Annotated in this window: 98 protein-coding genes (1 of these 98 running past the window's edge); 32 read left to right on the top strand and 66 right to left on the bottom strand. The window is 59.8% G+C overall.

Features of this window, described 5'->3' with window-relative positions:
* From CIW50_RS22555 to CIW50_RS22525, 7 genes are all read left to right on the top strand, one after another.
* Positions 1–110: the 3' end of an FAD-binding and (Fe-S)-binding domain-containing protein gene (locus CIW50_RS22555; RefSeq protein ID WP_149533414.1), read on the top strand. The gene continues 2,860 nt to the left of window position 1, outside the view; the window shows 110 of its 2,970 coding nt (coding positions 2,861–2,970); its start codon lies beyond the left edge, outside the window; the stop codon is at positions 108–110.
* 11 nt (positions 111–121) lie between these two features.
* Entirely contained in the window at positions 122–553 is a 432-nt protein-coding gene (locus tag CIW50_RS22550; RefSeq protein ID WP_149533413.1) for a GlcG/HbpS family heme-binding protein, read from the top strand.
* Between the two features lie 7 nt (positions 554–560).
* Positions 561–1,526, top strand: coding sequence for a metallophosphoesterase (locus CIW50_RS22545; RefSeq protein WP_349636755.1), 966 nt, complete (start codon positions 561–563; stop codon positions 1,524–1,526).
* Positions 1,527–1,636: 110 nt separating this feature from the next.
* Positions 1,637–2,650: a UDP-glucose 4-epimerase GalE gene (gene galE, locus CIW50_RS22540; RefSeq protein ID WP_149533412.1), complete on the top strand. Its 1,014-nt coding sequence runs from the start codon at positions 1,637–1,639 to the stop codon at positions 2,648–2,650.
* On the top strand, positions 2,647–4,215 hold the full coding sequence (locus CIW50_RS22535; protein ID WP_246664416.1) for a hypothetical protein: 1,569 nt from the start codon (positions 2,647–2,649) through the stop codon (positions 4,213–4,215). The genes galE and CIW50_RS22535 overlap by 4 nt, the downstream gene beginning before the upstream one ends.
* Before the next feature lie 154 nt (positions 4,216–4,369).
* Positions 4,370–5,362 carry a glycosyltransferase family 2 protein gene (locus CIW50_RS22530; protein WP_149533411.1) on the top strand — a complete coding sequence of 331 codons (993 nt, stop codon included), beginning with the start codon at positions 4,370–4,372 and terminating at the stop codon, positions 5,360–5,362.
* 14 nt (positions 5,363–5,376) lie between these two features.
* The gene (locus CIW50_RS22525) at positions 5,377–6,060 is read left to right on the top strand and encodes a class I SAM-dependent methyltransferase (protein ID WP_172980430.1); all 684 of its coding nucleotides are present in this window, start codon (positions 5,377–5,379) and stop codon (positions 6,058–6,060) included.
* Position 6,061: 1 nt separating this feature from the next.
* On the opposite strand, the gene CIW50_RS22520 is transcribed toward CIW50_RS22525, so the two are convergent.
* From CIW50_RS22520 to CIW50_RS22505, 4 genes are all read right to left on the bottom strand, one after another.
* Positions 6,062–7,453: a hypothetical protein gene (locus CIW50_RS22520; RefSeq protein ID WP_246664415.1), complete on the bottom strand. Its 1,392-nt coding sequence runs from the start codon at positions 7,451–7,453 to the stop codon at positions 6,062–6,064.
* Positions 7,454–7,608: 155 nt separating this feature from the next.
* The gene (locus CIW50_RS22515) at positions 7,609–8,388 is read right to left on the bottom strand and encodes an enoyl-CoA hydratase/isomerase family protein (protein WP_149533409.1); all 780 of its coding nucleotides are present in this window, start codon (positions 8,386–8,388) and stop codon (positions 7,609–7,611) included.
* 42 nt (positions 8,389–8,430) lie between these two features.
* Complete coding sequence (locus CIW50_RS22510) at positions 8,431–9,081, bottom strand: glutathione S-transferase family protein (protein ID WP_149533408.1); 651 nt, start codon at positions 9,079–9,081, stop codon at positions 8,431–8,433.
* Between the two features lie 223 nt (positions 9,082–9,304).
* Positions 9,305–10,594: an acyltransferase family protein gene (locus tag CIW50_RS22505; RefSeq protein WP_149533407.1), complete on the bottom strand. Its 1,290-nt coding sequence runs from the start codon at positions 10,592–10,594 to the stop codon at positions 9,305–9,307.
* A 270-nt stretch (positions 10,595–10,864) separates the two neighbouring features.
* Here CIW50_RS22505 and CIW50_RS22500 point away from each other — a divergent pair, with 270 nt between their 5' ends.
* Positions 10,865–11,050, top strand: a complete 186-nt coding sequence (locus tag CIW50_RS22500; protein WP_149533406.1) for a hypothetical protein — start codon at positions 10,865–10,867, stop codon at positions 11,048–11,050.
* A 641-nt stretch (positions 11,051–11,691) separates the two neighbouring features.
* On the opposite strand, the gene CIW50_RS29180 is transcribed toward CIW50_RS22500, so the two are convergent.
* Both CIW50_RS29180 and CIW50_RS29175 read right to left on the bottom strand, forming a co-directional pair.
* Entirely contained in the window at positions 11,692–11,847 is a 156-nt protein-coding gene (locus tag CIW50_RS29180; protein ID WP_172980429.1) for a hypothetical protein, read from the bottom strand.
* Positions 11,848–11,883: 36 nt separating this feature from the next.
* Positions 11,884–12,048, bottom strand: coding sequence for a hypothetical protein (locus CIW50_RS29175; protein ID WP_172980428.1), 165 nt, complete (start codon positions 12,046–12,048; stop codon positions 11,884–11,886).
* A gap of 1,089 nt (positions 12,049–13,137) precedes the next feature.
* Here CIW50_RS29175 and CIW50_RS22495 point away from each other — a divergent pair.
* Entirely contained in the window at positions 13,138–14,256 is a 1,119-nt protein-coding gene (locus CIW50_RS22495) for a helix-turn-helix transcriptional regulator (protein WP_149533405.1), read from the top strand.
* 65 nt (positions 14,257–14,321) lie between these two features.
* Here CIW50_RS22495 and CIW50_RS22490 read toward each other — a convergent pair whose 3' ends face one another.
* The 4 genes from CIW50_RS22490 to CIW50_RS22475 all read right to left on the bottom strand — a co-directional run bounded on the left by CIW50_RS22490 (position 14,322) and on the right by CIW50_RS22475 (position 16,931).
* Positions 14,322–14,942 (bottom strand): hypothetical protein, encoded by a 621-nt coding sequence (locus tag CIW50_RS22490; protein ID WP_149533404.1) that lies wholly within the window; start codon positions 14,940–14,942, stop codon positions 14,322–14,324.
* 109 nt (positions 14,943–15,051) lie between these two features.
* Positions 15,052–15,621 (bottom strand): acyltransferase, encoded by a 570-nt coding sequence (locus CIW50_RS22485; RefSeq protein ID WP_149533522.1) that lies wholly within the window; start codon positions 15,619–15,621, stop codon positions 15,052–15,054.
* A 187-nt stretch (positions 15,622–15,808) separates the two neighbouring features.
* Positions 15,809–16,342: a hypothetical protein gene (locus tag CIW50_RS22480; protein ID WP_246664414.1), complete on the bottom strand. Its 534-nt coding sequence runs from the start codon at positions 16,340–16,342 to the stop codon at positions 15,809–15,811.
* 340 nt (positions 16,343–16,682) lie between these two features.
* Positions 16,683–16,931 (bottom strand): hypothetical protein, encoded by a 249-nt coding sequence (locus tag CIW50_RS22475; RefSeq protein ID WP_149533403.1) that lies wholly within the window; start codon positions 16,929–16,931, stop codon positions 16,683–16,685.
* 31 nt (positions 16,932–16,962) lie between these two features.
* Here CIW50_RS22475 and CIW50_RS22470 point away from each other — a divergent pair, with 31 nt between their 5' ends.
* Positions 16,963–22,323: a DUF4082 domain-containing protein gene (locus tag CIW50_RS22470; RefSeq protein ID WP_246664413.1), complete on the top strand. Its 5,361-nt coding sequence runs from the start codon at positions 16,963–16,965 to the stop codon at positions 22,321–22,323.
* Between the two features lie 70 nt (positions 22,324–22,393).
* Here CIW50_RS22470 and CIW50_RS22465 read toward each other — a convergent pair whose 3' ends face one another.
* Positions 22,394–22,933 carry a hypothetical protein gene (locus CIW50_RS22465; RefSeq protein ID WP_149533402.1) on the bottom strand — a complete coding sequence of 180 codons (540 nt, stop codon included), beginning with the start codon at positions 22,931–22,933 and terminating at the stop codon, positions 22,394–22,396.
* Positions 22,934–23,151: 218 nt separating this feature from the next.
* Here CIW50_RS22465 and CIW50_RS22460 point away from each other — a divergent pair, with 218 nt between their 5' ends.
* Positions 23,152–24,057: a metallophosphoesterase family protein gene (locus CIW50_RS22460; RefSeq protein WP_246664412.1), complete on the top strand. Its 906-nt coding sequence runs from the start codon at positions 23,152–23,154 to the stop codon at positions 24,055–24,057.
* Between the two features lie 38 nt (positions 24,058–24,095).
* Here the strand turns inward: CIW50_RS22460 and CIW50_RS22455 are convergent, their stop codons facing one another.
* The 4 genes from CIW50_RS22455 to CIW50_RS22440 all read right to left on the bottom strand — a co-directional run bounded on the left by CIW50_RS22455 (position 24,096) and on the right by CIW50_RS22440 (position 32,372).
* Positions 24,096–25,409 carry an HlyD family type I secretion periplasmic adaptor subunit gene (locus tag CIW50_RS22455; protein ID WP_149533400.1) on the bottom strand — a complete coding sequence of 438 codons (1,314 nt, stop codon included), beginning with the start codon at positions 25,407–25,409 and terminating at the stop codon, positions 24,096–24,098.
* Complete coding sequence (locus tag CIW50_RS22450) at positions 25,406–27,151, bottom strand: type I secretion system permease/ATPase (protein ID WP_283808862.1); 1,746 nt, start codon at positions 27,149–27,151, stop codon at positions 25,406–25,408. The genes CIW50_RS22455 and CIW50_RS22450 overlap by 4 nt, the downstream gene beginning before the upstream one ends.
* Positions 27,152–27,480: 329 nt before the next feature.
* Positions 27,481–30,504 (bottom strand): Ig-like domain-containing protein, encoded by a 3,024-nt coding sequence (locus CIW50_RS22445; RefSeq protein ID WP_149533398.1) that lies wholly within the window; start codon positions 30,502–30,504, stop codon positions 27,481–27,483.
* An 803-nt stretch (positions 30,505–31,307) separates the two neighbouring features.
* A complete protein-coding gene (locus tag CIW50_RS22440) occupies positions 31,308–32,372 on the bottom strand; it encodes a glycosyltransferase family 2 protein (protein WP_149533397.1) in 1,065 nt (354 codons plus the stop codon).
* Positions 32,373–32,728: 356 nt separating this feature from the next.
* Between CIW50_RS22440 and CIW50_RS22435 the strand changes: the two genes are divergently transcribed.
* On the top strand, positions 32,729–33,553 hold the full coding sequence (locus CIW50_RS22435; RefSeq protein ID WP_149533396.1) for a hypothetical protein: 825 nt from the start codon (positions 32,729–32,731) through the stop codon (positions 33,551–33,553).
* Positions 33,554–33,591: 38 nt separating this feature from the next.
* Here the strand turns inward: CIW50_RS22435 and CIW50_RS22430 are convergent, their stop codons facing one another.
* The 5 genes from CIW50_RS22430 to CIW50_RS22410 are packed head-to-tail and all read right to left on the bottom strand — an operon-like array spanning position 33,592 to position 39,170.
* Positions 33,592–34,317 (bottom strand): polysaccharide deacetylase family protein, encoded by a 726-nt coding sequence (locus CIW50_RS22430; protein WP_149533395.1) that lies wholly within the window; start codon positions 34,315–34,317, stop codon positions 33,592–33,594.
* A complete protein-coding gene (locus CIW50_RS22425) occupies positions 34,314–35,516 on the bottom strand; it encodes a glycosyltransferase family 4 protein (RefSeq protein WP_246664410.1) in 1,203 nt (400 codons plus the stop codon). The genes CIW50_RS22430 and CIW50_RS22425 overlap by 4 nt, the downstream gene beginning before the upstream one ends.
* A 42-nt stretch (positions 35,517–35,558) precedes the next feature.
* Positions 35,559–36,620: a glycosyltransferase family 2 protein gene (locus CIW50_RS22420; protein ID WP_149533394.1), complete on the bottom strand. Its 1,062-nt coding sequence runs from the start codon at positions 36,618–36,620 to the stop codon at positions 35,559–35,561.
* Positions 36,617–38,224 carry an O-antigen ligase family protein gene (locus CIW50_RS22415; RefSeq protein ID WP_149533393.1) on the bottom strand — a complete coding sequence of 536 codons (1,608 nt, stop codon included), beginning with the start codon at positions 38,222–38,224 and terminating at the stop codon, positions 36,617–36,619. Before CIW50_RS22415 ends, CIW50_RS22420 begins: the two co-directional genes overlap by 4 nt.
* Positions 38,163–39,170: a glycosyltransferase family 2 protein gene (locus CIW50_RS22410; RefSeq protein WP_172980427.1), complete on the bottom strand. Its 1,008-nt coding sequence runs from the start codon at positions 39,168–39,170 to the stop codon at positions 38,163–38,165. Before CIW50_RS22410 ends, CIW50_RS22415 begins: the two co-directional genes overlap by 62 nt.
* Positions 39,171–39,795: 625 nt before the next feature.
* Here CIW50_RS22410 and CIW50_RS22405 point away from each other — a divergent pair.
* A complete protein-coding gene (locus CIW50_RS22405; protein WP_149533391.1) occupies positions 39,796–40,668 on the top strand; it encodes a glycosyltransferase family 8 protein in 873 nt (290 codons plus the stop codon).
* Between the two features lie 78 nt (positions 40,669–40,746).
* Here CIW50_RS22405 and CIW50_RS22400 read toward each other — a convergent pair whose 3' ends face one another.
* The 18 genes from CIW50_RS22400 to rfbB form a co-directional block, all read right to left on the bottom strand.
* On the bottom strand, positions 40,747–41,700 hold the full coding sequence (locus CIW50_RS22400) for a glycosyltransferase (protein ID WP_149533390.1): 954 nt from the start codon (positions 41,698–41,700) through the stop codon (positions 40,747–40,749).
* Between the two features lie 74 nt (positions 41,701–41,774).
* The gene (locus CIW50_RS22395; RefSeq protein ID WP_149533518.1) at positions 41,775–42,914 is read right to left on the bottom strand and encodes a DegT/DnrJ/EryC1/StrS family aminotransferase; all 1,140 of its coding nucleotides are present in this window, start codon (positions 42,912–42,914) and stop codon (positions 41,775–41,777) included.
* A 182-nt stretch (positions 42,915–43,096) separates the two neighbouring features.
* Positions 43,097–43,588, bottom strand: coding sequence for a glycosyltransferase (locus CIW50_RS22390; RefSeq protein WP_246664409.1), 492 nt, complete (start codon positions 43,586–43,588; stop codon positions 43,097–43,099).
* Positions 43,589–43,626: 38 nt separating this feature from the next.
* Positions 43,627–44,124: a UDP-N-acetylglucosamine--LPS N-acetylglucosamine transferase gene (locus tag CIW50_RS22385; protein WP_246664408.1), complete on the bottom strand. Its 498-nt coding sequence runs from the start codon at positions 44,122–44,124 to the stop codon at positions 43,627–43,629.
* 314 nt (positions 44,125–44,438) lie between these two features.
* The gene (locus tag CIW50_RS22380) at positions 44,439–45,299 is read right to left on the bottom strand and encodes a glycosyltransferase family 2 protein (RefSeq protein ID WP_149533388.1); all 861 of its coding nucleotides are present in this window, start codon (positions 45,297–45,299) and stop codon (positions 44,439–44,441) included.
* Between the two features lie 107 nt (positions 45,300–45,406).
* A complete protein-coding gene (locus CIW50_RS22375; protein ID WP_197738393.1) occupies positions 45,407–46,402 on the bottom strand; it encodes an NAD-dependent epimerase/dehydratase family protein in 996 nt (331 codons plus the stop codon).
* A gap of 76 nt (positions 46,403–46,478) precedes the next feature.
* Complete coding sequence (locus CIW50_RS22370; RefSeq protein ID WP_149533516.1) at positions 46,479–47,588, bottom strand: DegT/DnrJ/EryC1/StrS family aminotransferase; 1,110 nt, start codon at positions 47,586–47,588, stop codon at positions 46,479–46,481.
* A 145-nt stretch (positions 47,589–47,733) separates the two neighbouring features.
* Positions 47,734–48,240, bottom strand: coding sequence for an acyltransferase (locus CIW50_RS22365; RefSeq protein WP_149533386.1), 507 nt, complete (start codon positions 48,238–48,240; stop codon positions 47,734–47,736).
* 37 nt (positions 48,241–48,277) lie between these two features.
* Positions 48,278–49,750, bottom strand: coding sequence for an oligosaccharide flippase family protein (locus CIW50_RS22360; protein WP_149533385.1), 1,473 nt, complete (start codon positions 49,748–49,750; stop codon positions 48,278–48,280).
* Between the two features lie 26 nt (positions 49,751–49,776).
* Positions 49,777–50,865, bottom strand: a complete 1,089-nt coding sequence (locus CIW50_RS22355) for a Gfo/Idh/MocA family protein (protein ID WP_149533384.1) — start codon at positions 50,863–50,865, stop codon at positions 49,777–49,779.
* 239 nt (positions 50,866–51,104) lie between these two features.
* The gene (locus CIW50_RS22350; protein WP_246664407.1) at positions 51,105–52,283 is read right to left on the bottom strand and encodes a hypothetical protein; all 1,179 of its coding nucleotides are present in this window, start codon (positions 52,281–52,283) and stop codon (positions 51,105–51,107) included.
* 12 nt (positions 52,284–52,295) lie between these two features.
* Positions 52,296–53,723 carry an HlyD family type I secretion periplasmic adaptor subunit gene (locus CIW50_RS22345; protein WP_246664406.1) on the bottom strand — a complete coding sequence of 476 codons (1,428 nt, stop codon included), beginning with the start codon at positions 53,721–53,723 and terminating at the stop codon, positions 52,296–52,298.
* A gap of 2 nt (positions 53,724–53,725) precedes the next feature.
* Entirely contained in the window at positions 53,726–55,945 is a 2,220-nt protein-coding gene (locus CIW50_RS22340) for a peptidase domain-containing ABC transporter (RefSeq protein ID WP_149533383.1), read from the bottom strand.
* Positions 55,923–56,261: a hypothetical protein gene (locus CIW50_RS22335; protein ID WP_149533382.1), complete on the bottom strand. Its 339-nt coding sequence runs from the start codon at positions 56,259–56,261 to the stop codon at positions 55,923–55,925. The genes CIW50_RS22340 and CIW50_RS22335 overlap by 23 nt, the downstream gene beginning before the upstream one ends.
* A gap of 11 nt (positions 56,262–56,272) precedes the next feature.
* Positions 56,273–58,732: a DUF4082 domain-containing protein gene (locus CIW50_RS22330; RefSeq protein WP_172980425.1), complete on the bottom strand. Its 2,460-nt coding sequence runs from the start codon at positions 58,730–58,732 to the stop codon at positions 56,273–56,275.
* Between the two features lie 364 nt (positions 58,733–59,096).
* On the bottom strand, positions 59,097–60,407 hold the full coding sequence (locus CIW50_RS22325) for a UDP-glucose dehydrogenase family protein (RefSeq protein WP_149533380.1): 1,311 nt from the start codon (positions 60,405–60,407) through the stop codon (positions 59,097–59,099).
* 175 nt (positions 60,408–60,582) lie between these two features.
* Complete coding sequence (gene rfbA, locus CIW50_RS22320; RefSeq protein ID WP_149533379.1) at positions 60,583–61,464, bottom strand: glucose-1-phosphate thymidylyltransferase RfbA; 882 nt, start codon at positions 61,462–61,464, stop codon at positions 60,583–60,585.
* Between the two features lie 91 nt (positions 61,465–61,555).
* Positions 61,556–62,608 (bottom strand): dTDP-glucose 4,6-dehydratase, encoded by a 1,053-nt coding sequence (gene rfbB / locus CIW50_RS22315; RefSeq protein ID WP_149533378.1) that lies wholly within the window; start codon positions 62,606–62,608, stop codon positions 61,556–61,558.
* Positions 62,609–62,942: 334 nt separating this feature from the next.
* On the opposite strand from rfbB, the gene CIW50_RS22310 reads away from it, so the two are divergent.
* The 4 genes from CIW50_RS22310 (at position 62,943) to CIW50_RS22290 (ending at position 71,060) form a co-directional block, all read left to right on the top strand.
* On the top strand, positions 62,943–65,231 hold the full coding sequence (locus tag CIW50_RS22310) for a polysaccharide biosynthesis tyrosine autokinase (RefSeq protein ID WP_246664405.1): 2,289 nt from the start codon (positions 62,943–62,945) through the stop codon (positions 65,229–65,231).
* A gap of 248 nt (positions 65,232–65,479) precedes the next feature.
* On the top strand, positions 65,480–66,616 hold the full coding sequence (locus CIW50_RS22305; protein WP_149533376.1) for a polysaccharide biosynthesis/export family protein: 1,137 nt from the start codon (positions 65,480–65,482) through the stop codon (positions 66,614–66,616).
* A gap of 1,090 nt (positions 66,617–67,706) precedes the next feature.
* Positions 67,707–69,470: a hypothetical protein gene (locus tag CIW50_RS22295; protein ID WP_246664404.1), complete on the top strand. Its 1,764-nt coding sequence runs from the start codon at positions 67,707–67,709 to the stop codon at positions 69,468–69,470.
* Between the two features lie 132 nt (positions 69,471–69,602).
* Positions 69,603–71,060, top strand: a complete 1,458-nt coding sequence (locus CIW50_RS22290) for an undecaprenyl-phosphate glucose phosphotransferase (RefSeq protein WP_149533374.1) — start codon at positions 69,603–69,605, stop codon at positions 71,058–71,060.
* Positions 71,061–71,395: 335 nt separating this feature from the next.
* Here CIW50_RS22290 and CIW50_RS22285 read toward each other — a convergent pair whose 3' ends face one another.
* Complete coding sequence (locus CIW50_RS22285) at positions 71,396–71,773, bottom strand: H-NS histone family protein (protein WP_149533373.1); 378 nt, start codon at positions 71,771–71,773, stop codon at positions 71,396–71,398.
* A gap of 501 nt (positions 71,774–72,274) precedes the next feature.
* On the opposite strand from CIW50_RS22285, the gene CIW50_RS22280 reads away from it, so the two are divergent.
* The 6 genes from CIW50_RS22280 (at position 72,275) to rfbD (ending at position 78,335) form a co-directional block, all read left to right on the top strand.
* Positions 72,275–72,673 carry an H-NS histone family protein gene (locus CIW50_RS22280; RefSeq protein WP_149533372.1) on the top strand — a complete coding sequence of 133 codons (399 nt, stop codon included), beginning with the start codon at positions 72,275–72,277 and terminating at the stop codon, positions 72,671–72,673.
* Between the two features lie 151 nt (positions 72,674–72,824).
* On the top strand, positions 72,825–73,205 hold the full coding sequence (locus CIW50_RS22275) for a hypothetical protein (protein WP_149533371.1): 381 nt from the start codon (positions 72,825–72,827) through the stop codon (positions 73,203–73,205).
* 846 nt (positions 73,206–74,051) lie between these two features.
* Entirely contained in the window at positions 74,052–75,188 is a 1,137-nt protein-coding gene (locus tag CIW50_RS22265; protein ID WP_149533369.1) for a PqqD family peptide modification chaperone, read from the top strand.
* On the top strand, positions 75,175–76,245 hold the full coding sequence (locus CIW50_RS22260; RefSeq protein WP_149533368.1) for a nucleotidyltransferase family protein: 1,071 nt from the start codon (positions 75,175–75,177) through the stop codon (positions 76,243–76,245). The genes CIW50_RS22265 and CIW50_RS22260 overlap by 14 nt, the downstream gene beginning before the upstream one ends.
* 625 nt (positions 76,246–76,870) lie before the next feature.
* Positions 76,871–77,428: a dTDP-4-dehydrorhamnose 3,5-epimerase gene (gene rfbC, locus CIW50_RS22255; protein ID WP_149533367.1), complete on the top strand. Its 558-nt coding sequence runs from the start codon at positions 76,871–76,873 to the stop codon at positions 77,426–77,428.
* A gap of 1 nt (position 77,429) precedes the next feature.
* Positions 77,430–78,335, top strand: coding sequence for a dTDP-4-dehydrorhamnose reductase (gene rfbD / locus CIW50_RS22250; protein ID WP_149533366.1), 906 nt, complete (start codon positions 77,430–77,432; stop codon positions 78,333–78,335).
* Between the two features lie 76 nt (positions 78,336–78,411).
* Here the strand turns inward: rfbD and CIW50_RS22245 are convergent, their stop codons facing one another.
* A complete protein-coding gene (locus tag CIW50_RS22245; RefSeq protein ID WP_149533365.1) occupies positions 78,412–78,648 on the bottom strand; it encodes a hypothetical protein in 237 nt (78 codons plus the stop codon).
* A 594-nt stretch (positions 78,649–79,242) separates the two neighbouring features.
* Between CIW50_RS22245 and CIW50_RS22240 the strand changes: the two genes are divergently transcribed.
* Positions 79,243–79,734: a hypothetical protein gene (locus tag CIW50_RS22240; protein ID WP_149533364.1), complete on the top strand. Its 492-nt coding sequence runs from the start codon at positions 79,243–79,245 to the stop codon at positions 79,732–79,734.
* 2,124 nt (positions 79,735–81,858) lie between these two features.
* Here the strand turns inward: CIW50_RS22240 and CIW50_RS22230 are convergent.
* Positions 81,859–82,713, bottom strand: coding sequence for a phytanoyl-CoA dioxygenase family protein (locus CIW50_RS22230; RefSeq protein ID WP_149533363.1), 855 nt, complete (start codon positions 82,711–82,713; stop codon positions 81,859–81,861).
* A gap of 26 nt (positions 82,714–82,739) precedes the next feature.
* Between CIW50_RS22230 and CIW50_RS22225 the strand changes: the two genes are divergently transcribed.
* Positions 82,740–82,973, top strand: coding sequence for a hypothetical protein (locus tag CIW50_RS22225; protein ID WP_149533362.1), 234 nt, complete (start codon positions 82,740–82,742; stop codon positions 82,971–82,973).
* Between the two features lie 539 nt (positions 82,974–83,512).
* Complete coding sequence (locus tag CIW50_RS22220; protein ID WP_246664403.1) at positions 83,513–83,947, top strand: hypothetical protein; 435 nt, start codon at positions 83,513–83,515, stop codon at positions 83,945–83,947.
* Between the two features lie 125 nt (positions 83,948–84,072).
* Here CIW50_RS22220 and CIW50_RS22215 read toward each other — a convergent pair whose 3' ends face one another.
* The 7 genes from CIW50_RS22215 to CIW50_RS22185 all read right to left on the bottom strand — a co-directional run bounded on the left by CIW50_RS22215 (position 84,073) and on the right by CIW50_RS22185 (position 91,761).
* Complete coding sequence (locus CIW50_RS22215; protein ID WP_149533361.1) at positions 84,073–84,369, bottom strand: HU family DNA-binding protein; 297 nt, start codon at positions 84,367–84,369, stop codon at positions 84,073–84,075.
* Between the two features lie 141 nt (positions 84,370–84,510).
* Complete coding sequence (locus tag CIW50_RS22210) at positions 84,511–85,755, bottom strand: TetR/AcrR family transcriptional regulator (RefSeq protein ID WP_149533360.1); 1,245 nt, start codon at positions 85,753–85,755, stop codon at positions 84,511–84,513.
* 48 nt (positions 85,756–85,803) lie between these two features.
* Positions 85,804–86,901, bottom strand: coding sequence for an ABC transporter ATP-binding protein (locus CIW50_RS22205; protein ID WP_149533359.1), 1,098 nt, complete (start codon positions 86,899–86,901; stop codon positions 85,804–85,806).
* Positions 86,885–87,892 carry an ABC transporter ATP-binding protein gene (locus CIW50_RS22200; RefSeq protein WP_502707530.1) on the bottom strand — a complete coding sequence of 336 codons (1,008 nt, stop codon included), beginning with the start codon at positions 87,890–87,892 and terminating at the stop codon, positions 86,885–86,887. Before CIW50_RS22200 ends, CIW50_RS22205 begins: the two co-directional genes overlap by 17 nt.
* A 175-nt stretch (positions 87,893–88,067) precedes the next feature.
* Positions 88,068–89,786 (bottom strand): ABC transporter substrate-binding protein, encoded by a 1,719-nt coding sequence (locus CIW50_RS22195; RefSeq protein ID WP_197738390.1) that lies wholly within the window; start codon positions 89,784–89,786, stop codon positions 88,068–88,070.
* A 68-nt stretch (positions 89,787–89,854) separates the two neighbouring features.
* A complete protein-coding gene (locus CIW50_RS22190; RefSeq protein ID WP_149533356.1) occupies positions 89,855–90,751 on the bottom strand; it encodes an ABC transporter permease in 897 nt (298 codons plus the stop codon).
* A complete protein-coding gene (locus CIW50_RS22185) occupies positions 90,751–91,761 on the bottom strand; it encodes an ABC transporter permease (protein ID WP_246664402.1) in 1,011 nt (336 codons plus the stop codon). The genes CIW50_RS22190 and CIW50_RS22185 overlap by 1 nt, the downstream gene beginning before the upstream one ends.
* Before the next feature lie 450 nt (positions 91,762–92,211).
* Here CIW50_RS22185 and CIW50_RS22180 point away from each other — a divergent pair, with 450 nt between their 5' ends.
* The gene (locus CIW50_RS22180) at positions 92,212–93,483 is read left to right on the top strand and encodes an acyl-CoA dehydrogenase family protein (RefSeq protein ID WP_149533355.1); all 1,272 of its coding nucleotides are present in this window, start codon (positions 92,212–92,214) and stop codon (positions 93,481–93,483) included.
* A 462-nt stretch (positions 93,484–93,945) separates the two neighbouring features.
* Here CIW50_RS22180 and CIW50_RS22175 read toward each other — a convergent pair whose 3' ends face one another.
* The 10 genes from CIW50_RS22175 to CIW50_RS22130 form a co-directional block, all read right to left on the bottom strand.
* Positions 93,946–94,233, bottom strand: a complete 288-nt coding sequence (locus CIW50_RS22175; protein ID WP_149533354.1) for a YciI family protein — start codon at positions 94,231–94,233, stop codon at positions 93,946–93,948.
* A gap of 65 nt (positions 94,234–94,298) precedes the next feature.
* Positions 94,299–95,270, bottom strand: coding sequence for a sugar ABC transporter substrate-binding protein (locus tag CIW50_RS22170; protein ID WP_149533353.1), 972 nt, complete (start codon positions 95,268–95,270; stop codon positions 94,299–94,301).
* 36 nt (positions 95,271–95,306) lie between these two features.
* Positions 95,307–96,281, bottom strand: a complete 975-nt coding sequence (locus CIW50_RS22165; RefSeq protein ID WP_149533352.1) for an ABC transporter permease — start codon at positions 96,279–96,281, stop codon at positions 95,307–95,309.
* Positions 96,278–97,228 (bottom strand): ABC transporter permease, encoded by a 951-nt coding sequence (locus CIW50_RS22160; RefSeq protein ID WP_149533351.1) that lies wholly within the window; start codon positions 97,226–97,228, stop codon positions 96,278–96,280. Before CIW50_RS22160 ends, CIW50_RS22165 begins: the two co-directional genes overlap by 4 nt.
* Positions 97,221–98,759 (bottom strand): sugar ABC transporter ATP-binding protein, encoded by a 1,539-nt coding sequence (locus CIW50_RS22155; protein ID WP_149533350.1) that lies wholly within the window; start codon positions 98,757–98,759, stop codon positions 97,221–97,223. The genes CIW50_RS22160 and CIW50_RS22155 overlap by 8 nt, the downstream gene beginning before the upstream one ends.
* The gene (locus tag CIW50_RS22150; RefSeq protein ID WP_149533349.1) at positions 98,756–100,156 is read right to left on the bottom strand and encodes an FAD-linked oxidase C-terminal domain-containing protein; all 1,401 of its coding nucleotides are present in this window, start codon (positions 100,154–100,156) and stop codon (positions 98,756–98,758) included. The genes CIW50_RS22155 and CIW50_RS22150 overlap by 4 nt, the downstream gene beginning before the upstream one ends.
* A gap of 59 nt (positions 100,157–100,215) precedes the next feature.
* Positions 100,216–101,100 carry an intradiol ring-cleavage dioxygenase gene (locus tag CIW50_RS22145; RefSeq protein WP_149533348.1) on the bottom strand — a complete coding sequence of 295 codons (885 nt, stop codon included), beginning with the start codon at positions 101,098–101,100 and terminating at the stop codon, positions 100,216–100,218.
* A 9-nt stretch (positions 101,101–101,109) separates the two neighbouring features.
* A complete protein-coding gene (locus tag CIW50_RS22140; protein ID WP_149533347.1) occupies positions 101,110–102,027 on the bottom strand; it encodes an NAD(P)-dependent oxidoreductase in 918 nt (305 codons plus the stop codon).
* The gene (locus CIW50_RS22135; RefSeq protein WP_149533346.1) at positions 102,024–103,391 is read right to left on the bottom strand and encodes an amidohydrolase family protein; all 1,368 of its coding nucleotides are present in this window, start codon (positions 103,389–103,391) and stop codon (positions 102,024–102,026) included. The genes CIW50_RS22140 and CIW50_RS22135 overlap by 4 nt, the downstream gene beginning before the upstream one ends.
* Complete coding sequence (locus CIW50_RS22130; RefSeq protein WP_149533511.1) at positions 103,388–104,467, bottom strand: maleylacetate reductase; 1,080 nt, start codon at positions 104,465–104,467, stop codon at positions 103,388–103,390. The genes CIW50_RS22135 and CIW50_RS22130 overlap by 4 nt, the downstream gene beginning before the upstream one ends.
* A 191-nt stretch (positions 104,468–104,658) precedes the next feature.
* Between CIW50_RS22130 and CIW50_RS22125 the strand changes: the two genes are divergently transcribed.
* Together CIW50_RS22125 and CIW50_RS22120 are read left to right on the top strand one after the other, a co-directional pair.
* The gene (locus CIW50_RS22125; protein WP_149533345.1) at positions 104,659–105,840 is read left to right on the top strand and encodes a LacI family DNA-binding transcriptional regulator; all 1,182 of its coding nucleotides are present in this window, start codon (positions 104,659–104,661) and stop codon (positions 105,838–105,840) included.
* Positions 105,841–106,156: 316 nt separating this feature from the next.
* Positions 106,157–106,342 carry a hypothetical protein gene (locus CIW50_RS22120; protein ID WP_149533344.1) on the top strand — a complete coding sequence of 62 codons (186 nt, stop codon included), beginning with the start codon at positions 106,157–106,159 and terminating at the stop codon, positions 106,340–106,342.
* Positions 106,343–106,644: 302 nt separating this feature from the next.
* Here CIW50_RS22120 and CIW50_RS22115 read toward each other — a convergent pair whose 3' ends face one another.
* Genes CIW50_RS22115 through CIW50_RS22090 form a run of 6 tightly spaced genes read right to left on the bottom strand, consistent with a single transcriptional unit; the run spans position 106,645 to position 111,621 of the window.
* Positions 106,645–107,049 carry a carboxymuconolactone decarboxylase family protein gene (locus CIW50_RS22115; protein WP_172980423.1) on the bottom strand — a complete coding sequence of 135 codons (405 nt, stop codon included), beginning with the start codon at positions 107,047–107,049 and terminating at the stop codon, positions 106,645–106,647.
* A 58-nt stretch (positions 107,050–107,107) separates the two neighbouring features.
* Entirely contained in the window at positions 107,108–107,830 is a 723-nt protein-coding gene (locus CIW50_RS22110; RefSeq protein ID WP_149533343.1) for an ABC transporter ATP-binding protein, read from the bottom strand.
* Positions 107,827–108,552, bottom strand: coding sequence for an ABC transporter ATP-binding protein (locus CIW50_RS22105; RefSeq protein WP_149533342.1), 726 nt, complete (start codon positions 108,550–108,552; stop codon positions 107,827–107,829). Before CIW50_RS22105 ends, CIW50_RS22110 begins: the two co-directional genes overlap by 4 nt.
* The gene (locus CIW50_RS22100; protein WP_068729684.1) at positions 108,549–109,520 is read right to left on the bottom strand and encodes a branched-chain amino acid ABC transporter permease; all 972 of its coding nucleotides are present in this window, start codon (positions 109,518–109,520) and stop codon (positions 108,549–108,551) included. Before CIW50_RS22100 ends, CIW50_RS22105 begins: the two co-directional genes overlap by 4 nt.
* A complete protein-coding gene (locus CIW50_RS22095; RefSeq protein ID WP_089263519.1) occupies positions 109,517–110,377 on the bottom strand; it encodes a branched-chain amino acid ABC transporter permease in 861 nt (286 codons plus the stop codon). Before CIW50_RS22095 ends, CIW50_RS22100 begins: the two co-directional genes overlap by 4 nt.
* A gap of 20 nt (positions 110,378–110,397) precedes the next feature.
* Positions 110,398–111,621, bottom strand: a complete 1,224-nt coding sequence (locus tag CIW50_RS22090; RefSeq protein ID WP_149533341.1) for an ABC transporter substrate-binding protein — start codon at positions 111,619–111,621, stop codon at positions 110,398–110,400.
* A 114-nt stretch (positions 111,622–111,735) separates the two neighbouring features.
* On the opposite strand from CIW50_RS22090, the gene CIW50_RS22085 reads away from it, so the two are divergent.
* From CIW50_RS22085 to CIW50_RS22075, 3 genes are all read left to right on the top strand, one after another.
* The gene (locus CIW50_RS22085; protein WP_149533340.1) at positions 111,736–112,419 is read left to right on the top strand and encodes a GntR family transcriptional regulator; all 684 of its coding nucleotides are present in this window, start codon (positions 111,736–111,738) and stop codon (positions 112,417–112,419) included.
* Between the two features lie 61 nt (positions 112,420–112,480).
* Positions 112,481–113,371 (top strand): NAD(P)-dependent oxidoreductase, encoded by an 891-nt coding sequence (locus CIW50_RS22080; protein ID WP_149533339.1) that lies wholly within the window; start codon positions 112,481–112,483, stop codon positions 113,369–113,371.
* The gene (locus tag CIW50_RS22075; protein WP_149533338.1) at positions 113,372–114,610 is read left to right on the top strand and encodes an alpha/beta fold hydrolase; all 1,239 of its coding nucleotides are present in this window, start codon (positions 113,372–113,374) and stop codon (positions 114,608–114,610) included.
* Positions 114,611–114,682: 72 nt separating this feature from the next.
* On the opposite strand, the gene CIW50_RS29890 is transcribed toward CIW50_RS22075, so the two are convergent.
* The gene (locus CIW50_RS29890; RefSeq protein WP_149533337.1) at positions 114,683–114,946 is read right to left on the bottom strand and encodes a hypothetical protein; all 264 of its coding nucleotides are present in this window, start codon (positions 114,944–114,946) and stop codon (positions 114,683–114,685) included.
* An 18-nt stretch (positions 114,947–114,964) separates the two neighbouring features.
* The coding region (locus tag CIW50_RS29380; protein ID WP_207105017.1) for a hypothetical protein at positions 114,965–115,343 on the bottom strand (379 nt) is incomplete at its 5' end.

The following is a 115,343-nucleotide window of genomic DNA, read 5'->3' as shown; positions in this document are numbered from 1 at the left end:
GCCACCAGATCGCCGACGGTGCCGCGCGCCATGCGCTGCACGTCGCACGCGTGCTCGCCATGAGCCTCGACGGGCCTGCAACAACCGTCCATTCTTCCACACTCAACTAGGAACAACCGACATGGCCGACATCACCCTCGACACAGCCCGCAAGATCCTCGATGGCGCCCTCGCCAAGGTGGTCGAGATGAAGCTCAAACCTATGGTCATCACCGTGCTCGATGCCCGCGGCTGCGTGAAGGCCACCATCGCGCAGGACGGCACCAGCCTGATGCGCGGTGAAGTCGCCCACGGCAAGGCCTATGGCGCGCTTGCGATGGGGCTCGGTTCGCGCGCGCTGTTCAAGCGGGCCGAAGAGCAGCCCTTCTTCATCGATGCCGTGAATACCATGGCGCGCGGTGCGCTGATCCCGGTGCCGGGCGGCGTCCTCATCCATGATGCATCGGGCAGCCTGCTCGGCGCGATCGGCATTTCCGGCGATACGTCGGACAATGACGAGATCGCAGCTGTCGCCGGCATCGAGGCGGCCGGGCTCAAGGCCAGCACCGGCTAGAACCACATTGACCCGACCACCGCATCTCCCGATCGACGACAGCGCGCTACGCCCGCTGATCGACCGGATCGGGGCTGCGCATGTGAAGGCGCGGCTGGAGATCGAAACCCATCACGATCACCAGCTGTTCGGCCAAGGGCGGCTATTCTTCAATCTGGAGAACTGGCTCACCGCGCCGCCGATCGTCCGCACCGTGCTCAAGCTCACCGGGCTCTATGGCTGCGCCCGGCGCGAGGCCGACCGCGTGTTGGTCCGCGAGAACATCGTCGCCTCACCGCGCCTGCCCGCGGCATTCGACGGCTTTACGGTGCTGCATATCAGCGATCTCCATGTCGATATCAGCGAAAACGCACTGCGTCATTTAATCTCCTTCGTCGGCGATCTCCACTACGACATCTGCGTCCTGACCGGCGATTATCGCGGCAAGACTTATGGACCATATCAGCGCGCCACCGAGGGGGTCGGCGAGCTGCGCGCGAAGCTCCGCGCCCCCGTCTATGGCGTGTTCGGCAATCACGACAGCATCCGTATGACGCCGGCGCTGGAAGCAATGGGCATCCGCATGATGTTCAACGAATGCGAGACGATTAGCCGCGACGACGCGCACATTTATCTCGCCGGTGTCGACGATCCGCATTTCTACCTTGCCGACGACATCCCCAAAGTCGCGTCGCAAATTCCGAAAGACGCCTTCTCGATCCTGTTGTCGCACACGCCCGAGACTTATGCCGAGGCGGCCGCGCATGATTTCGATCTAATGCTGAGCGGCCATACCCATGGCGGCCAGCTCTGCCTGCCCGGCGGCTACGCCATCAAGCTGGAAGCCGTGCTGCCGCGTCATATGGGCAACGGCACGTGGCGCCATGAAGGCATGGCCGGCTACACCTCCGTCGGCGTCGGCACCAGCCTGCTCCCGGTACGACTGAACTGCCCACCCGAAGTGACGCTGCACCGGCTGAAACGCATCGGCTAGTTTCCGGATAAGACTTACCAACCAAGGCGGCTATTGCCACGAACTGCCGTTTTATTAAGCTGACAGAGCTAGTCTCAGCGCTCACCCGACCGCTTCCAGGCAGGACAAATATGACGGTGATGATTACAGGCGGCGCCGGCTTCATAGGTTCGCATATCTGCGTGGAGCTGATCCACGCCGGTCGCAAGGTCGTGGTCTATGACAATTTCTGTAACAGCCATCCCGAGGTCATTAATCGGATCCGGCGGATCACCGGCACGGCGCCGGATGTCGTCAAAGGCGATGTGCGCGATCTCAATACGTTGATATCGACCCTGTCAGCGCATGGCTGCAGCGCCGTCATTCACCTTGCCGGACTGAAGTCGGTCGCGGATTCCGTCAGCAAGTCGGCTGAGTATTACGATTGCAACGTAGTGGGAACTCTGAGGCTGGCGCAGGCCATGCAGCAGACCGGCGTGCGCGATATCGTGTTCTCATCGTCGGCGACCGTCTACGGCGAGCCGGACTTGCTGCCCTTGCGGGAGGACCACAAACTCGCGCCGTTCAGCCCCTATGGCCGCACTAAAATGCAAGCCGAGGAATTACTGGGCGACATTGCGCATTCCCTGAATCCATTGAATGTCGCGGTTCTGCGCTATTTCAATCCGGTCGGCAGCCACGAAAGCGGGCTGATCGGAGAAGACCCGAATGGCGTTCCTAGTAATTTGATGCCCTATATCTCGGGCGTCGCTGTTGGACGACTGCGCGAGCTCAATGTCTACGGCAACGATTACCCGACATCGGACGGCACCGGCATACGTGACTATGTCCATGTGGTCGATCTCGCCGCCGGCCATATCGCCGCCCTTGACTGTGTCGACAAGCAGAGGGTCCTTAAGGTCAATCTGGGAACCGGAGAAGGCACCAGCGTGCTGGAGTTGGTTGATGCCTATGCGCGTGAGAGCGGAAAGATGATTCCTGTCATTTTTGCGCCGCGACGCCCCGGCGATATCGCCAGCTACTACGCAAGCGTAGAGCTTGCAGCAGATATTCTCGGATGGCACGCAAAGCGCGGCATTGCGGAGATGTGTCGCGACGCCTGGAACTGGCAGCGGAAAAATCCCAATGGCTATCTCGACCAGTGAGCACCATCACGCAGAAATCGAAGGCCATCTCTACCTGGACGCAAGCGGATCCATATCGGACTGCAGCGATCGTCGTTTTTGCATTGCTGGCAACAGCCTCGCTTCTTCCCACAGTACTGACGCCGATTCCGGCGATGGTCGATTATCCCAATCACCTCGCCCGCATGTATCTTCTGGCTGAGAACGGGAAGCCCGGCGCTAACCCCTATTACGCAGTGCATTGGGCGCTCTATCCCAATCTCGGGATGGATTTGCTCATCCCACAGGTGGCACGGTGGGTAGGTGTCGAGAAGGCGACCCGTCTGTTTCTGCTCTGCAGCCAATTGTTGATTATCTGCGGCGCGCTGGCGCTTGAGCGAGTTGTGAAGGGTCGCACCCAGATGGGCGGCTTCGCCGCGCTTCTGTTCCTCTATTGCCTGCCCTTCAGCTGGGGTTTCCTGAATTTTGAATTCGGTCTCGGCGTCTCGCTCTGGGGCATCGCGGCCTATCTGATGGTTATCGAGCGTTCGTTGCTAACGCGCTTCGTCGTCAACGCCATCTTCGTCTCCGCGCTGTTTGCGGTGCATTTCTTTTCGCTGGGCATCTACGGCGCAGCGATCGGAATCTATGAGTTGTGGCGCGCTCACCAGCGGAAAGCGCCGTATCACGTCACCGCACGGCGCCTGATGCTTCTTGCAGCGCCGGTCGCTCTTCTGCTGGTGGTGATGCGCGCCACCGCCGGCTCTGTTGGCAGTGAGGGCACGGAGTGGCTGTTTCAGTACAAGCCTATCTGGCTGTTTCGGATTATGAACGGCTATAATCTGACGGTGTCCGCCGCATGCGTTCTTGTCCTGCTGGTGTCGTTGTATCTGGCGTTCAAGCGCGACGTCCTGACGATCGAACCGGTCGGCATCTGGCTCGCCGCCGGTTTCGCGCTGCTCTATTTGGTCATTCCGTCGAAGCTCCTCGGGACGTCATTTGCCGACCTCCGCATTATCCCCGGCGCGGCAGTGATCGTTGCGGCGTTCTGCTCGCTGTCACTGCCAAGCCGACGATGGGCGATTGCAGCGCTACTGGTGGTCAGCGGCATCATCCTCCCCAATCTTGCGACCGTGTTTACAGTCTGGCTTTCTTACCGTGCGGACTATGCAGCTCTGATTGCGTCGTTTGATCGGATTGACCGCGGATCGCGGGTGCTCACAGGAACGAGCGGCGATGGCGAAGACCCACCGTTCAACGACCTCACCCAATATCCGATGGCCTATGCTTCGACCCTGGCCGTGCATTACGCGAATGCTTTCGTCCCCAATCTGTTCACCGAGATCGGCAAACAGCCAATTCGACCCCGTGCCGACATACAGCGTCTTGCCATTCCGTATGGCGGCCCCGTGCCGATGCGTTTGCTCAGCGCAATCGCGGGCGGTAACAGCACAGCGGCCATTCCTCCGTTCATTCAGACCTGGCACCACGATTTCGACTATCTCTACGTGCTCGGCCCCGCTTCGGCGAACCCTCTGCCCGACAGACTGCAAGAGGTGCACAGGTCAGCACGATTTGTCCTGTACAAGATTGACAGGCAGCCATAGCCGAGGGACCGCCACGCGGCATGGTTCGCGCCCGGACGCGCCCCGGGGGACCGCGCAAAGGCGGGTCAAGACGCCTGAATCCAAGGCTCCTTGCAAGGCCGCCTTAACCATCAGCGCTTAGTATCCCGCCATTCAGCAGGGCGGAACCTCCAAAATGGCAATTGATGGCGGGCGGATCACCTACAGCATCGTCGTGCCGGTCTATAATGAGGAGGCCGTGCTGCCCGTGCTGATCCGTCGGCTCGGACTGCTGCTTGACCGCCTCGGCGGCCCCGCAGAGGCCATTTTCGTGGACGACGGCAGCAGCGACTCCAGCCCCGTCGTACTGCAGGCGTTGGCCAAGGACGAGCCGCGGTTCCGTTATATCGGCCTGTCGCGCAATTTCGGCCATCAGGTGGCCATCACAGCCGGCATGGATGCCGCGCAGGGCGACGCCATCGTCGTTATGGACGCGGATCTGCAGGACCCGCCCGAAATCGTCGAACAACTGATCGCCAAGTGGCGTGAAGGCAATGACGTGGTCTATGCGCGCCGCCTGTCGCGCGCCGGCGAAAGCGTATTCAAGCGCGCCACCGCACATCTTTTCTATCGGGTGCTCGGCCGCCTCACCTCGGTGCGCATTCCGGCAGATGTCGGCGACTTCCGCCTGATCGATCGCAAGGTGCTCGACGCCCTCCGCCAGATGCCCGAGCGTGATCGCTTCGTGCGCGGCATGATCGCATGGCTCGGTTTCCGCCAGGCGGAAGTGAGCTTCCATCGCCTCGAACGCGCCGCCGGCGAAACCAAGTATCCGCTTTTCAAAATGGCCCGACTCGCTATGTCGGCCGCGCTCGGCTTTTCCGATGCGCCGCTGCGGCTGGCGATCTGGTGCGGTCTCACAGTGTCGGGCATGGCCCTGCTGTACGGCGCCTGGGTGCTGCTGCTGTGGGTGACCAACGACCCGCATCTGGTCGCCGGCTGGTCGTCGATCATCGTCATTGTATCGCTGCTCTGCGGGTTGAACATGCTGATGACCGGTATTGTCGGTCTCTATGTCGGACGCATCCATGCGGAATCGAAGAATCGTCCGCTTTACGTGGTGCAGAACCGGGTCGGTTTCGAGCGCGATCAGAACGAAGCATCTTACCGCACTTCACGCAGTGCCTGACTGGGCGGATCGTCATGAGCCAGCTTTTTGACAGCTACCGCAGCAATTATCGCGACGTCGTTCAATCCTCGATCGACTTCTCCGGCCTGCCGCACAGCTTCTTCATGCGCGCCAAGGCTGACCTGCTGCGCGACCTGATCGCAGCGCGGTTGAAGTCGGGGATGCCCGACATGCTCGACGCCGGCTGCGGCGTCGGCAGCTTCCACCCGCTGCTATGCGGCATGGTCAGCCAGCTCAGCGGCATCGACGTGTCCTCCGCCAGCATCGCGCAGGCGCAGGCCGACAACCCCGGCGTCGATTACCGGGTTTTCGACGGCATCCATTTTCCGTTCGCCGATGCCAGCTTCGATCTGGTCACCACGATCTGCGTGATGCATCACGTCCCGCCCGCCGAATGGGCGGGTTTCATGGGCGAGATGCGCCGCGTGGTGCGACCGGGCGGCGTGGTTTGCGTCATCGAGCACAACCCGTTCAATCCGCTGACCCGTATTGCCGTTGCACGCTGCGAGTTCGATCGCGACGCGGTATTGCTTGGCGCGGGCAAGACGCAAAAGATCATGGCAGGCGCCGGCCTCCGCGACATCGCTTCGCGTCATTTTCTGCTGTTGCCCTGGGAAGCCAGATCTGCGCGGCGCGTCGAAAGCGCCTTGAGCGGCCTGCCGCTCGGCGCGCAATACGCCGCGTTCGGTACTGCCTGAGCTACTTGACTGCCGTATTCTGACGCTTGTGCACCACAGCGACATCGTCGCTATAGACGCGCTTCCAGTCCGGTAGCCGATCGAGCAGTGCCACTGCCGGGGTTTCCGGCTCGAGCAGCGTGGCGTCGATTTTATAGTCGTCGAGCAGCTTCAGAAAATCATTCAGATCCGCGAGCGAAAGGCCGCTATTGTAGCGATGAAGAAATCTGCCGCCATAGAGTTCGCCGCGACCATCGATGAAAGTGGGAATTCCCGCGAAGATCAGATAGCCGCCGAACGAATAATCGTTGAGCACGCGGTTGGCCGCAGTCAGACCGGCGCCGGCCACCGCTGCCTGCGGCGTATTTCGCGCGGCGGGACTGACATCGCGCACTGACGCGATTGCGGTCAGAAGAATCATGACGCCGACGACCGCGATATACAGGCTCCGAACTGAGCCGGTCTCACCCTGCTCGGCCCGTGCTCGGAACTGCCGCCCGATCGGCGCGGCCAGATAGAGCGGCGCCAGCATGGCCAGCAAGTCGACATTGCGCACCTGCGCCAGGGCAAAATGCAGCAGGCCGATTACGACCAGAGCCCGCACCACGGGAAGCGTCACGCCGCGCGACAGCGCAAAGATTCCCGCCAGAAGGAGGATCTCAAAGATCCCGATGCGGCTGAAATCCTGTGGCCGCCATTCGCCGATCCAGTTGAGCGCATCGCCAAGACCCAGAGTCGTCAGCGGCATCAACATCGTGCCGGGCCCGTAAGGCGTCAGGCAGGATGCGACAACAGCGAGGACCGCGAAGACCAGCCAGTGGAGCAGCTCGCGAGGCTGCTCGCGAAGCTTGTTTCGTATGAGGACTTCAAGGATTGCAGGTCCGATCAACCCCAATGCCAGGATCACGCTGCCGTGGAGATTGGCCCAAAGAACCAGCAGCGGCAGCGCCCAGTAAGGCGGTCCCGTGCGCGTATCCATCGCGCGGACGAGCGCGGTCGCCCACATCATCATAACCGGCAGTGCCAGGACATGCGGCCGCGCCAGGAGATGGGGAGCCAGCAGCGCGACCACGGCCGCGACGGTGATCAAGACCGGCTTCGGCGCGAGTTCGCGCAGCAGGAACCGGGTCAAAATGCCGACGGAAAGCGCGATGGCAGCGGCAGCGAGCGCGACCACACCTTGCCAGCCGGCCATCTCATAGACCGCCCCGTAAATGACCTCGGAGAGCCATTCGAACGCAAGCCAGTGACCGCCATGCATGGAAAAGGAGAACGCGTCAGTCGACGGAATGACGCCGTTCGCCAGAATCCAGCGACCGATTGCGATATGAGAATAGCTGTCCGGATCGTTCAGCAGCCGCGGACCGAGTGCCAACAACAGGCCATAGACGCATGCGCTCACCAGCAAGGGCATCGTTGCCCGCACCGGGAACCGTTTGGCTGGGCTGCTGATGACCTGGTCGCTCACGGGCTACGAGGGTACGGCGACACTGTTAATTCCACTTTAAGGCTGCCGATGCGCCCGCGCGCCGGCTCGATAGTCCGGCGTGGCGCGCCACCGAGAGCGGTCTATTTGCCTGGCCATACCGGCTTGCGCTTCTCGCCGAATGCCTTGAGGCCTTCTTTCGCATCCTCAGTCATCGACAGGATCGCGATCTGGCTTTCGGTGTAAGCGATGCTCTCGTCGAACGACATCGCGGCGATGGCGCGCATGGCGTATTTGCCGCGGCGGATCGCGGTCGGCGACTTATCGGTAATGCGCGAGATCAACCAGTCGATCTTGCCGTCGAGCTCGGCCGACGGCACAACGTGATTGAGCAGGCCCGCACCAAGCGCGGCCTGCGCGTCGAACGGCTCGCCCGTGATGCACCATTCGTTGACCAGCCGCCGCGGCGCGATTGATTGCAGCAGCGCCAGCACCTGCATCGGAAACACGCCGACCTTCACCTCGGGCAGGCCGAAGATCACATTGTCGGCAGCCACCGCCATGTCGGTCATGCACAGCAGGCCCATACCGCCAGCCATGCAAACGCCATTGACGCGCGCGATCGCGGGCTTGGTGGCGTTTTGGGACAGCCGCATGAGGTCGGCGAGATCACCATTGGGCTTGGAGAAATCCATCGAGAAAGCCGCACCCGCATTCGCCAGATCAGCGCCGGCGCAGAACGCCTTCTCGCCCGCGCCGGTCAGCACGATGACACGGACCTCCGCGTCCGCATGAGCCTTGTGATAGCCGTTGGCGATGCCGGCGATGACATCGGCATTCATGGCATTGCGCTTCTCCGGCCGGTTGATGGTGATCCAGAGCGCGGCGCCCTTCTTGTCCAGAATTACGCTGTCATTGGCCATCGGTCTGCTCACTCTGTTGATCGGATGCTGCGGTATAGCGGCTCATGCACGGCGCGCCGAACCCTGCTCGTCTCCAGCGCGGTTTTCGGAATCCACCGCGCGCTTGTATCCATCGCGCTGCTGCAATCGAGCCCAATAGGCTGTCACCGCCGGGCCGAATTGCGATGCTAGCCCGAGGCGTTCTGCGAGCAGAAGCGCATAGCCAACCGAAATGTCGGCGGCCGTAAAGCGGCCGGCGCAGATGTGTTCAGTGGCGGCTGTGATGGTCTCGATGATGCGCAGCCGGCCGAGAAACCACTTCGAATAATCCGCCACCACCTGTGGATTGCGGCGCTCCTCCGGCTCCAGCTCCGAATAGCGCAGCACCAGCGTCTGCGGAAAGGTCAAGGTTGCCTCGCCGAAATGCAGCCAGTTCAGGAACGCACCGAAAGCCGGCTCGTCGACGCCGACGGCCAGCGGCGTCGGGCCATACTTAGTGACGAGATATTGTGCGATCGCCGCTGATTCCGTCATCCGCGTCTCGCCATCGAGCATCAGCGGAATGGTGCCGAGCGGATTGATGCCAAGATACTCCTTCGCAAAGACGCGCGGCGGAAAGGGCAGCATCTTCAGCTCATAGGGTAGTCCAAGCTCCTCGAGCGCCCACAGCGGGCGGAACGAACGCGCGCGGGCGCAATGGTAGAGCGTGATCATCGGGCGAGACCTCCAGGCAGGCACGGACTATCGCCGTGCCGTCGGCCAATGAGACGCAGCTATGAGGCTTCGTCAAGTCTTGCCCGTCGCTATAAGGCCTCGGCAACCTGTTTCGTTTTTCCCGATCGACGACACCCATCATCACGCGCACGTCACTGAGGCTGATCACGACGGCTTCGCCCTCGATCGCAATTGAGGCGCCCGGTGTTCGCCGCAGTCGACATTATTTCGCCTGACTGCGACGAACGCCTGGCCAGATCGCCGTCTGCTGCGGGAGCTCGTCGAGCGGTTTGGCGCGATCCTCTCGAAGAAGAAGCGCCCCGCGCGCAAACCCGGAGAGCGGGCCGTCCTGGGTGACGCTTGCTCGCTTTGTGCTGGCCGGCTCCGCCGGCTTGGGTCCGCTGAAATTCTGCTTCAGCTTCGCCATCGGGCTCTCGAGCAGATAGTAGGACAGGATCGACAGACCAAGCGTAATGCCGAAAGCGAGCGCGACCTGGAGGATCGGGACCTTGGCGCCATGGGTCGCAGCATCGTTGAGGCCGAGATAGAACAACACCGGCAGATGGAACACATACATCGCGTAAGAGAGATCGCCGAGCCCACGGAACAGGGGCAGCGACAGGATCGCCGTCATCACACGCTTGATAATGCCGCGATCGAACACCAGCGTCGCGACGCAGGAGACGCTCACCATCGAATAGGCGATCAGCGCAAGGGTCCAGTAGATTGGTTGCGAGGTAATGATGCCGAGGTCGCGGCCCTTGCGATCAATCACAAGGATCACCACCGCTGCGAGCACGAGCGCTGCACAGCGCCAGCCGCGCAGCGGTCGGTTCTCGACTTCGCGCACTGCCAGCCAGCCGCCGAGCGACAGCGACAGCATGCGGGTAAACAGCGACATATAGACGAGGTCGCCTGCCTCTCGCGGATCGTGATTGATGAACAGCAGCGCCATCAACAAACCGCTCGCCACCGCCAGCAGCGGGATCACCCGCCCGGTCACGACGTTGAGCCGGCCCGGCGACGCGATGAGGATCAGCATCGGCCAGAAGAAATAGAACTGCTCCTCCACCGACAGTGACCAGGTGTGTTCCAGCGGGTTCGGCACCGCATGCAGCGGGTGATAGAAATTGAACGTGTAGGTCAGAAGGCTCAACGTTTCCGCGGGACCTAGTTTGAAGATGAAGTAGCAAGCGAAGACCGTGAGATAATAGACCGGGAAGATGCGCAGCGCCCGGCGCATATAGAAGTTCTTGAAGGAAATGCGACCGGTCTTGGCTCGCTCGCGCAACAGCAAACGTGTAATGAAGAAGCCTGAGATCACGAAGAAGATGTCGAGCGCGATATAACCCACGCGTGACAGCTGGTTGACATACCAGATCGTGTTGTAGACGCTGCTGTCCAGCACCTGCGGGCAATGGGTGAACACCACGACTACCACGCCGATTCCCCGAAAGCCGTCGAACGCCGGAAATTTCTCCAGCGGTTGGGCGATTCCTGCATTCTCCGACATTGCGATCTCCCCGTTTGAACCGGGGATAGCATCGGCGCGAATAACGAGGGTGAAGGCGATTTACATGCCTACCACCTCAGGCGAAATGTTCGGACTTAACCTGAATGCCCGTTGGCGCGGAAGCGTTAGGGTTGATGCCGCCGCATGTTCCTTAACCCAGGACATCTTCACTGTGACTCCAGCGCCGCTTACGATCCGTTAAGCATCTGGGAAGAGGCTGGGAACGATCAAAATTGACTCAACTTGTATCGGCAAGTGTGAGGGCAGCAGTTGACCAAGGTTCAGTATCTCAGGGAACAAGCGATCCGGGCCGAACGGTTGGCAAAGACTATTCTGGATGCCGTCACCGTCACGCGACTTGTCGAAGCATCGCACGCATACCGCCAGGAAGCCGATCGCCTTGAGCAATACGAGGCAGACGATCAGGCGACAACGAATGGATGCCTCACCAGTTGAACCAGCGCACGAGGCATCAGATTCGTTTGCTCGACAAGAAAGGACGATTGAAAGCCGCTAAGTCCGTCGGCCCTGCGGGTCAGAGCCTAGCGAGTGGACAGCGCCACTCGCCGGAAAAATACTACGTTCACGTCGCAGGAACATGGCCGGGTGCCAGGCCGATGGTGCGCGCCGGTTAGGTTGATCCGGCTCTGCTCAGACCAGAGTGCCTCGAAGGCCCCCCGGATTTCTCTGCCGGATTGCCAGAAGCGTCTCACTATTCTGCGCTGTCAGCTCGCATGAGAAGCCGGCTGTCGATCTCGCCTGTATTGCAGTGTGCCTTGAGGGCGCGCCCGGTGGCTGATCGGAGCGGCGCAGCGTGTGGAACGCTCAACACGACGGCAAAAAGCCTCGCTCAGCAACTCCGCCACGGCGCTGTCGCTGTGCCGTTCTCTAAGACGTTGTCGGGAGACAGCAAATTCGGACCGGTTGCGCAATCAAGTCGCCCGGATGCTGATGTCGGCGGCAAAACGCCTGCTGCTGTCGAACACGCAGGCGTGATGTCCTTCGACCGCATTCATTGCGCTAACGCCGAATCAATGAGCGAGCGACATCTGCAAAGCGGTCGCCGGTTGCACAGCGCGAAAGGGAACTTCAGTCCGTCACGCGGACCGCTGCAGCACCTTGCTGACGTCATAGCCGACTACACCTTGAAGATGCAGGGCCAGTTTCTGCCTGCCGTTCAGCAAAACCAACGAAGCCTCCCGATCGCCAAGTTGCATGTAGGCGTCGACGATAAGTTCGATGGCCGACGCCATGATCCTCTCCTCGCACCAAAAATATACTGGCAGCGGTCAGCCTACGCGCAGGTTCTCTGCCGACATCTTCCCGCTGTTTTCCCGCTCTTCGTAGCTGACCTGTGCGATCGTCCAGTAGACCGGTTGCAAGCTGATGATGCCGAGATCGCGCCCCTTGCGTTCGATCACCAAAAGCAGGAGCGCCGCGACCACCAGGGCCACGCACGGCTTCAGGGGGTATTCATCTGCTCAGCCGTGGACGGGATCGGACGCGAGCCGATCGCCGCCGCTCGGAACCCAGACAAGCAAAATGAACGCCGCGCCTCAGTAGTAACAGTTGTTGCATCTGAAGCGCGAAGCAACGCTTGGTCTCTAATATTAAGGTCAGACGCTCTTTTAATATTATTATTCTATGTTCATTAGTGATCGACGCCCTGGAACGCACCACACACCCCACAAATGAAAATCTCAGTTCCGAGAAAAAATATAGTTATAATCACATTATTCTTATTGATGAGGGCATAATTTACAAAGTGCAATCCCCCGTTTGGCCTAACCCAAATGGGGGATGGGGATTGAAACTCTAATAGCTAATAGCACGTATGTCATATAGGCCGCACGGTCTGACAGTGCGCGATTGTGCACCTGCTGATCGACGCCTTGCGTTCAAAGCCGATGGAACACCTCTCGCGTTGCTCGTTGCGTCGCAATGATCGCCGCTCTCGCAGAACTATCGATCAATAATCGGCTTAGTAATCCTGAAAATAAGGTGAAGGCGAGTTGCCTTTGACGGTTCAACAAATCCGTGTTCGGTACTTATTCATGCGGTTGATTTCCAGTCTTCCAATAATCTCACGAGTTCAAGAGTGCCACCGGCAACTGAGGATCTTGACCGAGCGTAGAGCGTCAATCGCTTATGGGCTTTTGCAGCTCAGGGAAATACAGGACGCTGTGGCCCAAGCGGAGGCACGATCACTATTACGACAACAGCATCGTTCTCCGCGCTCGTCGCGGCGAACGCGGGTTAGATAACCCGTCGACATCTTCAAACTACGTAATCCGGGTGCAGAGCCGTAATTCGCCCGAGTTCTGGATATGCTTCGCCGAAAACCTCACGAACCGATCAGAGACGGGCCATCTTTAAAGGATATCACCTGCGGAACCACGCATGACAGCATCTATTGATTTCAAACCCTGGTCACTACCGTTAGTTGAACAATGCTTGACCCGTCTGGGTTACGTATGCTGCGATCAGGTCGAGTGCGTGAATATTGTGAACTTCCTTTAATATTTGAATTTCGCGTTGCCAGAATGCGCACTTGGAATCTTGCTAAGATCGAACAGGCTTTTGCGGAGGCGGCCGTCGATCCGGCACGATGGGTTGATGCGCTCGAAATAGCAGCAACCGAAACCGACAGTTTCGGCGCCCTTATCCTCCCTGTCTCCGGGGGAGGACCTGTTCCCGGATTGCCCTATACCGGTTCGATGTCTCGGGTTGCGGAAGTGTATTTTCGCGACAAGTGGTCCGCACGGGACACGCGATATCTTGGTGCAGGCCATATGCAATACAACGGGGTGGTTGACGATCTCGACATCATGGACGTCGACGCGATGCGCCGACACCCGTATTATCAGGACTTCCTAGCTCCGTTCGGCCTGCAATGGTTCGCAGGAATCGGCATGATGGCCGGGAATGACATTTGGTGCCTCTCCCTTCAGCGCACGACAGCAAGCGGACCTTTCTCGGCCGAACAGAAACGTGATCTTGCCGGCCTTTCTGCACGCCTATCGTCCAGCGTCGCATTGGCACGTGCACTCGGCCACGGCAGAGCCGCCGGCGCCTTGGCTGCATTCGAATTGTGCGGAACCGCTGTGGTTCTTCTCAACTCCTACGGAGAAGTCTTTCGCGCTAACCAGTGCGCCGAACGATTGTTTGGCGACGAGATCAAAATCGTGCAAAAGCGTCTCGTCTCCAGGAGTACGGCAGCAACTGCCGCACTCGATAGAGCTCTCCGCGATCTAGTGTGGAGGCACGATTCGTCAGGCCTGGCAGCGCCCGTCCTCCTTCCACGCGGTCAGTACCGACCGGTGCTTGCCTGCCCGGTCAGACTTTCCAGTTTCGCATCGAATATACTTTCCGATTGCGATTTTGCATTGGTGCTGATCGACTCTGAAAAACGCTCTCGCCCTGTCGAAGCGCAGCTGCAGGCTTTGTTTGGGTTGACAAGCGCCGAGGCCAAGCTGGCCGCGCGGATCGCAGACGGCTCCGCGCTCGCGGACGCTGCGTCCGAACTTGGGATAGCCAAGGAAACCAGCCGAAGTCAGTTGAAGAGCGTATTTCGTAAGACAGGCACACACCGACAGGCGGAGTTGGTGGCGCTCCTGATGCCGATCATCGGACAATTGAATTCGGAATTACCGATAGTATAGCTATCCACGGTCCGGATCGCCGGGACGTCGATGACGGCCTCGAACGACACTAAAACCCTTTGCAGTCAGGAAGATCGGCTCTTGATCGCGAGGCTCAGCGATTTGAGCTCTGCCGACCACGCGCCACTCGCCATTACGAAGTCGCGCGCGTCCTCATCAGCGAGGGGCGGTCCTCCCTGTCTGAATCCGCATACGCCGACCGTGACATCGACTGCAGCACGCGGAGAACCCAGCCACAACGGCTTGAATGTCGATTGGAAGATTTCATAAGAAAGCTGGATCGAAACGTTGACAAACGGCGAAGCGCTGCCGGATGCGTCATCACAATGAAACTCTACCGCCGCGCGGGTCGTGTCGGCAGATACAACGTATAGAAATGCTTTTTCGGCTCGCCCCAGAAACTGTTCGCCTTGAAAGCCGTATACATGCCGACTTCCGAACGACATCTCTCCCGAAATCTCAAACCTTGTAGCCGAGCTCTCCGTCAGACTCACCGGCCTCAAAGTCGGCATCTCAATATAATTGGCATGGCGGACATATAGTTCCGGGCTGATCCTCTCGCCACCGGCCAGCCAAGTATTGTCGAACTCCGTGATCGTACGTAACATAAGATCTTTGCTTGTACCGCGCAGATACTGAATAGTGCCGTCAAGCTCCACGTTTCCCCAATGCTCGTGATCGCTCATGAGCAGCAGTCTGCTTCCATCGAGGCGACTGCGCGAAACTCCCTCGAACATCTGAGATTACCTTAATTCATCACACGCACAGAAAACACGAAATGACCGATTGCAGACGTCAAGTCAAAACGCCCCCCTGGATGCGGGCCGGCGTGCCGAACGCCTTCTGTCCCTCGCCAATGTCACGGTTCACAAATGAATTCGCGCCGACGACTACCCGATTGCCGATCGTGACCCCCATCTGGATCACGACATTCGGCCCGAGATAGACTCCGTCCCCGATCGTTGTCGACGCATAAGCGATCGACTCAGCGCCCATCGACAGCGACCGATTCACGGTGTGATGCGTATAGATTTGCACGCCTGCCGATATGGAGCAGTGGTCGCCGATGCGAAGGCGACCGCCCGAGCCGTCGAGAATGCATCCCGGCCCGATCCACGTATGGCGGCCGACCTCCACCTGACCGAGAACGAGGACGTTGTCGTACATCGTCGTCCCCTCGCCGAAGCCATAGGCCGCAGCGTTTTCCGCGCGTTCGCTGAGCAGGTCGCCGATGGACACCCGGCGATTGAACTGCTGCTTCTTGCGAAGCGACAGCACGCGCAGATAACGTCGCACGCGCATCAGCCACTCATCCGCTTCTTTCTCGTCGGCCAGTTCGCGACCATTCGTAAAGGGCGCATTCATTAGACACTTCCTCCGCACGTGCCACGCAAACCGCCGCCCGGCATCATCAATTCGGCGCATCGCAGAAGCGGGGCTCTTCGACTCTCCGGCCGACCTGCATCACCTTCCGGACAGCGTCGGCGAACCCGCCGGCGCGTGCATGGCCGTCCTCGTTTTTCCTGTCTTCTCGCAAACAGTGCGCTGCCGTTCAATGCGATGACGCGGCGGAACTTCCCAGCGCAACTGCAATATGGGCCAAGGCGTCCTGATCCTCCAACGGCTGGCTTGCTGCAGATTGCCCTACGGATGCATCGGATCGTTCGGTCGACGTCATCGTACCGCGCTCCAATGCGCGGTCCGCGCGTCTGATGGCTTCGATCATCTGAGGCTTCGAATGCGTCAGAGCCACGATCAAGCCCTTGAAGTAGATCAGACGTAGGTCGGACTGCCTGGCACCCCGCAGCATCTCCGCCCGCAGGATTGCATCCCGCGCGGCCGGATAGAAATCGACGATATCGCGGGTCAGCGAGCGCAGCGGCCCGCGCGGCAATGTCCCATGATGCAGTATCCACATCACAGCGATTTCGGTGATGCTGAGGTCGAGTTGGTCATTGAGCCCGCCACGCCAAGGCGACGGCACTTGGCGGGAATTGGGCCGACGCCCCCCCTCGCGCGGCAAGGCGACCATGCCTTCGACATGATCGGGTCTCGGCGCCCTGCGTGGCTGGTCGTCTGGTCGCATCTCAATGGGTTCTCAAAAAAAATCGCCTCGGCAGACAGGCAGCCGATCGCGTCTCATCCATGTCATTTCCGGCAACGCTCTGCTCCAGGGTCGGTAGCGACGCCGTGCCCAACGGCAGGACATGTTCGCAAACGGCCGGGGCCGGATCTTCATCGCATGAAGCCATTTAATTTTAAATATGTCAATAAATGGATCCGTTCGAACATTCTCGCCGCTTCGCTTCCACGGATTGCGTGGAAGCATAGGAAAAACCTGCAACGTGACGGTTTCAGCCGTGCACAACGAATTTGCGCGGGGCACAATGAAAGAGCAGGTTAATTTAATTTACCGCGTGACATATTTAATTTTTCAAATAATAGTTAAATTTATCTACATTAAATAAGCCCGTCGGCACGAGGAGATCAAAGATGGCGGTTCCCGTTAGCGCAAGCTCCGCGAACGCAAGCATCGATGCGTGGTCTACGCAGTGGCAGCAAGCGGCGCTATCCACTCCATGCGGGTCGTGCACCGGGCGGGCCTGCACCGTTTGTTCGATCCGGGTCGGCGGCTCCAGCAAAACGGACGGATCGCCATCGGGATATGCACCCAAGGTCCTCGAATATTACAACACGGCGAGCAGCATGCCCGCCGATATCGCGCCCCTCGCGCTCGACCTGACGGCGATGGCCGTGCAGAGCCGCACCGTCGATGCCTCCACCCAAGTCGGGACGACAGCCGCGCCGGGAACGTCCGCAGCAGCCGGCGCACCGGCCGCTTTGCAGGCTATACTTAATCCCATCGTCCTCGAGAACATGAAGGCCGGCACGCCGGAAAGCGTCTGGCTGTTCGACCAGGCCGACGAGAGCATCGAGGGGTTTGCGGCGCAGTTTACGATCGACCACGGCCAGCGCGTCGATTTCAAGATCAACACTGACGCCGCCAACTACCGGGTCGATATCTATCGGCTCGGCTACTATGGCGGCGACGGCGCACGCCTTGTGAACAGCTTCACAAAGAACCTGTCGACGGCGCAGAACCAGCCCACGCCGCTGTTCGACCCGACCACGAACCTGGTCGATGCCGGCAACTGGTCCGTCTCGGCCTCCTGGGACATTCCGGCCGACGCCGTCTCCGGCGTCTACATTGCCGAGCTCACCCGGCTCGACACCGGTGGCCAGAATATGATTCCTTTCATCGTCCGCGACGACGAAGCGCCCAGTGACGTCACCTTCCAGACCTCAGACACAACTTGGCAAGCCTATAACTGGTGGGGCGGTTACAATCTCTATGGCGGCATCGACGCCGCCGGCCATGCCGGCCGTGCCAGCGCAGTCAGCTACAACCGCCCGATCATCACGCGCGACGGCGGCTATTCAGCGGGTCCGCAGGATTTCATCTTCGGCGCCGAATATCCTGCCATCCGCTGGCTCGAGGAGAACGGTTACGACATCAACTACATTTCAGGCATCGATACCGCACGCGATGGCGCCCAGCTCCTCAACAGCAAGGTGTTCCTGTCGGTCGGACACGACGAATACTGGTCGGCCGGTCAACGCTCGAATGTCGAAGCGGCGCGCGATGCCGGCGTCAATCTCGCTTTCCTCAGCGGAAACGAAGTCTATTGGGAATTTCGCTGGGAAAATAGCATCGACGGATCCGGTACGCCCTACAAGACGCTTGTCTCCTACAAGGAGACGTGGTCGAACGACGACACCGATCCGGGCAATACCACGGGCACGTGGCGCGATCCTCAATATGGCGCAGGTCAACCCGAGAATGCCCTGACCGGAACGATCTTTACGGTCGACGGCTATCGCCTTGACACTATCCAGATCCCCTACGATCTGTCGCAGTTTCGTTTCTGGAACAACACCGCGGTCGGAGATATCCAGCCCGGGCAGACCTATTCGCTGACACCGAACCTGCTCGGCTACGAATGGGACTCGGATCTCGACAACGGCTTCCGCCCGGCGGGTCTGACCGCGCTTTCGTCAACCACGGTCGACGTCAACTCGCTGCTGCTCGACAACGGCAACACAACCGGAGCCGGAACGGCCAGCCACAGTCTCACCCTCTATCGCGATCCCACCAGCGGCGCGCTTGTCTTCGGCGCCGGCACCGTCTACTGGAGCTGGGGTCTGGATTCGCATCACGACAACGAGGCGACCGCGACCGATCCGAACGTCCAGCAGGCCATGGTCAATCTGTTTGCCGATATGGGCATCCAGCCGCAGACCCTGATGCAGAGCCTTGCCATCGCCTCGCAGTCGACGGACCACGCCGCGCCGACATCGACCATTACCTCGCCCACGACGAGCGGCTCCTACGCCGCCGCACAGCCGATCACGATCACCGGCACCGCGGTCGACAGCGGCGGAGGCACGGTCGCGGTCGTCGAGGTGTCAACGGATGGCGGCGTGTCGTGGCACCGCGCCACCGGCTTCGAAAACTGGACCTACAGTTGGACGCCGCTCGCCGGCGGCACCTACAACATCCTGTCGCGCGCCGTCGATGATAGCATCAACATGGAAGCTGCCAACACCGGCAGGATGATCACAGTCGCCGCGGCTCCTACCACCACGCTGTTCTCCTCCTCCGACGTGCCGGCAATCCTGGCCGATAGCGATGTCGGCTTCGTCAATCTCGGCGTTCGCTTCACCGCATCGCAGGCGGGTACTATCGTCGGCATCAAATATTACAAGAGCGTGGGCGATGGCGGCACTCATACCGGCTCGCTGTGGAGCAGCACCGGCCAATTGCTTGCCACCGCCACCTTCACCCAGGAAAGCGCGAGCGGCTGGCAGACGGTGACCTTCGCCAATCCGATCTCGATCGCGGCCGGCGTGACTTATACCGCGAGCTACCACAGCAATGGCCAATATGCCGGCACGCTCGACTATTTTACAGCGGCGCATTCGAACGGCCCGCTGACGGCTGCTGCGAACAACGGCTATTACACCTATAGCCAAGACACGCTCTACCCGACCCAGGCATCCGGCGGCGCCAACTACTGGGTGGACGTCATCTTCAGTCCCATCAACACCATCAATCAGGCGCCAGTCGGCACCAATGACAACGGCTTCACCGTCACGCGCAATATGGCGACGACGTTCACTGCGGCGCAGTTGCTCACGAACGACACGGATCCGAACGGCGATATCCTGACCGTCACCGGCGTGGGCTCCGCATCAGGCGGCACGGTCAGCTTCAACAGCCAGACCAACATCATCACGTTCACGCCGAACGCAGGCTATACCGGCGCCGCCATGTTCGGCTATGCCATTTCAGACGGCCGCGGCGGGATCGGTTCGGCGATAGTCAACATGACCGTCGTTCCGCCGTCGAACAACGTCACGTTGTTCAGCGCGAGCGACGCGCCGGCGACGCTCAGCGATAACGACGCTTTCCAAGTCAATCTCGGCGTCCGGTTCACCTCGACGGCCTCGGGCTTCATTACCGGGATCAAGTATTACAAAGGCGTCAACGACACCGGCACCCACACGGGATCGCTTTGGAGCATCAACGGCACGCTGCTCGCCACCGCGACATACACCAATGAAACCGCGAGCGGCTGGCAGACGGTGACATTCTCCGATCCCGTCGCGATCACTGCGCAGACAACCTACGTCGCCAGCTTCCACAGCAACGGCCACTATACAGCTACCGGCAATTACTTCACGTCCGACCATGTAAGCGGCGTTCTAACGGCGGCAGGCGGCTCGAACGGTGTCTATGCCTATGGCAACGACAACCTGTTCCCCACCAGCACCTTCGGCGCGACGAATTATTGGGTCGACGTGATCTTGAATTCGGGCTCGACCACGCCGACAAATACTGCGCCCGTGGCGACGGCCGACAGCGGCTTCACAACGCCGCAGGGCACGCAACTCACCATCGCAGCCGCAACCCTGGTCGCCAATGACACCGACGCTGACGGCGACACATTGACGATCACCGGCGCGGGCGTCGGCGTCAACGGCACGGCGGCCTGGATCTCCAACACGAATTCGGTGACCTTCGCGCCGACCCCAGGCTATACCGGCCCGGCGTCCTTCACTTACGCCATTTCCGACGGTCATGGCGGCACGGCGAACGGTACCGTGAATCTCACTGTCACCGCATCGTCCAACAACCCGCCGGTCGTCACGAGCGATACCGGCTTCAGCACCGCGCAGAACACGGTCCTGAACATCGCCGCTGCCGCATTGCTCGCAAACGACACTGACCTCGACGGCGATACGTTGACCGTCACCGCTGCCAATGGCGGCGTGCATGGCACGGCGAGCTTCAGTGCGCAGACCAACACCGTAACCTTCACGCCCACGGCGGGGTATACGGGTCCTGCATCGTTCGTCTACTCCATCTCAGACAGCAAAGGCGGCGTCGCCAGCGGCACGGTCAGCCTCAATGTCACGGCGCCGCCTAACAACGCCCCGGTAGCAAATGGCGACAGCGGCTTCACTACCGTGCAGGGTAATGGCTTGACCCTCCAGGCAGCGAGCCTCCTGGCCAATGACACCGACCCGGACGGCGACCCCCTCACGATCACCGGTATCGTGGCCGGCAGCGCGACGAACGGCACGGCGACCTACAACGCCCAGACGAATTCGATCTCGTTCGCCCCGACCACCGGCTATGTCGGCGCCGCGGGCTTCAGCTACAGCGTGTCCGATGGCCGCGGCGGCACGGCAACCGCGAATGTGAGTCTGAACGTCATCCCGACCGCATCGGGCGTCAGCCTGTTCTCGAGCTCTGATACGCCTGCCACCCTGTCGGATACCGACCCGGCACAGGTCAATCTCGGCATGCAGTTCGTGACGTCGCAGTCCGGCACGATCACCGGCCTCCGCTACTACAAGGGCGCCAACGATATCGGCACACACACGGGCTCGCTATGGACCAGCTCAGGCACGTTGCTGACGACTGCGACCTTCACCAACGAGACGTCGAGCGGCTGGCAGACCGTGACGTTCAGCAGTCCGGTGACGGTGACAGCCGGCGCGACTTATGTGGCAAGCTATCACAGTAACGGCCACTACGCAGCAACCGGCGGCTACTTCAGCACGGCCCAAACCAACGGACCGCTCACTGCGCCTGCCTCAGGCAACGGCGTCTATGCTTATGGGACTGGCAACCTCTTCCCGACGGCGACCTACGGCGCGACCAATTACTGGGTCGATGTGGTGTTCAACGCTGCGAGTGGCGGTGCGAACCAGTCGCCAGTCGCGACCAACGACAGCGGCTTCACCACCGTGAGGAATACGACGCTCGCGATCAACGCCTCGACGTTGCTGGCAAATGACAGCGATCCGAACAATGACACCCTCACCATCACGGGCGTCAGTAATGCGGTGAACGGGTCCGCGACATTCGATGCCCAGGCCAATACGATCACCTTCATTCCAACGACAGGCTATACCGGATCGGCCGCCTTCAACTATGCGATCTCCGACGGCCATGGCGGGGTGGCCAGCGCCGGCGTGACCCTCAATGTAACCGATCCGACCGCCGTCGTGCGCTTGTTCAGCGCCAGTTCGACGCCCAGCATGGTCACCGTCAGCGATCCGCAAGCGGTCGAGCTCGGCCTTAAATTCCAAGCATCGACCAACGGCGACATCACCGGCATCAGCTTCTACAAGGGTGCGTCCAATACCGGTACCCACACGGCGGATCTCTGGAGTTCCACCGGCACGTTGCTCGCGAGTGCGGCCTTCACCAACGAGACGGCCAGTGGCTGGCAGCAGGTGCAGTTCGCAACGCCGGTGTCCATCACCGCCGGAGCGACCTACATTGCCTCCTACCATACGAACGGCAACTACTCTGCCGATCCGAACCTATTCGCCAATTCGGTATCGAACGGGCCGCTCACCGCGCCTGCTTCGTCGCTGATCGGCGGCAATGGCGTCTATGCCTACGGGAGCGATTCTCTCTTCCCGTCCAACTCCTACAACTCCACGAGTTACGGCGTGGACGTGTTGTTCAGGCCGCAACTGGCGGCCTGAGAACGCGAAGGCACAAGGCATCGACCACAGATCCATGGTCGGCGGTCGTTTTCCGCTGTTTGTCGGCGAGCTACCGTTCGAGCGCTTGGGCGATACTGCCAAGTACGTCCTCATCGGCGACATCCTTGCCTCCTGCAGGTTGCGACGACGGCAAGGCGGGATCCGGCGGCATCAATGCGCGCGCATCCAACTCGATGGAAGTCCTCAAATTCGCCTGCCGATCGACGCCGGCGCATTGCGAGGCCAGCTGCACCACATGGCGATGCAGATTGCCGAGCACGGATGCGAGTTCGTCGATCCGCGGCATCGCGTCGGTGGCTGCATAATCGACCGGAACCAGGGCGGCTCCTTGCAACATGGACCCCGCGATGGACGGCCGCATAAGATGGCTCGCGCACGAAGGATTGGGTGCTTCGAGCTCGGCGATACGCGAAGCCAGTTCGTGGGACAATCGCTCGAGCCGGCCGAGCATGGCGAGCATGGTGAGCGTATCGGACTGCTGCACGCGCCTCGCATAATTAGCGAGGAATGCGCGGCCCCGCGTCGTTTCCTTCACGGCAGCCTCGATGGCACCGAAATCCTGATGCTGTGCGTCAGATGCTGTCGGCATTATCACACCAGTGTCCAGCGGTCGTTGTGACACGGCGACTATGGCAATCAATCCTTAACCGACATCTAAACGAACCATCGGCGTCGGAAATGACGCAGCCGGATATAATTAAATTACTTGAGATCGCCCCATATTAATATAACAATTAAATAACGCGCATTAATTATGATCGATCGCCTATCATGAGACGGACGCCCCCGTACCGACAGGATCCGACCGTGTGGAAACCTTCGCATGACGCGAAATCACTGAGCAAAGCCAGCCTCCCGGATGGTATTCGCATCTATGCGATCGGCGACATCCACGGGCGCACCGATCTTCTCAGGCTGCTGCTCGCTCAGATCGAATCGGACGAGGCGCAGTATCCCAGCACACGGTCGATCATCGTCTTCCTCGGCGACTATATCGACCGCGGACCCGACTCCCGAGGGACGATCGACCTGCTGTTGGCCTGCGCGCGAGTGCGAGAGGTCATCATCCTGAAGGGGAATCATGAGACCTTCATTCGGCGCTTCCTCGATGCGCCTGAAACTCTGAACGATTGGCGATCTCTCGGTGGTCTCGAAACGCTGGTTTCATATGGGCTGAGGCCGTCTCTCAGTCGCAGCCATTGCGACCAAGAGCGATTGTCACAGGAGTTGCTCGCCGCATTGCCGCCGGAGCATCTCGCATTTTTCGAAGCGCTGCCGTCGTCCTTTACCTGCGGCGATTTCGTCTTCGTCCATGCGGGAATTCGGCCGGGAATTGAGCTGCGCAAGCAGAAGGAAGACGATCTGCTCTGGATTCGCGAGGACTTCCTGCATCACAGCTTGCCGTTCGAGAAATTCGTTGTCCATGGACATACGCCGGTCAACGTACCCGACGTCCGGTCCAATAGGGTGAATATCGATACCGGAGCTTTCGCCACGGGGCGCTTGAGTTGCGTTATGATCGAGGGGCGCGAAATCACGCCACTTGTCGATATCCGCGACTGGACCGCAGGTAACAGCACCCGAGTTCAAGATGCGCGGGCTAAGCACGACGACGGCATCGAAGCGATACATTGGAGTGACCGCCGCCGGCGGAACCCGCAAGGAGCCATAAATCCAGGATTCATACATTCAGGAGCCACGCGCCCGCTTTAGTTAACGGCGGTGGCTAGAGTTATGAGGCCGACTTGATGTCACCGCTCCTTAAGCGCGCGCTCCGCCTGCTCCTTCAGCGGCTTGATCAGATATGCAAGGGCAGTCCGACCGGGCGTCTGGATAAATACATCCACAGGCATGCCGGGGACCAACTTGGACTCTCCAAGTCGCGCGACCTGATCTGACTTCAGCGACACACGCGCGTTGTAATAGCTGGTGCCGGTGCGCTGATCCTGGGTCAGATCCGCTGACACGAGGACGACGTCGCCTTCGATCTCAGGTGTCGTCCTCTGATTGAGCGCGGCAAATCGCAGAAATGCCGATTGCCCGATATAGAGCTGATCAATATCGCGCGGCGTTATCTTGACTTCAACTGAGAGCGTGTCGTTGTCCGGTACGATGAGCATGATCTGCTCGCCTGGCGATATAACGCCGCCTACCGTATGCACCGCCAACTGATGAACTCGCCCGTTCTGCGGTGCGCGAATGTCGATACGGTTAAGCTGGTCAACCGCAGCCGTCCTTCGTTCGGAAAGTTCTGAAATTTTTGAACGAGTCTCGATCAGGTCCTTGCCAACTTCGGTTCTCAGATCCTGGTCAATCTGGATCGTCTGGAGTTCGATTTCCGAAATCTTGCCTTTCGCCTGCGCGACCATTCCGGACAGCTGGCTTCGCTCACCTTCGAGCCGCGCCGTATCGCGTTCCAGGGCCGTCAAACGCGTGATCGGCACAAGGTTCTTCTGCCAGAGAGTCCGGACGCCTTCAAGCTCCTGATAAATGAAGTTGACCTCTTTCTGCTTTGCTTCGAGTTGGCCGGTATATCCCTTTATCTCGTCCTGAAGCTGGGAGCTGCGTTCTCTGAGCTGGGACTTCTGTCCGGTGCGCGACAGTCGTCGGAGATCGAACAGGCTTCGCTCGGCGGTAATCGCGCGGGCAGCTTCGAATTTGGCATCCTTCGCGCGCTCAAGCAGAACGCCTGGAAATACGATCTGGTCTGCGCCGTCACGCTCTGTCTCCAGACGTGCCTGCCGCGCCTGCAATTCGTCGAAACTCTTTGTAATGATCGTTGCGTTTGCGAGCGTCAGGGTTTCGTCGAGGCGCACCACAATATCGCCAGCCTTGACGCGATCGCCTTCCTTCACGCGGAGTTCGCTGACGACACCGCCCGTCGGATGCTGCACCTTCTTTACGCTCGAATCGACGACGATGACGCCCTGTGCAACTACCGCTCCCGACAGTTCGGTGGTGGAGGCCCACCCGCCGATGCCGAAAGTAACCAGGACGACCAGGATTCCGCCGGTGATGATATAACGCTGGATCGAATGGAGCGCCGAGTTACTTGCATTGGTCATCCGCGATCTCCCACCACCTTCAACGGGGTCGCAGTCCGCAACACCTTCGTCAGCACGTCTTCCTTCCTGCCGAAGGACTGCACTTTGCCCTCTGCTATCACCAGAACATGATCGACCCCATCCAGCGCCTTCGGCCGATGCGCGATCACCACGACGATGCCGTTGCGGCGACGCACAGTGAGAATGGCTTCGGTCAATGCCGCTTCGCCGTCGGCGTCGAGATTGGACGTCGGCTCATCGAGGACGACGAGGAAAGGATCGCCGTAGAATGCACGCGCGAGCCCGATGCGCTGCCGCTGACCGGCCGAGAGCGCCATGCCGCCCTCGCCTATCTTGGTGCCGTAGCCGTCGGGGAATGACAGGATCAAGTCATGCGCGCCCGCCGCGCGCGCCGCCGCCAGGACCGCCTTCGGATTCGCATTGGGGTCGAAACGGGCGATGTTGACGGCGATGCTGCCGTCAAATAGCTCCACGTCCTGTGGCAGATAGCCGATATGCTTGCCGAGTGCTTCCGAGGACCATTGCCCCAGCGCGGCGTTGTCGAGAGTGATCCTACCGCGCATCTGCGGCCACACGCCGACGAGCGCGCGCACCAGCGACGACTTTCCGGACCCGCTCGGGCCGATGATTCCGAGGCCCTCGCCCTTCCTCAGATTGAACGAGACGTCGTGCAGAACGACCCGGTCAGATGCCGGCGCGTTGACATAGACATTTTCCATGGCAATCGCCTCGACCGGGCTCGGCAGCGCCAACGGCTCCTCCTCTTTCGGGAGCAACGTCAGGAGTTGTTCGAGCCGCTGTCTTGACTGCCGCGCGCTCACGAAGCCTTTCCAATTGGCGATCGCAAGCTCAACGGGCGCCAGCGCGCGGGACGTTAGGATCGAGCCGGCGATGATGATGCCTGCCGTCGATTCCTGATTGATGACAAGGTATGCGCCGACCGCAAGAACGCCCGACTGTAGGATCGCCCTGAAGGCTTTGGATGCGCCACCCAGACCGCTGGCGACGTCGCTCGCAGCTTCATTCGCCGCAAGATACTTCCGATTGGCTTCATGCCAGCGCGCAGCCGCCAGCCGCCGCATGCCCATTGCATGAAGCGCCTCGGCATTGCGTCGTCCCTCTGTCGCTACCGAATTGCGCACAACGGCGAACTGCGCAGAGGCCTTGGCGGGCCCTTGCGAGCGAATTTCGGTCAGCATCGTGATGGCGACCAGAACGAGCGCGCCGACCAATGCTGTCACGCCGATCCAGAAATGGAAAAGAAAGCAGATGCCGAGATAGACCGGCATCCATGGGATGTCGAACAGTGCAGATGGGCCGCCGCTCGCCAGAAAACTCCGCACCTGATCGAGATCGCGGACGGGTTGCAGGCCATCGCCGTCCCCGCGTGTCTTCAGCGGCAGGCGAATGACGGCATCGAACACGCGGCCGCCGAGCGTCTCGTCGAGATGGCGCCCCATGCGCGCGCTGATGCGGGTGCGGATGAGATCGAGGCCGCTCTGGAACAGATAAAGCAAGATCGCGAGCGCCAGCAGCGCAATCAGCGTCGGCACGCTCCGGCTCGGCAAGACACGATCATAGACCTGCAGCATGAAAAATGAGCCGGTCAGCATCAGGATATTGCTGACGCCGCTGAAGATCGCCATCGCCCAGAAAATCTGGCGGCAAGAACTGAGAAATCCTGCAAACTCCGACCGCGGTACAGCGTAATCGTCGCTTGACCTAGTTTTGCCCGAGAACATGGTCAGCCGGGCCGTCTCCACGAAATTAGAGAGCGTTTTTGGCGTCGAAGACGACTTGGCATTCAAGGACGGCTTAGGAATCGCTCCATTCGACGGCATCGGCTTCTTCGAATCGGTTGCCCGCTTCGCGTCCGCTTTATTACCTATGCCGAAAAAGCGCGACAATCCCGCAAAGCTCGGAGCCTTGTTCAATCGTGCCCGCTCCGGCGGGGGTGTTTCCCCCCGCCTTCCAAAGTTAATCATTGTAGTCCCCCTCGGGACGCATCGATCCAGATCCCATTGGATCGATGCGTCAACTGGTCCATCGCGCACGGAGTGCGCCTAGGTCGTCAAGCGAAGTGGAAGTCCGATTTGTCCAGCGCGCCGATCTTCGTGTTCTTTAACGTGAGCGAATCGTGGCCCGACGCGATCACGACATCCTGGCCACTTTGCGTGGCGTGAGACAGGACATCCGCGAAGTTGTCGAACATGCTCTTGCTGAATTGCACAGTGTCGTGCGACCAACCGCTGGCTCGAAAATCCTTGATCGTATCGTTTCCGAAATTCGGAGCGAATACGAACGTATCCGGGTGTCCGTTGCCGATAAAAATGTCATCGCCCGACGTCCCCTTGAGCGTATTCCCACCGGAAGTGCCAACAATTGCGCTTCCCGAACTTGACACGACCTGACCGGATTTATCGAGCTCCTTCGCAGAGAAGGAGTGTACCGAGCTCTGTGAAACCGACCCGGTGCCGTAACTCCAATCGCCATCCGCCTTCGCCTTGACCGAACCGATCTCCTTCGTTCCGTCGAAGATCTTGATCTGGCTATAGGCGTCGGCCGTTCCCTTGATGACCACCGAGCCGTCAGAGCCCTGATACACCTTGGTGAGGTCGATCCCTGCTGACGAAGCCGGAGAGTCGTTCACGGAGATTGCCTTGGCCACGGATGAGACGCCGGTGTTGCCGGCGGCATCCGAGGCGATCGCCGCGAACTTGTGATCGCCATTCGACAGGTGCCCGGGGTCGAAGCTCCAGGTGCCGTCGGCCTTGGCAGTCGCCTCACCGATCAGCTTTCCGGCATCGAAAAGCTTGACCAGACTGTTCGCCTCGGCCGTGCCCTTCAGCGTGACATCGGCGACCGTGGTCGGGCCGTTCAGGGCCTTGCCGTCCGCCGTGAAGACTCCCAGCGACGGCGCATCCGGTGCATGCGTATCGACGGTGACCTTGGTCACCGCGGACGCCGCGCCGGTCTGGCCCTTGCTATCGGTCACTTTGGCGGTCAGGCTGTGCGAGCCGTCGTTCAGCGCTGCGGTCGTGAAGCTCCATGCGCCGCTGCTGTCCGACTTGACCGTACCGAGCTTCTGCGCCCCGTCATAAAGAGTGACACTACTGTTCACAGCTGCGCTGCCGTCCAGCTTCAGCGTGTTGTCGCTGGTGATACCGTCGCCCACCTTGCCGGTGTCGTTAGAGAAGGACGCGATCTTGGGTGCCGATGGAGGGACCGGGGTCGTGGTGGATGTAACGTTGACGGTCAACGCGGCGGATGTCGTGCCGATGTTGCCGGCCGCGTCGGTCGCCTTGGCTGTCAGCGTGTGGTTGCCGGCCGCGAGGCTGCTCGTGGAGAAGGTCCACGCACCGTCAGTGCCGGCTGTGACGGTCCCGATCTTGGTGTTGCCGTCATAAACGGAAACCGTGCTCTTGGCTTCCGCTACGCCCTTCAGGTTCAACGCCGAGCCGCTGGCAACGGATGTGGGCAGGCTCGCAGCCGCGCTCGCCCGCTCGCTCGCCGAGAAACCGGCGCCGATGGTCGGCGCGACTGGTGCTGTGGTATCGACCGTGATCGCCACCGCCGACGAAGCGGAGCTGGTCTGCCCCGAGCTGTTGGTCGCGGTTGCGGTCAGCGTGTGCTTTGCATCGCTGAGGGCCGACGTGGTGAAGCTCCACGACCCATTGGCCGCGGCCTTCAACGTGCCAATCTGTGTCGCCCCGTCATAGACCTTGATCGTGCTGTTGGCGGCAGCGGTGCCGGTCAGCGTGATCGTGTTGTCGTTGGTGATGCCGTCGCCCTTCGTGCCGGTGTCTTCAGAGAAGGAGGAAATGACTGGCGCACCTGGCTTTGTTGACGTCGGCGGAGGCGTCGTCGTGTTCGAGATCGTGACCGGCACGGCAGATGACGCATTGCCCGTATTGCCGGCCGCATCCGTCGCCTTGGCGGTGAAGCTGTGGTTGCCGGTGGCGAGATTGGCCGTGGTGAACGTCCAGGCCCCGTTGCTGCCGGCGGTCGCGGTACCGATCTGCGTAGTGCCGTCATAGACCTTGACGGCGCTGTTGGCTTCCGCAGTGCCGGTAAGCACGGCCACATGAGAGGCAGCCAGTGCCGCCGCCGAGGTGGACACGGCCACCGTGGGCGCGTTCGGCGCCGCAGTGTCGACCACGACCGAGCGCACGGCCGAGGCCGGGCTCGTCCCAGTCGAATTTGTGGCAGTCGCCGTGAACTTGTGGGTGCCGTCGGCGAGCGCGCCGCTGGTGAAGCTCCAGTTGCCGCTGCCGTCGGCGGTCGCTGTGCCAACCAACTTGGTGCCGTCGAGAACCTTGATGGTGCTGCCGGCGGTCGCGATGCCCTTCAGCGTAATCTTGTCGGCATTGGTTGTGCCATCGCCGATCTTGCCGCTATCGGGCGACCAGGAGGTGATATCGGCGATCAGATCTTGCACCGGTGGCGGCGTCGTGGCGCCGCCTTCCACGGGGAACGGCGAAGCGATGAGCGCGCCCGGAACGAGCTGGCCATTCACGATGGTCGCGTAGCGCACGTTCTCCCACTGGGTAATGTGGATGTTGGCAGCGATCTCCTGAATAAGCAGAGGATCGTATTGGAACGGGCCGACGAAATAGACGTCCTTGAGGGACACAGTGATGTCCTGATTGTCCGCGGCAATGCGCAGTCCGATCGGACCTCCCTCGAACACCACATTATTCAGCGTGACCGTGCCACCGTAATTGTCGGCGATGAAGAGACCGGCCGTTGCGTTCTGATTGTGGGATACGATCGTCGAATTAGTGATGGTCACATTGCCCGAGCTGCCCGGGCTATAGGCTTGAATACCATCGGCGTGGTCACCCGCCAACCCTGTGGTCTCGAGATATGAGTTATTGATCGTGATGTCGCCGCCGCCCCCGATGCGAACAGCTTCTCTTGAGCTGACGCGGACCGTGTCCAGCGTGAATGAGCCGCCACCGACGATCGACGTCGCGTCGCTTGTATCGGTGATGCTTCTGTTCGAGAGCGTCCCGCCGTCCTTAACTACAACTGGGCCCGAAGTGGTAACGCCACTAAAAATCGGGTCATTCCAGCTCAAAGGAATTCCTGCCATTCCAAATCTCCAAGTAGTCTCTGATTGTCCCCGAGCTCGCGACTAAGAGTCCCGAGGGACGATGCTCCACATGCACCCCAATGGCGCATCGTCAGGAATCGTCTTTGGTGGCTGGCAGAGGCTTTTTTGGGACAACATCACGGCCCACCCAAGGTGATTTTCGCGACCCCATTTAAACCCTCACAAAGCCTGTAAAATGGCGAAGTAATAAAATAGATCGCTATTCGCAGCACCGACGACGCCTAGAATAAACCTCCCCGATTTCTACGCAGTTAATTGGATCGCGAAAAAACGCCCCTTTCAGCCAGTTTTTCCGCAGAGTGAATACGGATTGAAGAGCACCATCTAAATATCAAGTGTCTTGCAGGTCTTACTTGCATCGCAAGAACTCTCGACCCGGTGACACGTGGTTTCACGCCTGAATAACAACGATATGAGTCGGCTAGCAGCCCGAGAACCAACTTGACGAAAAGCACCAGCTTGCAGATAGAACTTTGATAGCGAGTTGATGGCGCCGATCAATCGTCGGTAAATACCTTTTCTTAGGCATCGATTGAGCCGGAGGCAATATCTTCTTCATAATTCCACCCATCAACCCGGCGTACTTCGGCGCGTTATTTATTTCTTTTAATTAAAGCCGAGCCGGCCGATTTATCTATTTAATTGATGGGGCGATCTCGCGCCTGAGATCGTGAAAAATGACGGTCGTCATCGCGTCGAGGCAGGACTATCTCACCGCTCGGCGAGCGCAAATATGGCAAAAGAGATCAAATAGCGGCCACCGGGCGAGGGAGACCACGCCGTTAGCTCGCTCCGGGTACGACGTCAGGCCGTCCGGTCTTGCCCCTCGCACCGTCCAGCAAACCAGCCAGCGCCACCTTCCCAGCGGTGGCTGATCCCTTGATCAGATAGCGCGCTGCATAGAGCAGACCAACTCCGAAATGGCAGACCCAACGCCAGCCCGCGAAACGCCGAGCATAGAGCACGCTGTTACGGGCAGACAGATAAATAGAGAGATAGGAGCGTTTCTCGACGGCCACGGCGGAGCCGATCGTCGTCCCGCCAATATGGCGGACAAGTGCCCTGTTCGCGATGCCGATGCGGTGGCTGCCCCGACGAAGCCCCCAATCCAGATCTTCCATGTAGAGGAAATAGTCTTCAGCCATGAGGCCGACATCGCGCAAGCATGTGCGCGTCAGCAAAACGCAGGCACCGCTGATTGCATCGAGCCTTGCAAGGTCTTCGGCCGACGGCGGGCTGCCGACCGGCGCATCACGCCCTACTGCAATGACGCGCCCCGTCATGCGCGACCAATGAAGGCCGTAGCTGATGATTCTGTCGGGGCTCGTATCGAACACCAGGCTTGCGCCGACCATGCCGAAACCCTCGTCGGATTTGGCCATCATTTCCGACAGCGCGGACGCATCGACCTCGGTATCGGGATTGAGGACGAGCACAGCATCCCAGCCGGGCGTGTCGAGGAGAGGCTCCAGCCAGGCGTTGACGCCGCCGCCGTAGCCCAGATTGTCGGTAGCGAGCCCAATCCGGACGGCATTCGCACGACCCTGGAATTTACAGCTTGCCACAAACGCCAGCCGCCTCTGAGGAAGGTCGAGCATGCCCGCGGCCTCCGGCGACCGTTTCAGGATTCGATCTGCCCCGACCACACGCGACAGCAAATCCGTATAGGCCGCTTCCCCACCATTCTCACAGATGAAAACCTCGAACTGACAGAGGTCAGACTGCTCGAGTGACTTCAGGCAGCGATCAATGTCGTCGGCATTACGGTACGCAACGATGATAACGGCAAGTTTGACGCTCTTGCGCGACGTGCCCTCGGAACGTTCCAGCCTGTCCTCGATGGTCATGCTTCAGTTTGAAACTGCAGACCGCAACACGACATCTGACGAATTCTCCCCGTAAGGCGCTCGACATGGTACCGCGAGTGATAATCCCTTGGTTTCGGGTCATAATCAAGCGTAGCCTCGTCGTGCGGATGTCAGGCCAACATGAATATACAGGAATCAAAGACACCGGGCTCTTGGGCGTCACGCGGCGCGCAAGGGCGCCTCGGACCCAGAGAACTTTGTATCGTATCGGCGCAGCCGACGCATTCGAACTGCCGCAAGGTAAGTGCGAGAGTCTCCCCCCTCTCGCATGTCGTCACGTCAAGGCAGGTTCAATGTATTCGTATGCGGCGAAGCGACCGAGACGGACGAGATCAATGAAATCCAGCGACAGACCCCTTCCAAAAGCATCGGTGGGATTGCTCCTGATGCTGAGTTTGGTGCCGGCGGCAACAGCTGCAGCGCGACCGGGAGACGCGTCGCCGCCGCTCCGCCCCGGCTACGTTCTTGCCGCGTCTGACCGCGGCGACGACAATGCAGCCCCGACACCCGGCGAGACGCCCGATCAGTCGCAGCTTACGATCGATGCCCCATTGAGCTTCGACGATCCGATTTTCGTCAAAGCGAAGGCCGGCACGAGCACGATCAAGTTGCCGCCTGGATCGTCCGTCACGGACCTGTCGATCGTCGAGAATTCCGGCGAATCGACGATCACCTGCGGTTCCTCCTGCAGCCTCACGCGCGTACGGATCCAGTCACGCGAGGGAATTCGCTGCATCAGCGGAAACATCAATCTGACATGGGTCTATATCGCAGCCACCGGCTTGGGCAACGATCACGCGGATGGGCTGCAGTGCTATTCCCCCGGCTCGACAGGGATCATTACCGTCAAGAACTCGACGTTCAAGATGGCGGGGGCAACGACCGCCGGTTATTGGTCCGCAGACGATTGGCGGGGCGCGCACGTACTGGAGAACGTTTTGTTCGAGGGTGGGGCTTATGGGCTGCGGATCCCGGCAGACGGGGGATCTTCGGTCAGCCTCAAGAACGTCTATTTCGTGCGCGGCTCATTTCGCTACGGCGCCTTCTCCTTCGATGTGGTCAAAGGCCGGCGCATTAATATCGTCCAATGGGAAAATGTGCGCTGGGTTACTCGGCAAGGCGATCGCCTCATCGTCGGAAATCAGATCCCGCGGCCATAGCCGTATTGAGCACCGAACTGATCGACCAATGCGGATCGCTATCGGTATCGCCAAAGCATCAGGTGCCGATAGATGCCCAACTTCGAACTGATCTGCCAGGCCATCCCGCGCATCGCATCGGGATCGGCCAGATGCACGCGCATCTGCTCGACAGCGAAATCGCTCGTCATGCAAAGGCGGGAATAGAGGAATGGTTCAAAGCCGCCATGATGTCCGAGCTGGATCGTATAGAGCTGGGTGTAGCCGGCCCTCAAGGCGGCCTCCCAGACACGCCGCGAGAAACGCCCGTATGGGAACGCGAATAAGCCGACCTGCTGTCCCAACCGCTCTTCCAGCATCGATTTGGACACGGTCAATTCGCGCTCAAGCTCCGCATCCGAAGCCTTGGTGAGATCGATGTGAGCGAGGCCGTGGGAGCCAATTGTGATGCCGGCCCTGCTCAGCTCTTCGATCATCCTCCAGCTCATACGGCCGGGTTGCCCGACAAAATCGAGCGGGATGAAGGACATGAAGCCCGGAATGCAGCCGGTAGCGACGTATTGCTCGTAAGCCAGCGTGTAGTCCGACAGGAAGCCGTCGTCGAAGGTGATCAGCACGTCATCGCTGCGGCCGCCTGCCGGAGTATCACAGTGCGCCAAGAACTTCCCGGGCGAGATGATCCGGTCGCCGCAGAGCGCGAGATGTATATCGAACGCCTCGCGCGCCAGGCACCATTTGTTCGACGGTGGCTGCTCGGATAACTCGTGATAATTGAGAATGATCATAAGCTTTGTATCAGCTCCGACACCCGCTTGCTCCAGATCCCCCAGTTCAGCCGTTCCTCATAGGCATTGCGGCTCGCCTGCTTCAGGCGCGACAGCCGATCCGGGTCGGCGAATATCTCGGCGATCGCCGTCGCATAGTCAGTGCTGCTGGCCGTCGGCGGCAACAGCAGGCCCGTCTCGCCGGCACTCACGGCACCAGACACGCCGCCAGTCCTGGGTGCAATGCTCGGCACTCCGTATGCAGCTGCTTCGCAGAAGACGATCCCATAACAGTCAGCCTGCGTCGGCAGCAGAAATATGTCCGCGTCATGGTAGAGCTGGTCGATGCGATTGAGCTGCTCGGGATCGTTCTTGTCGAGATACGGAATGATCTGCAAGCCCTTCCGCGCAATGGGCGTCGGGGGCGTGCAGCCGCAGATCACGAGTTCTGCATCAACGCCCCTGTTTGCGAGCTCGGCCAGCGTAGCCACGGCCATATCCGCTCCCTTCTCCCGCCAATCGGCGCCGATGAAGAGCAGCCGGCACGGACCATCCTTGCGCGGGCCCAGCGCCGAGGCGCGGGGCGGAGGATTTGCGAGATTTGCCCCCCACGAGATGACATGCACCCGCGCGGGATCCGCGCCATATTCGCGGATTGCAGACTCGGCGGCCCACTCGGACGGATAGAGCAATAGATTTGCGCGTGCGATCGTCCTGCGCTCCAGCTGCTCGGCAGTCGCGCGCGCGGCAGGCGACATAGTCCGGTAATTGGGATGATAATTCTCGACGAGCCGAAACGTGGCGTCCGATGCATAAACCAGCGGCGTGCCTACGGGTATGGCCGAGGCAAACAAGGATCCGGCGGGCGCGAACACAATATCCGGCGAAAGCGCGGCAACGCTTTTCACCGCATCGGCAGCGAACTGCGCAACCACCGGGCCCGCATGAAACGGCGAAACCCTCTGTCCACGAAATACCCGCCGCACCCGCGAATACGCTTTGTAGAAAGGCAGGATCGGCGCATTCAGCGGTCCGACATGGACCACGTCGTGGCCCTCTGCCGCCAGCGACTTTGCCATATGGAACGGCGTGCCGGACCAGAACCCGACCTTGCGCGAGTCGCCGATCGTCACGAATGCGATCCGCCGCAATGCTTGCTTCGCCGCCGCGTGACTATGAATCATATCGCTTCCTTGCACATGACCGACGGTCAACCGCACAGACCATTCTCGCATGAATTCAGACCACCGGCGACGATCGCTTCAGCCTTGCAGACGGCCGCCTGATAGAAACATCGACTTCAACCCGGACACCAGTTGCAACGGCATAAGAGCCACTCCCGCCCGCACGATCAGGGGGACCTGACCGGTTTCGAAAAAGCCTCGCAGATAAGTCTTGATCGATTTCAATCGACGGTCGGTGTGAAGATAAATCCAGCCGAGGTCCTTGCTGTGATGATAGATCGCGCGATTGACGACCTGAAGGGCTTCGCCATCTTGTACCAACCCCTTTTTCTCGCTGACCGCGAGCCGTAGCAGGGAGGTCTTGTCCTGCTCTTGATACTTCGCAAGGGTCGAGTCCGCCAGAACCCTCATCACTGCGAGCTTGCGGTTGACGTAGCCGAAGCCATATCGCTTTGCGATCCTGAGATAGAGCTCCCAATCCTCCCCCGACCGCCATGCTTCATCATACCCGCCGATTTCGTCCAGCACCCTGCGACGCACCAGCAATGCCGTTGGCTTGATCGGCACTTCCTCCAGTAGGCATAGATACATTTCCCTGCTGCTGAACAGAAACACATCCGAACCGTCACCCCGCGATGCAAGGAGCTTCGGAAATGCCCGCATGCTGCCGACGATCGACGATATCTGCGTTCCGCGATGAACTTCGACGTCGCTGAATGCAGCAGCCACTTCGTCATACTGCTGGAGAACGGCAACGAGCCTGGCGAGCAGATCCGGCGACCACATGTCGTCCGAATCCAGATGCGCGATAAACTCACCCTGCGCGGCTTTGATACCAGTATTGCCGGCAGCGCTCACGCCGAGATTTCCGTCGTGCCGGATATATCGGATCTTCTCACTCCTAAATCGCTCCACGACATCCGCGGTATCGTCGGACGAGCCATCGTCAACCACGATGATCTCGAAATCATCGAGAGTCTGGCGCAAGGCACTCTGTATGGCCTCGCCAATAATATATCCGCGATTGTAGGTTCGAATAATGATGGAAACTTTCATCGGCCGGTCCCGTGCGCCTATTTGAATGCCGCTCGCGTCGTCGCAGTGCCTCATATGACTTTCAAAGCCCCGTCTGGCGTTCATCGTGCCGTCGGAGCGCGCATGCCACGCGCGCCGGTCCAGCCCCGGCCGCTCTTAAGCAATCCCACCGCCGCTGCTTCGCGCTGAGCATTCGATACCCGCGCGGCCCTTCCGCGAACGACCGCAGCTTCTGCGAGGTGCGCCCGTACTCCCGCAAGGGCAGCAATGAGGATCCAGCAGATGCCCCAGAAGTGAACGATGAACCCCAGTACGACGGTCATTGCAACGACGATCCCGAGGGCCGTCGACAATCTCCCCTCCTCACGCGTCAGGTAAGGCGACCTGTCCACCGAACCCAGCATGCATGCGCCCACAATCGTCGCAAGTACTAGAAGGCTTCCGGGAATGCCGTAGGACATGGCGAAAGCGAGCCAGAATGCATCGACGCTCCCGCTCACCAGCGCACCATGAGATTGCCAATCCCAATCGCCATTGATGCCGATGCCGAAAAGCGGCGAGCCAAGCACCACAGTCGTTCCCACATCCCAGATCGCCTGGCGATACCAGGCGGATTCCGGACTGACGCCGACGAGACGCACGAGCGTTGCGATCGGGCTACCCGAGAAAGTAAACACAGTCGCGAGCAACGCGGTTGCGGACAGGCCTGCCAGTTTCCATCGTGACGTAAAGCGCGGCGTGATACTGTAGTAGCCGGCCAGCAACGCACCGATTCCAAAGGCAAGCAGCGGGCTCTTTGCCTGCGAAAACAAGATTGCGACGAGCGCAATGATCGCCATGGCCCATCCGAAAAATTTGTTCCTGAAGGTGACTAGGGCCGCAATTCCAAACCAAGCACAGACAGCGCCGAAGAGAATCGAGTGCTCCAGTGGCCCCATGGCCCGAATGGAGCCATCCCTGAACAATGTCTCCGCCTGCAGCACCAGCGCGCTTTCATAGGCGGGCTTCGAATAGCCCGTAATTCCCTTGATGAAATCATAGGTGGCCAGCCGCCCGGTCAACGGATCGAGCATCGCAACCGCGATGACGACGAGGACGACCTTGCATGCGAAATACATGAGCCGAACGGAACTGTTCACCGGTCCGAGCGTGTATCGGAATACGAGATAGGTACCGCTGAATGTGATGGCGTCCATGCCGGCGCCCTTCAGTCCCGTGAAACCGTCAGTGAAGGTCGCTGCGATCATCATCCAGGCGCCGGTGATCAGGGCCAGGGAATCTGACGGCACGTTGACCGAGCTTCGCCCGTTCCCGCGCTGCGACAGCGCCATAATCGCGAAGACGAAGATCAACACCCGGGCAACAGACAGCCGGAAATCGCCGATGAAGAATGACAGTCCTTCCGGCAGGAAAATGGCACAGATCAATAGTTTCAGCTGAGGCTCGTTGTCCTGCTTCGCACCCGCTGCCGGAAAACCCACGCCACGACCGCGCGCTTGCCTGGCCACAGACGACGCGTCGATTCGAGTTCGCAAGATCCGGCCGCTCAATGTCAGCCCCCTCGACGATCGGAGCTTTGCACATACGGGCGAGCGCGGGCCCGGCCGGCGCCCGGCTCCCCGCGCACGTCTTTGCGCACGACCCGCTTCATTTGGCCGCCTCCAATGAACCGGAAGGGAAGTCACGGCGTAGGTGACTGGTGACGCCATGCGGGATCAAGGCATATGCAAGCGCCTTGTAATAATGGGGATCCGTCGGATGCAGACATGCGCATCGCCAGCCGACCTTCAGCGCAGACCAGCGACGGTTTGACCGTCGGAGATCCAACACGCTCTTCATGAAATGGGCGGCGATATTGTTATCCAGCATACAGTTACGCGATTTCCGATCGCTCGTCTTACCCAGCGGTTCGTCATGCAGACCGCGGCGCTCGCACGCCCGACGGAACGCGTCGATTTCCAGCTGCTTGCGCCAGAGCGGCGCACGGCGCGTCAGCGAATTCGGGAGAATGCGGTAGCTGTAGAGGCATTCACCCAGCACTATCATCGGGAACCGCTCGCCGATTCTCAGGATATAATCGTATGTCTCGGCAACCGGCAAAGACGTGTCGAAGCGCATGTCGCCCACCAGCGAGACCCGAAACATTCCCGTGGGGTCATGCGCAGGCATTCGAAACGCATTAATATAGGCGCGGCAATCTTCCTCGGTTTTTGGAGAAAATAGCGGGGCTATCGATTTGCCGTTGATGATGAGCTCGTTACCGCAAAACGCAGCAGCCAGATGCGGCTTGCTCAGCAGCGCAAGGACCTGTCGCTCGATCCGCTTCGGATGACTGATGTCGTCCGCATCCTGGATCGCGTAAAATTCCCCCCGTATCGTTTCGAGCGCTCGATTGACGGCCACGGGCTTCGTCGCATTTGCCTGGTGCGTGACGCGAATACGCTCGTCGTGCAACAGGTCTTGAACCGTTTCGAAGCAGCCATCCGTGCTGCCGTCATCAATAATGACGATGTCGAGATTTCGATATGTCTGATTGATGATGCTGAGCAACGACGGGCGCAGATATTCGCCCGCGTTGTAAACCGACATCACGATGGAGACGAGAGGACCTCCACCTGCCTGAACGCTTCCGAGCGGATGCACATTCGCCGTCATCACAGATTCCCGCAGAAAGACGGATCGAAGCCGATCGGCCATGCCTGGTGCCGAGCAGCCCCCTGCCCGCTGCGAAGGATTCCCCGCGAGCGCATGCAGGCCATGCCGCCCGCGCGCCGAATTGCGTCTTGCTTCATCTCAGTTGAGTACCGCATCTGTCCGTCTCGCACGCGATCCGCTTTCTCACCAGGCCCGGCCTTCGCGAAGCTTCCTGCACGGGCAGGCTCGCTCAACGCTCATCGGGCGTCGTTCATGCATCACCCGCACGCGCCTGAGCCTCGATCTGCGGTCCGGTCGCCCGACGAGCGGCACGATGAAATGCCGGCGCCTTAATATAATTCGAATTTATATTGGTGGACGCATTATATTAAATCAAGACTTTAATTCGACCCGACTCAATACAACAGACAGCTGCAAACGGCCAATCCCCTGAATTGATTGGACGATTGCCGCAACAAAGGGCTCGACATTTAATTAAACTCCATTTAAGTTTTATTGTCCCTAGCGTCAATTTATATGCACGAAATAATAATATGAACAAAGCGTCGTACCTGTTCGATCCGCGCAGCGCATTTTAAGCGGGAGTGCGCTCAGTGCGGGACTCGTCCTGATAGGAACAAGACCAATGCGATGCCCCATCGTTCTTGCTTGCGACGGCCGATATGCCATGCCACTGGCGACAACGCTCCGGTCCGCCGTGGAGGCGGGCGACGGCGTCACCCCATTCGAGTTCCATATCCTCGTGGACGGGGTATCTCAGGAACTCCGGCAAAGGGTTACCGATTCCCTTCCGAAAGACTCCGCATCAATCCAGTGGATCGAGGTGAACCTGGACAAGTTCCGGGATTTTTCAACCCTCGGCTATATTTCCAAACTCACCTATGCGCGGTTCCTGATCCCGCAGATCTTTCCGACTACCGTCTCGCGGGTACTATATTTGGATTGCGACATACTCGTGCTCGATGACCTCGAGAAGTTGTGCGCGACCGACCTCGACGGACATGCCCTAGGCGCGGTCCATGACGGACTGGATGATCAAATCAAGCGGAACGCGGTCCAACTGAACGTCCCGCATGTGCGGGACTACTTCAATGCCGGCGTATTGCTTATCGACCTCGACCAATGGCGAAAGAAGCAAATCGTCGAGGCGGCTCTGGATTATTTGAAGCGCGCTCCAAACACTCATTTCGCCGACCAGGACGCATTGAATTATGCGTGCGACGGCCTGTGGAAGCAGGTCGATGCGAGATGGAACTATCAGGCCCATAGTGCGACGCTGAGTATCTCGGAGCTGCCGGCCGACCGCCGGCCCCGGATCATCCATTTCACTACCTGGAGGAAACCGTGGCTATATTCGGCGCCGAATGCGAATGCGGCGCTGTTCGATTCATTCCGCAGCCGCACGCGTTTCGCGCGCACCGGCATGAAGAGAATGGAAGACACCTTGCGCGCCAGTTGGTCTCGCGTAAGGATCTATCAGGAAGCGATCCGCCGATAGCCATCGGTGCGGCACTTCATCGTCGCGAAGCAGCCGACGATGAGGGCTACGGCGCGAGCCCACGAGCCTCATCGGCTTCTACCGGATGATCGACAACGCCCACTGGCGCCCGTCTTTTCCCGGCGGTTTCAGCAGACGCCAAAGCGGCGGCAGATAGCGCAGCCGTCGATCCATTGCCATGGCCTCGCGGATAAGGGAGATGCCGGTCCGAAGCCGGCCCCGTCGCAACAGTCTGATGCCGCGATCAAACACCCGGTCGGCCAGAGCAGAACGCGCAACGCATCTAAGGTCGCCCGAGGTACCGAGGCGGTGTTCGTGCTCATCGAAGAAGGTCGTAAACGCGAGCTGGCACTGCCGGTAGTCGGAAATCATTTCGGCCAGATAGGTATTTGACATCGCGGTCGGGTGCTTTCGATAGATCGCTTGAACGGCGTCGATATAGGCCACGGAGCCGCGCGCGGCGAAACGCAGCCACATCTCCATATCTCCGGCGTGCGGCAGCGACAGGCGATATCCGCCCACCTCCTTTTGAACGCTCGTGCGTGAAATCGCAGTCGGCGTCGAAACGAAATTGACCGACGTCGAGCACATTTCCTTCAGGAGGTCCTGGCGGTTCCAGCTGCAATCTTGCGCCTCCTCGACCTGCGGGATCGGGAGGTGGTCGTGCCAGCTCAGGGATCGTCCATGGGTCAGCACAACGTCTGGATTCTCCTCCATGATCGTGACGGCGCGCGCGAGCGCACCGGTGACCAGAAGGTCATCTGCGGACAGTAGGAGGAAATATTCGGAGGATGCCCAATCGATCCCCTCGTTATATGTTCTGATATGTCCCTTGTTGGTCGGATGCGCGATCACAGTCACGCGGCTATCCGCCGCCAGTTCCCTCGCGACCGAGAGCGAATCATCGGACGACGTGTCATCGATGATCAACACGCGGACCTCGACACCCGACTGATCGAGAACGCTGTTTACGCACGCTTTGAGGAAGCGGCCGTAATTGTAGCATGGGATAACGACATCAACTGTGGTCATCGGTCGGGTTCCGTGAAATTGCCTCAAACTCTCCGGCACCGTCCAACTCGAGAGGTGGCGGCGACGATATTTTCCTAGACGCGCAGCTGTCGCCGCAGCACATCCGCCACGCGCAACTGATCATCCTCTGTCAACTGCACATAGATCGGAAGCAGGATCGCGTGATCCTGCGCGAGTTCGGACCGGCGCAGGCTGTGCCGGCGCTCTCCGCTGGCATAGGGCGCCTCGCGGTGCGAGCACATGATGCCGCGGCGGGTCGCTATACCCTCGTCGAGCATGCCCTGCATCACCGCCTTCTGGTTCACCCGCTCGGGCAGGCGAACGCAATAGCTCTGCCAGTTAGAACGCGCCCATTCCGGCTCGAATGGCAGGACCAGCTCCTCGATATCGCCCAGCAGCTGCCCGTAGCGGTCTGCAACAGCACGTCGCCGAGCGACGATCTCGGGCAGGCGGAGCAGCTGCTTGCGGCCGATGGCGGCCTGGATATCGGTCATCCGGTAATTGAAGCCGACGCAATCATAGCTCTCGAAGATCACCTGCGCCGAACTGTGCCTGACAGTATCCGGCACGTTCATGCCGTGCTGGCGCCACAGGCGCAGCTTGCGATCAATCTCGGGGTCCGACGTGGTGAGCATTCCGCCTTCGCCGGTGGTGACCACCTTGCGCGGATGGAAGGAGAAGCAGGCGACCGCGCCGCGCGGCTTGCCCACATGTTCCCAGACGCCGGCCATATTGATCTGGCTGCCGATCGCGCAGGCTGCGTCCTCGATGACCGGAATTCCATGCTTCATTGCGACCGCGAGCAGCCCCGTTAGATCGCAGGGCATGCCCATCTGGTGCACTGTCAGAATCGCCCGCGTGCGATTCGTGATCGCTTCGGCAACGCAATTCGGATCGAGATTGTAAGTTGCTTGTTCAATGTCGACAAAGATCGGCGTCGCCCCGCAATAGCGGATGCTGTTGGCGGTGGCGATGAAAGAGTGGCTCGAGGTGATGACCTCGTCGCCCGGTCCGACGCCTACGGCGAGCAGCGCCAGGTGCAGCGCGGTGGTACAGTTGGAAACGGCGCAAGCATACCCTGCCCCCGTCATCGCCGCGAACTCGCGTTCGAAAGCGCCGACCTGCGCGCCTTGTGATAACCAACCGGACAACACGGCTTCGCGTGCCGCGTCGGCCTCTACCGCATCTAGGAACGGCTTCGCGATCGGGATCATTGACGGAGCAACAAGAGGCGTGACACGACGCCGACCCATGGTCCTGTCATCGGCATCCGAGAACGGCATCGCATCACTCATGGTCGGCTCTTTCGCTGGGTATATCCGCGCCCCGCGTGCTGACACGCAGCGCGATTGACGTTCACAAATTAAATGATCAGATATTTAATCCGACGTCTACGCTATTCGGCATTGCCATTTTCAGCAGAATTATAGCTGATCCTGTCAGCAACGGCTCGCCCGCTGCCGATGAAGCCGCGGATGGTGGAGATAAGGTGCGGCGATGCCGGCGATGTGAGCCGCTCGGTCTCGTTCAGCGCCTGCAGCCGGTCCAGCCTCTCAATCAGATCCTCCTCGGTGTAAGCAACCGTGATGGAGCCTTGGTCCGCGAAGCGCTTCGCCGTCGCCAGCTGGTGGTCGTTGCGATGCTCGCCAAGGCTGGCACGGCGCGGCATCACGATGATCCGCTTACCGAGCTCGAGCGCGGTGATGATGGAGCCCATGCCGGCATGGGAGATCACGAGGCTCGCCGCCTCGACGCGCTCGCGGAATTCGGTAGCGTCGATGAACCGCTCTGTGCGGATATACTCGGAGCGATAATCCGATGGACCCGTCTGCGCGAAGACGTCAGTCCTGCCATTGGCGCCCGCCCACCCGTCGATCGTGCGGATCAAGCGGTCAAAATGTCCTTGTGTTCCAACCGTTGCAAAAATCATAGTACGGCTCCCGTGTAATGCGGTCCATTGGGGCGCGCCAAGTGGGGCCACTGGGTCAACCAGAGATCGGCGCTGCGACCGATGCGGTCGCCTGACATTGAAAGCTTTTCGGCATTGGCGATGCTGTCGAGCCAGATGGTACGTGCGCCCAGCAGTCGGCCGAACCGTAACGCGAGATATCCGGGCGCCGCCCCCGTCGAGATGACGACATCGGGCCTGACCGTCCAGACTATCCAGGCCAGTCGGCGCGCAGCCCTGAGCAGATCGAGCTTGGTTCGAATATTCGCATCGTTCACCAGATAGAATTGATTGTCGGGCACCTGCGCCCGATACGATTCATGCACCGTGACGAATGTCACGTCGCAGTCGTCGAATGCGTGCTTGATGCGCATCATCTGGACCCAGTGGCCGCCGCCCGACGAGACGGCGAGCACCTTCGGACGAACGCCACGCAACGGCACGCTGATCTCCGGCACCGAATTTCCGTCAGACATCGGGTCTCGAAGCATCGATCGGCCTCCTCAACGGCTGCACGCTGTGCAATCCCCGCCTGCGGGTTGGACCGGGCATAAAAACGCCCGCCGCAGCCGATTTAATTTAATGAAATAAACATTAAATACCTTACATTTAAAATCAAGATCTTTTTTTATTTAATGCAACATTCAAATCGTAGAATTTTCATCGCAACCGAGGTCCGGCGACCTTCCGCGCGTTGATGCGCAATGCGTAGGCGCCGTAATGGAGATGCGAAGCGTCAGTTGGCGCGAACGCCGACGGATCGCGCGATGCGAGCAGCGCACCCACCGATTTATTTGCAGGAGTCGGCCGATAGCGCGACGCGAGAGGACTCATCGCGTTGCCACAGATGCGCGCCGCTTTGCACGTGCCTGATCGCCCTGCGCCGTGCGAACAGGTTGACGCAGCAATAGATCATCAGCCCCGGCCACAGGAGCGGCTCCCTGAACAGCGCAAGGAGCACACGGCCATTCGACTCGCCGCTATTTGTCAGCAGTTCCGGAAACAGCCGGGCGAGTTCGAGTGTCCCCCGATGAACACGCGTTCTGACTGCAATCAACTGCGGCAAGCCGCGCGGCGGAAAGATCGTGGACCGCGCGTCCGGTAGCGTAACCCGCTCCCCGGGCGTGAATTGAAGACGCACATAAGTGTCGTCCGCCGTGACGGCTGGAAATTCGCCGAAGCGACTGCGCCCCTGCTCCGACACCGCGTAGACGCCTGAGCCGCCGACTCCCTCGCGCGCTGACGGCAGCCGGGAGCGAATTTCATAATATCTACGAACAAGCCAGGAACAACCGGAGAGATCGATATCTGCCGTCGGCGCCGCCGCCAACACGTCACCTCGATCAAGGCGCCCGGCCAGGGTCCGCATTGTGTCGATGCTCATCACAACATCGGCGTCGACATAGATCCGCGGAAAGCCGCGGGCCGCCCGGTCGCCCAGATTGAGCGCGTCGGTCTTGCTGGCTACGTCCGTTTCGAGGACCTTGACTGCCGCGCCGAACTGCCGTGCCACCTCGGCCGTGTCATCCGTGCACCCGTTGCAGACGACGACGACATCGAACTCGCCGGAGTCAGCAGCGTCGATCCATTGGCGCAGCGTCCGCCCGATGACCGAGCTCTCGTTGTGGGCGGGGACGACGATTGATATCATGGCTCGCCGCGTTCGGGTGCTTCAAGATGGGCAGGCATGGGCCGCGCCCAATGTCCGATCCCGCGCTGGAAGCGCGCGGGGCTTCAATGGAATCGGCGACGCCCGGATTACGACGCGGCCGCCACCTTCTCGCCGGCAGCGGCGATCGCTTCGCGTTCCACCCGCCACCAGTCCACGAGTTCGGCAAGACCCTTCTCGAGCCCGATGGTCGAACGGAAGCCGAGCAGCCGTTCCGCTTTTTCCGTCGACGCGAGGCGGCGCGGCACGGGATTGATGGAGCGCTCGGGCGCGAATTCCGGCTTCATACCGGGATGGCCCATGACGGAGGCCAGCGTCGAGGCGAGCTGTGCGAGGCTGGTCTCGGTGCCGCTCGCGACATTGAAGACCTCATCCGTGGCCTTCGACCTCGCGGCCAAGATGTTCGCGCGGGCGACATCTCTGGCATGAACAAAATCCATCGTCTGCTTGCCGTCGCCGAAGATGATCGGCGGTAGCCCGGCATCGAGCCGCTCCATCCAGCGGATCAGCACTTCAGTGTAGCGGCCGTGGATATCCATGCGGTCTCCGTAGACATTGAAGTAGCGGAACGCGACATAGTCGAGCCCGTACATGTCGTTGAAAGAGCGCAGCAACCCTTCATTGAACGCCTTGGCGGCGCCGTAGAGGGTACGGTTTCCGTAGGAGTTCTGCTTTTCCGTGGTCGGAAACTCATCAGCCATGCCGTAGACCGAGGCGGTGGACGCGGCAATGACCTTCTCTACATCGTGCTTCACGCAGAGTTCGAGCAGGTCAAACGTCGAGTCGACCATGACCTCCTTTGCAAGACGCGGCTCGGCAGCGCAATGGGTGATGCGCAGCGCAGCCTGGTGGAATACGATGTCGGCAGCCTTGACCAGCGCGGCCATCAGTTTCCCGTCGCGGATGTCGCCCTGCACCATGCGCACAGGCCCGCGGTCGAACGCCTGCCGGAGGTTTTCCGGCCGGCCGCGGATCATATTGTCGAGCGCAACGATCTCGACGCAGCCCTCGTCGCACAGCAGGTCGACGATGTGCGAGCCGATGAAGCCGGCCCCGCCGGTGACCAGAATGCGTTTACCCTTCAGATCAGCCAAGACACTCTCCTGTTGTTGGCGACGCCGAAAGCCGGCGCACCGATGAGCCGTTCCGCACCGACGAGACCTAGGCTGCCTCGACGAGCTGGACCTTCTCGAGTTGCGAGACGACCTCGGCCACCTGCTCCGGCTGCAGCTCCGCATAGATCGGCACAGAGAGGAAATGGTTGGCCAAGCGTTCGGTAACGGGGAAGTCGCCGCTGCGATAGCCGAGGCCTGCATAGGCCCTCTGCAAGTGGACCGGCACAGGATAGTGGATGCCGACGCCGATGCCGGCTTCCTGCAATGCGCTCAGCGCCTCGTCCCGCCGCGGCAGGCACAGCGCATAGACGTGATAGACGTGGCGGCTGTGGCTCGGCGGCTGCGGCCGGGTGATGGCGAACTTCGCAAACCGACGATCATAGTCGGCTGCCGCCGCTCGGCGACCTTCGGTCCAGGCTTCGATATAGTTCATCTTGACGTTCAGCACCGCACCCTGGACGCCGTCCATGCGATAGTTGTAGCCGGCGACCACGTGATTGTATTTCGTCTCCTGGCCCCAGTCGCGCAGCAGCGCCACCTTCCGCGCCAGCTCCGGCTTGTTGGTGACGACCGCGCCACCTTCGCCATAGGCGCCAAGATTCTTGCCCGGATAGAAGCTGAAGCAGCCGAAGTCGCCGATCGAACCGGCGCGGCGCCCCTTGTACTCGGCGCCATGAGCCTGCGCCGCATCCTCGATCACCACAAGGTTATGGCGGCGGGCGATCTCCATTATTGGATCCATGTCCGCCATCAGTCCATGCAGATGGACCGGCAGGATTGCCTTGGTGCGCGGCGTGATCGCCGCCTCGATCAAAGTCGGATCCATCGTCCAGGTGACGGGACTGACATCGACGAAGACCGGCTTGGCGCCGCTATACAGCACGGCGGCGGTAGTCGCGACAAACGTCATCGACACGGTAATGACTTCATCGCCCGCGCCCACCCCGGCCGCGAGCAGCGCCAGATGCAGCGCCGAAGTGCCGCTATTTACCGCTAGGCAATGGCCGACGCTGCAATATTCGGCGAATCGCCTCTCGAAGGCCGTCACCTCCGGCCCGAGCACATACTGAGTGCTCTCGATCGCGCGGAGCACCGCACTGTCGACTTCCGGCTTGATCTGGCGATATTGAGCTTTCAAATCTAGAAATGGTACCAATGTCATAACCCCTGCACAGTGGCGCCGGTGCGGCCGCCCGATTAATATTATTAAATTATAAAATAAAAATTAAATCAATATATATCTGGCAGGAAAATAATACACGGCCGATATTTAATTGGCCCGGCTGCAGGGCAACGCCACTTCACGCGGTGCGACGCACGCCGGCGATCACGGCTTCGGCCTTGGACGGCGGCAGGATGCGCGCCGGCACGCCCGCGACGACAGCCCCGGCCGGCACATCCTTCGTCACCACGGCGCCGGCGCCGACGATCGCTCCCGCTCCGATATTGATGCCACACAGGATGGTTGCATTGGACCCGATCGATGCGCCCTTGCCGACGCGCGTCGGCTCCACCGTCCAGTCGGCGGGTCCCTGCGGCTGGCCGTCCGCCGTGGTCGCGCGCGGATACTTATCATTGGTGAACATCACACCATGGCCGATGAACACTTCGTCCTCGACGGTGACGCCTTCGCAGATGAAGCTGTGCGACGATACCTTGCACCGGGCGCCGATATGCGCTCCGCCCTGGACTTCCACGAAAGTGCCGAGCTTCGTCTCGTCGCCGACTGAGCAACCGTAGAGATTGACAAGGTCCGGATGGAAAATCCGCACGTCGCGACCGAGCTTCACGTCTTTTGCGATAGGCATTCTGGCTCTCCGGTTTACACGCGCTCAATTGAGCATCTCAAAGTAACGGCCGCCGAAACCGCGGCCTCACGATATCTACGACGCCGGAAAGCGCGTGATACAGGTGATTGAGCATGGGATGCCGCGTCAGTACGAGCCCCAGCCACCAGCAAAGCGCGACGCAGGACGATCCGGCGACGAGACCGACAATGGGCTTTACCGCGCCGACCTCGATCAGCACCGCACAACAGGCCGCGCCGAGAGCAGTCGAGACGGTTACGATGGCGCTCTTCTGGAGCGCATCGATAATCTGACCTCCGTCGATACCAAGTCGCTTCCGTATGAAGTAGATCGTGACAACGGCCTGAAACGGCAGCGTCAGCAGAGCCGCCGCCGCGACCGCATGGACGTTGAAGAATGCAGCGGCGAACAGCAGGCACAGCGATGGCGGAAGGGAAATCAGCGACGAGACGAGCGCATCGCGCACGTGGCCCGCTGCGACGAGCACCGGGTAGCTGAGGCACGCCGCAAACATCGCGAGATTTGCGGCACAGAGAATACGCACCAGTGGAACAATCTCCAGCCAATTCGCCCCAAGCCAGATCTCGATTATGGGATGCGCCATGATCGCAATGAACGTCAGGCACGGCCACTGCGTCACTGAGAGGAGCTGTATCGCCTCGAGATAGACTCGTTTGAGATCGGCCCCCGATTTGCGTTGGGCGGCGACGGCCGGCATGATGACAGGGGACAGGACCTGGATCACGAGGCGATCGAAGATCTGGGTCAGGCTGATGGCGCGGCTGTAAAGGCCGACCGCCGCGAAGTCGAGAAGTTTTGCCAGAAACAGCTGCGGGGCAAGGTTGTAGAAGACGTTGATAAGGCTGACGCCGCTTGAATAGACACCGAATCCGACGATGTCCCGATAGTCCGCCAATGACGGGCGAAACAGCCCGAAGTCGCGGTGCCAGGCCAGCAAAATCACCGTCAGCGTTACGCAATTCGCTAACCCGCCCCAGATCGGCGCCATATAGCTGAAATTCAGCATAGCAAGCAGGATCGAGACGATCGCTCCCGCGACATTGGCGACGAGATTGCAGATCGCAAGCTTGCCGAACGTCAGATCGCGACGGAACAAAGCTGCGATCGTCCCCGAGAAGGGCACGAACAGGAAGCTCAGGGCCGCCACGGACAGGCCGTTCGCAAGACTGTCCTGCCCCATAAACCGGGAGAGCACGCCGGACAGGACGAAGAACAGCGCCCCGATCATGATCGAGATTGCAAAAATGATGGTGAACGCCGTGCGGATGTGCCTTCGCGACAGCTCTTGCTTTTGAATGAGATAGTTCGCCCCGCCGAATTCCTGAAACGAAACCGACACCACGGTGGTCAGGGCATTGACCACCGCGAAAGTTCCGAATTCGGCCGGCGTCAGTAGCCGCGATATGATCGCGGTCGTGACTACGAACAACGAGACGCTTGCGTATCGTTCAACGGCGGAGAAGACGATCGACCGCTGTACAGCACTCATGTTCTTGCCACCCGACCGCTCGGCAATCAGCAACTCCCCACTGCAGACACCACCTCGAGAGCGACCTTCTGCGAACCTGGGGCCGTGAGCGGCTGCGTCAGCCAGACCGGCCTGCCGTGATCGGCTATCGAGCGCGACGCCGCCTCGAGCACTTCGATAACGCGCAAGCCGGAAAAGCCATCGGAGACGGGCGCTGCCCCGGTGCGCACGCATTCGATGAAATGCCCGATTTCCGTTTGGAGGGCTTCCTTGGTGGAGATGTTGGGCGCCCACATATCGCCGGCCCGATAGCCAATCCTGAACTGGTGCGCATTCTCGGGCGACGCATTCAGGGTAATGCCCTTGTCGTAGAGCTTGATCTTTTCAGTCGGCTCGAGATCGTTATACACGATCATCTTCTTGTTACCGCCGATGAAAGTCTGACGCACCTTGACCGGCGAAAGCCAGTTGACGCTGATATGGGCGACGCATTTGCTCTCAAAGAACAGCGTAATGTGCGCCATGTTCTCCGGCGATCCGGCCACATGGCACGATCCTGTCGCCGAGACCGCAACCGGGTTCTCGTTCAGAATATACTGGATGATCGAGATATCGTGAACCGCCAGATCCCAGATCACGTTGACGTCGCTCTGAAACAGACCAAGGCTCGATCGCGTGCTGTCGTAGTAATAGACATCACCGAGTTCGCCCGCAGTGATCAGTTCGCGAATCTTCTGCACCGCCGGCGTGTAAAGGAAGGTGTGATCGACCATCAGCGTCAGACCTCGCCGATCAGCCTCGTCGATGAGATGACGGACTTCATCCGCGCTTGACGCGAGCGGCTTCTCCACCAAAACGTGCTTACCCGCTTTGAGCGCGGCAAGCGCTAGCTCGTAATGCGTTCGCACCGGCGTGGCGATCGCGATCGCATCGATCTGGGGATCCTCAAGCAAGTCCTCGTAACGGTCCGTAACCGTCACCCCAGGATAGAGATGCCTGCTCGCCAGAAGCTTTGCCGGATCGCGATCGGCAATGCTGACGAGGTGAGCGGACGGGTTGCTAACGAAGTTGCGCACAAGGTTCGGCCCCCAGTAGCCGTATCCAACGACGCCTATACCGACGCGACTGTGTGTCATGCGATTAGCAGCCCCTCTATTTAATATAACACATCATTATATATTCGCCGTTTAATAGCAATAGATATTTAATTATTTAATTCAGATTATTCCGGCGAGTTATGGTTGGGCCAACCGCCTTTTACCCGCCGTACTCCAAGGGAGATAAGTGCCACAGATTTGCTTAAGCGGTGCTGATGCGCTGGACTCGCGGGGCACCCAGGAAAGACAAACGCGCTGGTAAGGCCGGAAGTACGCCTTCAGCGCAGGGCGCGGCTGAAGACCAGGTTCTGCGTCAGTTGCGGAAGATCGCTTCGCTCGCCGAACGACCACAGGATCCACCCGAGCTCGTAGCTCCGACACTCCGCCCTGAGCGCCAGTTTGGCAGGCGATATTAACTGCGCCTTGCGGTCAAGATAGGCATTGGCGACCGCGCGAAACATGCCCCGACTCCTCGCATGCATCTCACTCTGCCGTACCTGCGAGCGATAGCTCATCTGCAACGGCGGTAACAACATCGATCGTTTAAGTTGGTTCTCACCAAGTATCCAAGTGAAACCTCTGACCAATGCGTCACGCGCGCCTTCCACATTGTGACGCTCGGCGATTTCAAGCAGCGCCGGCGCCATTCCATATTGATGAACGGAGTACACCTCGTAGAAGTCCACCACTTCTCCCCGTTCGGCGTCGAAGAGCCAAGGCCATTCGCCCTGACGTCCCTGCAGCGCGATCAATCGACGTACGCATGCATTTGCCAACTCAATCGCCTCGGCATCGCCATCAAATTCACCGTAGCTGTAGCACGCGAATGCGAGAACCGTCTGCGCCGCAAATGACGCAAATCGCCGCCGATAGCCTGTTGCCGTGTCGCAGAAGAGGCCGGACTCCGTTGTGTAGGATTCATTCAGGAAGTTGAACAACGGAGCAGCGTGATGGACCAGCTCGGTTCTCCCTTCCGCCGCTTGCGCGACGATCCCAGTAAGCAGCATCCCCAGGTCCTGTGCCCGGAAATCAGTCCATTGACTCCGATCCTCAAGCAGTTGTCGGATGATCTTCGACGCACCGAACGGCATATCGAGTTTCAATCTGGCAGCTACCCACAACGCGAGGCCAAACGCATATTTCGCCGCCGGTACGCGCGTTAACTGGTCTACGTTGGCCCAAAACACTTCCGGGACGTCCACATATTGTGGAACGGCGCGAATACGTGACATTCCGAGCAGCACATTCAGCGAATTGAAGGCGTCACTGTGAGGAACGGACTCGTTTGGAGCCTCCCGTCCATCGAGATGATAGATATGCGACCATCGTCCTAGATCCGGAAGCCAGCACCTTTGCAACCCGCCCAGCGCATAATTAATCAGTGGCGAATTCGCGGTGGTTTGGCCTGTTGCAATCCGCTTGGCGCCCGACACGTCCTGACTACCCGCGTTGCTCATAAAATCTCCCGTTCAATATTCACGGATGCTCTCATCCAGACCGCGGAGAAGCGGATAAAGGAAATAAGACATCACACGACGCTGCCCGACCTTCAGCTCGGCGGTGACGGCCATGCCGGAGATGAGCTGGACCTGCCCCGACGGGGTTCGCAGCTTGCTGTCGGTGACGTCCACCAGAACGCGGTAATAGGGAGCGGGATTGCGCCGCGCCGCGTCGGTCTTCGCGTCCGGGCTGAACGCGTCCTCGCTTACGACGCGCACCACGCCCGTTGCAGTTCCATATTTCTGGAAAGGAAATGCCTCGAACTTCAGACGAACTGGCTGTCCGATAGCAATCTGGCCGATATCGCGACCCTCGACATTGACTTCCACCTGCAGCGGCACGTGTCGCGGCACAAGGACAAACAACGTCTCCGCCTCTTTCACCACCGACCCGACAGTGCGGTTCGCGAGCTCCAGTACGACAGCGTCAGCCGGCGCCGACAGAACGATGAGCTGCCTGCGCAGCTCCGCCTTCTTCACGTCTTCTGCCGCACCGCTACGCTTGGCCAGCGTCTCGACCAGTTCCTGATACGTTGCGCGCCTGAATTCCTCGATGAAAACCTGTCGATCTGCGCTGGCCTTCTCGATCTTGTGTGCGGTGTCGACCTGGTTACCCCGTGACTTGGATAGGTTGCTTTCGACCTCGAGACGCGCATCCCTCGAGAGCAGGAAGTTCAATCTGGATCCGACTTCCTTGTCCATCAAGGTAGTGCGCATCGACTCGATGGACTTCATCGTTTCGAGGCGCTGGGCCAGCACCGTCTCGTCGTCCTGGCCGGTCTTCAGATTCGCACGAGCGCTGGCGATTTGCGCGTCGAAAGTCGTCAACTGAGCGCTGTAGAACGAATTGCGTTGTATGAACAGTTTACCCTGCAAGATCGCATCAGCGTTATTCGGGTCGGGCAACACGTAGTCGCGCCCTTCGAGTTCGGCCGTGAGGCGTTCAATCGTCGCATCGAATGCCGCGACTTTCACGCGCAGCTGATCCAGGTCGGCCTGGGAAAATGTCGGGTCGAGCGTCGCCAGCGGATCTCCCTTCTTGACCACGTCGCCAGCGCGAACGTGCATCTGCCGAATGACGGACGTCTCGAGCGGCTGGAGGACAAGATTCGGGTAGGTCGTTGTGAGCTTGCCCTGCGCCGAGACGATCGTCTCGACGTGAGACAGAGAAGCCCACAGGATGGAGGCGAGTATCAATGCGACCACGCAGTAGAGTGTCAACCGAGCGACGCTTGGCGGCGCGCTCTCTTCGATCTCCACTGCGTCGGACTGGAATTCACGGACGATCTCCGGTTGGCGCGTCCTCGCGGTACCGGAACCGAGCCGCTTGCGCCGTTCGGAACTGACCGAACCATCTCCTCTCGTAGGAGGCGGGCTCGCGCGCTCATTGACGTTCATTGTCAGGCCGCTTTCATCTGCTGGTTCCACAAATGCCGATAGATGCTGCACTTCGCGATGAGTTTGTCGTGACGGTCGAAATCGACGACCCGGCCGCCCTCGATCACAAGGATGGAGTCCGCATCCGCGAGCATCGACAGCCTGTGCGAGACAATGATGACCGTCCGTCCGGCAGCGATACAACGCAGATTGCGGCGAATGATCGTTTCGCTCTCCGAGTCGAGGGCACTGGTCGCTTCATCGAGAATAAGGACGCGCGGATTGACGATCAGCGCGCGCGCGATGGCCAGCCGTTGTTTCTGCCCGCCGGACAGATTGGACGCGCCCTCTTCGAGCAGGGTGTCATAGCCTCGCGGCATTCGCTGGATGAACTCGTCCGCGCCGGCGAGCCGTGCCGCCTCAACGACTTCGGCGAAGGTCGCATCGCGTTTGACGCGCGCGATATTCTCCCGAATGGTGCCGCGAAACAGAAAACTGTCCTGCAAGACAACACCAAGATTCTTGCGGAGGTGGACAAGATCGACTTCGCGCAAATCATAGCCATCGATCCGTACCAATCCCTGCTGCACAGGGTACAGACCCGACATCAGACGCGTCAGGGTGGTTTTGCCGGAGCCACTGCGTCCGACGATTCCGAGGACCTGACCCGGCGCGATGGTGAAAGACACGTCATCGAGGGCTGCGGCCCCTTCGCTACCATACCGGAAGGAGACGCCTTCAAACTCGATGCTGCCCTTGATGTCCGGTCGCAGGCCGGTGCGCAGCGCTTCGCGCTCCGGGGCCTGGTTCATGACTTCACCAAGCATGCGAACCGCAAGTGCTACCTCCTGATACTCGTGCACCATGGTCACCATCTGCACCAGCGGCCCCGACACGCGACCGGCGAGCATATTGAAAGCGACCAGTGCGCCAATGGTCAGTTCCCCGCTGAAGACATCCAGGGCGCCGAGGCCGATGATGCCGAGTGTCATCAGCTTTTCGAGGAATCCCGTCACGGACTGTGCCCCGGCGGAAATCTTCTCCACATGGAATCGCATGGATACGGACTGGGCACAGCTGTCGTCCCAGACCTTGCGCTGCAGCGGCTCCATGGCCAGTGACTTGACCGTCCGCATGCCATGGACAGTCTCAACCAACAACGCCTGTCGCGTGCCTTCGGCCTGATATAGGCTGAAAAGGCGACGCCGGAACGGCCCCATCAAAAGCACGACGATCGTGCCGCTGAGCACGGTGAACGCCAGGACCAGCCCTGTCAGCTTGAGGCTGTACATCGCCAACACAGGAATGAAGACGATCAGCGAGAGCGCATCCAGCAGTGTGAGGAACAGCCGTCCGGTCAGGAATTCCCGGATACGGCCGGCCTGCTGCATATGTTTTACCAATACGCCTGCCGAGATGTGCTCGAAGAACGTCACCGGCAAACCCAGCAGATGACCGAATGTCTTGGTGGCCACGCGGATATCGACCTTGTTGGTCGCATACAGCATGAGATATCGGCGCAGGAAGCTGAAGATCGCATCGAATACGAGTGCGGCGACGGCTCCGGCCGCAAGCACATAAAGGGTCGTGAAGCTCTCATGCACCAGCACCTTGTCGATGACAAGCTGGAAGAATATGGGAACTACAAGGCCGAGCCCGTAGAGCAGAATGGCCGCGACAGCGACATCGACAAAGAGGCGCCGCTCGCGCAAAAGCTCGGGGACGAACCAGCGGAATCCGAAGGTCTTCTCAGACGCTGCCCCCCTCTGATCCTGCTTGATCAGCAGAACATCACCATGCCAGTTAGCGCAAAACTGTTCCTCGTTTACGAGCAACGGCTCGTCCCACCGATCCGCGAGCGGATCGATGACGCTGACGCGCGGGTCCTCGCTGCCGCCACTGGCGCTGGCAACTACCACCCAATTGCCGTTCGCGAGCTGAACCATCGCGGGAAATGCCTCCCCGAGGTTTACCAGAGCCCGCCAATCGACCTTCGCCGCCTTGGCTCTCAGGCCGGCGTGTTTGGCCATTCGCAGGATGGCGGGCACCGCGAGCTCGGTGCCATCAACCGCATGAGCGTGGCGCAACTGTTCGACAGAGAGATCCACGCCATGCCGCGCCGCAACGAATGCCAGGCAGTGCAATGCGGTCTGGACTTCGACACGAAACTCGACGACCGGCTCGCCTTCGATCTCCCGAGGAAGCGGCTGAACTTCGTCGTTACCGGAAATTTGATGAAGCATTTGGATTCCGTGGCGCGTTCGAGACTGATGCGGTCATATCGGCGTTGCCTGGGCTCGACATCGACAGATCCGGTGGCGATCGCGGATTGTTGCGCTTAACGACACCTGCATCGACCAGCCCCTGGAGCGCGTTCTGCATAACTTCTACAGAGTTGGCGAATGCCTCGATTGAAAAGATCAATCGCTGGCGAAAGACTTTCTTGGGTGCATTGTTCGCGTCGCGCTCGGTTGGCGAAAGACTGACGATATCGACGCGAACAATCGCCCCACCAACCGTTATTTCGTCAATTCCGTCAGTATAGATTTCGGCATGCATCGCAGTTCTCCCTAGCCCGTGAGATTCGCCCTGAACAAGGCATCGACGCCGTAGCCGGTGGCGTTAAAACTATCGGTCGGAAACAGGCTCGACGAGCCATAGGCAAAGAGGCCGTTGCCACTGCCCGGTGCACTCGCAGGCGCAATTAGCAGGCCGTTGTCATGCGAGCTGGCAAAGAAGCCTGGATCTGCAGAGTAATTGCCGCCGGTGTGATACGAAGCGACATAGGTCACGCCCGCGGTCAAAGAGACCGGGGTAGCAAACAGCACCTGTTGCCAGCCCTCAGTCGTTTCATTGGTAAACGTTGCCGTTGCAAGAAGGTCGCCCGTCGCGTTCCACAGACTCCCGACGTGAGGACCGATGTTGTCGACGCCCTTGAAGAAGCGCAATCCGACCACATCCCCATTCACCGTGCTCTGGAATTTAAAACCGAGCTCGACGGAATTTGTGTCGTTCGCTTTCACGATGGTCGGTGTCGCCCCCACGTCGAAGACCGTGGCCGGCTGCGTCCCGGCCACCCAGAGCTTCACATCCGCCGTGGCGGAGACGCCGAGGCTGCTGGTGACCGTGTAAGAAAATCCGGCGGGGCCGGAATAGCCAGATGCGGGGGTGAACGTCACAGCCTGCGTAGGCGCGTCGTACGAGACCGCTCCGTTGACTGCGCTTCCGGTCTCGGTGATGGATAGCGGAAGACCATCCGGATTCCGATCATTCGCAAGAAGCAACGACGAAGCAATGGATGTCGAGCGCCCGCCGCCGACCGCCATGATGCCGTCGTCGATCGCTTCCGGTGCCGCCGGCGGCCTGCTGTAAACGACATCGACCCAGTAATTACTGGCATTGTAACTGTTGGTGGGAAACGCGCTCGATGAGCCGTATGCATAGGCACTGCCGATCGCGGTCAGGTCTCCACTCGTCACCGGATTTGCGAAATAGCCGGGATCGGCGGAGTACAGCCCGTCGGTGTGATACGAAGCGACATAGCTGACGCCGGCGCGAATTGCGACTGGGTTGGAAAACGCGACCTGTTGCCATCCGCTGCCGGTCTCGCCACTGAACGTGGCTGTCGCGAGCAACGTGCCGGAGGCACCCCACAGGCTCGCCGTATGAACGCCGACATTGTCCGCCCCCTTGTAGAAGCGGAGACCTGTAATCACCCCATCCGACGCGCTGACAAATCTGACGCCGAGTTCGACCGGATTGGGATCGTTCACCCGGTCCAACGCCGGTTGCGCGCCGGCGTCGAAGAGCGACTCATCAGGCACCACAAATAGCGTAACGGTCGCCTCGGCGCTGCGCCCCTCGTCATCCTTGACGGTGTAGGAGAAGCTCGCATTGCCGCGATATCCAGTGAGTGCGATGAATGTGATCTCTTGACTGGACGCGTCGTAAGTGACGGTCCCGTGCCGGGCCGCAAGAACCGTATCAATCGAGAGATGCAGGCCAGGCGACGCCTTGTCGTTCGCCAGCAAGGCAGTTGCCTGGATCGAACTCTTGCCGTTCAGAACCAGATAGCCTTCGTCATTTCCAGCGACAGGTGGGACGGTTATTGACGAGGCGTCAGGAGGAGCCGCGGACACTTTTGCCGGTGCGCCGCTCACGGCTTGTGGCGACGCACGCTCCGCCGGTGCCCTCCCGAACGATCCAACCGTATCGAAAGCTGCGACGCGTTCATCCTTGAAGCCAATGGCCCCCAGCCGCGCAGGCACTGTGAGTTGATCGAAGTGGTCCGCCGTCGATTTCTCGATAGCAGTCTCCCCGCTATGCCAAACGTCGGGCGGCGTGCCCGATCCAACCCAGCGTCGGTGTGCATCAGGACCCCGGGCTCTCTCCCCGTCCTTATTCGGGGCGCTGCCCGTCACCGAAGGCTCGTCGGCTGCCGGGTCCTGCGCAGGATCATCGCCCTTGCGGGCAATGTCAGCATGCACCCGGCCATCTAGACGATCGCTCGCCGCGCCACCATCGGGGGCGCGCGAAGGCGCCGCCGCTACAGGTGACGAAACCAACGAGGCGGCTAGGACCGTCATCAGACCGAACGTCAGTGGGTCCATATCGACCGCCGCGACATTCCTCGATTGCACCTCAACGGCGCGCCCGAATGCGCGGGCCTCGGCCGAAATCGTCACACGCACGACGACGGTCTCGCCATCGAGTCCGATGGTGCGCAATTCGAGCATGGAGACCGCGTGCGCGGCATGCGTGAACGGCATAAATTGCAGCGCAGCCAGATCCTTGGCGTAAATGATATCCCCGATATCAAGATAGTCTTGCCACGCTGCAACCCACACCCGGCCACCGCTGGGCAGCAAGGTCACCTCAAGCGTTTGCTCAGGCACCATGCCGACGACCGCGCAGTCGAGCCGCAGCAGGACCGCACTTGCACCCCGCGGCACGTCGACCGTTACCGAACGGACGACAAACTCTGCGCGAGCCGAATATTTAATTTCATATCCACTCGCGGCGCGCGCCAAACAACCCTCCGGCGCGTGACGAATGCCATGCCCAACAAACTCCGAAAGCTCAACTGCCTCGCCGTATACCTCTGAGTTATATAGACAATTTCCACCGTCGCCATGTGGAATCGTGGTTTCCCGCAGTGAAATCGCTGTCCGTTTCGGCATGGGAAAAGCTTTGCAAGCTGTAGAAAAAAAACAAACTCCGAGTTGAATAAATAATCAAATATTAATTCTGAGGTCAATCGAATAAATAAAATTAAATAGGAGTGCTTAATGGCGCCGCTGGTAGTCCTGGCGTAGCAAAACGCCACTCACGGTTAGCGGTGTTTACGGGAAGCGTCAGGATTGTGCCGCGCTCTATCCGGGCTGCAGGATTGAGCTAGTTCTTTGCGCGTCCGACGCTCTCATAAGTGAAGCCGGCCTTTTCCATCTCCTCAGGCCGGTAAATGTTGCGCAGGTCGACGATGACCGGCTGCTTCATCTTCGCCTTCACCTGCGCGAGGTCGAGCGCGCGGAACTGCTCCCATTCGGTCACGATCACGAGCGCGTCGGCGCCGGTGGCGCAGGCATAGGCATCGTCGCAATAGGTGATATCCGGAAGTTCGTGCCTCGCCTGTTCCATGCCGACGGGATCGTAGGCCTGCACGGTCGCGCCGAGATCCTGCAACGCGGTGATCAGCGGGATCGACGGCGCCTCGCGCATGTCGTCGGTGTTCGGTTTAAATGTCAGCCCGAGCACGCCGACGGTCTTGCCGCGCAGATTGCCGCCGAGCGCGGCCGACACCTTGCGGGCCATCGCGCGCTTGCGGTTGTCGTTGACGGTGAGGACCGCCTCGACGATCCGAAGCGGCGCGTCGTAGTCCTGTCCGGTCTTCACCAGCGCGCGGGTGTCCTTCGGAAAGCACGAGCCGCCGAAGCCGGGACCCGCATGCAGGAACTTCGCGCCGATGCGGTTGTCGAGACCGATGCCGCGCGCGACGTCCTGGACATCCGCGCCGGTCCGCTCGGCCAGATCGGCGATTTCATTGATGAAGGTGATCTTGGTCGCAAGAAACGCGTTGGCGGCGTATTTGATCAGCTCGGCGGTACGCCGGCCCGTATACATGATCGGCGCCTGATTGAGATAAAGCGGGCGATAGATCTCGGAGATCACCGTGCGTGCGCGCTCGTCGTCGGTGCCGACGACAATGCGGTCGGGATGCTTGAAGTCGCGGATCGCCGCGCCCTCGCGCAGGAACTCCGGATTGGATGCCACGGCCACGTCGGCGTCCGGATTGGTTTCCCTGATGATGCGTTCCACATCGTCGCCGGTGCCGACAGGCACGGTCGACTTGGTGATGACGACGGTGAAATCGCGCAGGTTGGCGGCGATCTCGCGCGCGGCGGCGTGCACGTAGCTGAGATCGGCGTGGCCGTCCCCGCGGCGGGACGGGGTGCCGACCGCAATGAACACGGCATCCGCCGTCTTCACCGCTTCACTGAGGTCGAGACTGAAGCCGAGCCGGCCGCTTTTCACATTGCCGGCCACCAGTGCGTCGAGGCCAGGCTCGAAGATCGGGATTTCGCCACGGAGCAGAGCGTCAATCTTGGTGTCGTCCTTGTCCACGCAGATCACGTGGTGGCCGAAATCGGCGAAGCAGGCGCCGGACACAAGGCCGACGTAACCGGTGCCGATCATGGCGATATGCATGGAAAGAGCCTGTTGTGAGAGGTAGCAAGGAGTAAATTGCTCGACATGAAAGACGATCAGATCCCCATAATCACTTTTGATCTATGTCGGCTCGCCGAGGCGGTGAAATCGCCCGTTGACAGCCGAGCGGTGAATAATGGCGAGCTAGAAAGTCCATTTCCTGAGTGGAAGCGCATCACACCGGATCGACGGTATGGGCGAGATCGCGCAGATAGGCTCCATAACCACTCTTCTCCAGACCTTGCGCCAATTCCAGCAGATGATTGCGCCGGATAAAGCCTTGCCGGAAAGCGATTTCCTCAAGACAGGCCACCTTCATACCCTGCCGTGTCTCGAGCGTCTGAACAAAACTGCCCGCTTCGATCAGCGACTGAAACGTGCCCGTATCCAGCCAAGCAAAGCCTCGCCCCATGCGCTCGACCTGAAGAGCACCAGCCGAAAGGTAGCGCATCTGCAGATCCGTGATCTCAAGCTCACCACGCGCGGATGGCTTGACGTCAGCAGCGTAGCGGACGACATCATTGTCGAAGAAATACAGGCCCGTGACCGCCCAGTTGGATTTTGGCACGACAGGTTTCTCTTCAACCGTTACCGGTCGATCGTTCGTGTCAAAGGTGACCACGCCATATCGCTCGGGGTCCCGTACATGATAGGCGAAGACTGTGGCTCCGCGCTCGCGGCCCGCCGCGCGCGCCAACAGTTCTGGCAAGCCATGGCCGAAGAAAATGTTGTCGCCCAGAACAAGAGCTACCCTGTCCGATCCGATGAAGTCTCGACCGATGATAAAGGCTTCCGCGAGGCCAGAGGGTTTCGGCTGCTCCGCATAGCTAAGCCGAATACCCCACTGGCCGCCATCGCCTAATAGTCGCTCGAATTGACTGCGGTCGGCAGGAGTTGTGATGATGAGGATGTCCTTGATCCCCGCCAGCATCAGCGTCGACAGCGGATAATAAATCATCGGTTTGTCGTAGATCGGCAGAAGCTGCTTGCTCACACCAAGCGTGATCGGGTAGAGGCGCGTTCCGCTGCCGCCGGCCAGCACAATACCCTTCAGCATGTTCAACTCTCCGTTCCTTTGAGTCAGGCGTCAGTCCGCCGCCGCGCGGGCATGGCGCCCAGGCGTTTTGCATCGACGCGACAATGAAAAATCATGCGCTGAGCAGGCCGAGCCGCTTGCCGTCATAGACGTCGGAGCGCAGCATGGCCCACCACGCGCTATTGTCCACGTACCACGCGACCGTCGCCCGCAGCCCTTCCTCGAAGGTCTTGCGCGGCTTCCAGCCAAGTTCGCGATTGGCCTTGCCGGCGTCGATGGCATAGCGCAGGTCGTGGCCCGGACGATCCTGCACGAAGGTGATCAGCGAGCTGGTCGGCAGCGCCGGCACTGCGATCTCGTCGTAGATTTCGCTGACGCGGTTCACGACATCGAGATTACTGCGCTCGCTGTTGCCACCGAAATTGTAGCTCTCGCCGGCCCGGCCGTGGGTCAGCAGGCGGATCAACCCCTCTGCGTGATCCTCCACGTAGAGCCAGTCGCGGACATTCGCACCCGTCCCGTAGACCGGCAGCGGCCGCCCTTCGATGGCATTGAGGATCATCAGCGGGATCAGCTTTTCGGGAAACTGATAGGGCCCGTAGTTGTTCGAGCAATTCGAGACGATCACCGGCAGGCCGTAGGTCGTGTACCAGGCGTGAGCGAGGTGGTCAGACGCAGCCTTGCTCGCTGAATAAGGCGAGCTTGGCGCGTAGGGTGTTTCCTCGACGAACAGCCCTGTCTCGCCTAGGGATCCGTATACCTCGTCGGTTGAGACATGGATGAAGCGGAAATTCGCCCGACGCTCGCCTTGCAGGCCCGAGACGTATTCCCGCGCGGCCTCAAGCAGCGTATAGGTGCCGACTACATTCGTCTGGATGAATTCCGACGGCCCCGCGATCGAGCGGTCGACATGGCTCTCTGCAGCGAGGTGAATGACCGCGTCGGGCTGATAGCTCGCAAGCACCCGGTCCATTCCGTGACGGTCACAGATGTCGAGGCGCTGAAAACTGTAGCCGGGATGGCCCGCGACCGGGTCGAGCGACCGCAGATTAGATGCATAGGTCAGCTTGTCGATATTTATGACGTCCGCGCGATGCTCCAGCACGAGCTGACGACATACGGCCGAACCGATAAACCCGGCACCGCCTGTTACCAATACACGCATGCAACGCCTCATTTTTAATTTGAGCGGATGCCCACAAAATCATCACGACACGCCCCCGCAAAGCAGCCAAGCCAGATTATGTCGATAAAACAGGTAGGTAGGAGCAAAAGAAAATCGGCCAAGCGCCACTCGCAACCTCCGAATTAAACTATAAATATTTAATTTAAGCAACCACTTTCTTTATCGAAAATAATGATATTAAATGCACAAGCAACCGAGTGCCGGTTGGCGGCGCCGGTATATTTGACATGAACGCGTATTCCTGCCCGACACACTTCAGGGACTTGGTGGGCTTTCGATGCTACAAAGCAATATTCTGCAGACAGAACGGATAATGCCGCTGTTCGACGGCGCTCCCAGCGGCGACGGCGACGGCGGCGGCGTTGGAAAGTTAGTCGAATTCGTTGCTGGCGTGCTCAGACGCCAATACGCCGTCATCATCTTCTCCACGATCCTGACGGTCACCATTGCCGGCATCTATCTGAAGACGGCGACCCCCACCTACACCGGGCAGGTCAAGATCCTGCTCATCAACGAGAAGGCTCCGTTCATCCAGCAGCAGTCGTTGCTGGCCGAGGCCAATATCGATTCCGTGCAGATCGAGACCCAGCTTCAGGTCTTGAAATCCAAGGCCGTGGCGATATCGGTCATTCAGAAGCTGAAGCTTTATGACGACGCCGAGTTCAAGCCCTCTTCGGCCCGCATGCATGCTTTCTTCCGCAAGGTGCGCAACTGGCTGTCCATGGCGCCGCTGGACGAGAACGCAGACAAGGCAGCCACCGCTGACCAACTTGCGCTCGCTTTTGGGGACCGCCTCGCCGCCACGCGCGTGGGCATGAGCAATGTGATCGAGCTAAGCTACAATGCCAGCACCGCCGTGCGGGCGGCGGAAATCGCCAATGCCGTAGCCGACACCTATATACTCGACCAGTTGAACGCAAAATTTGAGGCGAACAAGAACGCCACCGCCTGGCTGCAGGACCGGCTGCGCGAACTCGGCCAGCAGGCCCTGAGCGCCGAACGCGCCGTCAACGCCTTCAAGGCGGAGAACAACATCGTCGTCAGCGACGGCAAGCTGATCGACGACCAGCAGATCGCCGAACTCAACAGCCGGCTCGTCGCGGCCCGTGCCCTGACGTCGGACAGCATGGCGCGACTGAACCGGTTTGACGAGGTGATACACGCCATCTTACCGGACAGCTTGAGCCTCACCGGGATCGATGCGCCGGGCTCGGAGGTGCTGGCCAGCGGCATCATCAACACGCTCCGCCAGCAATATCTCGACCTTGCGCGACGCGAAGCCGACTGGTCAGTGCGCTTCGGCAAGAGCCACCTCGCCGTCATCAACCTGCGTAACCGCATGCGCGACATCCGCACCTCGATCGTGGACGAAGTCCGCCGCCTCGCGGAAACCAGCCGCAGCGACTACGAGGTTGCCAAGCAAAAGCAAAAGCAGATCGAGGACCAGCTCGCATCTGCCGTGTCGCGTTCGCGCGGCTCCAATTCCGCAGAGCTGACCATGCGCGAGCTCGAGACCAGCGCGAAGAGCTATCGCAGCCTCTATGATAGTTTCTTGCAGCGCTACATGGGCTCGGTGCAGCAGGAGTCGTTCCCGAGCGCCAACGCCCGCATCATCGCCTCGGCGTCGCCGCCGCCCAGCAAGAGCAAGCCGAAATCGTCGCTTATCCTCGCCATGGGTCTTGCGGCGGGCATAGGTCTCGGCGTCGGCCTTGGCCTGCTGCGCGACGTCATGGACCGCGTGTTCCGCACCTCGAACCAGTTGGAGTCCGCGTTACGCCTCCCCTGCCTGTCGCTGGTGCCGCTGCTCAAGGACCTTACGCCGCCCGCATCGGCGAGCCTGCCTGCGTCCGGCAACGATAGCCGCATGATCTCGCGGCGCTCCGCCGCCTATTGGGCCGCGACAACGATGCCGCTGTCGCGCTTTGCCGAGTCCATCCGTGCCGTCAAACTGGCGATCGACCTCAACCAGAGCCTCTCGTCGAACAAGATCGTCGGCATCACATCGTCGCTACCAAATGAAGGCAAATCGACTATCGCCGCCTCCCTCGCCCAGCTGATCGCCCATGCCGGAAAGCGCGTCATCGTGGTGGATTGCGACCTGCGCAACCCGTCGTTATCCACGAACCTCGCGCCGACGGCCACCAGCGGCTTGATCGAGATCATCTCCGGCGCCAAGCAGCTCGACGAGGTCACCTGGCACGACAAGAGCACCGGGCTGACTTTGCTGCCCATCGCCAAGAAGGGCCCGCTGTTTCACACCAGCGAGCTGCTCTCGGCAGAGCCGACCAGGGCGCTGTTCGATAAGCTCAGGGCCAGCTACGACTATGTCATCGTTGACCTGCCCCCGCTCGCCCCCATCGTCGACGTCCGGGCGACGACGGCGCTGGTGGATTGTTTCGTGCTGGTAGTGGAATGGGGCCGCACCAAGATCGACGTGGTCCAGCATGCGTTGCACACGGCGCCGAATGTAAGCGAGGCCATCCTCGGCGCGGTGCTCAACAAGACCGACATGAACATGCTGAAGCGATACGACAGCTATCACAGTGACTATTATAATACCGAGCACTACGGCCGGTACGGTTATGTCGATCAGGAGACCTAAGGCGGTAATTCTACGGGGATTTTGCTAAATTTATGTGGCAGCGAGGCCACACTGCGAATCTCTATTTAAAAGCGAACAATAAGTAGCTGGTTTGAATCAACCAGGAATGCGAGTCTACGCTCCGAATAGTCGCGTAGCTGGGGGCTCTCCTGAACATTTTTCGGCATCATCTGGCGATACTTTCGATCGCAACGCTTTCGTTGGTCGCCGGCGGCTGTTCTATCATGCCGGCCAGCGGACCACAGGGCATGGATATCAGGTCCGGCCAGAATGCCGAGCCCGATAGCCTCCCTTATGCGTTTGTGCGCCTGACCCCCGAAGTTGTTCAGATATTGGGACGGTTCACCCCAAGACTGTCCACTGCCTTCGCTAACCGGACGCCGCCCAAGGCTTTCCGCTTTGGCATCGGTGACATCGTCAGCGTGACGATTTTCGAGGCGGCCGCCGGCGGCCTGTTCATTCCCGCCGAAGCCGGCGTTCGGCCGGGCAACTTTGTCGTCATTCCGAACCAGGCAGTTGACGACGGCGGCAACATCACTGTTCCCTATGCCGGACCGATTAGAGCGAGCGGCCGTACCCCCGCTGAAGTTCAACGCACGATCGTCGATGCGCTCAAGAACCGCGCTATCGAACCGCAGGTCGTGGTATCCGTAGTTGAGCAGCGAACGTCGCTGATCAGCGTGCTGGGCGATGTGAAAGCTTCGGGCCGTTTTCCGGCGAGCCCATCCGGAGAGCGTATTGTCGACGTGATCGCCCGCGCAGGAGGTCCCGCTTCACAGGGATACGATATGTGGGTCACGCTGGAGCGCCAGGGTCATCGGGCGAGCGTCCCGTTTGGTGCGCTCGTCTATGAGCCTACCAACAACATCTTCGTGCTCCCCGCCGACGTCGTCTATCTGTACAATGAGGCGCAAACCTTTGTCGCTTTCGGCGCCGCCGGAAATCAGGGGCAATTCAAGTTTGATGCATGGCGTATTTCTCTTGCCGAGGCGGTGGGCAAAGTTGGCGGCCTGACCGACAATCAGGCCGATCCGGGCTCGGTATTCCTCTATCGGGGTGAAACAAAGGAGGTCGCCCGCCAGATCGGCGTCGACGTCTCCCGTTTCGAAGGCCCCATTGTGCCGGTGATCTATTCCGTCAATCTTCGGGACCCTGGAGGGTATTTCCTCACCCAGTCCTTGGAAATTCGGAATAAGGACGTGATCTTTGTCTCGAACGCAGTTTCCGTCGAAACAACCAAGTTCCTGATCTTCTTGCGCACCATCATGGCCACAGCGAACGACCCGGTCCTTTATGCGACCAACGGTTACGCTCTGAAGGCCGCGATCAACGGCGGTGCATCAACGATTATCACCACGCCGACCCCGATCACCGGCGGACGCTAAGGCTCCGGACTCAAATTGTACCAGAAGACGACAATTGCAGCGTTAACGGCACCGGAGAGGTCGCGGACGGCAATCTTGTCGTAGCGTGTGGCGACGCGCCGCCAATCTTCGAGCCTGCGCCAAGGGCGTTCGACGAGGTTACGTGTGCGATAGGCGTTGCGGTCGTGGGATTGGCGCGTCTGGACAAGGTGGAGGGAATGACCACCTCTGCTTCGAGCGCCGCAACGGCAGCGCGAATGGCAGTGGTATCATAGCTTTTGTCGGCGATTAGCCGGTCGAACCGGCCCGCCGCAGCACCGATCATGACGCTGCCATCGTCATATTATTGATATTGACGGCCGAGATCAGCAACACACGAGACCGGCCCTGACCAAGGTCGATCCATAGAGCTTGCTGGTGAGACCGCCCCGCGACGAGCCTATGGCTTGCGCGAAGACCCCCTTTACGCCGGCTGCTGCGCAGTGCGCCTTGGTATGGGGCGGGTCAATCGCCACCGTGCCCCAAACCCCGCTGTGCCCGGTCAGCGCCTCAAACAGCCGCGCCAGATGCCTTGCCGGCTCCAGCGGTTGAAGCAATTATAAACCGTCGTGCCAGGGTCCGCAGTCGGGACAATCCCGCCAGCGCGCTTCCGACCTAAGCCTATGTACGATCCCCCAGATCACTCGTCCACCCGATGTGCCCCGCGTCGTCTGCGTGTCAGAACAGTTCGATCCGAGCCGCTTCCGGATCAAGGCTATCATTTTGCCTGCCGAGCGGACGAATTGTCTGCCGGATTTGCGGGCGCAATTATTTCGTATTATATTAATTTAATTATTAAATATTGTGGCGAGCACATCCGCCGTCAGTCTCATTTTAGATTCAGGGAGCGGGCATGAGCGCGGCCTTTGTGTTTCTGCTGTATTGCGGCCTGATCGGCTCCGTCCCGGCGCTGCTGTTTTTCCAGGGCGCCGTTGCCGGCGGCATCGTCTCGATCGTCGCCGCGGTTTGCACCATCATTGTGGCCGCGACGAATCTTTTCGGGGACCACCCCAGACTGCCGCGCCTTGTAAGTCCCGTCATTCTGGCTGGGCTGGCTGGCGCCCTACTCATCATGCTGCTGCAGATCGTCCCCATGCCGGGCGGCCCGCTGATGAATCCGATCTGGAGCAGCGCCGCCGCAGCCCTGGGAGAAAAGCCGTCCGGCTCCGTCACGATCGATACCGGAATGACCATGCTGGCAATTTGCCGCCTGACCTGCACCGTCGCGGTAGGCCTGCTCGCGGTTCTCATCGGGCAACATCGTCGGCGCGCCGAAATGCTCTTGTCGGCGCTGGCAGGAATCGCAACGCTGGTGTCGCTGGAGCGGATCGCAAGTTCATTTTCACTGCCGGAGCCTTTTCCGTTTCTTCCGCCCGCAGCGCAAAGTGCCGCAGAGACGATCAGCATATTCGGCTTCGTTCTGACCGCTGCCGCGATCGTCCGGGGATATGAGCGGTCGCGGCCAAGCCGATCGCAAAGCCGAAAGCCGGTCGCAACCGCTGCCATTGAGACCGCGGCTACACTCGCAGCATCACTCATCAATCTGGCTGCGGTGGTGCTCAGCGGAGATCCCGTCGCACTCTTTGCTGCCCTGTTTGGTGCGGGCCTCCTGCTGGCTGTCCTTGTCATTCGCAAAGGACGTCTCGGTTCCTGGGGGCAAGCCGGAACCGCCGCCGTACTCGCGCTTGCGCTCTCAACCTTCATTGCATTCATGCCCGGTCGCGTCGAAAGCGAACTGATCATTCGCATGACCGACGACGCTAGGCCACTTGGCGTCGGCGCCGGAACGCTTGCAGCGCTTGCGCCGATCTATGGCGACTGGCCGGAGGCCCCTGCCGTGGGCACTTCGGCTGCCGCGACGGTGACAATCGAAATGGGTCGACCCTTTCTGTGGTTAATCGTCCTGATCGCCGCGACATGGGCAGCCCTCCTGCTGAGAGGCGCTCTGCAACGCGGCCGGGACTTCGTGTACTCCGCTGCGGGCGCCGGCTGTATTGCCGCGCTGCTCATCTCGGCATCGTCGACCGGCGGCGGCCTCTCGCTTGCGTCGTCAGTCATCCTGAGCGCCACGCTCGGGCTTGCCGTCGCACAGAGCAAGGGCGAGACATCCTCGGCTTCCGCCGTCTCCGCCCCACGACAGTGGCGCGAACCCCGCTCGTTCAAATGGCGCCCGTATGGCGCATTGGTGGTGCTCGCACTGTTCCTGGCAGCACATGGGGCCTGGGTCCTGTTGCCCGAAGTTTCTCGCCCGGCCCAAATCGGTCTCCCTAGTGATCAGCGGCATGCCACGGTCGCGCGACAAGATCAGGAGAGGGCAAACAGATCTGCGGTCCTGGCGGTCGTGCGCGGTGACCTGTGGGCGGAGAGCGCATTCACTTACGCAAGCATGCTATGGACCGACCAGGCTTTGGAGCTTGAGGAAAGCGGCGACCGAAGCGCCAGAACCTCGACGAGCCTGCTCAAGACCTTGCACTACGCGCCTCACCGCGGGGATGCCTGGCTGATGTTAGCTTCCACCTGCGAACGATTGAAGATGCAGGCCTGCAATGTCGGCGCGCTGCTGAAGATGTCCTACTACACCGCTCCCGATCGGGCCGGATTGCTGCCGTTGCGACTGGCACAGGCGCTACGCTCGAAAGACATCGGCGGAGACGACGAACTCGCTGACATGGCACGCCGCGACATCCGGTTCGTGCTCGCGCGGTCCCCTGACCTGCGCCCTGCCCTGATCGCGGCCTATCGATCGGCGTCCTCAGCTGGCAAGCGCCTGGTCGAGCAGACCGTCACCCCGGTCGACCCCGGCTATCTGATCGTTCTCCGCGCCAAGCTAACTTAGGCGCGCGCGTCGGACACGCCTACGAGAGAATCATTTAATTTACCTCGCGAGCTATTTAATAAACTTCTTGCAAATTAAACCGTCGCGTAGAATTGTATTTAATAGTTAATTTTATAATAATCGGCGGCAGTCATGCATTCCTTGAGGCGACGCTTAGAGTTCGACGCCGCGCCCATTGGTGGGCTTCCCAGTACCCCGCCCCGGGACAAGAAGTGGCCGGTTCAATATGATTCAGTCGAGTTGCTGGCACTGCTGGCTGATATCGCCACGATCTTTATCGCGAGCTTTGTTGCTGCTTTTGCGCACATGCTTCTGCTCGGAACGCCGCAGGACCTCATACGGCTGGCCGGCGTGGCGTTACCGACTTCGGTCGTGTTCGCTGCAGTTGCGAAATCCTTCAACATGTATCAGCCAAAGGCGCTGCTCGAACTCCACACTCAGTTTCGCGCTGTCTGCGCAATCTGGCTCGGCGTGTTCGGGCTCCTCGTCGCCACCACCTTCACCCTACAAATGAAGGGCGAAATCCCTTGGGATTTCGCCCTTCTCTTTGGGGCTGTCGGGCTGACAACCTTGATCGGCCAACGCGTGCTGCTCCGCGACGCGCTACGAAAGGGCCTCGCGGAGCGGCGCTTCTCGGGCCGCAAGATTGTCCTGATCACGGACGAAGCGGGCCGCGACCTCGTCAACACGCTGAGCGATCTCGGTTTCTTTGTCGAAAAACACTTTACCCTGCCCCTGTCCCGCTCGTCCCAGCGTCGGCAGGAAGAGCTGATCGAAAAGATCATCGACCACACTCGCAACACCGAAATCCGCGAGATATTCTTTGGCGTCAGCCCTGACCACTGGTCGCGTCTGAAGCGTGCCGTAGCGGGCCTCAGGGTGCTGCCTCTGCGCGTCAGGCTGGTTCCGACGGGAGCCAGCTCGGATCTCTTCTACAGGCCCTCCACGGAGCTTGGTAGCGCGCATTGCGTCGAACTCCAGCATGTGCCGTTGTCACCGGTGAAGCTGTTCGCAAAACGCACCTTGGATATATGCCTGTCAGTCACAGTGCTTGCGGTGCTGTCGCCTTTGCTTCTAATCGTCGCAATTGCCGTCAAACTCGAATCCCGCGGTCCAGTCCTATTCAAGCAGCAACGCTGCGGGTTCAATGGCCGTCGATTCACGATCTACAAATTTCGAACCATGTCGGTTCTTGAAGATGGACCAACCATCGTCCAAGCGAAGGCCCAGGACACCCGACTTACGCGTCTCGGCAGATGGCTGCGCAGAACGAGTGTCGATGAGATTCCGCAGCTCCTCAACGTGCTCGAGGGCAGCATGTCCGTTGTCGGGCCACGACCGCACGCGATTGCCCACGACAATGAATTCGACAAAGCGATCCGCAACTATGCCTATCGGCGAAGAGTGAAGCCCGGTTTGACCGGCCTCGCCCAGATCAAGGGCTTCCGTGGCCCGACGCCGACGGCCGCTTCGATCGAACGACGCGTGAAACAGGATCTGCGCTATATCGACAATTGGAGCCTGGGTCTGGACCTTGTGATCCTCCTCCAGACGCCGATCGAGCTGATCCGTGGGCGAAATGCGCTCTAGGCGCCTGGGATTTATGAAGCCGAACCGGCTTCAGGAAGACAAATCACCACGATCGCCGAGCGCCAGAGCGATATGCTCAAGCAATGCGTCGGTGCTATCCCTATCAGGGATAGATCGCGATCGACGATCGCCCGGCTCGCCCTTGCCACCCTCCGCAGCGGATGCGCACTCCCGAGGAGCCGTCAATTCCATTCGAAGCCGGTGCCAATCCGTTTGAGCCATCCACATTCTCCAGTGACGAACCAAAGCAAACTTAGGTCCGTTCTGAAAAAAGTAGACGGAAAACTCAGTGGATGGTTAACGTTGGATATGGCCGTAAGAACACGCCAACCACATCAGGCGCGCTGGCGGCGCCCTTTGGCACTTGCTTCTTCACGGATGCGGAAATCGTCGACCTTGCGACCGGACTTGAGTGCCGCGACCAACCATCGCGGCTGCTTGCCCCGGCCGGACCAAGTCTCGGACGGTATGGCCGGATTCCGGTACTTGGGGAACACCCGCGGATATTTCCGCCTCACTTTATCATGCGAATCAAAGGACTCGACCGAATCGCCGCTGATTGCATTTCGCCCACGGTTAAGAACCGCGAGGCGCTTCTCAAGTTCTTGCTTTTCAGAGGTGATCCGAGCCGACAAAATTCTGCTGATCTTTTCGTGAAGCGACCACAGGTCGTCAACCGACATAGATTCCAGCTCTAGTTTCTTAGTCGACATCGGATTCGCCCTAATTCGGTATCCAGCAAAGCATCATGTTACGGGAACAGTAATCCCCGAAATAAGGCTATTCCCCGAGTCTAACAAGCCCAAATTGAGAATTATCGTACCGCGATTATGCAATATAATCGAAGTTAAGCCAACCATCGAGAAACATTGAACTTTCCCGAAAAATGCAGAAAACCATTGTGGCTTACGGTGTGTATAACTGCCTGCCCAAGCGACTGGGCACAATTGGCGGCTGGACCCTGGTCGCTGGACGAACCGTCCGGCTTGATGCGCGCTGGTTAATTGCTTGAGACATTGCCTGAATACGATTCCAAATAAAATAACAGAAATCTCATTAAATAAATAAAACTGTGTAGATAATATTAAAATGCGACGCTATTATAATATTAGCTCGGATTAGCTCGATCAGAGCGCAGCCGAGGGTGCATTTCCTTACCCATGCAGTCCACGGATTTGGGCTGATCCATTTCGACTAAGGATGCTGAGAAAATAATGTCCAAGCCAGACCTGCCAGATTTGGACGCTATGCAATTTGACGAGCTCTGGACAATCCATGAAGAGCTCACGAAGATTCTGTCAGATCGCATTCTCGGAGAGAAGCGCGAACTGGAAAAGAGGCTCGCTATACTGAACCAAACCGACCCCTCCGGAAATGAGGGCCGTGCCGGTGACCTTCGAAGCCGCCCTTCACGCCGCAAATATCCCAAAGTGCTGCCGAAGTATTTCAATCCTTCCTCGCCGAATGAAACCTGGTCGGGTCGGGGAAAGAAACCTCGCTGGCTTATCGTTGCGCTGCAAAAGGGCCACGTTCTGGAAGAACTCAAGATCAAGAAAGAGGATGGTGACAGTGTTCATGAACTGGTAGTTGATGAAGAGCCGACGTCGCGATGAGCGCTATGCTCCTCCGCGTAGATGGGCGCCATTGGTCCGCCCACGGTGCGAATCCGACGATAGCCGCCTGAGACTTTGGTCGATCTCCCATGCCGTTAATCAAGTCATCGTAGATTTCAATACGTGCCTCGATCGATAGCGAATTTGTCGCATGGCTGCGGCACGCGAGCCAACCCTTCCGCAAGCAGGCAACACGATTCTATCGGGGGCGTTTCACTGGTCGGCATCGGCCAGTGCTCCCCATTTCAGTTCGCGCGATATTCATGTGGATGGCCTAACGATTATAGAGGTTCAGCGCGAAGATGATCCTTTCAAAAGAAGACAGGCCTTTAACGAATATGTGACCGACACGACCGGATCTCGCGTACGGCATGCTGAGAAGCAATTTCAGATGCACCTGCTGTCCGATCAAGCGCGGACTTCGTCGGGAAGCAGCTCCAGCATGGCGCCCGCTCGCGCTATGAAACGGCGCAACATTCTACACAATGCGGAAGCGATTGATGCGATCCCGCGCTCTGTTGCGTCGCTGTAGAGACGGATCGCGTCGATCGTGTGTCGCGGCACGCGGCAACGAATATACCCGCCGCCGAGCCGTGCGTCGAAGTAAAGCGCTGATCCGTCCCAATCGATTTGATCCGATATTCCCTCTTCAATCATGCGGCTGCCTCCGCCTAAAGATCCAGCTCATACCGCGCTCAAAAAAATCCTCGCGATGGTTGATCGTGGCGTGCCAGTGAGAAGAGGAAAGCATGGCTTAGATGTCGCAGCTTCGGATGATCCGCGGGGACAGCAAGCTCAGTTCGCGCCCATGCACGGCACGACCATGCGGGCACCTCCCGCCGATTGCACGATGCGCGCCGCGGGACGCCCGGCGGATGCCACCCTATGTCGGGTGTTTGCCGCGCGATCACACCGCACAGCGCCGCTTAGCAGAACGGCCGCCGAACAGCGTCCCTACGCAGCCGCAAACGAACCTGCGACCGGTCAGAAGAACTTGCTCAGAAACCGCTCCAGCCACTCGAGCAGGTCACGGTCCCGGCCGCCACGCGGCGGACCATCGCGCGGGGGCCCGTCTCGCCCGCCGCCTGACCGCGCAACGGCCTCCGAATTCAGCGATGTCGACAACAGGATCGTCAAGGCCGGCGGAGTGACCACGGCGAACTTCCCACATGCAGCGAGAAACTTGCGCCGATCTTCGTCTGGTGGATTCTGGCCTTCCACTCTGGGATCGTTTTCGGCTGTCATCTGCAAAGGCCCATATTTAAATTATTAATATTGGATTGCGATTTAATTAACTACCATTTACATAATAATGTCAAGCGGAGCTGCCGAGCTGCACACTCCCTTTTGAACGTTCGCACCCACCGTCCGGTCCATAATGAACTTCATCGCGCCTCCAGGTTCCCAATCGCCTTTCGGCGTTCTTCGGCCGGCCATCGGCACGTCGTTCGCGCTCGTCGACCAATTGCCCGTGCTATTCAGCGAGGACGAACAGAAACTGTTCGAACTCAATGACGTCGCGGCCTTCATCTGGTGCAGCATGCTGGATGCCATGCCTTTCGAAACCATCTCCGATCAACTGGTCGACCGCGGCCTGAGCCCGGCCAGGGCGCGCGAGAGCGTGCGGGATGCTCTCAATCAATGGCTGGTTGCCGGATTGATTGTCCCGCATCGCGCCGCGGATTTCGCCTTCAATGCGTTGGTCGGGCAGACATCGATTGAAATCCGCGCATCGGATGCTCAGACCCTTCATCACCTCCGGTCGCTTTTCATCGCAATGACTGCCCCGACTGGCTGCGCGCAGACGACCTTCAGGGTCTATCAGGTCAGCAATACGTCGATTGTGATGCATGACGACCGCAGGGTTCTGAGTTGCGCGATGAACGAGCTTGCGCCCACATTCAAGGCCTATGTCATCAGGCATCTGTTGCTTGCCGGCGACGCGCGTGACGTCATCTTCCACGCTGCCGCCGTCACGTCGGGGACTCATGGCATGCTGATCAGCGGCCACCCCGGCACCGGCAAGAGCACACTCACGATGCATCTGCTGAATGCGGGCTTCGGATATTCGACTGACGATATTGTGACCATCAGCCCCGACGGCTCGATCCGGGGCGCACCATTTGCTCCGACGCTGAAAGCCAATTCCTGGTCGCTGATCGACGATATCTGGCCCGACGTGAATGATGTCCCGATCCATGATAGGCCGGATGGACACGCGGTCCGCTACCTCGATGTCGAACCCAATTTCCACGAAGGAGCAATTCGGATTGATTGGATCATCTTCCTTGAGCGCGCGTCGGACTGCACGCTCCCGGTGCTGGTCGAGCTGAGGGAGCTCGACACCATCAAGCGCATCGTCGACGCGTCGTTCGCGGCGAATGGCAAACTGACGAGCGAAGGCTTCCGGACACTCAAAAGCGTCGTCTCCCATACGCGTTCGTTTGTTCTCCATTACTCAGAGGCCGCGGATGCGACCGTCAAGCTGATCGAGCTCTGCGATGGCAAGCTTTAGCCGCGCCTTGCTGCCTCTCTGTGCTTGCTTCCGCGGTGAGATTCCTCCGCGCGCCGATTGGACGGCACTCATCGCTCTCGCGAACCACACATTGACGACGCCGTCATTGATCGCATTTGTCAGATCGCATCGCGCTGCGATACCCGAGGAGGTTGCCGCCTATGCCAAGGAGCTGCACGATCGGAACGCGATCCGAAATGATCGCCTGAGCGCCCAACTCGAAGAGGCCGTCCTCGCACTTAACGGAGTCGGAATAACCCCGCTCCTCATCAAGGGAGCGGCGATGCTCGCGACCGGCCGACAGTCCGATCGCGCACTCAGATTGATGTCCGATCTGGATCTGATCGTGCGCCCCGACCAGGTCCACACCGCCATGACGACGTTGGCAGCGATCGGATACAGCATCGACTACGAGACGGACGGGCGTCACAAGAAATGGTACGCCGATCTCAAACGTCCTCTCGACGTCGGCATGATTGACTTGCACAACGAGCTACCTGGCCATTCATTTCTCGATCAGACACCTGACGGCCTTCGGTCGCAGTTGCGGATGATCCGCTTGGGCGCAGCCAATGCCCTGGTCCCTTCCCCGGAACTCCAGGCGTTGGTGCTTGTGATGCACGATCAGTTCCAGGATTACGGCTACTGGACGGGCAGCATCGATCTCAGGCATCTCCTGGATCTGAGGGCGCTCAACGCCGCACCCGGGGGCATCCGATGGGATGTCCTGATGACGATGGTGTCGGGCACCCTTGTGCGGAATGCAGTTGAAACGCAGTTGCTGCTTCTCACCACGCTCTTCGACGTGAAATGGCCCGCTCACCATCCAAAGCGACCGGTGCCGAGACTGCAGGTCTGGCGCCAGTTGCTGCAGGCTCGATTTCCGCGGACCCGCTACCCCCTGCTGCCAATGGCATTGCTCGATTTGGGAAGCCATCATCGCGCGACCGCGGGGTCGCAGGCGCCGGGCGAGCGGAAGAGGCGCTGGTTTCCCAAACTGAGCACCCTACGTTTACTGATGTCGCTCTCCCGCCGATATCCCACCGGAAAAATCTGAACATAGGGGACTCACCCATATGGGTGAGATGCTGATGCAACATCGCCGGGCGATTATCGACCGATCATAAATTAATAGAAATTTCCATTTATAATTTACAAAGAATTTAGTATTTATAACTTGCAGTGCAGCATATCGTCTTCCAAATAATTTTAGAGCGCCCCTAACTAATTGATCGATAAACAGAGTTTAAACATCGGTGATAACCGTGAAATCATGTGCGCGTATTACGGATGCGGCCCAGCGTTTGGTTGATGTATCCGCCCATATGCGGAACCTCATAAACAATCTACATGAACTTCGCGAGGCCGTCGCCCGGGCAGAGAACCGACCGACGCGGTCGAGACGACACAAGCCAGTGCAAGGCCTCTCGCGCCGGGTCCGCCTACGATAGCCGGTAATTCCGTGGTGCGTAAATGCTGACAAGCGGCATAACAAATAGCCCCGCCAAGGAGACCGTGAGCTGTCTTTTCGCCCACTGGCGGGAATTCCCCCCATTCGTAAAGCCATTTAAATTCACTTCCCCAAATTAAATATTCCAGTATTATTCGGGGTGCGATCATGCCGATTATTGACCGGCGATCCTGAGAGATTTGTGCGCGTAGACAGCTAACTGATTGACCCGATGCACGTCATCCCGACAGAGATTCAGGACGTCCTGATCATTCAACCTAAACTGCACGGCGATCAACGTGGGTTTTTTCTTGAAGCATTTCAAGCGGAGCGTTACGCCGCCGCAGGCGTTAAGTGCGCTTTTGTCCAGGACAATCTGTCGCGATCGGTGCGCGACGTCCTACGCGGGTTGCATCTACAAAATCCCCGATCGCAGGGAAAGCTTGTGACCGTGCTTCGCGGCGAGATACTCGACGTCGCTGTCGACGTGCGTGTCGGCAGCCCGACCTTCGGACGTCACGTGACCGCTCTCCTGACAGAGGAAAATCGCCGGCAACTCTGGGTACCGCGCGGCTTTGCGCATGGCTTTTTGGTTCTGTCGGAAAGCGCAGACTTCTTCTACAAATGCGATGAGTTCTACAGTCCGGAGAACGAGACCGTCATCGCGTGGAATGACCCGGAAATTGGCATTAAATGGGGTATCCGCGCGCCGACCTTATCGACGCGCGATGCAGCAGGCGCTCGATTGAGGGACATAGCGGCGGCGCTGCCAAAGTATGGATCGGTCTGAGATGCGCATTCTCCTGACGGGCGCAACCGGACAGGTCGGCGGCGCCCTGCAACGTCCCCTTGCAGCGATCGGCGAACTTGCAACGGTCGATCGCCGTGCACTGGATCTGTCGAATCCCGAAACCATTGCCGCCGCTCTCGATCGGCTACGACCGCACCTTATTGTCAATCCCGCGGCCTATACGGCAGTGGATCTTGCGGAGGACGAACCCGATCTGGCATTTCGCATCAATAGTGAATCCCCCGGCGTCATGGCTCGCTGGGCCGCCGGTCACGACGTGCCCCTCGTCCACTTTTCCACGGATTATTTATTCGACGGATCCGGCAACGTGCCGTGGCTCGAAGACTCTCAGCCCGCACCGCTGTCGGTCTACGGCGCGAGCAAGCTTGCCGGCGAAGAGGCGATCCGCGACGCCGGAGGCCGCCATCTCATCGTGCGGACGTCATGGGTCTATGCCGCAGAAGGACGCAACTTCCTGTGCACTATAGCCCGCCTGGCGCGTGAGCGACAGGAACTGCGGATCGTCTCGGACCAGTTTGGAGCGCCGACATCGGCGCAGATCATCGCGGACGTCGTCACTTCTATTCTCCAACGGGAACTCGCTGGCGATCTATTCAGGGACAGCCGCGGCCCGATCAACGTGACGGCGTCAGGCGTCACAAGCTGGCACGGTTTCGCGACAGCGATCGTTGCCGGGTTGAGGCGGCGCGGCGCGGATCTTGCGGTAAAGGACATCACCCCGATTCAGGCCGCGGACTACCCGACCAAGGCAATCCGACCGCTCAACAGTCGACTTGACAATCGCCGACTTGGCCGACTGTTCAACATAGAGGCACCGTCATGGCAGCAGGCCTTGGACGTAGAACTGGACGCTCTCATGCAAATCGCATTGAGCGAGGCGTCCTAGCTCCGCCTTGCAGAACGCGCGCCAGTCCTCGGTAGGCACCCACAGGATACGGCCAACAAGTGATGTGCGCCGCAAATTAGGCCGACGCAGGCGATCTGGCCGTTCGACCCTTGTTGCAGGCAACGCGCCGGGCGGTCGAGTCCGGTATGCCTTTTGTACGCGACCGGGATTCGCGCCTCGACGGAGCTGCTATCAAATTCTCGACTGACCGGCTTGCAATGAATTCACGCAGCGCGATCAACTGTCTCATTTCCATCGCCAGCGATTCAGCGATGTCCGCCATTGCCGTCAGTTGCTTCAGCGAAATACTCATTGCACCCTCCAACCTGACAATGGCTCGTCCCGTGAATGAGTCAGGACAGCGGTTGATTAGGTTCAAATTTTCTTTGAGTTGAATTTCCTGCTCCGCTGGCTGTACGGCGATGCCGCCACGACATGCTCGCTACTTTATCGAAATACCTTCCGCGCTGCCGTGAGATCTCCTTCGGATCCGCGATTGGCCAGTCCGGATCCATGGAACTCCGGCTCCGCCTTCGCGCGGCTATCCTTGAGCGCCAGGTCGACTACCGAGCGATGCGGGCGCACCGTTCGGCGAGTTCCTTGAGCTCGGTTGTGAAGCTTTCACGGTGTCCGCAAGGGTGCTCAGCCGGCGCACAAAAATGCTCATCGTCGTCATTTAATTTTGCAAATTTAACATACTGGAACGGCGGACTACAATTTTAGAAGATTTATTATTAAATACTTCCATTTCAAATCGAAAGCCGTTTAAATTAGAAATTGCTGAATGGACAAGTGTGCACGCCGTCCCTTTGTGGATTGCGAATGATGGCCGGCCCCGAGGCTGACAAATCTCGCATTGCGACCAGGCGGCCGATTGCAGTGGCTAATATTGTAAGGCCTTCTTCATATGGCGACGAAATCAGTGATCGACGAATTCGCCGCCGGCATCGTCATTAGAACAAGCGTCTACCTGACAGGATGTCTGGGCGTACTACTCACTATCGCGATCCTGTTTCGTCGGTTTGATCCTCCCGACGCAGCGCGGCTGACGCTGCTTGAGGAAAGTCTCGTCCTGCTGGCTACGCTGGCTTTCACCTACGTCGCCGCGTGGTGTGCCGGCTCCCTCGCTGTTTCATCGACGAAGAATAGACTGCTGCGATCGAACGCGTCCAGTTATCGTCGTGGCGCGCCGCGCGATGAAGATCGCCAGCTGATAAAACGTACAACGGATACAACACATTTGGTGTCCGAGGAACGCGGGACGGTTGATCGAGAGAGACAACATGCGCCGTCGATCCAGGGCGGCCCCGACGCGGCCACGACTGCTTTGCGAATGGCAGTATCGCCTCCGGAGATAACCAGGCACAGCGTCGAAAGGGAATATCAGCGGCCCGTATAATTGAAACGGACATTGGGACAATCCCGATCAGGAGATTTAGCCAACCGCCAGCGCATCGTTGGAGAAAAATCGTCAAGCCGGTGGGGCCACGACCCGTTGGCCTCACTTCCTCTACAGCAATTGAGCAGGTCGCTTTGTTTTGCATTTTCACAGTCGATATCGGTGGAAAGCCCACTACGGTCCTGAACGCGCCGAACGCCAGCCACGCGCGGGCGATCTGCGCGCTTCCGGACTTCCGATCCGATCTGAAAGGACTGACTTCGGGAGGGACGCGGATTTGTACCGATGCATCGTGCATCACCGTGCGATCTGCGAATGATGCGGAAATTGCCGCATTTGAATACGCAACGAGAGACGCGCCAGCTACCGATTCAATCGTTTTCGTTTTTCTGGTTGAAGTGGATTGCCCATTCCCGGACGTGACGGTTGCCCAGTTACAGGAGCAGAATACACGCTAGGCGCATTGCGCCAGCAAACAGCAACTCGGTTCCTTGCTGGAAGAGGACCGCCATCACGCAGACAACAAAATATTCTCGGCATAGCCACGACGAGGGGCCCCCGTTAATTTTCACGCTATCCACCAGACGAGCCCGCTCCCGACCATGGGACACTTCTTCTGATGAGATCGCGGTGGACGCGATTCAAGCAACGAAGCGGAGTCTCGAACCATGCGCTACGAACTCAGCGATTATGAATGGATTACCATCAAGCTGACGCTGCCGGACAGGCCGCGCGGCGTTCAGCGGGTATCGGCGGGTAAACGTCCGTAGCGCGCTCGACGTATCTTTTCTTACGCTCAGGCGCCCGTGGGCGCGATCTGCCCGCAACCTATGGTCCCCGCACTGCCTGTTACAACCGCTTCGTTCGGTCGCGGCGGGCTGGCATCCGGGGCCAGATCATGGCTGCGTTTGCTGCCAATCATGACGCTAGGTTCAAGTGATTGATATAGCGTGACGCAGTGGCACGCCGCTGACAGAAACCTCGGGACTAACTTTGTTCTATTTTAAGGTTTCCTCCCAAATTAAATATTGCAGCACGAACGAAAAGTGAATCGAGCGCGAAGATTCTCACATGACGAGAACAAATATTTAATTTCGGGTTCTCCTCCCATCGGTGTAGCGCACAGTCCCCAGAGCGACCCAAACAATGCAGAAGGCATCGGGACCCTCTACCAATCCACGGCGCGACCGCCTGACCGATACCCAAAACTAACCGCCGTCTGCTCGCTCGATTTCTACCTGCGCCGGCGGCATGGCGCCAAGCCTCGGAAGAGGATCTATCGCAGTCCGATCGCCGCAGCGGCCGAACAAGCGATGGCCGCCCCGTTAGAACGCCTCGCTTGTGCAGCATGGGACTATCGCATCCTGGACTATAAAAGCCCTATGCAGCGCTCCTATGCTGGCGAGGCTTCAACGCCGGATGTCGCTACCCTGAAGTTCGGTGTCTCGGCCGCGACACCAGCCAGGCGGTAGATCTGGCGATCGTCTTGAGGCCGAAGGAACGACACCGATGCACGAGCGGCAGCGTTACATGCCCTGCAAGAATTTCTCAAAAGTCCGCGGCTACTGTCGGCCGACAAGATTCCGACAAGGTCCTGGATCTCGAAAATTCGAACGAGATAAGTTGGCATGCCGTCTTACCGGCCCCGGTAAGGGGTCACCCTGTGAATGCACCGTTGGATACGACGAATTTATCCAAGGCTTATGAATGATAGGTCGTGGCTGATTCAGCCCCATCTTTAGGATCTTTGGTATGACCCCCATCCCTCGCCTACGCCTGACGCAGGTCAGCATGGACCTGAAGAAATGCTTCGAGATCGGACAAAAGTTCCGCTGCAATCCTAGCGGCCTCCGCCGCACGATCAACATTGATACTCATGATCCCTCCGACAAGAACGCCGCTCAGATACGCATTTACTCTGACAATAAGATTCTTGGGTGAACAGTTAACTCCGGTGTTCAAAAGCGATGCAGGTCCTTTTGAGAGAACAATGAACTTGAGATTCGTCTTCTCACGTAGCAGGAAGTTGAAGAGGTTTTGGACATCTTATGCGTCATCTCAAACTCTCTCTCTGAGCTTTTCGCTCCCGGCAATTTTATACCTCACGAAATTGGGCAGGGTGTGTCAGTTAACGAACCGAATCGCTAACATCAGCCGATTCTTCTCAGTCGGCGGCGTCGCGCGGTGAAAGCAGGAAGTATCCTGAACGAAGCCGGTTCCCGCCGCGCCTTCAATCATAATCTCGTTCTCAAGCCCGAATTGTTGCCTTACGGCGGCTTCGCTTGCCGTGACCGAACCCAGCAACATCGCTAGCGGCTTTTTGTTATGCGAGCGTTTCATCATAACGTGCGCGCCAGAATGACGATCACAATCGGTTATGTAAAAGCTCGCATACACGAAGTTATATCCCTCGATGTCATAGTGGTAATCAATCACATGATGCTTCAACTGGCGCCGCTCTTCATCGGTTAATCCCGACGCGAAACTCCAGCTCAGTAGCGTCAGAATCTTGTGCGGCTCATGCCCCAAATACGCGCTCGCAATAGCGCGGAGCGCCGGGTCTTCAACCACCGCCTTGACGGCCGGGCAGCGCGAGGGATCGCGAATGCCCGCGACTGGAATTACCCTGCCATCGGAAGATATTCCGCGCACCACGTCCGAGTAATGAAAGGTCGGCCCATTCGGATCGTAAATGGCGTGAAGCGGCTCTGACGCAGCAAACGCTCTGATGTCAGTGACTATATCGGCCGGGAGATTTAGGCCGACAAAGACCGCGTCCGCTCGAATGGCCTTAACTATTTGGGTAACGTCAGCGTTTGGAAACAGCGTTTCTGTTCGCTCGTTGACTGCTGACCGGCGCGTAAAGCCAGCCGCTAGGCGCCGGACGCCGCTATAGGTCTTGCGGACGGTCTTGAACCGGCCAAGGACATAGTGAAGTTCGCCTTGATTGACTTTCCGTGCAATCGACTTGAGGTTCATGGCTGCTCTCCCCGCAATGATGGAAGATGAACATTGAACGAAACTTGCAAGCGCTTATGAAAGCCGTGACTGCACAATACGCCGAAAACGGCTTTAAATTCCAGGATATAAAAAGATTTGAAGAAAATGTAAGCTACCATAATATTTATCGTCGAGAAGTTGCGTGGGTGTCCTCATTGGCTAAAATATTGGGATGTTCGCAGAAAACCGGCGTGTTGGACCGTTTCGCTACGGGAGTCGATGACTTGGCCGAACTCTAGTCGCCGCTCCAGAGCACGAATCCTAGCGGCCGATTGCTCCACTCCGCCTGCTCTGCCGTCATGGTACCACGTCACTCGATACGCTGTAGGGCAGCACGATCCGCATATCTGCGGAGCAGGCAGCCGAGGCGCACCGCGAAGCTGGCGCCTTTGCGCGCGCCGTGCGCCGCAGAGACTGCTCAAAAGTCCGAGACCATCCCTATAGCGACACTGCCTCGGGGCGCTACGGCCGAAGCCGATCAGCACAGCGGTACCCAAGTCTGTCTGGTGGCCGGAGAAGACTGACCGCAAAGTGGGTGGATATGTGTCCGACATATATCCGTAATCAGACAATTCCAAAACGTGCGCATAGCGCGCGTAACTTTTGAGCGACGGTCTTGTCCAGCGACATCCGATTTCATGTCTGATACCGGACTGACAAACTGCGGTCTGCAGAAGTTTGGACCAATCTGAACGAGAGTTTTCCGGTTAGGCTAATACCGAAGGGGAGCCCGGCCGATGAAGAAGTCCAAGCTCAGCGATCAGCGATCGCCTTTGCGGTGCAACAGGCAGAGACCGGGACGCCGGTTGCCGATGCGTGCTGCAAGCTGCGATTTCAGAAGCTCGGCGCGGCCTATATCGAGCCGCTGTCCCTCAAATCAGTCGCGGACCTGTTCAATGTTCGCACTGTGCTCGTCGAATTGGTCACCGGCCTGGTCAACCCGACCCTACGTCAAACCATCTGGAAGACGCCGCTGGACTATCAGACCCGCGACATCCGCCGGTTCAGCGCCGACCCGATGGCCTCGACGCTGAAGGCGATCCGGCAGCGCAGGCCGAACGCCGCGGTCAAACATCTCGGTCAACTTCTGGAAAGTGATCGCGACCGCGCCTTATGCGCCCTGTCGCGCATTCGTGGAGAGACGTTCGATCCAACGGCATTGTCGCGCAGCGATGAATACGGCGGCTTGCCGGTCGACACGGCCCGCAGCTAGAGATTCTACGTGCCTGAGCCCTCCCTCCCTCATGGACTGCTGGCGGGTTCGAAGACTGACGCGGTCGTTCCAAAACAAGTTGCGGGTGCGCCTCATCGCTGATGCGCACCCGACAATGCGCGGCCTTAAACGGCGTCCTTCACCACTTTCAGCGGCGAAGCCTTGACCGACTTGCTGGCAGGCTTGGCCGCAAATTCCATCGGCTCCTTGGTGAACGGATTGACACCGCTGCGTGCTTCCGTCGCTGGTTTGTTGACGACGGACATCTTGACGAATCCGGGGATGACGAATTCGCCGGATTCATTCAACTCCTTGTATCCGACGGTCGCCAGATGGTCGAATACCGACTTGACGTCGTTCTTCGAGATTTGGCTGGACTCTGAAATCGCTTCGATAAGCTGCGTTTTGGTCATTTTAGGCATCGGAAAGTTCCTTCTGATTCGCTAAGGCCGACATTAGGAACTCTCGCGAGGATGTGAAATCACCACTGTGGGGCCTCTGTATAACTTCGATTGCAGACGGTATTGAGTGCTTCCACAAGCTGCGGATCAGCTATTCATCCTTCACTCGCCGCCCTGTGCGCCGCTGCATAGCAGACCCATGAACAGCGGACGCGCATAGAGGCAGGCCACGTTGTCGATCGTCGCGCCGGGAACCCAGCGCTTGATCGAGGCTGACGCATTGATCATGCCATTGATCATCTGCGCGGCGATGGCCGGATCGACCGGACGAACAGACCCGTCCGCAACCCCGTCGACGAGCGCGCTGGCAAAATGCTCGGACAGCCGGTTCATGGTGCGGATAGTCTGCTCTGCCGCTGCTTCGGGCAGGCCGCTTCGTGCAGTGATGCGCAGCAACGGGCCATCCCGGGACAATTGATAGCTCACCAGTGCAGCGGCGGCGGCGCTCAACTTCTGCCATCCGGATTCGCATCCGTCCGCCGCGGATTGCGCACGGCGTATCACACCGAATGTCCGCTCGAAACAGGCGATAATCAGATCGTCCTTGTTCTCGTTGTGATGATAGAACGAGCCCTTCGTCACTTTCAACGCGGCCGATATCTTCTCGACTGAGGCTCCGCGGGATCCCTGCTCGTTGATCAGGCGCGTCGCGACGCGAAGAAACGCATCAGGTGAAATATCGTCGAGCGCCGACGGACCAGCGAGCGTCGGCAGCGCCGGCGGCGCCCAGACCGCCTTTGCTGGGCCGAAGCCGCGCAACAGGATGTCGCTGGCATGTCCAGCTGCCCGGGCATATCCGGTCACTTCGTAACGATGTACCCAGACGCGCGCCCATTGAGTCAGCGTGAATAGCAGATGTGCCCGCGCATTGCGTTCTGCGCGCGTGAGACCGAGCCGTTCTTCCGGGCCCATCAGGCCGCGGACACGTCGGAACATGCGGGCATAGACCGTGGCGACATCCTCGCGCATCGCGCTCAGCGCATTCACCTCGGAGAAGTTGACGAATTCCGGTCGCAGGCCAGCCTCGACATCGGCTAGCAACTGAAAGAACCCAGTGACGAAGGCCGTGATCCGCTGTTCCGGCATCTTCGCCCTCTCCGCCTCCGCGAGCAGCGCGTCGAACACCGCGACGGAGCGAAGCACGCAAGCGAGTGCGAGATCCTCTTTCTTGCGATAGTAATAGGTGACGCTGTTGGTCACGAGCCCGACGCTCGCCGCAACATCTGACAGCGTGGTGCCGCGAATGCCACGTCGGTTAAAGAGACGGGCGGCCGCATCGAGAATGGCCTCGCGCTTCTCGATGAAGCGGCGGGTCTGCCCCTCGTCAATGATCGGCAGATCACTCATGCGATTCAGTCATGGAGATGGATACATACCGGCTCGGCTGCGCGACGTTCAAGCCACTGCCGCAACACCGGACTGCACGGCATCCGCACGTGTCGCGCCCTGCACCGCGTGCGGCAATGCAGTACGATCTATGCCGGTCACCGCCGGATCGTGCAAGTGGCACGCTGAGGCGCGGCCATTCCCCATCTCCCGCAGCGGTGGATCGACCTCGGCGCAGACCTTCATCGCCATCGGGCAGCGCGGATGGAAGCGGCACCCCGACGGCGGATTGACCACGCTCGGCGGTTCGCCAAGGATTACCTGCTGCGGTCGAAGCGCCTCGGCCGACGGACTGGGGATCGGGACCGCGGCCAGAAGTCCCTGCGTGTAGGGATGCAACGGTGTCTTGTAGAGTTCGTTGCGCGGCGCGATCTCGACGATACGGCCGAGATACATCACGGCGATGCGGTGGCTGACATGTCTTACCACGGCCAGGTCGTGCGCGATGAAGAGATAGGAGAGACCCAGCCTCTCCTGCAGTTCCTGGAAAAGGTTGACGACTTGGGCCTGGATCGAGACGTCGAGCGCAGAGACCGGCTCGTCGCAGATCAGGAGTGCGGGATTGAGCGCGACGGCGCGCGCGATCGAGATGCGCTGCCGCTGCCCGCCGGAAAATTCGTGCGGATAGCGTTCCGCCATATCGGGCCGCAATCCGACCAGCCGCAGCAATTCCTGGATCCGGGCGCGATACACCTCGCGTTCGGTATCCACGCCGTGCACGAGCAGGGGCTCGCCGATGATGTCGCCGACCCTCATGCGCGGGTTGAGCGACCCATAGGGGTCCTGATACACCATCTGGATGCGCCGCCGGACAGCGCGCATCGCTTTCGCGCCGTAGGATGCGATGTCCTTGCCTTCGAATTCGACTGTGCCTGCGGTGATCGGCGTCATGCGCAGGATCGCAAGGCCCGTCGTCGACTTGCCGCAGCCAGACTCGCCGACCAGCCCCAGCGTCTCGCCCTTGCGCACTTCGAACGACACCCCATCGACGGCGCGCACGCTGCCGACCTGCTTGCGAACGACAACCCCCTTGAACAACGGAAAGTGCACCTGCAAGCCGCTGACCTTGAGGATGGGCTGATCGAACTGGTCAGGTACTCCACGCATCGGCGTTCACTCCCTTTGCAACGTCGGCGAAACACGCCCGAAAATGCTGCCCGTCGATATGTTCGAGCGGCGGCGATTCCTGCCGGCAGCGTTCGCCGACATAACGGCAGCGCGCCTGAAACGCACAGCCCTGCGGCAAGGCCGACAGATCCGGCGGCTGGCCCTCGATCGGCACCAGACGCTCCTGGGCGTCCTGATCCAGCCGCGGGATCGAAGCCATCAGGCCGAGTGTGTAAGGATGGCTTGGGCGCTCATAGATCTCATGCGCGGTGCCGCTCTCCACGATGCGGCCGGCATACATTACGCAGACCCTGTCGGCATAGCGCGCGACGACGCCGAGATCATGCGTGATGAGTACAAGCGCCGCTTTGGTTTCGCGCGTGAGGTCCTTCAGCAGCGACAGGATCTGCGACTGCACGGTGACGTCGAGCGCGGTCGTCGGCTCATCTGCGATGATCAGCTTCGGTTTACAGGCAAGCGCCATCGCGATCATCGCGCGCTGCCGCATGCCGCCGGAGAACTGGTGCGGATAGGCCGTGACCCGGCTCGCAGCGTCCGGGATGCGCGCGCGTGACAACAACTCACCGGCCTTGGCGATCGCCTTCTTCCAGCTGAGCCCATGATGCAGTTGCATCGGCTCGGCGATTTGCAGCCCGACCGTCAGCGACGGGTTGAGCGACGACATCGGCTCCTGGAAGATCATCGCGATCTCGTTACCACGGATCGCACGCATCTCCTTGTCGGAGAGCTTCAGCAGATCACGGCCGTTAAACAGGATCTCGCCGGATTTGACCCGACTCGGGGGCGACGGTATCAGCCGCAACAATGACAGCGCTGTTACGCTCTTGCCGGAGCCGCTTTCGCCGACGATCGCAAGCGTCTCGCCGGGGGCAACCGAGAACGACACACGATCCACCGCACGGAGCGCCGAGCGACCGACGCCGAACTCGACCGCCAGATCGCGCACTTCGAGCAGCGGCCGCGGCCGCAATGCGGCATCCGTCTGAGGGGATGTACCGGCATGTGGGGCGGTCGGTTCGTTGGTGTCGAGCAGAAGTTGCGTCAATCTCGGCTCCTGGGGAAAGTGCGCTTCAGGGCGAGCCATCAAGGTCCCGATGCCGCACGGATGCCGGCATCGGGGAGTTTGATCGCCGACGGTGCGAGCTTCAGAAGCCCATCTTCTTCTTCATATCCTGGTCGATCCAGATCCGCGCATAGATCGGTCCCGGTCGCACCGCTCCGGCACGGAGTTCACCGGCATAATTCTTCACCCACGGCCACCAGGCCGAATAGATGTACGGCGTCGGCAACCAAATATACGGAGCCTTGTCGAGAATCTCGATCGTCATCTCCTTGAGGATGGCCCGACGCTTGGTCTCGTCGCGCTCCTGATAGGCCACCTCCATCTTCTTGTCGTAGGCCGCGTCCGCATATTGCGACGGATTCCAGGTCTGGCCCGTCACGAAGCTCTTGCGGATTGTCGTGGTGGGGTTGGTGTGACCGTTGTTCATCAGATAACCAGCCGCATTGGTCTTCGACGTCATGGCCGACAGGAACGCGCCATATTCCATCGGCTGGATCTCGATCTTGACGCCCACGCGTTCGAGATAGGCGCCGATCAATGGCAGGAGATCGAGATGGTCGACCTGACAGGTGCAGACCTGCACCTTGAAGCTGAAGCCCTTCGGCACCCCGGCTTCGGCCAGCAGCTTCTTGGCCTTCTCGGGATTATAGGCGAACAGTTCCTTCACCGTCTCCGGCATCGCGCTGAGCGGTTCGTAATAGCCGTCATAATCAGGATGCTGCGGATAGGAGAACAGTTCGGCATGGCCGTTGTAATAGGACTTGACGATCTCCTGCTTGTCGACGGCAAGGTTGAGTGCGCGGCGGACGCGGATGTCATCGAACGGTTTGGTGTCAACGCGCATCGCAAGGAACTGGCCGTTCATGGACAGCCATTTTGACCACTTGAGCTGCGGCACGCTCTTCTTTAACTCTTCCATGTCGGTCCAGCGCACGAGCTCGGCAATATCCAGCTTGCCGGTGCGCAGCGCTGTCGTCACCGTCGCCTCGTCCTTGATGTTGCGATAGACGACCTTGTCGACGAAAGGCAGCTTGAATTCCTCGCCGCCGATCTTTTCCTTATCCCAATAGACCGGATTCTTCGAATAGGTGTTCTGATTGCCCTGGACGTGGTCGGTGAGCAGGAACGGACCGGTGCCGTTCAGGTTCTTCCAGTTGTTGGCGCCGGCATCGGCGACTTCCTTCGGATAGATGCCGGAATAGTAACCCCAGCCAAAGCGGTAATCCCATTCGGCATTGTAGGATTTCAGGCTGAACACGACGGTATGCTTGTCGGTCGCCTCAACCTTCTCGACGTGATCGAAATAAGTCGCGATCTTTTTCGGACTCTTGTCGAGACGCGTATAGCTGAACACGACGTCATCGGCGACGAGTTCGCGCGACGCCATGATACCGGGCTTCTCCGGGAACATGACACCCTTGCGCAGCTTGACTTCGATGCGGAGCGGATTTTCCTTCATCTCCCAGCTTTCGGCGAGTTCGCCGCGCACCGCGTCGGACGGAATCCAGGCATCCGCATAGTACGGATATTTGCCGCCGTTCCTCTTGGACTTCGAGAGGTCCGCTGAGAACAGCTGCTCGTAGAACTGCCCGGTGTCGTGGTTGACCTTCCAGTTCCAGTCCGCAGGATCCCAGGACAGCACGTTGAGCGCACGGTTGACCGTCGCGACTTGCAACGTACCGCCATATTGCGGCTTCTCCTCAGCCTGCACGACCGCCGCCGCACCGAACGAGACCGACAAACCCACCGCCGTCGCCAACAACCATGTCGTGAACCCGCTCTTCGATCTATTTGTGTTCACCAGCACCTCCCGTTTTATCATTCGCCGCGGCCTTTCCGTTGGCAAAGCTCGCCGAAATCATTCATTTCTCATCGCGATCCGCGCATGCGCGGATCCAGCAGGTCGCGCAGGGCGTCGCCGAACACGTTGGTCGCATAGACCACCAGCGTCAGGCAGAGGCCGGGCGCCAGCGCCAGCCATGGCCCCTGCAGCATGTAGGTCCGGCCGCTACCGGAGAGCATGCCGCCCCATGTGGGCGCCGGCGGCGGCACCCCGAGTCCGAGGAACGACAGGCCGGACTCAGCCAGGATCACGAAGCCGACGCGAGTCGTGAACAGGATGATGATCGGCGGCATCACATTCGGCAGGATGTGGCGGATCAGGATGCGCGGCAGCGACGCGCCCATCGACTGCGCCGCGTTCACATACATGTTTTCACGCACCGAAATGGTCGCGCCGCGGATGATGCGCGAACCGCCGATGCCGAGCAGTAGCCCGAGAATACAGATGATCGGCACGAGCCCCGGCCCCACCACGGATACGACGACGATCAAGACGATCAGATCGGGAAAGCTCATCCATGCATCGACTAACCGCTGCACGATCATGTCGAAGCGGCCACCGAGGTAACCCGTGAGAATGCCGACCACGACGGAGATGATCGTTGCGATCCCTGCGCCGCAGAAGCCGATGATAACGGACAGTTGCGCACCATACAGGCAGCGCGACAGCACATCGCGCCCCAGATTGTCAGTGCCAAACGGGAACTGCCAGGACGGCGGTTTCAGCCGATTGATCGGGTTGATCTGGTTGTAGCCATAGGGCGCGATGAAATCCGCGAACAGGCCGCATAGCAGGAATAAGATGAAGATAACGGCGCCCGCCGCGCCGAGCGGCTTCTCGCGAAACAGCCGCCCGATGAAGGCCCAGGTCGGCGAACGTCGGCGTGGCGCCGGCGCCACGGCGGTGTCAACCACGAGCGTCATCAGCGATACCTCACCTTGGGATCGAGCAGTCCATAGCTGAGATCGACGATCAGGTTGATAACCATCACCGCTACGCCGACCACGAGGAATACGCCTGCTACGATCGGATAGTCACGTTGCGTGACGCCTTCGAGCAGCAGCATGCCCATGCCGGGGATGACGAAGATCTGCTCGATGATGACCGCGCCGCCGATCACCAGCGGCGCCTGGATGCCGACCAGCGTGACGACCGGGATCAGAGCATTGCGCAGCGCATGCCGCGTCACGATCGTCCATTCGCTCAGCCCCTTCGCCCAACCGGTGCGGATGTAATCCTGCCGCAGGACCTCGAGCATCATCGTACGCGTCAGCCGCATGGTAATCGCAGACAGCGACATACCGAGAATAAGCGCCGGCAACAGCATGTGGCGGATGCTGCCGATCGGATCGGTCGCGAACGGAATGTAGTTCAGTTCGGGCGACCACCCCCACCAGATCGCAGGAAATACCATCACCATAGTGCCGGTCCAGAAGGCCGGCACCGCCAGCATAAGGATCGACAACGAGCGCATTATATAATCACCAGCGGTGTCCTGGCGCAGCGCCGAATAGACGCCGATCGGTATCGCGATGACGAGGCCGATCAGGATGGCGAGGAAGCCGAGGCCGAAAGTGACCGGTAGGCGGCTGAGGATCTCGTCGAGGACCGGCGTGTTGTGCCAGAGCGACTGGCCGAGATCGCCCTGTAGTACGCCGCCGACCCAGCGGAAGTATTGGATATACATCGGCCTGTTGAGACCGAGCGCCTCCTCCAACTGCGCACGATCTTTGGCGCCGGCAGAGATGTCATTCTGCGACATCATGAGGTCGATCACATCGCCAGGCACGAGACGCAGCGTGACGAACACGATGAGACTCGCGAAGAAGATGGTCGGAACCAGAGCCAGCAGACGGCGGGCGGCATAGGCGCGCATCAGCGTAGCGCTTCCGATATGAGGCCCGAACTGCACGAACAATGGGTACGCAGACATGACGAAATGGCAGCGCAACGCTCGTCGTGACGTGCAATGGCGCGTGTCATGGACATGCATACCCATTCTTCTAATAGGAAATAGCCACCCATTAGATTCATGTTTCCACCCTTTGAAGCTTATAGATGCGTGCATCTTGCTTCTTGATTGAAACATCCTATCGCTTCTAAAATCAAAATGTAAACTGCGACCGAAGCTCACGCAGGGTAACATGCGGGCGCGGCCCGTATATTTGCGGAGTTAGCACCCATGAGCTGCGACAGCGGGTCGCATGAATTCGCGCAAGGACGCATATGCAGCGATGGATGCTGCACTGCGACTTCCCGGTTCTTGCGATCGTTCGCTCGCACTTATTTTCGACACCGCAAAGGTTCGAGTCTATAACTGGCGCACAGCCATCCATTCGAGATGGCACATGAATGCGACGATCGCATCGGGAGAACGACAACAATGAAGACTGCATATGCAGCCCGCCAGACGCCCTACACGCTTGCGCCCGAAGACACGCTGAACGACCTGCGGATGTCGGAGCAGGTTCGGCCGCTCTACGACCATGTCCGCAAGTTCATCGCCACGACCGTAGAACCGATGTCGCATGAGTTCTACGGTGCCGGCGAGAAGAAGACGGACCGCTGGTCGTTTACAACGGAGCAATTGGAGATTCTCGGAAAGGCCAAGAACAAGGCACGGGAAGAAGGCCTCTGGAATTTCTTTCTGCCGGATGCCGAAACCGGCGAAGGCCTGAAGAATCTCGATTACGCGTATATCGCGGCCGAACTTGGCAAAAACCCGCTGGCGTCGGAGACGATGAACTGCTCCGCGCCGGATACCGGTAATATGGAAGTTATTGAGCGCGTCGGCACAAAAGAGCAGAAAGAAAAGTGGCTGAAGCCGTTGTTGGCAGGCGAGATTCGTTCGGCCTACGCGATGACCGAACCGAATGTCGCCTCATCGGATGCCAAGAACATCTCGACGTCAGCGAAGCTTGTCGGTGACGAATGGGTGATCAACGGCGAGAAGTATTACATCTCCGGTCTCGGCGATCCTCGCTGCAAGATCATGATCGTGATGGTGAAGACCAGCCCGGACGCCGCGCCCAGCAAGCAGCAGTCGCAGATCCTCGTCCCCGTCGACACGCCCGGCGTCGAAATCATCGGCCCGATGCATGTGTTCGGCCACGACCATGCGCCCCGCGGCCACATGCATATGCGTTTCAATGATGTGCGTGTGCCCAAGGAAAACATGCTGCTCGGCGAAGGGCGGGGCTTCGAGATCTCGCAACTCCGTCTCGGCCCCGGCCGCATTCATCACTGCATGCGCACCATCGGCAAGGCCGAGAAGGCGCTCGACATGATGGTGGCACGCGGCCTGACGCGCGAAGCCTTCGGCAAGAAGATCGCGCATCTCGGCGGCAACCTGCAAATCATTGCACAGGCGCGCTGCGAGATCGAGGCCATGCGACTGATGGTGCTCAAGGCAGCGAAGGCCATGGACGTGCTCGGCAACAAGGAGGCGCGGATCTGGGTCAGCATGGTCAAGGCCATGGTCCCCGAGCGCGCCTGCAAGATCATCGACCAGGCGATCCAGATGCACGGCGCTACCGGCATCTCGCAATGGACCCCGCTGGCTGAAATGTACACCGACGTCCGCCATCTGCGCTTTGCGGATGGTCCGGACGAGGTGCACTGGATGGTCGTTGGTCGTCACGAATTGACTCTCTAAGCTCCAGCGGGCTGCCGTTGGGCCAAACCAACGGAAGCCCGCAAACCAACGGCAGCCCCCCGCTCTTAGTCGACCTTGCCTACCTCACGGGCGGTGCTGTCGTGCGCGGTATTGGGTTCGATAGCCGTCGCACCGATGAACGCGTGGTAGCTGGCGACCTAGCCGCTCTATCGGCAACCGTGATGGCGGCGATCCACCCGAAGATGGAATTATCCCCACCGCCTTCCGAGGTTGTGGCCGACTACCGGACCGCTGTCGGCGAGCAGTCGGCGCGAGCCTGGACGTTGATATACCGCTGGACAGAAACTGGACGTCGGCGATCCTGGTGCCCGATGCAATCATTGCCTGGCATACGGTCCAGAATAATAGCAGTGCTGTTCGCGTCAAAGATGTCGAGAGCCGCGCTCGAAAGGTTGGTGGCCAGCAACGCGCGATGGCGCGGCGCCGCTTTCTCCAGTGCGCTTATCCCTGTCGTCGCAAGAAGCCGGTGATCGTCACCGTTTGCCAGATGCCAGCGGCGAAGAACGGATCGGCGTGATGAAATTTCTCAATGGCCGCGCGGTCGGCGGCCTCGACGAGAAACAGACTGCCAATCATGCTCTGGCCATCATCGGCTGTCAGCGGACCGGACATGACGATCGTCACGTCATAGGCGGATGTGTCGAACAAAAAGGCCTTGTGAGCCTCGTAATGAGACAAGCGCTTGTCGAGCGCCCCGGCATGATCGACGGCATGGATGGCAAACAGCATACTTAGCTCCTGAAAAGCAGAAGACGGCCGCCGTTCCGCGGCGACCGTCTTGATGGTAACAGATGTTATTTGGTGCCGAGCTTAGCAGCCTCGTCCCAGCTCGGGCAGGTCCGCGATTCCAAGGGCACATCGTAGGGCTGATAGTTCTCCTTGCCGATTACGGTGGGTTTAAGAACGATCTCGGTGATCACCGGCTCGTTGCGCAGCGAACGAATGGCGATCATCATGCCGAGGCATCCCTGCATGAAGCCATTGTAGTCGCCGCTCGCCAGCAACTTCCCGGACTTGATCGCGTCGATCGCCTCCTTGGTGCCATTGACGCCAATGACCTGGGCCTTGCGATTGGCACCATCGAGCGCCTCGATCGCACCGATCGCCATCGCGTCGTTGGCAGCCAGCACACCGTCGATCTGGGTATTTGACTGCATGAGGTTTTCCATAACCTGGAGCGCCTGCAGCCGCTGATAGTTGCCTGGCTGCGACGCAAGCAGTTTGGCCCCCGGGTTTTCCTTCAGGGCGTCGTTGAAGCCGCGAACGCGGTCGATGCTCGTCAAGGAACCTTTGACGCCCTCAATGATCACGAAACTTCCCTTGCCGCCGAGCGTCTTAAGCAGATAGCGTCCAGTCTCGAGGCCCAGGCTGTAATCGTCGGCGCCGACAAAGGCGACGAACTTGCCGCCGGCAGAACGATCCGTCACGTTCACAACCGGGATCTTTGCGTCATTGATCTTCTCGACGCCGGGGACCATCGCCTTGTAGTCCACCGGGATGAAGACGATCGCCGATGGCTTCTTCACCACCACGTCCTCAATCTGGCTGAGCTGCTCCGGAATGCTGTCCGGCTTTGTCGGGATATAATGCAGCGTCTTTGCCTTCATCGCCTTGGCGGCTGCGTCGGACCCGACTCGCACGGTCTGGAAGTAAGGATTGGTCTGGTTCTTCGTGAACACCGCGATCGTCTCGCCGTCGGCGAACGCGTGAGATGAGAGTGATGTCGTCAGAAGCAGTGCAGCAAGCGCGCCATAGGCTTTCTTCATAGTCGTTCCCTCCGTCTTGTTTTTAAGATCGAACACTTACGCCGCACGGCGCCGTGTTTTCATATCCAGCCATACTGCCAGAATGACGATGACGCCGGTCACCAATGGCTGCCAACTCGCGTTGACCGACAACAGGTTCATGCCGTTGAGGACCAGGGTCAAAATGAGTGCGCCGACGAACGTGCCAAACACCGTTCCGAGACCACCGAACAGTGAGGTGCCCCCGATCAGAACCGCCGCGATCGCCGGCAGTGTCAGGCTTTCTCCGATGTCGGCCTCGGCTGAGTTCAGCCGCGCAAGAAAAATGATCGAGGCGAGCCCAGCCATCGCCCCCGACACTGTGTAGACCAGCAGAAGCCGGCGAGCGACGGGAATGCCCGACAGCCGCGCGGCGACCGGGTTGGCGCCGATGGCATAGATTTCCTGTCCCCATGTGGTGCGCTGCGCGAAAATGGTTCCGATCGCGAGGAAGACCAGCAGCAGATAGACCGGGATCGGAAGACCGAGAAAATAGCCACTGCCGATCTGGCGAAAGCCAGCCGGGAAGCCATGCATGGTCTCTCCGCCCATGTACCAGTAGGTGATGCCGTGCAGCACCCACAGCATTCCGTAGGTCGCAATGAAAGATGGGATCCGAAGCGCCGTGACCATCACGCCGTTCAGCATCCCCACCGCGCCACCGACGCCGATGCCCGTCAGCACCCCCAAGGTCGGCGAGCCCGTCTGATGAATCACCGTTCCGGCAACACAGGCGGAAATCGCGACATTGGCCCCAATCGAAAGGTCAAGGCCACCTGTCAGCACCACCAGCGTGAGGCCCGACGCAATGAAGAACAGCAGACTCGCCTGACGCAGGACGTTGAGGATGTTGCCGACACTGAAGAACGAGTTGGTCAGGATGGTTAACGCCGCACAGATCAGAAACGCGGCGAGCAGGCGATAGAACACCTGGATCATCTCGTCGGAGAGCAACATTCTTCTGCCTGAGATCGGGTTTGAGATATCGGTCATGATCGGCTCCGCAATCCATCGACGAACAAGGCTGCAATTACCAGCAAGCCGACGCTTGCCACCTGGATCGAAGACGGCAGCGCCAGCAGGTTCAATCCGTTACGCAACACGCCTACGGCGACCACGCCGAGCAAGGTGCCGAGCAGCCAGCCATTGCCGCGTTCGAACGACGTGCCGCCGACGGCAACCGCTGCAATGGCATCGAACTCAAGACCGAGGCCAGCAGTCGGATGGCCGGAATTCATCCGCGCGGTCATCAGGAGACCGGCCAGACCGACCATGGCGCCGCCGAGCGCGTAGACGAGGATCAGCAAGCGTCGGGCCGAGATGCCGGCGAATTTCAGTGCTTCACGGTTGCCGCCGAGCGCGAAAATGTAAGTCCCGAAACGCGTGTGGTAGAGTAATCCATGGAAGGCAAGGTAGCTTCCCAGTCCCAGCACGATCGGAAGCGGAACGCCGCCGAGCGTTCCGGAATAGACGCCACGAACGGCGGCTGGCATGCCGACGACGCTCTGGCCATCGCTGACGATCAGCGAGAGGCCCTGTGCCATCCCGAGTGTGCCCAGCGTGGCGACAAAGGGAGGAATACCGACAACGGCCACCAGCCAGCCGTTGATCGTCCCGAACACGATTCCGACGGCCAGAGCCGCAAGCAGGCCGAGCAGCAGCGAGCCGGTGGCCAAAGCGACGATGGCGACGATCAGCGATGTCAGCGTCAAGACCGCGCCCATCGACAGGTCGAGACCTTCGGTCATGATGATCAGCGTCATCGGCAGCGCCAGCATCAACAGAATCGTCGATTGGACGAGCACATTGGAAATGTTCGGCACCGTCAGGAAGCCCGGCGTCATCAGGCCGAAGACGACACATAGCAACACCAGCATGACCGCAACACCGGGAATTCGCTGAAGCGGATTGGTGTTCAATACCATCGCTTGTTCACGCATGATGCATCCCCAACTTCACGATGTTCTCTTCACTCAGTTCGTGGCGTGTCAGTTCACCCGCGATCCGCCCATCGCGCATGACATAGGCGCGGTCGCAGACGTGGCAGATTTCCGCCTGCTCCGATGAGATCATCAGCGCAGCGGCACCATCTGCGACCAGTCGGTCGATGAGTGCAAATATCTCGGCTTTGGCTCCGACATCGATGCCGCGTGTCGGTTCGTCGAAGATGAACAGCTTGGCGCCCGCCGCCAGCCACTTGCCGATGACAACCTTCTGCTGGTTGCCGCCGGACAGAAGACCCACGGCCTGCTTGTCCGATGGCGTCGCGATCCTCAACTGCCGGATCAGATCATTGGCCACTTGCCTGGACCTCCCCTGATCGAAGAGGCCGCGCGGAAAGATCTTGCGTAGCGCGGAAACAATCAGGTTGTCTCCGACGGAGCGGATCAAAGCCAGACCTTCCGCCTTGCGGCTTTCCGGAATCAGCGCGAGCCCCAGTCTGGCAGCTTCGTCCGGACCACCGGATTTCTCCTGACCGTCAAACAGGAGCTGTCCCGCGGTCGCCTTGTCGGCTCCGAAAATGGCCCGCACCACTTCGGTGCGCCCCGAGCCGACCAGCCCGCACAGCCCGACGATCTCGCCTTGCCGTACCACCAGGTCGATGCCTGCAATGCCGGAGGCAGACGAGAGGCCCTTCACCTCGAGCATCACCTTGCCCGGAATCTGGGCGAAGGTCCGTGGATAGCTCATATCGACGCTGCGACCGACCATCATCCGGACCAGATCGTCCGATGACACGGCCCCGGGTTTCACTTCATCGATCCGACGCCCATCGCGCAGCACCGTGATGCGGTCACCGAGCGAAAACACCTCTGCCATGCGGTGCGAGATGTAGATGATAGCGACGCCGTCCGCCTTGAGCCGCGCGATCAGTGCAAACAGCAATTCCGTCTCGCGATCGGACAGCGCCGCCGTTGGCTCATCCATCACGAGAATTCGCGCGTTCTGGCTGATGGCCTTCGCAATCTCCACCATCTGCTGCTGGGCGACGCCCAGCTTCTCGATACGAATTGACGGATCGATGTCAAAGCCGATCGAAGCCAGCACTTGTTTAGCGTCGGCGAGGATGCGTTTGCGATCGATCGTGCCTGGGATGCGACCTGCAGGTTCGCGCCCAAGGAAGATGTTCTGCGCAATATCCAGATAGGGGACGAGCGAAAATTCCTGAAAGATCACTGCGATTCCGAGCTTCTGTGCATCGGCAGCGGAGGAAATCTCAACCCTTTGTCCCTTATGATAGAACGAGCCGCCGTCGGCGCGGTACGCACCGCAAAGCACTTTCATCAAGCTTGATTTGCCTGCTCCGTTCTCGCCAAGCAGCATGTGCACCTCGCCTGGCCAGACCGAGAACGACACATCGTCGAGTGCCTTCACTCCCGGGAATTCCTTGGAGATGCCGCGCAGTTCGAACAGCGGCGGCGCCGCTTGAACGATCGACCCGGCAGCCTTGGGCTGTGCAAGTTGCGTCATGCCAGCACCGCTGCATTGGGCAAGAAGATCTTGCCGGGATTCATGATGCCTTTCGGATCAATCGACGCTTTAATGCCGCGCATGATATCGACAGCGTCGCCGAGCTCGTCCTGCAGGAATCCGATCTTGCCAGTGCCGATGCCATGTTCGCCGGTGCAGGTGCCTTCCATCGCGATCGCCCGCGCCACCAACCGCGCATGCAGCGCCTTGGCGCGCGCCACTTCGTCGGCGTTGTCCTGGTCGATCAGGATCAGCAGATGGAAATTTCCATCGCCGACATGGCCCACCACGGGCGCGATCAGTCCGTTGGCATCGATGTCGCGACGCGTTTCAGTGAGGCATTCTGTCAGCCGCGAGATCGGCACGCAGACATCCGTGATCATGGCCTTGGCGCCAGGCTTCAGGCTGAGACCTGCATAGAGCGTGTTGTCGCGGGCATGCCACAGCTTCGTCCGGTCTTCCGCCGCACGCGCCCATTGGAAGCCCTGGCCGTCATGTTCGGCGGCGATCGCCTCCGCCAGTTCGGCCTGCTCCGCGACACTCGCCTTGGTGCCGTGGAATTCGAAGAACAGCGTCGGCGCCTCGCGATAAGCAAGCTTGGAGTATCCATTGATGCCGCACATCATGACTTCATCCAGCAGTTCCATCCGCGCGACCGGGATACCCGACTGGATCACTTCAATCGCGGTATCTATCGCCTGATCGAGCCGCCCGAAACTGCAAACGGCGGACGAGATCGCCTGCGGCCATGGATGCAGTTTCAGAGTAATTTCAGTGATGACGCCGAGGGTGCCTTCGGAGCCGACGAACAGCCGCGTGAGATCGTAGCCGGCTGACGACTTGCGGGCGCGCTGGCTGGTACGGATCGTCCGCCCATCCGGAAGCACGACTTCGAGCGCCAGTACATTGTCCTTCATGGTGCCGTAGCGGACCGCCATGGTTCCGGACGCACGCGTTGAGGTCATTCCGCCGATCGACGCATCGGCCCCCGGATCGATGGGAAAGAACAATCCAGTATCGCGCAGATGCGCGTTGAGTTGCTTGCGGGTGATGCCGGGCTGCACGACGACATCGAGGTCCTTGTCATGCACCTGGAGCACGCGGTTCATCCGCGCAAAATCGATGCAGACGCCGCCAGCCACCGACGCCGCATTGCCTTCGAGCGAGGTGCCCGCGCCGAATGGAACGACCGGCATGCCGAGTTCGCTGCAGAGCTTCACGATCTCAGCGACTTCCTGCGTGGTCTCCGGAAACACCACGACATCCGGTGGACGGCTGGCATGATAGGCCTCGCTGCGGCCGTGATCATCGAGCACGCCGCGCGCAATCGTCGCGCGTGCCCCTACGATCTCGTTCAGACGGACCACCGCCGTCTCGGCGCTCACTGGCGCTCCCATAGCATCCTCCCCTTCCATATCAGCGCTCAGGCTCTGCGGCCCTTGATGCGCATTGTTAGCTAGACAGCGCGCGCCTTGTTGGCGTCTGGCTTCAAACCGAAATCGTAATTCAAATGATAGTAAGGCGTGTTCTGCATGCGCCCGTCGGGGGCCTCGCCGGCATCTTTCCGGGCGAATTCACGAATGAGCGTATCCTTGACGCCGAACACGACGTCCGAGTTGAGATACTTGTCGCCCGCGACGAAGACGTGAGTTACCAGCTGCTCGAAGCCGAGGGCGGAAATCATGAAGTGCACGTGGGCGGGCCGCCACGGGTGACGTCCCTGAGCTTCAAGCATGTCACCGACCGGCCCGTCATGTGGGATCGGATAGGCCGCAGGCTTGATCGACCAGAACCGGAAGCGCCCTTCTGCGTCCGCATGAAACCGCGCGCGCATTGCAAGATCACCGATCTTGTCGAGCTGCTGGACGTCATAATAGCCGTCGTCATCGGAATGCCAGACGTCGATCGTGGCATTTGCGATCGGCTTGCCGTCCGGCGTCGAGACTGACCCCGTCACGATCATCGGATCGCCCTCCATGCCGCCGGAGATGTCTTCGCCAAGATTTTTCTCCGGGGCTGCCTGGACAAAGAACGGCCCGAGCACCGTCGTATCCGTCACGCCATCTTCGGCGCCATGATTGATAGCATCGACCAGCATGGACACCCCGAGCGTATCCGAAAGCAGGATGAACTCCTGGCGCTTATCGTCGCACATGTGACCGGTCCGCGTCAGGAATTCGATACCCTGCTCCCATTCCTTCTGGGTTGGCCGCACCTCGCGGATGAAGGCGTGCAGATGGCGCACCAGCGCCTCGCTGATCTGCCTGATCCGCGGCTGGCCGGCATCGGTGATGCGATCTAGTACGGCATCGGTGATGGTGTTCTCGTTGAAATTCCGCACGGCCTCTCCTCACCCAAGCTTCGGCTCGCCGAGACCCGACAGTCGCTCGACATGGCGCACAGTGGCGATGAAGTCGGATTCACCATCGCCCTGTGCAACAAGCGATCCGTAGATTTCTCGCACCTGCGCTGCGAGTTGCAGCGGCACGCCGACGTGGTGACCGGCGCCGATGATGAGATCGAGATCCTTGGCCATCTGACGGCACGAGAAGGTGGAGTCGAAGTTGCGCGTGGCCAGCGGCGGCGTCTTGTACTTGACCATCGGCGAGGCGACTGCACTGTCGTCCAGGACCTTGAGGATATCGGGCCAGGAGATTCCGCCCTTGCGCGCCAACGCGAGGCTTTCGGCCATCATTCCAGCCGACACCGCGATCATCAGGTTGACCGCGAGCTTGGCAAATCGCGCTTCTTCGGCCACGCCGAGATAGGTCTGCGCCCGCGTGAACGTCGCCAGTACCCGCTGAACCGCATCGAATGCGTCGCGCGGCCCCGACACAAAGCAGGTCAGCGCGCCGGTATGCGCGATCGCAGCATTGCCGGACACCGGCGCGCGCAGATAGGCAACACCCGTTGCCTCCGCCGCGACGCCGACTTCAGCCGATATTTCGGCACTGACCGTGCTCGTCTCGATCAGGATCGTGCCGCGTGGCAGCTTGTTCAGCAGGCCATCAGACCCAAGCACCAAGGAGCGCAGCGCCGTATCGTCGGGCAGCGATGTAAAGATAATGGAGTGGTTTGCAGCGGCGTCTGCGGCGGAGTTGGCCGCCTTAAGCCCAAGCTGCTGTGCCAACACCATGCGCTGCTGGCCCGGGTCGTAACCGGTGACGCAGATACCGGCCTCCACCATACGGCCTGCAATCGGCAAGCCCATCTTGCCAACACCGATCCAGGCGACGGCCTGAGCTTGATCTCTCGACGGGGTTGTCATGCCGCTTTCTCCTGACGTTCGATCTCGGAGACGATGCGCATGCCTGATCGCTCGAGTTCATTCTTTTTGCGGTCGAGGTTCTCCGCCATCAGGCGGCCGTCTCGTTTGCGCCAGATGCCGTCGATCATGACTGCCTCGATATTGGCGATGCTGGACTGCATCAGCACCGTAGAGACTGGGTCATGGACCGGCCAGAGGTTGAGATCGGTGGCGTTGATGACGACCAGATCCGCCTTCTTGCCCGGTGTGAGCGAGCCGATGCTGCTTTCACGCCCGAGCATGCGGGCGCCCTCGATGGTGATCCAGCGCAAGGCCTCGCGCGTCGTGATTGTCGTCGCCGCCGGAATGGCGCCCGTGGCCTGCCGGCTCTCGGCATTGTCGAGCGCGCGCTGCATCGACAGGGCGATGCGACCCACGTTGAACATGTCGCCCGGCAGCACCGATTCCAGATCGACCCCAAGCGAAGGCCGCGATCCCAGCTTCAACAGCCGCCCGGTGATCGGGTAGCCGTGGCCCTGATTCATCTCGTTTTCCGGTGTGACCGAGAACGACACGCCGAGATCGACAAGCTGACGCAGCAGATCGTCGGGAAGATCGTTGCCGTGCACGATGTTGATGCCGGGACCGACCAGACCGGCTGCAATCAGCTTCGCCCAGCCACCGGGCGTCTTGGCCGTGCCTCCGCCCTGATGCATCGAGGCAATCAGATCGAACTCACGCGCCAGTTCGAAATCATGGATGGCAACATTCATGGTCGAATAATGCGGGCCGAGAATCGCAAGCCCGAGCGTAACGCGGTCGCTGCGGTTGGACAGTGCTCCTGCCAACAAGCGCTCGACCTCACGGCGCGGATGCAGAACCTCGGAGAAGTGCGGCTGCCCTGGCGCCGCCTCCGGCTTCGGTGAGCCGTGGAAGAAGGCGGCACGGATGCCGCTTTCCTTGAGCGCCGCGACGGCGCCGTCACTGTGCGCAGGCGTTGGATTGTTGTGACACCAGTCGACCAGAGTGGTCGTGCCGCAATTGATCTGGTTCAGCGCGCCCATCAGCGTGCCGATATGGATATCCTCGGGACGAAAAACCGTGGCCAGTCCCGCATGCATGCGGCGGAAGTATTCCGGCAGCGTCCAGTTCGCGGAGAAACCGCGCAAGGCGGTCTGCCACGTATGCATATGCGCGTTGACAAGGCCCGGAATGACGATGCGGCCACGACCATCAACGATCTCCGCATCAGCGGCTTCGAGACCCGGCCGGATGTCGACGATGCGTTCACCCTCGACCAGCAGATCGGCCTGTGTGAGATCGCCGATCGCGTCGTCCATCGTTACGATAATCGCCGATTTGATGAGTGTGCGTGTCGCCGTCATCGCAACGCCTCCGCCATGACCGGAGGATCGCCCGCCCACGCCCGCGCGATCAGGTCGCGGATAGCGTCGCGTTGCAGAGGCCGCGGATTCCAGTAGGCATTGCTGACGGCGAGGTCAGCGGCGCGTTCGATGCCATCCTTCGGCATTCCCAAATCGCGCAACGCGACTTTGGCGCCAAGGCCCTGCGTGAGATCGAACAGTCCCTGCCCAGCCTGTCCGGCGCCCAATGCGCGCGCGACGCGAGCCGCCGCAACCGGTACAGCCGGAGCATTATAGGCCATCGCATGCGGCAGGATCACCGTGTGAGTTTCGGCATGTGGCAGATTGAACGTGCCGCCCAACGTATGGCAGAGCTTGTGGTGAAGTCCCATGCCGACAGCGCCGAGACAGGCGCCACACAGCCACGCGCCGCGCAGTGCGTCGTCGCGTGCCGCCGCGTCGTCCTCGCCAGCCGCAAGCTTCGGCAGCGCGCCGGCGAAAAGGCGGATGCCCTCTTCCGCCATCAACGACACGACCGGATTGGCGTCGCGCGCATAGAGCGCTTCGACAGCGTGAGCGATTGCATTGACGCCCGACGTCACGGCAAACGCAGGCGGCAATGTGCGCGTCAGGTCGACGTCGTAGATGACCGTTTCGGGAAGTATCTTCGGGCTCGATTGCGTGGTCTTCAGTCCCTCACGGGTCTCACCGAGGATCGGCGTCATCTCGGACCCGGCGTAGCTGGTCGGCACGACGATCTGCGGCAGGTCGGTCCGCAGCGCGATCGCCTTACCAAGCCCGATAGTCGACCCGCCACCTACTGCAACGATGCCGTCGGCCTGCAGAGCCATGACCTGCTGCATCGCAACTTCGGTCACATCAACCGGCGTATGCATCACCGCGCCTGCATAGACACCCGCCGCGCGGTCACCGATCAGCGCGGCAATCTGCTCGCCGTGAGATTTCTGCTGGGCTGTCGTCAGAACGAGCGCGCGTTTAACGCCGAGTCGATCGAGCTCGGCGGCCAGATCTGCCAGCCGTCCCGAGCCGAAGACGACCCGCATGGACGCCGCCTGATAGACGAAGCTCTCCACTATTTCCATCCCTGATCGCCGCCGCCGTTAGCGCGCTTCTGTTGCATTGCACCACGGCATGCAGCGGATTTTCGCTACCATCATTCCCGTGCACACGTTTGTCAAGAAACTCTGCACACGTTTGTCAATTTGTGCAAGATGAGGCATTCTCACGTGATCGTTAGCGGATACGACGACGCGCACGAGCAGGCTGGATGGCGATGCCAAAAAAAACCAAAAAGATCAAAAAGACTTCACCTACGCAGCAAGATCGCACATCGCGCAAGACCATCATCGATGTTGCGAAGTGCGCCGGCGTGCATTGGTCGACCGTTTCGCGCGGCCTCAATCCCGAGAAGCGTCACCTGATCTCGCCGGAGATGATCGCGCGCGTCGAGGCATGCGCAAAGAAGCTCGGATACCGGGCGAACGCCATGGCTTCGGCACTACGAACGCAGAAGTCACGCACCGTCGGTGTCATCGTTTCGAACTTGGGCGATCCCGTGCATCCGCCAATCGTCCGGGCCATCGAGGATAGCTTTGCGGAAATCGGATACGTCACGATCGTTGGCAACACCGACAACCATCCCTTGCGGCAGGCGGCATTGATCGAGAGGTTTATTCAGCAAGGCGTGGAAGGCTTAATCGTCGCCACGTTCGAGCGGAACGATCCGGGAATAGCGACGTGCGTCGAGGCCAACATTCCGGTAGTCGCGGTTTTCCGAGATCCCGAAAGCGAGTTCATCCCGAGTGTTAGAGTCGATGATGCGAAAGCGATGGAATTGGCGGTTCACCATCTGGCAGAACGTGGACACCGCAATATCGCGCATGTCGGCGGCCCGCAGAATGTCTCCACCGGCTACCACCGTTATCGCGGCTTCCGCCGCGCATGCAAATCGCTTGCCCCGACCGGCGTCGTTCCTGTCGCGGTTTTTGGCGCCGCATTCACGGTCGAAGAAGGTCAGTTCGCATGCAAGCGTTTGCTCGCGGAGCATAGCGAGATCACTGCTATCGTCGCCGGTAATGATATGTTGGCTGTCGGTTGTCTTCGGCATCTCAGAGACGAAAACATTCCGTGCCCGGACAAGATTTCGATCGTCGGCATGAATGACATGCTCTTCATGGACGCAATTGCACCGGCGCTGACGACGATCAGTACGCCAACCGCAGAATTGGGTACTCAAGCGTCCAGTTTGCTTATCTCAATGATCAAGGGTAATTCCGCGTCAAACGATCGGATAGTATTGAAGCCGACATTACTTTCCCGTGACTCCGTCGCCTCCTTGGTGCCGTCGAGGAGCAGTACGCCTACAACGCCGGTCACGCCCCCCGCGCAAAGCGACGCGAAACGGACCTTGCCGCTCCAGTCAAAGGTCGCATCGAATATCCGTTTATGAAGACACGCTGACGCGGGATCCGTCTTCAAGAGCTTGCGCATTGCGAGAAGGTTTGAAAAGTGTACCTTTGACTGGCCCGTTTGGCAAAGCGTGCGCGAATGAAAATATTCTTCAGCTTAAGCGGACCGCCCCACGCCAGTCATGTCGAGATTGTCAAAAAAGAATCCCAGAAAACGCCGGACAAATAGAATAGTTTCTCCTCTCTCCGATGGTTTTCCTGCATCCGATACCGAATTATAGAATCGCTGAAACGTGACCGTTTTTTTCTTGAGCCAGCCGTCGAACGAGGCATAGGATGGGAAAAAGGGAGGTCGCAATGAAAGAGCTTTTGACCTGTCGTGCGATGGAAAGTATGTGTCGCCAGCGCGCTGCTTTCTTCCCTGGAGAGAGCTGGAAGTATCTGGCCGAAGCAGAGATGTGGCGTCATCGTGCATTAGATCTAATCGACGCACACAGCATCGAATGCATTCTGAAGCCTGAAATCCACATTAAAGCCGCGTGAGATACCACTCTTCATTTAGGAAAGAGGCCATCTGTCCCGCATTGCCTCGGTCAGAGAGTTCGACATTCACCGCACATTGGCAGGACGAACCGTCCGGCCAGAGCGGCCGACTGACGTCAGCCGTTTCGCGTCTGCTCCGTCGTCAGTGGAGTTAGTCGCGAACGAGGCAAAACTCCAACCTCGGCTGCAGACTTTCAGACCTCAACACACGACTATCGCTCCAGCCGCTTGAGGCACTCGAACTGCAATCCAACAGGACGAGCAAAAGGGCATCTCAAGCGGCTAGAGTCTTGCCGCCCCTTCTACTCTACCTTGCCCATTTCCTTGAGCACTTCATTGGCGGCCTTGAACGCATCGAGGCCGGCCGGGATGCCGCAATAGACCGTGGCGTGCAGCAGCACTTCCTTGATCTCGTCGACGGTGACCCCATTGGTGATGGCGCCGCGGGTGTGCAACTTGATTTCCGGCGCACGGTTCAGCGCCGTGAGCATTGCGAGGTTGAGCATGCTGCGGGTCTTGCGATCGAGACCCGGGCGGTTCCAGGCGTAACCCCAGCACCATTCGGTGGTGATGTGCTGGAACGACATCATGAATTCATTGGTCGACTGCATCGACTTGTCGACATAGGCAGCGCCGAGCACTTCGCGCCGTGCGGCAAGACCGATGTCGAACATCCCGCCGAGGGTGATCGTCTGATCGTAGCTCATGTTTATTCCTTCCATTTACGATTGCCAGGGTTCGACGTCGTTCGCCCGTCTGCCTCGATCATATGCCGAGATAGGCCGCGCGAACGGCAGGATTTTCATTCAATTCTGCAGACGTGCCCTGCAGAGCGATACGGCCACTTTCGAGCACATAGCCGCGCGTCGCGACATCGAGCGCCAGTCCGACATTCTGCTCGACCAGCAGGATCGACGTTCCACGGCTGTGGATCTTGGTGAAGGCGTCGTGCATCTCTTCAACGACCTTCGGCGCCAGGCCGTGGCTCGGCTCGTCCAGCAGCAACAGCTTTGGCTGCAGCATCAGCGCGCGTCCGACAGCGACCATCTGCTGCTCGCCGCCTGAAAGCGTGCCCGCCAACTGCCCGCGCCGCTCGCGCAAGCGTGGGAACAGCTCGAAGATGCCTTCCATGCGCGACGACAGATCCTTGGCATGGCGCGCGGTGAAGGCACCGAGCATCAGGTTTTCTTCCACCATCATGTCCGAAAATACATGACGCCCTTCGGGAACATGCGCGATGCCCAGCGTGGGGATGTCATGTGAGGCCCGGTTCGACAGATCATTGCCGGCGAAACGCAACGTGCCGGTGACATGCGGCACCAGGCGCGAGATCGCGCGCAAGATCGTGCTCTTGCCAGCAGTATTGGCGCCGATGATGCAGACGAACTCGCCTTCGAACATCTGCAGATCGATGCCGTGCAGGACTTCGATCTCGCCGTAACCGGCATTGAGGCCCTTGATCTCGAGCAATGGCTGAGACGCATTCATTTGTGGGCCTCCATCGAACGGCCGAGATAGGCTTCCACTACCACCGGATCGTTCGCCACCTGCTCCGGCGTGCCATCGGCCAGAAGGCGTCCGAAATTCAGCACCAGGATGCGATCGCAGATCGTCATGATTGCCCGCATGTGATGCTCGACAACCAGCAGCGTGATGCCGTCGTCGCGCAGCGAGCGGATCAGATCCATGATCTCCTGCATCTCCACCGGATTGAGTGCGGCCATCACCTCATCGAGCAGCAGTACCTTGGGGCCGGTGCACAATGCGCGTGCCAGTTCGACACGCGCGCGCTCGGGAAACGAGAGATTGCCGGCGAGCTTGTGGGCAACGGATTTTAGCCCTACGCGGTCGAGACAGATCAGCGCCTCCTTGCGCGCAGTCTCTACGTCGTGGCGCAACAGGCCCGCGGTGAGCACATTGTCGAGTACCGAGCTTTCGGCAAACAGCGCCACGTTCTGGAACGTCTTGGTCATGCCCAGCGCCGCGACCTTGTGCGGCTTCTGGCCGACCACACTGGTCCCGTCGAGCTGGATGGTGCCGCTGTCCGGGCGAATGAGGCCGACCAGCGTACTGAAGAATGTCGTCTTGCCGGCACCATTGGGGCCGATCAAGCCGACGATCTGGCCTTTCGGCACCGAGAACGTCACGTCGGACAGCGCCTGAAGCCCGCCGAAGCGACGCGAGATGCCACGCACATCGAGAATGGTCATGAGCGTGCCTTGTTCGAGAAGCGTGCCATCAACGAGTCGAACACGGTGATGAAGCCACGTGGACGCCACAGAATGACGGCGATCAGGATGACGCCGAAGATCAGTTGCGACAGGCCTGCCGCACCTGACGAGAACAGATCGTTCATCAGTTCCTCGACCGGAATGATGAAGAGTGCGCCGAGGATCGGACCAATCGCCGTACCAACGCCGCCGAGAATGGCGATCAATGCGACGCGAATGGAGATGGATGCTGCGCTGAACACCGTATCCGGATCGAAGAACACGGCGACCTGCGCATAGAGCGTGCCCAGCATGGCCATCAGCACGCCCGAGATAACAGCGGTCTGCAGCTTCACCTTTGTGGTGTCGATGCCGATCACTTCCGCCGCGGCCGGGTTTTCCTTGATGGCGCGCAGCCGATAGCCCATGGCACTGCGTCGGATCGCCTCGAAGATGACCGTCACGATGATCAGGGCGATCAGCGCGATATAGGCATGCGGCAATAGTTGCTTGAACGAATAGGCGGCGATGCTTGGCGGCACGAACGGCACCGATAGACCGACAGGGCCGCCGGTGAGCGACGTCCAGACATTGGCGATGACGCGCATCACTTCACCGAACGCCAGTGTAGCCAAAGCAAAGTAATGCCCCTGCAGTCGCATGGTCGGAACGGCAATGATCAGCGCGGCGATGCCACCGAGGAAGCCGCCTGCGAACATGCCGATCCACGGGCTGATGCCGAATTTCAGCACCAGGATGGTGGACGTATAGGCCCCGATACCGAAGAAGGCTGCGTGGCCAAGCGATGTCTGGTTGGCCAGACCGCCAATGATGTTCCAGACCTGCGCCATCGCTGCAAACAGCAGCGTGAAGGTGAGCACGCGGATCCAGTATCCGGTCGGGCTGAGCAGCAGCGGCAACACGGCGGCAATGGCGATCACAGCCAGAATTGCGATCCAGCGTTTCATCGGGATGCTCCTACGAGGCCTTGCGGCCTTACCGCGAGCACGAAAATAAAGACGATGAACAGAATGAGGTTCTGCAACTGGATCGGAAAGAACAGCGACGACAGCGCCTGAATGACGCCCACCGCAAGCCCACCAACGACCGCACCCGCAACGCTGCCGAGACCACCGAGGACAACGACGGTGAACATCAGCACGACGAACTGGCCACCGACCCCGGGGAATACAGTGACATAAGGCAGGATCACCGCGCCGCCGAAGGCCGTGAGGCCGACGCCGAGCGCGAAGGCGATCTTGTACATCAATGCCGTATCGATCCCCATCAGCTGCGCGGCCATCGGGTTCTGCGCAGTCGCGCGCATCGCCCGGCCGAACCAACTCGTGCGCATGAACCACCACAAGGCCAGGCCGCAGGCCAGCGACATGCCAAAGGCGATCAGATAAGGCACGCTGATGAACAGCGCGCCGAGCGACAGCGACATGGTCTGATAGGACGTCGTCACCGAACGAAACTGCGAGCCAAACAGCAGCAGCGATCCGTTCTCGATCACGATCAGCAATCCTACGGTGAGGAAGATCTGCGCTACCGACGGCGCCTTCAACACGCGGGCAATCAACTGCCCCTGCACCAGCCAGCCGATGCCAAACGCCACCGCGAAAGACAACGGCGCGGCCAGCACCGGATCAAGGCCGAGATAGGCCCAGGCGAACCACGACACGAACATGCCGATCATCAGGAATTCCGCCTGCGCGAAATTCACGATGCCCATCACGCCATAGACCAGCGTCAGGCCGATGGAGATGACGGCGTAGACGCCACCCACCAGCAGCCCGTCGATTATTGCTTGTAGAAATGACACTGCGATCTTTCTTCAGTTCGTCAGGACTTCCAGACCGCGGTGCCCTTGGCGACGTCCTTCGGCCACACCGTGACGAGCTCCTTGTTGCGCCATTGCGCCATGACGGGAACGGACAGGGTATTGAGGCCGGTGCTGTCGAATTCGACGGCGCCGCCGGTCATCGCCTTGGTCCAGCCACCGGTGAATTTCGCACCGCGCAACGCCATGGTGACGTCCTCGGCCTTGGCCGACTTCGCCTTCTCGATCGCCTGCACCAGCACGTCGAGGGCGACGGCGTGTTCCAGCGCCTCATGCACCATGAAGTAGCCAAACCGCTTGCGGAAACGCTCCGTGAGGTCCGGCGCGAGATCATAATTGGCGGGCGCGATCGACAGCACGTTTTCGGCGAATTCGCCGAGACCCTTTTCGAAATCCGGAATGACATAGCCGGCCGCGCCACCGATGGCCGGAATCGTGATGCGCTGCTGGCGCATGGTGCGGATCAGCAGCAAGCTGTCGTTGAGATAGGACACCGGGAAGACGGCCTGGGCGCCAGACGCACGCAGCTTGTTGATCAGCGGCGTGGTGTCGGTGATCCCCAGCGGATAGGCATCGTCCATCGCAATGTCAATATTGGCTGCCTTGGCAGCGGCACGAAGGCCGGCCGCCTGAGCAGTACCATAGGCGGTGTCTTCATACATGATAGCGATCTTGTCGATCTTGGCGCCGGACGCCCGCGCAATCGCCAGCGTGTAGTCGAGTTGCGCCTTGCCGAGCGCAGAGGCCTTGGCGACGATCTGGAAGATGTTCTTGAAGCCACGGCCGGTGATCTGGTCGGCGAAGGACATGGTGAGCAGCGGAATGTCGCGGCGCTCCGTGACTTCCGAAATGGCAATGGTCAGCGATGACGCGAATGCGCCGAGGATCGCCGTCACTTCGTTCTGGGTGATGAGGCGCTGCGCGACGGTGCCCGCGGTGGTCGGTGTCGAGGTCGCGTCCGCCACGATCAGATTGATCTTGGCACCGCCGAGCGCCTTGATGCCGCCCGCTGCGTTGATCTCATCGGCGACCAGTTCGATGCCGTTGCGCGAATTGATGCCGAACTGCGCGTTGGCGCCCGACAGCGGCATGATCACGCCGATATTGACCGGCTTCGCCTGCGCGCGTGCCGACGACACAATCATCGGGCTGGCCAGCAGCGATGCAGTTCCGGCGAGCAGCGAACGGCGGCTCAGGCCACCACGATGGGAGGTTGTCTTGGACATGGGCGTTTTCTCCGAATGCAGAACGGCCTTTGCGGCTTCGTCGGCAATTCGACATAAAACAGACGAGCGGTCAAGCTGCTTGACAGATTGTCTGATAGTCGGTCAACTTGACGCATGGCAAAGATCGAATCGGACCTGAATGTCTCGCGGGAATCGACCAGCCTGCGACTGCTGGTTGAAAACCGACTACGCTCTGCAATCGGTAGCGGGCTGTTCAAGCCTGGCCAGCGGCTGATCGAGCGTGAACTGTGCGAGCAGGTCGGCGTCGGCCGCACCTCGATCCGCGAGGCACTCCGGCAGCTCGAGGCAGAGGGCCTCGTCACCACGATCCCGCATCGCGGCCCTATCGTCAGCACCATCAGCGTCGAGGAAGCCGAGCAGCTCTACGATCTACGCGCGCTGCTGGAGGGCTATGCCGGCCGCGAATGTGCGCGGCTGCGCGATCCGGAGATTATTGGACGATTGCGCAAACAGTTCATCCAGATGGGCGCGGTTGCCGGCCAGGAAGACCGCAGCGACCTGTTGGCCGCCAAGACTGAATTCTATGCCGCCCTGCTCGAAGGCTGCGGCAATGTTTTCGTCGAACGATTTCTGAAAATGCTGCTGAACCGCGTCACGGTGCTGCGCATGACGTCGATGACCCAATCCAATCGCATCGGCCGCAGTCTTGCCGAAATCGAGACCATCCTTGTCGCGATCGAGGCCGGCGACGAAGATGGCGCCGAGCAGGCTTGCGTCCAGCACATCAAGAATGCCGCCGCGATAGCGCTGGAAGCGCTGCGGCGCGATAATCCCTGACCGGCGCAATCACCCGCCACGCCAGATATCGAATAAAATAAGAACTTGAAGAGGAACGCCCGTGTCGAACTCAACCGCCATCAATCCGCCCGCCAAAATCGCCGTGATCGGCCTCGGCAATATGGGACGCCCCATGGCCGCATGCATTGCGCGCGCCGGATATCAGGTCGTCGGCTTCGATACGTTCGATGAAGCCCGCGCCAAACATGCCGAAGCCGGCGGCACGTCCGCTGCGACGATCGATGAAGCCGTCAAGGACGCAGCCGCTGTCATCACGCTGCTGCCCGACGGCAAGATCGTGCGCGTGGCCGTCGAAGGCTTCAAGGCCAAGCTCGCGCCGGGCACGGTGGTGATCGATATGAGCTCCTCCGCTCCGATGGGCACGCGCGGACTCGGCGAAGAACTGATCGCGGCAGGCCTTGCTTTCATCGACGCACCGGTGTCGGGCGGCGTGAAACGCGCCATCGACGGCACGCTCGCGATCATGGCCGGCGGCGACGGCAAGACCATCGATCGCGCCGATCCCCTGCTTAATGCCATGGGCAAGTCGGTGTTCCGCACCGGGCCGCTCGGCTCCGGTCACGCCGCCAAGGCATTGAACAACTACGTCTCGGCAGCAGGCCTCGCCGCTGCAGCCGAAGCTGTTGCCATCGGTGGAAAGTTCGGCATCGATCCGAATGTCCTCGTCGACGTGCTGAATGCCTCCACCGGGCGCAACAATTCGACCGAGAACAAGCTCAAGCAGTTCATCATTCCCGAGAAATACACTTCGGGATTTGGGCTGGCCCTGATGGCGAAGGATATCCGCACCGCCGATGAACTGGCGCACCAGATCGGCGTCAACGCGCCGCTGGCAGATGAAGTCGCCGCGCTTTGGGATGCCGCGCTGGAGAAACTCGGACCGGCGGCCGACCATGTCGAGATTGGCCGCTATCTCACTGCCAGAAAGTAGGTGACGTTGGGCATGGGCCTGATCGACGAGCTTCGCAATCGACTTGCGGTCGCGATTACCGCGCCGGAGGTGCAGTCCTTCGCACGCGGACTGGATCTTGAGATTCAGTTTGAGATCGACGAGGCCACCGTCGCGATCGCTTGTCGTAACAACCAGCCGGTTGTCAGTATACCCAGCAATGGGCCAGACATCGCGCTATCCGGACCAGCCACAGCATGGCTGAAGGTACTGGCGCCCCGCCCGCCACCAACCTATCATTCGTTTTCATCGATCCAGCTGCGCAACACGAGCTTCACCGTGACCGGCAATGCGCTGGTGATTGCGCAGGCCCGCGCATTTCTAGAGGCCGTGTTTGCGAATCTGACGACGCCGGCCGCGCATGCGGTCGAAGTCGATCTCACGCGCCTTGAGGGCCGCTATCACCGCGTGCACAGCGCCGGCGGGCAGATTGCCGAAATCTATTCAGAGGCCGCGGGCACCGGCAAGCCAGCGCTGTGCCTCCACACGGCCGGAGCGGATACGCGGCAGTTTCACGGCGTGATGTGCGATCCCGAAATCGGGCGCGACTGGCGCCTGATCGGCTTCGACATGCCGCATCACGGCCGCTCGATGCCGCCCGTCGGTTGGGATGGCAGCATCTATCAGCTCGATCAGCCGACCTATCTGGACTGGTGTTCGAGCTTCATCGAACAGGCGATCGGCGAACCCGTTGTGGTGATGGGCTGCTCGATGGGCGCGGGCATCGCCATGGCGCTCGCCGCAGAGCGACCCGATCTCGTGAAGGCCGTGATCGCGCTCGAAGCGCCGCTGCGTCCCCGCGGTCGTCGCAACGACTATCTCACCCATGCACGCGTCAATGGCGGCTGGCATTCGGCAGCCTATGTGCGCGGATTGATGAGCCCGTCGAGCCCCGCTGAAGACCGCCGACGCGCCGCATGGATCTATTCGCAGGGTGCGCCGGGCATCTATGACGGCGATCTGGCTTTCTATTCGGACGAGTTCGACGGCGAACAGATCGCCAAGCTCATCGATGGCCACAAGATCCCCGTGCATCTTCTGATCGGTCACTACGACTTCTCTGCCACCGTGAGCGATGCCTATGCGCTCGCCGAATGGATCGAAGGGGCCGTGGTGACGGAAATGCCGGAGCTCGGGCATTTTCCGATGACAGAGAACCCGCCAAAGATGCTGGAATACCTGCGACCTGTCTTCCGGGCATTGAGTAGTTTACGGCGTTGAATATCAGCTATCGGTCACAGCGGCTACGAGAGCGTGATGGGTTTAGATTTGTTGATATCCGTCGTTGTTGAACTAATTTGCGCATTCGGCTTGTGACACGGTGTCGAGGATCGGAGCGATGGCACCGTAGACGAGCTCAGTGGTTCGCTGCGCGGCTTTGCGCAGCCCGTGTTTGAGCCTGGCGAAGAACCGCTCGATCGAGTTGAGATCCGGCGAGTACGGGGTGCCTGGCGTTAGGCCGTTAATCTCGACGGCGGCCTCGCAGCGATCGGCACTGATAAAGTTTTCAACCAGGGCCGCGATGCTGCCGCCTGGCTTGGGCTGGTGCAGCGACAATGCAGTAACGGAGGACGCTCAAGCTTGGGCGGCATTCTGTAAAAGGTCAGCCGTTACCTGCGAACCCTCTTCATTCAGGTCCTTCAGGCCGCGAAAGTGCTGCTGATGCGACCACAGAACTTGGAGAAATTCAGCTTCGAAGAGTGGCTGACCCATGCCGCGCCGAGAACTGGCCGACGCTTTCCAAATCCCGCCGCGTTCACGCTGGCCTGAGGACAAAGCTCTCGACATTGCCATGATCGCGCAATTGGATAGATTGTTGCTCCACCGGAAAGGGTGAAAGGTGGCATCCAAAGAAGGGCACAACCTGCTGGACGATACCGCGAACCAATGCGCGTATTGCGGATTCACGATGCAATTGGATGCACGCTTTTGCGGTGGCTGTGGGCGGCCACGG

The organism is Tardiphaga sp. P9-11 (assembly GCF_008329525.1).
GTDB lineage: Bacteria > Pseudomonadota > Alphaproteobacteria > Rhizobiales > Xanthobacteraceae > Tardiphaga.
The sequence above is the reverse complement of the archived record's forward strand: the minus strand, read 5'-3'. Positions and strand labels throughout refer to the sequence as shown.

Excerpts from the sequence above, each read along its gene's own strand:
- CIW50_RS22550 (WP_149533413.1), top strand. The coding sequence starts at position 122 with ATGGCCGACATCACCCTCGACACAGCCCGCAAGATCCTCGATGGCGCC.
- galE (WP_149533412.1), top strand. The coding sequence starts at position 1,637 with ATGACGGTGATGATTACAGGCGGCGCCGGCTTCATAGGTTCGCATATC.
- CIW50_RS22530 (WP_149533411.1), top strand. The coding sequence starts at position 4,370 with ATGGCAATTGATGGCGGGCGGATCACCTACAGCATCGTCGTGCCGGTC.
- CIW50_RS22525 (WP_172980430.1), top strand. The coding sequence starts at position 5,377 with ATGAGCCAGCTTTTTGACAGCTACCGCAGCAATTATCGCGACGTCGTT.
- CIW50_RS22520 (WP_246664415.1), bottom strand. The coding sequence starts at position 7,453 with ATGCCCTTGCTGGTGAGCGCATGCGTCTATGGCCTGTTGTTGGCACTC.
- CIW50_RS22515 (WP_149533409.1), bottom strand. The coding sequence starts at position 8,388 with ATGGCCAATGACAGCGTAATTCTGGACAAGAAGGGCGCCGCGCTCTGG.
- CIW50_RS22510 (WP_149533408.1), bottom strand. The coding sequence starts at position 9,081 with ATGATCACGCTCTACCATTGCGCCCGCGCGCGTTCGTTCCGCCCGCTG.
- CIW50_RS22505 (WP_149533407.1), bottom strand. The coding sequence starts at position 10,594 with ATGTCGGAGAATGCAGGAATCGCCCAACCGCTGGAGAAATTTCCGGCG.
- CIW50_RS29180 (WP_172980429.1), bottom strand. The coding sequence starts at position 11,847 with ATGGCGTCGGCCATCGAACTTATCGTCGACGCCTACATGCAACTTGGC.
- CIW50_RS22495 (WP_149533405.1), top strand. The coding sequence starts at position 13,138 with ATGCGCACTTGGAATCTTGCTAAGATCGAACAGGCTTTTGCGGAGGCG.
- CIW50_RS22490 (WP_149533404.1), bottom strand. The coding sequence starts at position 14,942 with ATGAGCGATCACGAGCATTGGGGAAACGTGGAGCTTGACGGCACTATT.
- CIW50_RS22485 (WP_149533522.1), bottom strand. The coding sequence starts at position 15,621 with ATGAATGCGCCCTTTACGAATGGTCGCGAACTGGCCGACGAGAAAGAA.
- CIW50_RS22480 (WP_246664414.1), bottom strand. The coding sequence starts at position 16,342 with ATGCGACCAGACGACCAGCCACGCAGGGCGCCGAGACCCGATCATGTC.
- CIW50_RS22470 (WP_246664413.1), top strand. The coding sequence starts at position 16,963 with ATGCCCGCCGATATCGCGCCCCTCGCGCTCGACCTGACGGCGATGGCC.
- CIW50_RS22465 (WP_149533402.1), bottom strand. The coding sequence starts at position 22,933 with ATGCCGACAGCATCTGACGCACAGCATCAGGATTTCGGTGCCATCGAG.
- CIW50_RS22455 (WP_149533400.1), bottom strand. The coding sequence starts at position 25,409 with ATGACCAATGCAAGTAACTCGGCGCTCCATTCGATCCAGCGTTATATC.
- CIW50_RS22450 (WP_283808862.1), bottom strand. The coding sequence starts at position 27,151 with ATGTTCTCGGGCAAAACTAGGTCAAGCGACGATTACGCTGTACCGCGG.
- CIW50_RS22445 (WP_149533398.1), bottom strand. The coding sequence starts at position 30,504 with ATGGCAGGAATTCCTTTGAGCTGGAATGACCCGATTTTTAGTGGCGTT.
- CIW50_RS22440 (WP_149533397.1), bottom strand. The coding sequence starts at position 32,372 with ATGACCATCGAGGACAGGCTGGAACGTTCCGAGGGCACGTCGCGCAAG.
- CIW50_RS22435 (WP_149533396.1), top strand. The coding sequence starts at position 32,729 with ATGAAATCCAGCGACAGACCCCTTCCAAAAGCATCGGTGGGATTGCTC.
- CIW50_RS22430 (WP_149533395.1), bottom strand. The coding sequence starts at position 34,317 with ATGATCATTCTCAATTATCACGAGTTATCCGAGCAGCCACCGTCGAAC.
- CIW50_RS22420 (WP_149533394.1), bottom strand. The coding sequence starts at position 36,620 with ATGAACGCCAGACGGGGCTTTGAAAGTCATATGAGGCACTGCGACGAC.
- CIW50_RS22415 (WP_149533393.1), bottom strand. The coding sequence starts at position 38,224 with ATGGCGTCACCAGTCACCTACGCCGTGACTTCCCTTCCGGTTCATTGG.
- CIW50_RS22410 (WP_172980427.1), bottom strand. The coding sequence starts at position 39,170 with ATGACGGCGAATGTGCATCCGCTCGGAAGCGTTCAGGCAGGTGGAGGT.
- CIW50_RS22405 (WP_149533391.1), top strand. The coding sequence starts at position 39,796 with ATGCGATGCCCCATCGTTCTTGCTTGCGACGGCCGATATGCCATGCCA.
- CIW50_RS22400 (WP_149533390.1), bottom strand. The coding sequence starts at position 41,700 with ATGACCACAGTTGATGTCGTTATCCCATGCTACAATTACGGCCGCTTC.
- CIW50_RS22395 (WP_149533518.1), bottom strand. The coding sequence starts at position 42,914 with ATGATCCCGATCGCGAAGCCGTTCCTAGATGCGGTAGAGGCCGACGCG.
- CIW50_RS22385 (WP_246664408.1), bottom strand. The coding sequence starts at position 44,124 with ATGTCTGACGGAAATTCGGTGCCGGAGATCAGCGTGCCGTTGCGTGGC.
- CIW50_RS22380 (WP_149533388.1), bottom strand. The coding sequence starts at position 45,299 with ATGATATCAATCGTCGTCCCCGCCCACAACGAGAGCTCGGTCATCGGG.
- CIW50_RS22365 (WP_149533386.1), bottom strand. The coding sequence starts at position 48,240 with ATGCCTATCGCAAAAGACGTGAAGCTCGGTCGCGACGTGCGGATTTTC.
- CIW50_RS22360 (WP_149533385.1), bottom strand. The coding sequence starts at position 49,750 with ATGAGTGCTGTACAGCGGTCGATCGTCTTCTCCGCCGTTGAACGATAC.
- CIW50_RS22355 (WP_149533384.1), bottom strand. The coding sequence starts at position 50,865 with ATGACACACAGTCGCGTCGGTATAGGCGTCGTTGGATACGGCTACTGG.
- CIW50_RS22350 (WP_246664407.1), bottom strand. The coding sequence starts at position 52,283 with ATGAGCAACGCGGGTAGTCAGGACGTGTCGGGCGCCAAGCGGATTGCA.
- CIW50_RS22345 (WP_246664406.1), bottom strand. The coding sequence starts at position 53,723 with ATGAACGTCAATGAGCGCGCGAGCCCGCCTCCTACGAGAGGAGATGGT.
- CIW50_RS22340 (WP_149533383.1), bottom strand. The coding sequence starts at position 55,945 with ATGCTTCATCAAATTTCCGGTAACGACGAAGTTCAGCCGCTTCCTCGG.
- CIW50_RS22335 (WP_149533382.1), bottom strand. The coding sequence starts at position 56,261 with ATGCATGCCGAAATCTATACTGACGGAATTGACGAAATAACGGTTGGT.
- CIW50_RS22325 (WP_149533380.1), bottom strand. The coding sequence starts at position 60,407 with ATGCATATCGCCATGATCGGCACCGGTTACGTCGGCCTTGTGTCCGGC.
- rfbA (WP_149533379.1), bottom strand. The coding sequence starts at position 61,464 with ATGCTGAAGGGTATTGTGCTGGCCGGCGGCAGCGGAACGCGCCTCTAC.
- rfbB (WP_149533378.1), bottom strand. The coding sequence starts at position 62,608 with ATGCGTGTATTGGTAACAGGCGGTGCCGGGTTTATCGGTTCGGCCGTA.
- CIW50_RS22310 (WP_246664405.1), top strand. The coding sequence starts at position 62,943 with ATGCCGCTGTTCGACGGCGCTCCCAGCGGCGACGGCGACGGCGGCGGC.
- CIW50_RS22305 (WP_149533376.1), top strand. The coding sequence starts at position 65,480 with ATGGATATCAGGTCCGGCCAGAATGCCGAGCCCGATAGCCTCCCTTAT.
- CIW50_RS22295 (WP_246664404.1), top strand. The coding sequence starts at position 67,707 with ATGCTGCTGCAGATCGTCCCCATGCCGGGCGGCCCGCTGATGAATCCG.
- CIW50_RS22290 (WP_149533374.1), top strand. The coding sequence starts at position 69,603 with ATGCATTCCTTGAGGCGACGCTTAGAGTTCGACGCCGCGCCCATTGGT.
- CIW50_RS22285 (WP_149533373.1), bottom strand. The coding sequence starts at position 71,773 with ATGTCGACTAAGAAACTAGAGCTGGAATCTATGTCGGTTGACGACCTG.
- CIW50_RS22280 (WP_149533372.1), top strand. The coding sequence starts at position 72,275 with ATGTCCAAGCCAGACCTGCCAGATTTGGACGCTATGCAATTTGACGAG.
- CIW50_RS22275 (WP_149533371.1), top strand. The coding sequence starts at position 72,825 with ATGGCTGCGGCACGCGAGCCAACCCTTCCGCAAGCAGGCAACACGATT.
- CIW50_RS22265 (WP_149533369.1), top strand. The coding sequence starts at position 74,052 with ATGAACTTCATCGCGCCTCCAGGTTCCCAATCGCCTTTCGGCGTTCTT.
- CIW50_RS22260 (WP_149533368.1), top strand. The coding sequence starts at position 75,175 with ATGGCAAGCTTTAGCCGCGCCTTGCTGCCTCTCTGTGCTTGCTTCCGC.
- rfbC (WP_149533367.1), top strand. The coding sequence starts at position 76,871 with ATGCACGTCATCCCGACAGAGATTCAGGACGTCCTGATCATTCAACCT.
- rfbD (WP_149533366.1), top strand. The coding sequence starts at position 77,430 with ATGCGCATTCTCCTGACGGGCGCAACCGGACAGGTCGGCGGCGCCCTG.
- CIW50_RS22245 (WP_149533365.1), bottom strand. The coding sequence starts at position 78,648 with ATGAGTATTTCGCTGAAGCAACTGACGGCAATGGCGGACATCGCTGAA.
- CIW50_RS22240 (WP_149533364.1), top strand. The coding sequence starts at position 79,243 with ATGGCGACGAAATCAGTGATCGACGAATTCGCCGCCGGCATCGTCATT.
- CIW50_RS22230 (WP_149533363.1), bottom strand. The coding sequence starts at position 82,713 with ATGAACCTCAAGTCGATTGCACGGAAAGTCAATCAAGGCGAACTTCAC.
- CIW50_RS22225 (WP_149533362.1), top strand. The coding sequence starts at position 82,740 with ATGAACATTGAACGAAACTTGCAAGCGCTTATGAAAGCCGTGACTGCA.
- CIW50_RS22215 (WP_149533361.1), bottom strand. The coding sequence starts at position 84,369 with ATGCCTAAAATGACCAAAACGCAGCTTATCGAAGCGATTTCAGAGTCC.
- CIW50_RS22210 (WP_149533360.1), bottom strand. The coding sequence starts at position 85,755 with ATGAGTGATCTGCCGATCATTGACGAGGGGCAGACCCGCCGCTTCATC.
- CIW50_RS22205 (WP_149533359.1), bottom strand. The coding sequence starts at position 86,901 with ATGCGTGGAGTACCTGACCAGTTCGATCAGCCCATCCTCAAGGTCAGC.
- CIW50_RS22190 (WP_149533356.1), bottom strand. The coding sequence starts at position 90,751 with ATGACGCTCGTGGTTGACACCGCCGTGGCGCCGGCGCCACGCCGACGT.
- CIW50_RS22185 (WP_246664402.1), bottom strand. The coding sequence starts at position 91,761 with ATGTCTGCGTACCCATTGTTCGTGCAGTTCGGGCCTCATATCGGAAGC.
- CIW50_RS22180 (WP_149533355.1), top strand. The coding sequence starts at position 92,212 with ATGAAGACTGCATATGCAGCCCGCCAGACGCCCTACACGCTTGCGCCC.
- CIW50_RS22175 (WP_149533354.1), bottom strand. The coding sequence starts at position 94,233 with ATGCTGTTTGCCATCCATGCCGTCGATCATGCCGGGGCGCTCGACAAG.
- CIW50_RS22170 (WP_149533353.1), bottom strand. The coding sequence starts at position 95,270 with ATGAAGAAAGCCTATGGCGCGCTTGCTGCACTGCTTCTGACGACATCA.
- CIW50_RS22165 (WP_149533352.1), bottom strand. The coding sequence starts at position 96,281 with ATGACCGATATCTCAAACCCGATCTCAGGCAGAAGAATGTTGCTCTCC.
- CIW50_RS22160 (WP_149533351.1), bottom strand. The coding sequence starts at position 97,228 with ATGCGTGAACAAGCGATGGTATTGAACACCAATCCGCTTCAGCGAATT.
- CIW50_RS22155 (WP_149533350.1), bottom strand. The coding sequence starts at position 98,759 with ATGACGCAACTTGCACAGCCCAAGGCTGCCGGGTCGATCGTTCAAGCG.
- CIW50_RS22150 (WP_149533349.1), bottom strand. The coding sequence starts at position 100,156 with ATGGGAGCGCCAGTGAGCGCCGAGACGGCGGTGGTCCGTCTGAACGAG.
- CIW50_RS22140 (WP_149533347.1), bottom strand. The coding sequence starts at position 102,027 with ATGACAACCCCGTCGAGAGATCAAGCTCAGGCCGTCGCCTGGATCGGT.
- CIW50_RS22135 (WP_149533346.1), bottom strand. The coding sequence starts at position 103,391 with ATGACGGCGACACGCACACTCATCAAATCGGCGATTATCGTAACGATG.
- CIW50_RS22125 (WP_149533345.1), top strand. The coding sequence starts at position 104,659 with ATGGCGATGCCAAAAAAAACCAAAAAGATCAAAAAGACTTCACCTACG.
- CIW50_RS22120 (WP_149533344.1), top strand. The coding sequence starts at position 106,157 with ATGAAAGAGCTTTTGACCTGTCGTGCGATGGAAAGTATGTGTCGCCAG.
- CIW50_RS22115 (WP_172980423.1), bottom strand. The coding sequence starts at position 107,049 with ATGAGCTACGATCAGACGATCACCCTCGGCGGGATGTTCGACATCGGT.
- CIW50_RS22110 (WP_149533343.1), bottom strand. The coding sequence starts at position 107,830 with ATGAATGCGTCTCAGCCATTGCTCGAGATCAAGGGCCTCAATGCCGGT.
- CIW50_RS22105 (WP_149533342.1), bottom strand. The coding sequence starts at position 108,552 with ATGACCATTCTCGATGTGCGTGGCATCTCGCGTCGCTTCGGCGGGCTT.
- CIW50_RS22100 (WP_068729684.1), bottom strand. The coding sequence starts at position 109,520 with ATGAAACGCTGGATCGCAATTCTGGCTGTGATCGCCATTGCCGCCGTG.
- CIW50_RS22090 (WP_149533341.1), bottom strand. The coding sequence starts at position 111,621 with ATGTCCAAGACAACCTCCCATCGTGGTGGCCTGAGCCGCCGTTCGCTG.
- CIW50_RS22085 (WP_149533340.1), top strand. The coding sequence starts at position 111,736 with ATGGCAAAGATCGAATCGGACCTGAATGTCTCGCGGGAATCGACCAGC.